Raw genomic sequence first — 115,343 nt, forward strand, 5'->3', positions numbered from 1 at the left:
TGGTCATGTCTGGTACTCTCCTCATATGGATAATTTGTATCAGTCTAATCGACCTCCACATTTATGTCCAACTCAGTGTAGACCATCCACATGCGTAAGAACCGCAAGTTGAGCAAGTCGATCTCCGAGGTCAGTTGGTCGGAGTTCTTTCGCATGCTCGAGTATAAGGCCGACTGGTACGGGAAGACCGTCGTGAAGGTCGGGAAGACCTTCGCCTCGAGCCAGCTCTGTTCGAGTTGCGGCCATCGACACAAAGACGTGAAGCATCTTGGTTTGCGTGAATGGACATGCCCGAATTGCGGGGTCCACCACGACCGCGATGTGAACGCAGGACTGAACCTCAGACAAGAAGCCGAACGCATGTTGGCTTCTTTAACCGTCGGGACGACGGGGCTAGCCTGATCAGGTTCCGACTGTCAGGTCGGATGACTCAGGAATCCTCCACCTCTAAGCGAAGCGTAGGTGGGGGTAGTTCAACTGAATTTCATAATGGAGGTCAAATTGGTGCAATAGAATTTCATGACGACATTTTCCCACTGAACTCAATCGAACTGAAACAATCCTGTAATGGTGTTTTAAAAGTCGGATTGATATAATTGTAGTCGCTTCAACAATGCCCTAGATGATTTTTTGGCAAGGCGATAAACGAGAAATGACTCCTTGACAGAGAGGGGTATTTCCTGTAAAAAAGACTCTAGGCGAAATATACAGTAACTAAAACAAATGATTCCAATTCGTCATAGATGCATAAAAATATTTTAAAAAGGGTAGGGAATACGTTATGATATCGATGCAAAAAGTCAGTAAAGTATATCCAAACGGCGTCGTTGCCATGGATGACCTCGATTTAGAAATTCGCGACGGCGAGTTCCTTTATGTAGTCGGTCCTTCCGGTGCCGGAAAGTCGACATTCATGAAGATGATTTATCGCGAGGAGAAACCGACGGAAGGTCAATTATTGATTGACGGACTCGATGTCGGTAAAATCAAGGATCGTCATGTACCAAAGTTGCGCCGTCAACTCGGTGTCATCTTTCAGGACTTTAAATTACTTCCGTCACTTACGGTGTATGAAAACGTTGCGTTCGCATTAGAAGTCGTTGGGGCTGACACGACGTCGATTCGGAAGCAAGTCATGGACGTGTTGAATCTTGTCGGATTGAAAAACAAGGCACGCAACTATCCAGATGAGCTTTCTGGTGGGGAGCAGCAACGGGTTTCGATTGCACGAGCGATTGTGAACAAACCGAAGCTGATTATCGCCGATGAGCCGACAGGGAACTTAGACCCGGAGACAGCATGGGGCATCATGGAAGTGTTTGAAGAAATTCACCGCCGTGGGGCAACGATCGTCATGGCGACACACAACCGTGACATCGTCGATAAGATTCGCCACCGTGTCATCGCGATTGAGAATGGAAGAGTCGTTCGCGATGAAGAGAAAGGAGCATATGGCTATGATGTTTAAGGCTGGATTGCGCCATTTGCGTGAAGGGTTCAAAGGAACGCTTCGAAATGGATGGATGTCGTTCGCGGCAATTAGTGCCGTGACGATCACCTTGTTACTTGTCGGTGTATTTGCACTCGTCATGTTCAATGTAAATGAAATCTCAGACAATGTAGAGAACGATGTCGAGATTCAAGTGTTCATCACCCGTACGGCGGATGAGAGCTCAGTCGAGAAACTCGGACAGAATATTGAACAGGTACCGGGTGTGTCGAAGGTTACGTTCAGTTCGAAAGAAGATGAATTGGCCAAGTTCCAAAACCAACTTGGGGACGATGCGGCTGCTTATGGCACGGTTGAAAAAGACAACCCGCTCCACGCCCGTTATATCGTCAAAGCCCAAGACCCAACAGAACTAGAGGAAGTTGCAAAATCGGTCGAATCATTCGATAACGTCGACGATGTGAAATACGGAAAAGACTACATTGATAAAATGTTCGCCTTCTTCAACGGGATTCGCATCGGTGGACTCGCGTTGATTGTCGGATTGACATTGATGGCGATGTTCTTGATCTCGAACACGATTAAGATGACAATTTTCTCACGTCGCCGCGAGATTGAGATCATGCGACTCGTCGGAGCGAAGAACAGCTTCATCCGCTGGCCATTTTTCATTGAAGGATTGGTTCTCGGAATGCTTGGGGCTCTTGTCCCGATTCTTGTCATTTATTTCGGATATGACGTCGCATATAGTGCTTTACAACCATCGCTTGATCAATTGAATAGTGATATATTTAAGTTGATTGATCCATCGACGCTCACAGTCCAAGTATCGCTTGTCTTACTTGCACTCGGTGCGTTCATCGGGATCTGGGGATCGACGACATCGCTCGGTCGCTTCTTGAAAATCTAACTTAAATAAGGAGGAGTTGGCGGATGAAACGTTCGCTTGCGCTAGGGTTGTGTGTATCATTACTTGCCATGCCTGTCATGGCGACAGAGAAAGACACGTTAAAAGCTCGACAAGATCGATTGTCCAATGAGTTGGAGGAATCGAAAAATGCGCAGGCTGAAACGGATGCCGAGCTTGAGGTCACAGAGGCAGAGCGTGATGCTGTAAAGACAGAAATTCACGTCGTCGATGATCGGTTGAATGATTTAAGCGAACAAATCGCGATTCAACAACACGAAGTCGACACGGCCCGTGGAGAGCTCGAGACGACCCGCCAACAACTTTCTGTTCAAGAAAAATACTTGGAAGACCAGAAGGAACTTTTAAACGAGCGCCTTCGTGTCTTGCAAGTACATGAAGATACGTCCTATCTACAAGTCATTTTTGAGTCCCGCTCTTTCGGCGATTTCGTGACACGGGTCATGACGGCCCGCACAATCGCTGAACAGGACCGGGAGCTCATACATAATTATATGAGTGAGATGGAACGCCTAGAGTCGCTTGAGTCGACGCAACGTACCCAACTCTCGTTCATCAAGCAAAAAGAGCGTGAGCTCGTCATCACGAAGCAAGACCTCGACCGTACAGCCGAGAAAAAGCGTGATCTGTTGGTCGAACTGAACGAACAAGTCGAGCAACTCGAACTTGAGAAGATGACACGCAGTGAAGAACAGGCCGTCATGGCCGAACAGAATCGAATCATCAGCGAACAGCTCGAAGCGATTGCGATTGCTGAGCGAGAAGCTGCTGAGGCGGCCGAACGTGCCAAACAGGAAGCTGAAAAACGTGCTGCCGAAGAACGAGCAAGAGCCGATGCGGAAGCGCGTGAGTCGGAATCGGAAGTGAAAGAGGCGCCTGAGGTGACGGTACCAGCTGAAACACCGACGAATGTTTCAACGTCGAACGGATTCGTCCGCCCTGTGTCAGGATATGTGTCGAGCCCGTTTGGTCCTCGAAACAATCCTTTGACAGGTGTCTCGGAGATTCATAAGGGAATCGACCTCGTCAATGCTTCAGGGACACCGATTGTTGCGAGTGCACCAGGTGTCGTCATCAAAGCGGCACCGGCGACCGGATATGGGAATGTCGTGTTTGTTTCACATGTCATGAATGGAGAGGTTTGGACGACCGTCTACGCTCATCTGAATGCAATCACGGTCGGTGCCGGACAACAGGTAGCGGCAGGACAGACAGTCGGGACGCTCGGTAACACAGGCTGGTCGACCGGACCGCATCTCCATTTTGAGTTACATCGAGGGAAATGGGCGCCGGGACAGCCGAATGCGATTGACCCAGCCCCGTATATTGGCTATTAATTCAAGCGGACGCGTCCCAAATATGTGGAACGCGTCCGCTTTTCCTTTCGTTTTTGCTATACTAATGAAAAGACTTACAAAGAGAAATGAGGGACCAACCCGTGAAAAATTCAACCGCAGGACTACTCGCTGGCACAACGTTCGTGGCTGGGGCCGGTGCAGGCCTTGCGACGATGGCATTTACAGACACTTCTCTTCCGATTCAAACGAATGCGGAAGGCTGGGATAAAGTCGATCAAGTACGTGATTTGATTGAGGCGCATTCGTTACAAGACATCTCAGAAGATGACTTATTGACAGGCGCGCTCGACGGTATGACCGCAGCACTGAACGATCCGTACTCTGACTTCTTAGACGCAGAAGAAACATCACAATTTACCGACTCGATTGAATCGAGTTTTGAAGGAATTGGCGCAACTTTGGAGAAGAAAGGAGAAGACATCTTAATTGTCGCTCCAATCAAAGGTGCTCCGGCCGAAGAAGCAGGACTTCGCCCGGGCGACATCATCACAGCGGTCGACGGTGAGTCGATTGAGGGGATGGATGTACAGGAAGCCGTCCAGCTGATTCGAGGAGAGAAAGGGACGACGGTCACGCTGACGATTCGCCGTGGCAGTCAGACGGCGGACTATGAAATAACACGTGACACGATTCCGATTGAGACCGTGTTCTCTGAAGTGAAAGAAATAGATGGTAAAAAGATTGGCTACCTTCAAGTTACTCAATTTTCAGAACCGACAGCCGATGAGTTTCTCGAGCAACTCGAGCAACTTGAAGCAGACGACATCGATAGCTTGATCATCGACGTTCGTGGAAATCCGGGGGGTCTCTTACCTGCCGTCATCGAGATGTCTGAAGGGTTCGTCCCGACATCGAAACCGGTCGTCCAAATCGAAAATGCGGACGGGGACCGTGACGCTCAAAATGGTCGTGCCCGTGAAGTAAAACCGTATGACCTCTTCGTCTTGACGGATGAGGGCTCTGCTTCGGCATCCGAGATTTTGACAGGTGCGATGAAAGAAGGGGCCGGTGCGACAATCATTGGCACGAAGACGTTCGGGAAAGGTGTCGTGCAGACGGCGTTCGATTTAGAAGACGGCAGTAACTTGAAGTTGACGACGAGCAAATGGCTCACACCGGACGGGAACTGGATCAACAAAAAAGGGATCGAGCCGGACATCGAAGTGAAGCAACCGGATTTCTTCAATGTAACCCGCGTGCTAACAGAAGAAGAGTCATTAAAAGTCGGGGACTATGGCGACTCCGTGTCGAACTTGCACAATATTTTAACTGGAATCGGCTATGAGCCAGGCGGTCAACCCGGATATTACGGCGATACGATGGCAGAGGCCGTAAAAGCGTTCCAGGCAGACCAAAATCTCACGGCTTCAGGTACAGTCGATGAAGAGACAGCCTCGGCACTCGAATCGAAGCTACTCGAGGCGATTCAAGATGAGGAAAACGATGCTCAACTGAATCGAGCGCTAGAAGAAGCCGCAAAATAACGTTGTATGAAAGAAAGGGTTGGACCGCGTGGAAGTTGTACGAATGAGTGTTACGGCTTTATTGACGTTGTTAGGTAGTCCACTGTTTTGGGTGACGCTCGTCGCCCTTACGTACATATCAATGACCCGAGTCAAACGGGAACGGGCCATGTTTCGTTCGAGACGCCGCTCACCAAAGTCGGAATGGAAGCATTTCATCTGGCCGAGTCTCCTGCTGGCGGTCCTCTCATCAACCGCAACGATTTTACTGGAGACGACCATCACATTTGAATGGGCAGTTTCGTTTACAATTCTTTACACGCTTGTCGTCTTGACGATGCATCCGCGATTCTTTAACCCAGTGTTGCCGCTCCTCATTATATTCGGTATCGTCATGTTACGTGATATTGTCGCATATGGGGCATTCAGTGATTGGGTGAGAGAGCTTGCCCGAGTCGATTGGACGGTCTATGCATTGACGTTCGGGCTCGTCACACTCGCGGAAGCGATTCTATTACGATGGGATGGACCAAAAGAGACGTCACCGACACTAATCTTGTCCAAACGTGGGCAGTTCATCGGAGGACACGTCGTCAAACGGGTTTGGTTTTTCCCGCTCGTTGTCTTTTTACCGCCGATGTTCGGTCTTGATTTGCCGATGGTCCCAATTATTCTGCCGATTCCGATTGGGGTCAGTTTACTGTCGACCGGTGCCTTGCCGGGGACACTTCTCGCACGGTTGAGTAACTATCGTGCGATGCTCGCATTGATCGCCCTTATTTTGTTCGGTATATCCTATACGTGGGAGATTCCGTATATCGACTATGTATTGATTACACTATTCGTTCTCTATGAACTCGGATTACAGTGGATCAAACGAGAAAATCGTGGCACAACACCTGTCTTTATCAATGGCAATCGCGGGGCGGTCATTGTTGACACGCTCCCGAATTCACCGGGGGAAGCGATGCAACTCATCCCGGGTGAATCCATCTACAAAGTCAATGGAACAGTCATCACGGGAGGGCATAGTTTCTATGAGGCGCTCCAGCAACATAAACCTTATATTAAGCTCGAAGTGTTGAACTTGAACGGTGATATCCGATTCGTTCAACGGGCGATGTATGAGACCGATCCGCATGAACTTGGCATCTTGTTCGTCGGGGAACCGACGAGTCCGCGTGTCCGTCTTCGCAAACTGTGAGAGTATCCGTCAAGGGTACTCTTTTTTGTACTGAAAAAGGGCACCCTTGGGGATGCCCTTTTTTCTTATACGTCAAGTTTTGATGGTTTAAATGCTGTTGTTGCTTCGACAGCGTGTTGCCAACCTTTGTAGAGTGCCTCGCGGTGAGATTCGTCCATGTTCGGCTCGAATTTCTTGTCGAGTTTCCACTGCTCTTTGACTTCAGCTTGGTCTTTCCAGAATCCAACGGCAAGACCTGCCAAGTAGGCAGCACCGAGTGCAGTCGTTTCGCTCACTTCAGGACGTTCGACTGGAACGTCGAGAATGTCTGATTGGAACTGCATGAGGAAGTTGTTGCTGACGGCCCCGCCATCGACGCGGAGTGTCTTCAAGTTGATTCCTGAGTCGTTCTCCATCGCCGTGAGGACATCACGTGTCTGATAAGCGAGTGACTCGATTGTCGCACGGACGAACTGTTCTTTTTCCGTTCCTCGTGTGAGGCCGAAGATAGCGCCACGAACGTCAGAGTTCCAATAAGGTGCACCGAGTCCAACGAAGGCTGGTACGACGTAAACCCCCTCTGTCGACTCGATTCGTGTCGCGTATTGCTCCGAGTCTTTCGCTGATTTCAACATCCGCAATCCATCACGGAGCCATTGAATCGCAGAACCGGCAACGAAGATCGATCCTTCGAGCGCATACTCGACTTTACCGTTGTAGCCCCAAGCAATCGTCGTCAAGAGACCATGGTCTGATTTGACGGCTTCTTCCCCTGTGTTCATAAGCATGAAGCAACCCGTGCCGTACGTGTTTTTCCCTTCCCCTTTTTCGAAGCACGTCTGACCGAACAAGGCAGCCTGTTGGTCACCTGCGGCTCCGGCGATTGGTACTTCAAATCCAAAGAAGTGATACGGGATTGTGTTTGCGTAGACTTCACTTGAAGGTTTGACTTCAGGGAGCATCGACTTCGGTACCGTTAAGATGTCGAGTAATTCGTCATCCCACTTCTGTTCATAGATGTTGTACATAAGTGTACGGGACGCGTTCGAGTAGTCTGTCACGTGGGCCGTTCCACCTGAAAGTTTCCAGATGAGCCACGTGTCGATTGTACCGAAGAGAAGTTCTCCGTTCTCGGCTTTTTCACGTGCGCCTTCGACGTTGTCCAAAATCCACTTGACCTTTGTCCCAGAGAAGTAAGCATCGATGAGAAGGCCCGTCTTGTCACGCACCATATCAGAATGACCGGCTGCTTTTAGTTCTTCACAAATGTCAGCGGTTTGTCGTGATTGCCAAACAACTGCGTTATATACAGGGCGTCCTGTTTCTTTCTCCCAAACGACTGCTGTTTCACGTTGGTTCGTGATTCCGATTCCTGCGATCTCGTTCGGATCGATGTCTGCCGAACCAAATGCTTCCGCCATGACGGCGAGGACAGAACCCCAAATCTCATTGGCGTTATGTTCGACCCAGCCTGGTTTTGGGAAATACTGTTTAAATTCGCGTTGTGCGACCGTGACAATTTTTCCGTCATGGTCAAAGATGATTGCCCGTGAACTTGTCGTTCCTTGGTCTAGTGCTAAAATATAACGTTTTTCTTTCGCCATATGTGATTTCCTCCTTCAAAATATTGTGTTACGAGACGAGAAGGCCATAAATGAGTGCGGCGATAATCGCGCCAATAATTGGACCGACGACCGGGATCCATGAATATCCCCAATCTGACGATCCTTTTCCTTTAATCGGAAGAAATGCGTGAGCGATACGTGGACCGAGGTCACGTGCCGGGTTAATTGCATACCCGGTCGTACCACCGAGCGAAAGACCGATCGATACGATCAAGAAGCCGACGATGAGCGGATTAAGTCCGTCCGCGAAGGTGTTTGCCCCGAATGACAATAGACCGAAGACAAGGACGAACGTTCCGATAATCTCACCAATCAAATTGAAAGGTGTGCTTCGAATACCAGGAGCCGTCGAGAACGTCCCCAGTTTCAAACCTGGGTCGTCCGTTGCATCATAGTGCGGTTTATAGTGGATATAAACCAAACATGCCCCAATGATGGCTCCGATAAACTGAGCGAGGATGTAGAGTGGAACATCCGCCCATGGGAATTCGCCTGCTGTCGCGAGACCAATCGTGACGGCAGGGTTGATGTGTGCACCTCCGTAAATACCGGCTGCGTAGACCCCGACCATAACGGCGAGACCCCAACCCATTGTGATGACAATCCAGCCAGAGTTTTCCGCTTTGGAATGGCGGAGGACGACGCCGGCGACGACACCGTTACCGAGCAGAATCAATAGCATCGTACCAATAATTTCACTGACAAATGCTGACATGTGATACTCTCCTTTCTCCCTTATGCAATTTGACTTACCACTTCATTATATGCCCAAAATGTAAGCGTTTTAAAACAGCGTTTTCAAAAATCATACTTTTTTCCTAAAAATGTTCATATTTACACCTGTAAACTTCATAAAAATGATGAGTAGAGAGCGGAACTAATAAGAAATAGATGATTCATCATGAAAACTGGGGGGATTTCAATTGAATAGGAATATGGTCCATTGTTTGGTCATTCGTCTCCTATGTTACAAAAGTAACCTTTACAAATTGAACAAATGGATCTTTCTGAACGATTTAAATGTTTCTTTTGAGACGGTTAAGGAAAAATATTAAGCGATGCACAAATGACGTTTCTTCTATAAAGACGTTCTCAGTAAAAGTTGAGAAGCGAATATTTGTTCGTGTATATGGTATAATCAAGACACTTATGAAATGAGAAGGTGAGGAGTATCTTATGGAATCAATTCCGTTTGCATTACAATCTGAATTTCAACCAGGAGGTGACCAACCTGAAGCGATTCGACAGCTTGTCGAAGGTTTGAATCGGGGTGAACGGTACCAGACGCTCCTCGGGGCGACCGGTACGGGGAAGACGTTCACCGTCTCGAATGTCATCCAGGAAGTGAAGAAACCGACACTCGTCCTCGCCCACAACAAAACGCTCGCCGGACAGCTCTACTCCGAGTTCAAAGAATTCTTCCCGAACAACGCCGTCGAATATTTCGTCAGCTATTACGATTACTATCAGCCAGAGGCGTACGTGCCTTCGACCGATACATTTATCGAAAAAGATGCTTCGATTAACGATGAGATCGATAAACTTCGCCACTCGGCGACCTCGGCTCTGTTTGAGCGCGATGATGTCATCATCGTCGCTTCGGTATCGTGCATCTACGGTCTCGGTAACCCGGAAGAATATAACAGTCTCGTCTTGAGTCTTCGTGTCGGGAAAGAAATGGGGCGCGATCAAATGCTTCGCAAATTGATCGACATCCAATATGAACGGAACGACATCGACTTCCAACGGGGGCGGTTCCGTGTCCGTGGGGACGTCGTCGAAATCTTCCCGGCGTCACGTGACGAGCAGTGCTTGCGTGTCGAGTTTTTCGGGGACGAGATTGATCGGATTCGCGAGATGGACCCGCTTACCGGCGAAATCATCGCCGATCGCGAGCATGTATCGATTTTCCCAGCATCCCACTTCGTCACACGTGATGAAAAGTTACAAAAAGCGATCGTCAACATCGAGGCCGAACTCGAACAACAGCTTGAGAAGTTCCGTGAAGAAGGCAAGTTACTCGAGGCGCAACGTCTCGAGCAGCGGACGAACTACGATCTCGAGATGATGCGTGAGATGGGTTACTGTTCAGGCATCGAGAACTATTCGCGCCATTTGAACTTGACGGAGGCAGGCGCGACACCGTACACGCTCATCGATTACTTCCCGAAAGACTTCTTGCTCATCGCGGATGAGTCGCACGTGACGCTACCGCAAGTGCGCGGGATGTATAACGGGGACCAAGCACGGAAACAAGTGCTCGTCGACCACGGTTTCCGTCTGCCGTCGGCGAAGGACAACCGGCCGCTCAAGTTCGACGAGTTCGAGAAGAAGTTGAGCCAGGCCATCTTCATCTCGGCGACACCGGGCCCGTATGAGCTCGAACATACGCCGGACATGATTGAACAGATTATCCGACCGACGGGTCTCCTCGACCCGACAATTGAGATTCATCCGATCAAAGGACAGATCGACTACTTGATGGATCAGATCCGCGAGCGCATCAAGCGAGAGGAACGTGTCCTCGTGACGACGCTCACGAAGAAAATGGCGGAAGACTTGTCTGATTACTTACGGGAGGCCGGAATCAAAGTTAACTATATGCACTCTGAGATCAAGACGCTCGAGCGGATTGAAATTATCCGTGACCTTCGTCTCGGAAAATACGACGTCCTCGTCGGAATCAACTTGCTGCGGGAAGGGCTAGACATCCCGGAAGTGAGTCTCGTCACGATTCTCGATGCCGACAAGGAAGGGTTCCTTCGTTCAGACCGGTCGCTTATCCAGACGATCGGACGGGCGGCCCGGAACTCGAACGGGCACGTCATCTTGTTCGCGGATAAGATGACCGACTCGATGACGCGCGCAATTGAAGAGACCGACCGTCGGCGAACGATTCAACAAGCTTACAATGAAGAACATGGCATCACCCCACAGACGATTCGAAAAGATGTCCGAGGGGTCATCCGAGCAACGGTCGAGGCCGAAGAAGAGGCGTTAGAGTCGCTCAGTACGATGAAGCCGGCGGAACGCGAGGCGGCAATTGCCAAGTTGGAAGAAGAAATGAAGCAAGCGGCGCGCGATCTCCAGTTCGAACGTGCGGCCGAATTGCGTGACTTAATCTTGGAGTTGAAGGTAGGGAATTAAATGGCTGAAAAGAAAAATGCGATTGTCATTAAAGGGGCACGCGTCAACAACTTGAAAAATATTGACATCGACATCCCACGTGATCAGCTCGTCGTCTTGACGGGCTTGTCCGGTTCCGGGAAGTCTTCGCTTGCGTTCGACACAATTTACGCTGAAGGACAACGACGTTACGTCGAGAGCTTGTCGGCGTATGCCCGTCAGTTTCTCGGTCAGATGGATAAGCCGGACGTCGATACGATTGAAGGACTCAGTCCGGCCATCTCAATCGACCAAAAGACGACGAGTCGTAACCCGAGGTCGACGGTCGGTACGGTGACGGAGATCTACGACTATCTCCGACTCTTATTCGCGCGAATCGGGAAGCCGGTCTGTCCTAACCACGGAATTGAAATTTCGAGTCAAACGATCTCTCAGATGGTCGATCAGGTGATGGAATTACCGGAACGGACGCGTCTTCAGATTTTGGCACCAATCGTATCGGGGCGTAAAGGAACGCATGTGAAAGTATTTGATTCGTTGAAAAAAGAAGGGTTCGTCCGTGTCCGTGTCAATGGAGAAACGATTGAATTGACAGATGAGATCGAGCTCGACAAAAATAAAAAACATTCAATTGAGGTCGTTGTCGACCGTCTCGTCGTCCGACCGGATGTCGAAGGCCGTCTTGCGGATTCACTTGAGACGGCGTTACGTCTCGCTGACGGACGTGTCATCATCGACAAGATGGATGGCGCAGAACTTCTTTTTAGCGAACATCACGCTTGCCCGATCTGTGGTTTCTCAATCGGCGAGCTCGAACCCCGTATGTTCTCGTTTAACTCACCATTCGGCGCTTGCCCGACGTGTGATGGTCTCGGGACGAAACTAGACGTCGACCCAGAACTCGTCATCCCGGACCCGTCGAAGACGTTAAAAGAAGGGGCGATTGTCGCGTGGCAACCAACGAGTTCCCAGTACTATCCGCAGCTGCTTGCAGCGATGTGTGCACATTTTAATATCGATATGGACGTGCCGTTTGAGCGTCTGTCGAAGCGTGACCAAGAGCTCGTCTTGAACGGGTCAACTGAGGAATCCTTCCTCTTCCGCTACGAGAATGATTTTGGTCAAGTCCGGACGAACACGATTTTCTTTGAAGGGGTTCTTCGCAACATTGAGCGCCGTTACAGGGAGACGACATCCGATTACATTCGTGAGCAGATGGAAATGTATATGGCGACACATGCCTGTCCGACCTGTCACGGTTATCGTTTGAAAGAAGAGTCGCTCGCCGTCAAAATCATCGGCCAGCACGTCGGACAAGTGACGGAGAAGTCGGTCGTGAACGCACTTGCTTTCTTCGAAGGGCTAAATGAACAGTTGAGTGAGAAAGATATCGCAATCGCGCGTCTCATCTTGCAGGAGATTCGAGAACGGCTCAGCTTCTTGAATAACGTCGGTCTCGACTATTTGACGCTCTCTCGTGCTGCGGGAACGCTCTCGGGTGGGGAAGCACAGCGGATTCGTCTCGCCACGCAAATCGGCTCGCGCCTCACGGGTGTCCTATATGTCCTAGACGAGCCGTCGATTGGTCTCCATCAACGCGATAACGACCGCTTGATCGCCACGCTCAAACAGATGCGGGACATCGGCAACACGCTCATTGTCGTCGAGCACGACGAGGATACGATGATGGAAGCGGACTACTTGATTGACATCGGACCAGGCGCCGGGGAGCATGGAGGACAGGTCATCGCTGCCGGTACACCGAAACAACTGATGAAAAATAAGAATTCGCTCACCGGGCAATATCTCGCTGGGAAGAAGTTCATCCCGCTTCCCGTTGAACGCAAAATACCGGACGAGCGTTTCTTAAAAATCATTCGGGCAGGGGAGAACAACTTAAAAGACGTCGACGTGTCGATTCCTCTCGGAATGTTCGTCGCAGTGACGGGTGTCTCGGGCTCTGGTAAATCGACATTGATCAATGAGATTCTCTATAAATCGCTAGCGCACAATATGAACCGCGCCAAAGCGAAACCAGGGAAACACAAGAAAATCGAAGGTCTCGATCATATCGATAAAGTCATCGATATCGACCAATCCCCAATCGGTCGTACGCCACGTTCGAACCCTGCGACCTATACAGGTGTCTTCGATGACATTCGTGACGTATTTGCCTCAACGAACGAAGCGAAGATGCGTGGATATAAGAAGGGGCGTTTTAGCTTCAACGTCAAAGGCGGTCGCTGCGAAGCGTGTCGGGGTGACGGAATCATCAAAATCGAGATGCATTTCTTACCGGACGTGTACGTGCCGTGTGAAGTCTGTCAGGGGAAACGCTACAATCGGGAGACGCTCGAAGTGAAGTATAAAGGGAAGACGATTGCGGACGTGCTCGATATGACGATTGAAGAGGGTCTTGAATTCTTTGACAAAATTCCGAAAATCAAACGGAAGATTCAGACGATCTTTGACGTCGGTCTCGGCTATATGAAACTTGGACAGCCGGCGACAGAACTTTCAGGTGGGGAAGCACAACGTGTCAAACTCGCATCAGAGCTCCATAAGCGTTCGACCGGGAAGACGATCTATATCTTGGATGAACCGACGACCGGACTTCATGTCGACGACATCGCCCGTTTGTTGAAAGTGTTGCAACGTCTCGTCGAGAACGGAGACACGGTGCTCGTCATCGAACATAACCTCGATGTCATCAAGTCGGCGGATTATTTGATCGACCTCGGACCAGAGGGCGGTGACGGTGGCGGCGAGATTGTCGCGACCGGCACACCGGAAGAAGTCGCTGAGGTCGCGGCTTCTTATACCGGCAAGTATTTGAAACCAGTCCTTGAACGTGATGCGGCCCGTGTGAAACCGAAAGCAGGAAAAAAGAAATAAGTATAGAAATGGTGAGAAACGGGAAGTTAATTGACGTGCAATCAAATTGAAGGGGGAAAACGAACGTGAAACAAGAAATGCGTGAACTGATTCTCCAGCAAGTGAAGGAAGGCAAGATGACGATTGAGGAGGGGATGACGCAACTCGAACGTCTCGAGCGACTCGAACCGGAACAAGTTCAAGCGCTTGAAGAACGACAGGATACGGAGAAGGTCGATGCGTACTCGGTCGAATCGCTTACGACGAAACTGACGTCTGCGATGGAAGGGCTCGTGACGAAACTTCGTGACAGTGACTTTACATTCAGCTCGAATTTCGGACCGGAAGTGACGTACTCGAAGTCGTTCCCGTTTACAGGCAGTGATATCTCACTTGATCTTTTCAACGCATCGGCGACGATTGTATCGTCTGATGTCGAAGACTGTGAACTGATTGTAACGGGACGTCCGCTTCGCCAACAAGATGCGGACAAGGCGCTCGAGCAGTTACAGTCGGCCGTCAAACATTCCGTCATCGGCGACCGTCTCGTCGTCTCGCTACGAGACAAGCTTGTCCGGGCCCATGTGGAATTGTACATCCCGCATCACCATTTTAACCATCTTCATGTCCAAACATTGAACGGGGAAGTCCGGGCCGATGGTCTCGACGTCGAGAACGTCCGTGTACAAACCGCGAACGGTCGCGTCGTGCTAAATGACGTGCATGCATCGGAACTACTGTTGAATACTGGCAACGGGACGGTCGAAATCGAAGGCGTAGAAGCGGAACTCGTTCATGTCCGTACCGGAAACGGTGCCGTCATTATCGGCGGGAAATACGACAAAGCTTCCCTTAAGACAGGGAACGGAAATATTCGTGCGGAACTGGCAACGGCTCGTCCTGCCAAGTTCGAACTCGCCTCGCTCGCCGGGAACATTCGACTCGTATTGCCACACGGTGTCGAGGTCGAAGGTGAACTAGAAACGAACTTCGGAGGTCTTCATTGCTTGCTCGATGAACTCGAGATTATCCGTGACCGCAAGGACGTCGCTCAACGTCGACTTGAATTCTTGTCTGGTCGAGGTCAAACACCTCGTATCGAAGTCGAAGCGGGAACACGTACCGGTACCATCGACTTAGAGCATGGTTCGGTGTATACACCATCGACATTTTTAGATGAAGAACAGACAGAGCCGGCTGACCCGGTCGATCCGGTCGACCCAGGCGATTTGAATAATCCGTTCCATCAACAATAAAAAAATCCCGAAGGCACCGCCTTCGGGATTTTTTTGATTATAGATTCATTTCATACTCGATTTGTTGCCAATCCATCATCTGAGTATCAAACAGCGCGAAGGCACTGACCGCGAAGACGATGAAGAGAACTGGGCCGGCAATCAAAAGGATGATTCCGAAGAGGCGCATCGACTTCGAACGAGTCCAGTAGAAGATGATGGCGACAATCATCGAGATGAGCGCACCCGATAAAAAGAATCCGATGATATTCAAGATGAACAAAAGTAAGACCGTCTCGTTTTTCGTCGCCGCATATTCTTTCCACATATCGATCAACGACTTGATGATATAGACGAGCGAACCAATCCCGATCACGATCGCAAACAAGATGGCAATACCAAATAATCCTCCCATTACTACACCTCCCATTATGCTTATACCCTTTCTACGAACAAAATGTATGAAAGTTTCATCAATTTTTTGACACGTTGTTCATCACTTCTCTAACCTTTCATAGAAAGAGCTATGATACAATAATGAGCGTGAAAGGGGCAGATACTGATGCAAAATATCGTACGCACAGCTCAAGTCGTTGAGCGTTTTAAACTTCAAATTATTGCGGGAGAGGAAGGACTTCATCGTCCGGTCGCAACACCCGACCTAAGTCGACCAGGTCTCGTCCTTGCTGGTTACTATACGCACTATGCGAAAAACCGCCTGCAAGTATTAGGGAAGACGGAATTGACTTTTTATGCGAGCCTATCGGAAGAAAAGCGTCGTGAGCGCGCCAAAATTTTATGTACGGAACACACACCCGGTATTTTAATCACTCGAGGTTTCGATATTCCAAAAGAAATCGAGGAAGAAGCGGAAGCAGAAAACGTTCCACTTATGCGGACGAATGCGGTGACGACTTCAATCGAATCACAAATCACGAACTTCCTCGAGATGGAGCTCGCGCCGATGACGGCGATGCACGGGGTCCTCGTCGATATCTACGGCGTCGGTGTCCTCATCAAAGGGCAAAGTGGTGTCGGGAAATCCGAGACCGCGCTTGAACTCGTCAAACGGGGGCATCGTCTCGTCGCTGATGACTCGGTTGAGATTCGTCAAACCGGCGACCAACTCCTCGTCGGGTCAGCGCCTAAACTCATTCGTCATTTACTTGAGATTCGTGGGATTGGCATCATTGATGTCATGACGTTGTTCGGGGCCGGAGCGGTTCGGTCGCATAAAAAAATCAGTCTCATCGTCAATTTGGAAAACTGGGATCCGGGCAAAGTGTACGATCGTGTCGGACTGGACCACAACGTGATGAAAATCATTGATAGTGAAGTCCCGCTCCTGACGATCCCGGTTCGCCCAGGCCGAAACTTGGCGGTCATCATTGAAGTCGCGGCGATGAACTATCGTCTCCAAAACATGGGAATCAATACGGCTGAAGAGTTTGCGGAACGTCTTACAAACGCGATTCAGGACACTGAAGGAGACTTGTGATCATGGTAGAACCGACATTTGATCGTGTAGCATTTGAGATTGGATCTCTGCCGATTTATTGGTATGGCATGATTATCGCCTTCGGGGCGATGCTCGGACTCGTTCTTGCTTTATATGAAGCGAAACGCATCAATTACGATTCGGAGCGACTTGTAGATGTCGTCATTTGGTCGATCCCGATCAGTATCATCTTTGCGCGTGTTTATTACGTGACGTTCCAGTGGGATTATTACTCAGAAAACCTTGGGCAAATCATCGATATCCGTCAAGGCGGAATTGCCATCCACGGTGCCATCTTCGGGGCACTCCTTGTCGTTATCGTATACTGTATGCGAAAATCGATGTCTTTTTGGAAAGTGACAGACATCTTGGCACCTTCCCTTCTTCTCGGACAGGCTGTCGGGCGCTGGGGGAACTTCATGAACCAAGAGGCACATGGTGGAGAGACGACGCGTAGCTTCTTACAAGACACGCTCATGTTGCCGGACTGGATTGTCAATCAGATGTATATCGATGGGGCTTACTATATTCCAACGTTCCTATATGAGAGTGTCTGGAGTATCATCGGGGTCATCCTCCTCGTCGTTTGGCGTATGGTCGGAAACCCACGACGTGGGTATATCTTCTTGTCCTACCTCGTCTGGTATTCGATCGGTCGCTACTACATCGAGGGACTCCGAACGGATAGTCTCATGTCAGGTGATTTGCGTGCGGCCCAAATGGTGTCCATCGCCTTGATCCTCTTCGGTATCGTCATGATGATTCTTCGCCGCAACGTGAAACGGTACAACGACCCATCAGAGAAAGGACTGTTTGATTAATGGATACGCTCTTATTTGACTTGGATGGAACGTTACTCGATACGAACCCGCTCATCATCGCGAGTTTCCGTCATACGTTCGAATACTATTTCCCAGAAAATACGTATCGGGATGAAGACGTCTATCGATTCATCGGACCGACGCTTGAGAAGTCGTTCCGAGAACTCAACGAACCGGAATGGAAAGAGATGCAGGCGTTCTATCGAAGTTTTAATATCGCGATGCATGATCAACTTGTCGCAGAATATCCCGGTGTCATCGAGGGGTTATACCGCCTCCATGCGAAAGGCTATAAGATGGGAATCGTCACGTCGAAAGGGCGTCCTGTCGTCGAGCGGGGTCTTCGATTATTCAACATCGATCATTTGTTTGACGTCGTTGTGACGGCAGATGACGTTGAGAACGAAAAGCCTCACGCCGAACCGGTCGAGCGTGCGCTTCAGGCGCTCGATTCGTCGGCAGAACGCGCGGTCATGGTCGGCGATAACGATACCGACATCTTCAGCGGAAAGAACGCCGGGACGAAAACGGTCGCAGTCGGTTGGGCACTCAAAGGTCGTCCTTTCCTCGAATCGCTCGAGCCAGACGTCATCATTGATACGATGGAACATTTCGAGGCGTGGCTCGATGAGGTAAGCGTCCGTGCGTAAAACGAAGCGATTTCATATCGACGGACCGAATCCGCTTTGGCAGATGTATCGGACGATTCGTTTTTTACGTGTCTTCAAAAACACGGCGGTCGTGCTCGTCGGACGTTATTTTCCTTCAGTAAAGGCGAAGCGTTGGTTCTACCGGACATTTCTCGGCATGAACATAGGAGAGTATAGTGCACTTGCCCTCATGGTCACACCGGACGTCATGTTCCCGGAGAGGATCACGATTGGTCGCAACACGGTCATCGGGTTCAATTCGACGATTCTTTGTCATGAGTATCTCGTGGATGAGTATCGGATCGGGGACGTCGTCATCGGTGATGAGGTATTGATCGGAGCGAATGTGACCATCTTGCCTGGTGTGACGATTGGAGACGGTGCTGTCGTTGGCGCTGGCGCGATTGTTCATCGCGACGTGTTGCCGGGTGAACGAGTCGTCGGGGCGAAACTACAATCGCTGACACATATTTGACACAATTTTTCGCAAAAAGTTTTCGTGCATGTTTTGTATAAGAAGATGAAAGAATACTTGAGCGGTATCACTTTTTTTAAAAGAGATACCGCTTTTTTAATGGAAAAAAGTACAGAAATGAAAAAAACATATTTTCGCTCAAAAATAATTTTTGAACCTAGTAAAAAATATTCATTATAGAAGGAATATAGTCGCGATTTTTTTTAACTTTTTCAGTTGCCCTCGTTGTTCGAGTGAGGTATTCTTATCCCTGCAACTAAAAAAAGATTTAAAGATGATGTGGAGGATTTAGAATATGGAAGCGAACTATGAAGCAGTAATGACGCTACCCGAACCAGAATCTCCGCTCGCTGCGGAGCTCCACTACTATAGAGGTCGTCGTGCGTTACGTGAAGGTCGCCTAGATGAAGCGACTTTTTTCATGGCTGAAGCGACAGCGACAGCCACGCATCGCGTCGACTATCATAAACAGTACGCAGAACTGTTGTTTGAAGTAGGGGAGATCTACCACGCCAATGACGTGTGGAAGCGAGTTTTAGAGCTTGACGAGACTGCGACAGAGGCGCTTTATCACTTAGCGAGTAACTGTGCCTATGTCTCTCAATATGAAGAAGCCGCAAATTATGCATTCGAATATCTCGATCGTGACGCGAAAGGTCACTACACGGAAGCGGTGCAATCCCTTCTTGAACTGATTGAGCTCGAACAAGAGCTCGAGGACGAGGAAGAAGATGAGTTGATTACGTGGCATACAGAAGCACAGCGTCAAATCGACAAAGGACGGTTATTTGCGGCAAAGGCGACACTCGAACGCCTGATCGGGAGATATCCAGAGTTTTGGCCGGCCTATAACAATTTATCGGTCGTCAGCTTTTATCTCGGTGATGATCAAGCGGCGTTCCGGACGCTCGAATATGTACTCGATCAAAATCCTGGCAACTTGCATGCGATTTTAAATACGATTTTCTTGCTTCATGAAGCAGGACACTCGGAAGCGGCAATCCAGTTATCGACACCGCTCACACGTGTCCGTCCGCTCCAATACGACTTGCGTTATAAATTAGCGACGACACTCGCACTCGTCGGTCACTACGACCGTGCGTATGAAGAATTGCGCTTATTGAAGGACCACGGGTTTCGCGGTGACCCATTGTTCGGGCATTGGCTCAGCGTGTCTGCCTACAAGACAGGACGATTAGAAGAGGCAGCCACCTATTTGAACAATGAAGAGATGAAACGATTCGAAGAGAGACAGAGCTTCGATATTAGGGAAAATCTTGAGTTTCGTTCGGCGCTCGTCCAGGGATTGCGTCAAGAAAGCGATTTGGCTCGAGTCGAGATTATTCGTATTATCTCTAACCTTAAAGACGACGAGGCGTTCGAAGCGCTCGCGCTCACGAATGCGGTGACGGAGAACGAGACGGTCCGCGCGTTCGCGGAGATGTGCCGTGCCGACCTATGTAGTCAATCGTTCAATGGAGACGAACGAATCAAACGTGCGTTTGACGCACTTATCTTGGCTGAAGCACACGTTCCGGAAGCGGAACGGATGAGTCTTGAAGGTGACTTCTATGAACGCTTTGCCACACTTTTATTGTCTGATGAACCATTCTTGGACGTAACGGCATCGGCCGCTGCGCTCGTCTGGATGTTTTATACAAAACGAGACGCGCTGATTCTCGAAGACTGTGCGAATGCCTTCCATCTTCCGGTCGATACGTTGACAGAGAAGGTACGTTCTTTCAAACGAACACTCGAACAAGCATAAAGATAGACGATACCCGTACAGGTTTCTTATACTAAAGGCAATCAATTTCTTGCAGAGGTGGAATAAACATGACAGAAGAAAAAATTTATGACGTCATTATCATCGGTGCCGGTCCTGCCGGAATGACCGCTGCGCTATATGCTTCACGTGCAAACCTTTCAACGCTTATGATTGAACGCGGAATTCCAGGGGGTCAGATGGCCAATACGGAAGACATCGAGAACTATCCGGGCTACGATAGCATCCTCGGTCCTGACTTATCGCAAAAAATGTTCGACCACTCGAAAGCGTTCGGTGCGGAGTATGCATATGGGGACGTGCAGCGCATCTCGGATGAAACAGAATATAAAGTCGTGCATGCGCACAACCGAGATTACAAAGCGCGTGCAATCATCCTCGCCTCTGGTGCTCAGTATAAGAAAATCGGCGTACCGGGTGAAGAAGAGCTCGGCGGCCGTGGTGTATCGTATTGTGCGGTATGTGATGGGGCATTCTTCAAAGGGAAAGATTTATTCGTCATCGGTGGTGGCGACTCAGCCGTTGAGGAAGGTGTCTTTTTGACACGTTTCGCGAACAAGGTGACAATCGTTCACCGTCGCGACGAGCTCCGCGCACAAAAGATTCTTCAAAAGCGTGCGTTCGACAATGAGAAAATCGATTTCATTTGGAACCATACGGTGAAAGAAATTACAGAGAAAGACGGGAAAGTCGGTGGGGTTCGTCTCGTCAACACGGTTGACGGGACAGAGACAGACCATGAAATCGACGGCGTCTTCATCTATATCGGCATGAACCCGATCACGGGGTTCGTCCAAGACCTCGGCATCACGAACGAGCAAGGGTACATCGTTACAAACGAAGCGATGGAAACGAACATTCCAGGAATCTTCGCTGCCGGTGACGTTCGTGAGAAAACACTCCGTCAAGTCGTCACGGCGACAAACGACGGGTCGATTGCCGCTCAAAATGCTCAACACTTCATCGAGGGACTCCTCGAATCGTTGCAAGAACAAAACGCATGATTCAAGAAGCTAGGACTGCGGGGAACCGCGGTCCTTCTCTTTTTTTCGGACGTTCGTTATACTAGATGGATAGAGCTGCACACACGGCTCGGTTGTCAATTTTAAGGGGGCGTCAGCGAGATGGAAGATTTTAAAGGATTAGAAGAATTGATCATCATCAGTGGAATGAGCGGGGCAGGGAAGTCGGTCGCGATGAATAGTTTCGAGGACCTCGGCTATTTTTGTGTCGATAACTTACCGCCGGTTCTCTTGCCACAATTGATTGATGTCATCAGCTCGGTCCGGCCGAAAATCGCGGTCGCTATTGATACACGCACGAGAGATTTTATCGATAGCTTGTTCATCGTCATTGACGATTTAGAAAAGAAAAATGTACATCCACATCTATTGTACTTAGAGACAAGGGACGACGTGCTCGTTCGTCGCTATAAAGAGACACGACGTTCACATCCGCTCGCACCTGAAGATGCGCCACTCGTTGGGATCAAGATGGAGCGCGAACTGCTAGAAGGATTCCGTGACCGTGCTCATACGCTTTATGACACGAGTGATTTGAAGCCACAGATGTTGAAGGACCGCATCTTGCAACAATTTAATGAGGAACGGATTCCGTTCACGGTCAACTTCATGTCGTTTGGTTTCAAACATGGGGTGCCGCTCGATATCGACTTATTATTCGATGTCCGTTTCATTACGAACCCGTTTTATATACCTGAGCTTCGACCGCTCACGGGTCAGACGACAGAAGTGCAGGATTACGTCATGTCACATCCGGAGGCACGAGCGTTCTATAAAAAGTTGATTGACATGCTCGAGTTCCTCCTTCCGCAATATAAGCGCGAAGGAAAGACACAGATTGTCGTGGCGTTCGGTTGTACGGGCGGAAAACATCGTTCAATCACATTTGCTGAGAAAGTATCGGAACACTTCGCCGAGCGATATAACGTGAAGACAGTCCACCGTGACCTCGCTCACGCGACGAAGGAGAAGTGACATGAGACGAGACCGGAAAGTAGTGGCCATCGGTGGAGGAACGGGATTGTCCACCCTCGTCCGTGGCTTGAAACATTATCCGCTCGACATCACGGCTATCGTCACGGTAGGCGATGACGGCGGGAGTTCGGGACGTCTGCGTGACGAGTTTCATATGTTGCCTCCAGGGGACATTCGAAACGTCATCTTGGCATTATCGGAAGTCGAGCCATTAATGGATAAAATTTTGCAATACCGATTCGACACGGGCTATGGCTTAGAAGGGCACTCCCTCGGAAACTTGATGCTCACGGCGGCGACGCACATTTGTGAAGGCTCGTTTGTGAAAGCGATTGACGTCATGTCACAGCTCTTGAACGCACAAGGGAAGGTATTGCCGGTCACAGAGACGCTCATGACACTCGCGGCGGAGTTCGAAGACGGAACGATTGTCAAAGGGGAATCCAAAATCCCGCTCCAAGAGCAGCCGATTAAACGCCTGTTCTTACTCGAGGAAGGCATCAAGCCGGCACCCGGGGTCGTTGAGGCAATTGAAGAAGCAGACGTCATCGTCCTCGGTCCAGGAAGTCTCTATACGAGCATCATCCCGAACTTACTCATCCCGGCCGTACGGGAAGAAATCATCCGCTCGAAAGTCCCGGTCGTCTACATTTGTAACGTTATGACACAACCGGGGGAGACGAAAGGTTATGACGCGATGAAACATTTGAAAGTCGTCGAGTCGTACCTCGGGAAGGCATCAATTGACACGATTGTTGTTAATAACGAGCCGATTGCTGAAGACTATTTAGAGCGCTATCTTGAAGACGGATCAGAAGAAGTCCGTTTCGACCGGAAAAAGCTCCGACACTACGGGACGAACGTCCTCGCAGGGGATATCGTTGACTATAACCGCGATTATATCCGCCATGACTCTGATGCCATCGCCGGACTTGTCATGCAACGGGTGCTTCGGATTAAGAAACCTCGTTCGTTTCAGGAGTTGGAATTGAAATAAAGATTGTTTGAAAGATAGAAAGGAGGGGAACTCGATGAGCTTTGCATCAGATGTGAAGAAAGAACTCACCCAGCTCGAAGCAAACGATGCCGAGGCGAAAGCTGAATTGTCGGCACTCGTTCGGATGAATGGAGTCATCTCGCTTGCCCTAGGACGAGGTATGACCCTTGATGTCTCGACGGAGAACGCCTCGATTGCCCGACGGATGTATTCATTGATGAAGCGGCTTTACGACCATCCGCTCGATTTGTTTGTACGGAAGAAAATGCGTCTGAAAAAGAACAATGTCTATATCGTCCGTGTATCACAACATGCAGAGACGATGCTTCGGGACCTCGAGATTCTCGGAGAGAATTATGAGATGATCCGGACACTTAACTCGGATATGACACGGGACGAGAACTTAGCACGTGCCTATTTACGTGGGGCGTTTCTTGCAGGTGGGTCGATCAACCATCCGAAGACGTCATCGTATCACCTCGAAGTGTATAGTTTGTATGAAAATCATAATCAGGCGCTACGTGATTTGGCGAACCGCTTTGATTTGAACGCAAAGACGCTCGAACGGAAAAAAGGACATATCCTTTACATGAAAGAGAGCGAGAAAATCTCAGATTTCCTCAAATTGATTGGCGCCACACGAGGGATGCTGGAATTTGAAGATGCACGCATCATCAAAGATATGCGTAACTCCGTCAACCGTCTCGTCAACTGTGAGACAGCGAACTTGAACAAAACGGTCGGTGCGGCATTGCGTCAGGTTGAGAATATCAAATTCTTAGAACGGACAGTCGGACTCGATGTCTTGCCGAAAAAACTGCGGGAGATCGCCGAACTGCGTGTCACGCATCAAGACGTCTCCTTGCAGGAGCTCGGGGAAATGCTCGAGTCCGGACCAATATCGAAGTCAGGAATCAACCATAGACTTCGTAAAATTGATCAAATTGCCGAGCGTGTGCGCAGCGGTGGCGAGATTGCATCTTCGTGATGCGGTTGCACCAAAACCATTCTTCCTATATAATAAGCAATTGTGTATAGGTTTTATGAAAAGCGAATTAAAGGAGCTTCATCATTATGTCGAATGAAAAGAAAAGATTATCGCTCACGATCGACGCTAAGCTCGATCAAGTCATCACAGAGCGTGCAAAAGAAATCGGGATTCCGAAAAGTGCACTCGTCACGTTTGCAACGAGCCTCTTCTTGAACCAGCTTCGTGCAGAAGAGTTGTTGAACGGAGATAAGAATGCAATCTACGAAGTTATTCGTAAAGACTACGAGTTGCTCACGAGCGTAAAGAATCTAGATAACTAAGTGAAAGGTTGACTTCGGTCAGCCTTTTTTAGTTGCATCTCTCCAGAAAATTTGGAATAGTTGAGGTACTGAATAAAGAGGAGGGCAAATGTATGGGACAAGCAAGTCAATTGCTACTTATTTTATTGTTACAATTAATCTTCGTGCCGGTTCTGACCCTTCGAACGATTATGCTTGTTAAAGGCAAAACAATGATTGCAGCGATGTTTGGTACGCTAGAAACATTAATTTATATCTTCGCGCTCGGTATTGTATTCCAGGATTTGACGACGCTCGGAATGATTGTCTATGCGGTCGGGTTCGGACTCGGGATTTTACTCGGTGGCTTCGTCGAACGGAAACTCGCAATCGGCTACAACATGATTCAAGTTCACACGAAAGAGTACCCGGCCGAGCTCATTCAACAGATGCGCGACAATGGATACGGTGTGACACATTACCAAGGTCAAGGACGTGACGGAATCCGTTATCGTCTTGACGTATTGGCGGCCCGGACACGGATGAAGGAACTTCGTGAACTTGTCGAGAAACATGAACCGAAGGCGTTTCTCGTCGCATTTGACCCGATTGATTTCAAAGGCGGCTATATGATGAAAGGGCTACGTCGCCCGAAATGACGCACGAGACTCACGTAAGTGGGTCTTTTTTTGTTGGAATAGGAATTTTACTACGCGATAGGGAACTAGTGAGAGAAGGAGATGAGACCGTGAAGAGCAATCGACATTTTTGGATTGTCTTATTATTCTTGCTTGTCGGTGTTGGCATCATCTATTTTGGCGTGACGCTGTTAGGCAACGGAGAAGACACCGTCAAACCACCACTCCCGACTGTCCGCGTCGGTTCGGTGACGGCGGAAGTAGAACAATCGACGTACTGTTGGGAGGCCGGCAATCAAGCGACATGCGCCGACTATGGTTTGCCGGAAGAGGATGACCTGCAACTGATTACGGTCAAACCGGGAGACCGAATCGACGTCGTCTATCATGCGGAACCGAAGGCATCGAGTTTTCATCGAATCGAGGACGGCGAACTCATCCCGGCAGACGCAATCGTCCCGGATGAGCCGGGCACCTATTTCTATGAAGTCGGCGGGGAATGGACGCAAGGCGATAGTCGGTACGTATTCGGCGTAAAGGTGTCCGAAAAGTGACAAAAACCATATTAAAAGACGTTTCCCGATAGAAATGGGAAACGTCTTTTGTATGATTAGCGTGTCATGACTTTGTCGATGAGACCGTAGTCTTTCGCTTGGTCAGCGGCCATGAAGTAGTCGCGCTCTGTGTCGCGTTCGATGACTTCAAGTGGCTGTCCAGTGTTTTCTGCCATGATTTGGTTCAACTTCTCACGCATTTTGATGATGCGTTCTGCGTGAATTTTAATGTCTGACGCTTGGCCTTGTGTGCCACCGAGCGGTTGGTGAATCATAATCTCCGCGTTTGGCAATGCGAAGCGTTTACCTTTTTCACCGGCTTGGAGCAAGAAGGCACCCATCGATGCAGCCATTCCGATACAAATCGTCGACACGTTCGGCTTGATGAAGTTCATCGTGTCATAGATCGCCATACCTGCTGTAATCGAACCACCTGGGCTGTTGATGTAGAGCGAGATGTCCTTTTCTGGATCCTCAGCTGCGAGGAAGAGGAGCTGTGCGACGATGGAGTTCGCGACGTTGTCGTCAATCGCACTACCGAGAAGGATGATACGGTCTTTGAGCAAGCGTGAGTAGATGTCATACGCGCGCTCCCCACGGCCTGTTTGTTCGATAACTGTTGGAATTAACATTGAATCTGCCTCCTTTATGTAGGTTGTAATTTCATCATACCTGTATAGTCAATGTTGGTCAAACAGAAACCCTTTCTACTGGTTATTCCACGACCCACGATGTGTAAAACGTCTCAAGAAGTGATGGTTACCCATTTAGTTTTGGACGAGCCAACGTGATGACCCGACTAGATTCGAAATAACGCGTGAAACTAGATTCACCAGAATACGATAAGAACAGATATTCTTTAGCACGCGTCATCCCGATGTAAAGGAGAGAGACTTCACGCTCGACATTTTTTTCATATTTGAACGGCATATTTTCAACGTTGACGATAAACACTGCTTGAAAATCAAGTCCTTTACTGCTGTCAATCGTACTGATTTTTACGCATTTGTCATCTTTTGAGAAAGTGCGCTTTGTTTCACTGTTTTCTGTGATCCAAAAGTGTTTGATCTCATAGTAATCTAACGCACGTTGTAACGCATCGACATAGTGCATCGACGAAAACTTCTGGACACGATAAAGAATCAGCATTTCAGAATAGGGGACTTTCTTCTCGTCATGTAACTTTTTGATTTGCCGAGCTACGAGATCTGCTTCTTTGAAGAAATGCTCGCATTTGATAATGGCTGGTTCAGGACCTCTTCTAAGCGTACTCTGAGGAGCGATGATTTCGCCATCTAATTCCTTCGTCACAACTTTATCTTTTAGAGAAGAATTGGATTGATAAAACGACCAGGCGAACGATACGATTTGAGATGTGTTCCGATAATTGATATTTAAAATTTTAGACCTTCCTCGGAAGTCGAGACCCGTGTCCTGTACATAGCTACGTTTCCGCTTATAGATGGATTGTGCGCGATCTTCAACAAGCAACAGAGATTTTGTTTCTGGGTTCAAGACTTCACTGGCGAGTTCGAGCCATTCGGGTTCAAAGTCTTGTCCCTCGTCAATCAAAATGGCATCGTACGAAGGAAGGATGATTTCTCGTTTTCTTAACTTCTCAAGTGTCGCTAAAATCCTTTTCTCAGAAATATGTAAATCGTTCTGCAACCAGGCATGGAAATTTCGTACTTCGATCAAATGGCTTTTACATTTTACTAAAGGATCGAAATCGAACAAATCATCCGGTTCTAGCATCATTTGTTGCACCATCTGTTCGATAAAGCGAGCTAGCGAGATATTGTAACATAGGATTAAAATTTTCCATTCGGGATGCTGTTTAGATAACAGTTTAGCGCGACTGGCTAATATCAGTGTTTTCCCACTTCCTGCAACACCTCGAATTAATCGATTTTGATCGCCGAGTTGTTTAGCCAAGTTTTCTTGATGTAAATCCATCGCTCGAATGTTATGGAGCGACAATAAAAGTTGATCTTGATAAGGGGTGACTTTTTTAAACTCTGCGCTGATTCGGACTTCAGGAAACAGATGATAGCGAATCGAATCGATTTCTTCACCGGTCAATGGTTGCTTTAGGCGATAAGGAACGGTGAACATGTTTAGTATTTTTTCAATGAGTACCTCTTCAGAGAATTGCGGGTCATCGGGATTGATTTCATCACGCATAAGGGAAAAGCAAGGGTCAATCACTTGATATAATCCGTGACGGATACAATCATTTTGGGTCAAACGTGTAAAAATGACCCCGGACCCATATGGGAATTTTAAAGTCGTTGCATACTTCCCTTCGTGTTGAATCAGATTTTGATCTTTTCTTAGAACGTCAGTCAGTTTGAACATATTTTCCCGGGCCTGCAGAAACGGACTTTTTATTTTCTTTTGAGATCCGTTTGCCGGAGTGATAATCCATTCATCATGATTCAATTGATATAGGGTAGAGCGAGTATAATCTTTCACTTCTAAGACGATTAATCCTAAGTCCGGTCCGATGATGACGAAGTCCGGTCTGCGGCCATGTATATTCGGTTCGTAATAAACAATATAGTCGTCTGGTAGGTAATGCTTCAATGTACGAAAGACGAGTCGCTCACCTGCCGTAGCAGAAGAACGAATTGTTTCAGGAACAGTATGAGCCATAAAATGACACCTCTTTTCCAAATCTTTTACTCTAATATACTATATAAAGGATATTCGGAAGCGGGGTGGTTTGAAATTGTAGGTGAAAATATACAAAAAGGACGAAAACCAACTAAGGTCTTCGTCCTTTATTTCTGATACACCCGGAGAGATTCGAACTCCCGACACCTGGCACCGGAAACCAGTGCTCTATCCCCTGAGCTACGGGTGCATATGTGTGACACGAATTTATTATACATTTGTTTTATTGAAAAAGCAATCCTGTTCATTTACCTTTTTTGAGCGCGAGTGGAGCGGGTTCGTTACAATAGAGAAGAGGGGGGAGAACGATGCAACGGCAAGAACAAAAACAAGTGCAACAGCAACAGATGACGCAAGACCTCGTGCAACGGCTACCGGTGCTCGAGGCGGATCGTCTGGCGCTCATATTTCGTCTTGCACGGCTAGCCCGACATAACGCGAACATCCATCTCGGAAGTGGGGGTGTCGAATGGATCGAGGATGTGGCGAGCGCATTTGAAGAGAAGCTGTTTACCCAGATTCGAGAAGGGGGCGGTAGTGAGGCGGATAAAGAGCTTAGACGAAAGCTCGTCCTCTTGCTCGACCATCGAGGATTATTGCCGGACACGAATGAAGTGTTGGCGGAGCGTCTTCAAGTTGATGTCGCTCAAATCGAACAAACGAGACAGGCGCTCTTGTTTCTTGAACCGACGGGGATTGGGGCGAGAACAGAAAGAGAGTGTCAATATCGACATGCGATCGAACATGACGACCCTCGTGTCGTCGATGTATTCGACGCAATCGAGAACGGTGTGAGTCATCAACAGATGGCAATCGTACTTGCCGTCTCAGAGGAAGAGCTTGCCGGTCTAGAACGTATTGTAGCGACGCTTCCGAAACGTCCTAGTTTATATGAAGAAACTAGTCAAATTTTTCCGGAAGTCGAGGTGCGCTATGAAGACGAAAAACTCGTCACGACGTGGCTCAGCCCTGAGCTCGATTCGACGCGAGTCGGCAATGACCGTGAGGCGAGATGGTGGATGACGTCCCTTGCGATGCGGAATGAGACGTTGCGTGAGATTTGGGGCGTCATCGAATCACGTCAGACGGAATGGCTCAAAGGAAAACTCGTCCTCAACCCGTTGACCCGTCGGACGGTCGCGCACTTGATCGGAAAACATGAATCGACGGTCGGGCGTGCCATCCAAGGGAAATTCGCCAAGACTGAGAACGGGATTATGGAGTGGAGACACTTTTTTGTCCGGTCGACGAGTCATGGTCATTCACCGTTTATGATCAAACGTATGCTCGCTGAACTGATTCAACAAGAGACAGCACCACAAAGTGACCAGACGCTTGCCCATGAGCTGGCACGATACGGTTATCAAGTGACACGTCGGACGGTGACGAACTACCGGGAAGAACTAGGGTTCGGTAACTCACGGGAGCGTGAGCGGCAGTTATGGAAAGGGTGATTCAGATGAAATTGACATTATATAAACGTGAGAATTGCTCGCTTTGTGACGAGGCGGTCGTCATGCTCGAATGGCTTCAAGAAGACTATCCGATTGAAATCGAACAAATTGATATCACAGGGGACGAGGTACTCGAAGAAAAGTATCTCTTCGAAATCCCCGTTCTTATATACGAGGGAGAGACCATCTGTCAAGGGCGATATGATGACAACAAAGTTGAAGATTTTGTTAAGTATACGCTTACATTGAAAAAAAACGTTTGAAGGGGTTGTCAGACGGAAAAGTGATTGATAAGATGAACTCGTAGCGGTGGGACGCAAATAAAAAAGCGGGACGAAAATTGTCCACACTTAAAGTCGAGGGGGTATGAGCATGATCCAGCAACTGATTCACGTTCAGAAGCAAATTGTCCCTGACCTGCTCGATACGCTCCGACATCGTTACGATATCTTACATTACGTCCGCTTGATGCAGCCAATCGGCCGCAGGACACTCGCAACGAGTTTGGGATTGACCGAACGAGTACTCAGGCGAGAGGTTGACTTTTTGAAAGATCAAGGTCTCCTTTACGTCGCTACTCAAGGAATTTCCCTCAGTGAGACGGGACGAAACGTCTTGCGAGACTTGCATGAGATTATGGGAGAACTTCTTGGAATCTCAGAAGTGGCAAGAGAGCTTGAAGAGAAGTTAGGGGTTCGCCAAGTCGTCATCGTGCCGGGTGATTCGGATGAAACATTCTGGGTCCAACGTGATATCGGACGGGCAGCGGTCACGCAATTAAAAGCGCGGCTCGCACCGGATGATAACGTGATCGCGGTAACAGGTGGAACGACGATGGCATCGGTTGCGGCCATGATGTCGCCCGATAAAAAAGAACGCCCGATGCATTTTGTGCCGGCACGTGGAGGTCTGGGAGAAACGCTTGAACTTCAAGCAAACACCGTCTGTTCACGCATGGCGGACCGGGCCCACGCAGACTATCATCTTCTACATATTCCGGATGAAGTATCACAAGAAACGTTCGACCGGATGGTGGAGGAACCTAGCATAAAAAATGTGCTGGAAATGATTAGAGTGGCGCAAATAGTGGTACATGGAATTGGTGAGGCAGAAACGATGGCAAAACGTCGTCACGCATCGCCAGAGCATTTGCGGATGATTGAACGGCATGATGCCGTCGCCGAAGCATTCGGATATTATTTCAATGCTGAAGGTGAGATCGTCCATCGCGTCAAGACGGTTGGGATTCAACTCGAAGAGCTGGATGACATGGACACCGTCATTGCGGTTGCTGGAGGAAAGTCGAAGGCGCAGGCGATCGCCGCTTATGCGAAACACACGTCGAACATCATCCTCGTCACAGACGAAGGTGCGGCGAAAGAATTATTAACTTGTTATTAAAGAGTTGACCCCGTTGGCTCTTCAATAAATAGCTTCTACCCTAAGGAGGAAATTAACATGGCAGTAAAAGTTGGTATTAACGGATTTGGACGTATCGGTCGTTTGGCATTCCGCGAGATCATCAAAAACGAAGGAATCGAAGTTGTTGCAATCAACGACTTGACAGACACGAAGATGCTTGCACACCTTCTCAAATATGACACGACTCAAGGTCGTTTCGACGGAGAAGTTGAAGTACACGACGATCACTTCCTCGTAAACGGAGAGAAAGTTATCACGCTCGCTAACCGTAACCCTGAAGAACTTCCATGGGGAGACCTCGGTGTAGACATCGTTCTCGAATGTACTGGATTCTTCACTTCAAAAGAAAAAGCTGAGCTTCACTTGAAAGCTGGCGCGAAGAAAGTTGTTATCTCGGCTCCTGCTACAGGTGACATGAAAACTGTTGTTTACAACACAAACCACGAAATCCTTGATGGTTCTGAAACAGTCATTTCAGGTGCTTCTTGTACAACAAACTGCTTGGCACCAATGGCTAAAGTTCTTCAAGATCAGTTCGGCATCGTTGAAGGTCTCATGACGACGATTCACGCTTACACTGGTGACCAAAACACGCTTGACGCTCCACACCCTAAAGGTGACTTCCGTCGTGCACGTGCAGCTGCAGCGAACATCGTTCCTAACACAACAGGTGCTGCTAAAGCAATCGGTCTTGTAATTCCTGAACTTCAAGGAAAACTTGACGGTGCTGCACAACGTGTACCAGTTGCTACAGGTTCACTCACTGAGCTCGTAACTGTACTCGACAAGCAAGTATCTGTTGACGAAGTAAACGCAGCAATGAAAGCAGCAGCGAACGAGTCATTCGGTTACACTGAAGACCAAATCGTTTCTTCTGACATCGTTGGTATCGCATACGGTTCACTCTTCGATGCGACTCAAACTAAAGTGATGACAGTTGGCGACAAGCAACTCGTTAAGACGGTTTCTTGGTACGACAACGAAATGTCTTACACTGCACAATTGGTTCGCACAGTTAAGCACTTCGCTAACATCGCGAAGTAAGTTCGTGAACTAAATAGAATCAAATAGGAGCGGAAACAAGAGATTGTTCTCCGCTCTATTTATGAAATAACACGCACGACATCTCTATTTTATGAAATAACACGCACGACATATGGAGGCGAAAGTTATGAACAAACAGTCTATTCGTGACATCGATGTAAAAGGGAAACGCGTCTTTTGCCGCGTTGACTTCAACGTTCCACTCAAAGATGGCGTCATCCAAGATGAAACTCGGATCCAAGCCGCACTTCCAACGATCAAGCACTTGCTTGACGGTGGTGCGAAACTCGTCCTTGCGAGCCACCTCGGCCGTCCAAAAGGCGAGAAGAACCCTGAGTTCTCACTTGCTCCGGTAGCAAAGCGTCTCGCTGAGCTCCTCGGAAAAGATGTACCGCTCGTCGAAGAAGCATACGGCCCTGTTGCAGAAGAAGCGGTCGCTAAACTCTCTGAAGGCGATGTCGTCGTTTTAGAGAATGTTCGTTTCTACCCAGGAGAAACGAAAAACGATCCTGAGCTTGCAAAAGGATTTGCAGCACTTGCTGACGTATACGTCAACGACGCATTCGGTGCGGCTCACCGTGCGCACGCTTCAACTGAAGGGGTTGCACACCACGTGGATACAGCCGTTTCGGGTCTCTTGATGGAAAAAGAACTTGAAGTTCTCGGTAAAGCTCTTTCTAACCCGGATCGTCCGTTCACGGCGATTATCGGCGGATCGAAAGTAGCTGACAAGATTGGGGTCATCGACCACCTTCTTGACATCGTTGACACACTCATCATCGGTGGTGGACTCTCGTACACGTTCTCGAAAGCACTCGGGCACGAAGTTGGGAATTCACTCCTTGAAGAGGATAAGCTTGACCTCGCTCGTCAATTCATGAAGAAAGCAGAAGACAAAGGCGTGAAATTCTTGATGCCTGTCGACTGCGTCATCGCGAAAGAATTCGGCGAAGAAACGTATGTCGGCCCAGTCGATATCGACTCGATCCCAGCGGATCACATGGGTCTCGATATCGGACCGAAGACAGTCGAACTTTACGCGGACGCGATTCGCGAATCGAAACTTGTCGTATGGAACGGACCGATGGGCGTATTCGAACTCGATAAATACGCAGACGGAACGAAAGGTGTCGCTCAAGCACTTGCGGACAGCGATGCATACTCAATCATCGGTGGTGGCGACTCAGCCGCTGCGGCAGCCAAGTTTGGTCTTGCTGACAAGATGAGTCACATCTCAACTGGTGGCGGCGCGTCACTCGAATTCATGGAAGGCAAAAAACTTCCAGGTGTCGAGGCGTTGAACGACAAGTAATTTAGAGGAGGGTTATCGATGCGTAAACCGATTATTGCAGGTAACTGGAAAATGAACAAAACACTCTCGGAAGCTGTCGCTTTCGTAGAGGAAGTAAAAAACAACATCCCATCTACTGACAAAGTAGATGCAGCGATTGGTGCTCCGGCACTTTTCCTCGCACCGATGGTAGAAGCAGCTAAAGGGTCAAACTTAATGCTCGGTGCACAAAACATGTACGACAAAGATAGCGGTGCCTACACTGGCGAAATCAGCCCAGTGATGGTCGCTGACCTTGGTGTGACGTACGTCATCCTCGGTCACTCAGAACGTCGCGAGTACTTCGGCGAATCAGATGCGTTCATCAACAGCAAAACGAAAAAAGCGTTTGAACACGATCTTACGCCAATCGTTTGTGTCGGTGAAACACTTGAGGAGCGCGAAGGCGACAAGTTCGAAGAAGTCATCAAAACACAAGTCGAAGGCGGTCTTGCTGACCTCTCTGCTGACCAAGTCAAACAACTCGTCATTGCGTACGAGCCAGTTTGGGCAATCGGTACAGGTAAATCAGCGGACGAAGCTGACGCACAAAGCTCTTGTAAGTATGTTCGTGACGTTGTGAAAGGTCTTTACGGCGAAGACGTAGCGGCTGCAGTACGCATCCAATACGGTGGATCTGTCAAACCTGAGAACATCAAAGAGTACATGGCACAAGAAGACATCGACGGCGCACTCGTCGGCGGTGCTTCACTTGAAGCCGCTTCGTTCCTCAAATTGTTGGAGGCGATTTAAATGGCTAGACCAGTCGCACTCATCATCTTAGATGGTTTCGGGATGCGTGACGAATCGTTCGGTAACGCGGTCATGGCCGCGGACAAACCGAACTTCGACCGCTACTGGGAGCAGTATCCACATACGCTCTTAAACGCAAAAGGCGAGTACGTCGGTCTTCCAGAAGGACAGATGGGGAACTCGGAAGTCGGTCACTTGAACATCGGTGCCGGCCGGGTCGTCTATCAGTCACTCTCACGCGTCAACAACGCAATCAAAGACCGTTCGTTATTCGATCGTCAAGCGATGAACCATTTGGCAGGACATGTGAAGAAACATGACTCGAGCCTCCACATCATGGGCCTCGTGTCAGATGGCGGGATTCACTCGCACATCAACCACATGTTTGCCATCGTTGAGTTCGCAAAACTACACGGCATCGAAAAAGTGTACATTCACGCGTTCACGGACGGCCGTGACTGTGATCCGAAGTCAGGAGCTGGTTTCCTCAAGGAAACAGAAGAGAAGCTTGCTGAACTCGGTGTCGGTCAAGTCGCTAGCGTGTCTGGTCGCTACTATGCCATGGACCGCGACAACCGTTGGGAGCGCGTCAAGAAAGTATACGACGTTCTTGTAAACGGCAAAGGCGAAGTCGGCACGGACCCAGTCGAGGTTCTCAAGAAGTCTTACGAGAACGATTTGACGGATGAGTTCGTCTTACCGACCGTCATCGAAAAAGATGGCAAGCCGGTCGCGACAATCCAAGACAACGATGCCATCATGTTCTTCAACTTCCGTCCGGACCGGGCGATTCAGTTGTCGAAAGTGTTCAAAGAGAAAGCCGGATTCGAAGGCTTCAAACTCTCTGAAAATCATCCTGAGAACCTTCTCCTCGTTTCGATGACGAAGTACTCGGATGTGATTGACACAGATATCGTCTTCCCACCAGAAGATTTGAAGAACACACTCGGGGAAACACTCTCTGCGCAAGGATACAAGCAACTCCGCGCCGCAGAAACAGAGAAGTACCCACACGTCACGTTCTTCTTGAACGGACAACAAGAGAAGCCGTTCGAAGGTGAGGATCGTCTCCTCGTACCTTCACCGAAAGTCGCGACGTACGATCTTCAACCAGAAATGAGCGCATATGAACTCACAGACGGTTTGCTCGAACGTATCGAGTCGGATGAGTATGATGCATACATCATCAACTTCGCGAACCCGGATATGGTCGGACACTCAGGTAAGCTTGAGCCGACGAAGAAAGCGATCGAAGTGGTCGACGAATGCCTCGGTAAAGTAGTGGACGCATTACTTGCTAAAGGTGGCGCGGCCATCATCACAGCGGACCACGGGAACGCGGACATCGTCACGAACCCAGATGGTTCACCGATGACGGCGCACACGACGGAACCTGTTCCATGTATCGTCACAAAAGAGGGAGTCGAACTGAAACCAGTTCTCGAAGGCGCGCTTTGCGACCTCGCCCCAACGCTTCTCGACCTTCTCGGTGGAGAGCAGCCAGCTGAAATGACTGGTTCATCAATCGTTACAAAATAAAACAACTATTTTTCAAACGAAAAGGAGCGATTTTTCATGTCAATGATTACAGAAATTTACGCACGCGAAATTTTAGATTCACGCGGTAACCCATCAGTAGAAGTAGAAGTCTTCACAGAAGACGGCGGTTTCGGCCGTGCCCTCGTCCCATCAGGCGCATCAACAGGTGAGCACGAAGCAGTTGAGCTTCGCGATGGCGACAAGTCACGTTACCTCGGTAAAGGTGTCTTGAAAGCAGTTGCGAACGTGAACGACACGATCGCACCAGAGCTCATCGGCTACGATGTATTCGACCAAAACGCACTCGATGCGAAAATGATTGAGCTTGACGGTACGAAAAACAAAGGTAAACTCGGAGCGAACGCGATCCTCGGTGTCTCAATGGCAGCAGCACACGCAGCAGCAGACGAGCTTGGCCTTCCACTTTACACATACCTCGGTGGATTCAACGCGAAGACGCTTCCGACTCCAATGATGAACATCATCAACGGTGGTTCGCACGCTGACAACAACGTTGACTTCCAAGAGTTCATGATTATGCCTGTTGGCGCGCCAACGTTCCGTGAAGCGCTCCGCATGGGTGCAGAAGTATTCCACGCCCTCAAATCAGTTCTTTCTGGTATGGGTCTCAACACGGCTGTTGGTGACGAAGGTGGTTTCGCACCAAACTTGAAGTCAAACGAAGAAGCGATCACAGTTATCCTTGAAGCGATCGAAAAAGCTGGTTACAAAGCTGGAGAAGACATCTACCTCGCAATGGACGTTGCGTCTTCAGAATTCTATGACAAGTCAACTGGCAAGTACGAACTCGCTGGTGAAGGCAAAACGATGACAACTGCTGAGCTTGTAGACTTCTACGCTGAGCTCGTCGACAAGTACCCAATCATCTCAATCGAAGACGGTTGCGACGAAAACGACTGGGACGGCTTCAAATTGCTTACTGACAAAATCGGTAACAAAGTTCAGCTCGTTGGGGATGACCTCTTCGTAACGAACACTGAGAAACTTGCTGAAGGTATCGAAAAAGGAATCTCAAACTCGATCCTCATCAAAGTTAACCAAATCGGTACGCTCACAGAAACATTCGACGCAATCGAAATGGCTAAAAAAGCTGGCTACACAGCAGTGATCTCACACCGTTCTGGTGAAACAGAAGATGCGACAATCGCGGACATCGCTGTTGCGACAAACGCTGGTCAAATCAAAACTGGTTCACTTTCACGTACTGACCGTATCGCGAAATACAACCAACTTCTCCGCATCGAAGACATGCTCGGCGATGTTGCGAAATACGACGGCATCAAGTCGTTCTATAACCTCAAAAAATAAGTAATTGTTTTCAGGCTCGCTTCGTGCGGGCCTGTTTTTTTTATGTGGAATATCCGTTCAATCGACGGGCACGAACGCTCTGTGTTGGAACTCCTCGTCATCGACATCCCGTGTTGCTGTATACTGAACGTGACTGATGAAGAGTAGGGAGGGATTGGATGGACCAATCGAATGAACAAGAAGAACGATTAAGCGGGGGAAACGTATCAATCGTTCATCGAAACGGGGACTATGTCTATCGTTCACAAAAAGAGGGAAATGAACGCATTCATCGCTTCTTGAAGCATTTGGAAGCAAAGCGACTTTCCGGAGTGCCACGCTTTGTTGGAATCGATGAATCTGGAAGAGAGGTGCTCACTTACATCGAAGGGGAAACGGCAGACTATCCTCTCAAATCATATATGTGGTCCGATGAGGCGATTCAAGACGCTGCACGACTGTTGAGACGTCTGCATGATGCGTCGATCGATTTTGAATTGTCATCGGAATGGGCGCCGATCGATCACACGCCACAACCGTTCGAGGTCATCTGTCATAACGACTTCGCCGTCTACAATACGATTTTTCACGAGGGGAAAGTTGCGGGAGTCATCGATTTTGATTTGGCCGCACCGGGACCGCGGGCTTTGGATATCGTCTATGCACTTTATACGTTCGTTCCACTCAGTCGTCGCCATCAAGCGGGAACAGGGGAAGTCATCTATTATGATGCCAATCGAAACGATGCGATCTATAACAAGCGGGTATCCTTGTTTCTCGAAGCCTATGGTTGGGAGCAAGCGGAGGTCGACTTATTCGACATGTTGCAACGACGCATTGAAGCGCTCTGTCTCTTGATGAAACGAAAAGCCGGTGAAGGAGATGTCGCCTTCCAAAAGATGATAGACGACGGGCACTATAAGCATTATCAAGAGGAACTTCGCTTCATTCGAACGCATGGACGGAAGTGGTTCTGAAACGATGTATGCCGGGAATAAAATGAGTGTAGAATGAATGGGGAGGCATTTCTCATGAGGATGATCGGACTTCTTCTTGTCATGAGTGTGATTGGATTCGGCATTTGGTACGTTCTAAAATCGAAGCGCGTTGACGATTGGTCATGACAACATTGTCACGACCTCTATTTTGTGTCAGAACACACAAAATTTGGGTATACTCTCTACATAACGAGTAAAGGAGCCACTGCTTATGACACGAGTACGAAAAGCCATCATCCCAGCCGCCGGTCTCGGCACCCGCTTCCTTCCTGCCACGAAAGCCATGCCAAAAGAAATGTTGCCAATCGTCAATAAGCCGACGATCCAGTTCATCGTCGAGGAGGCCGTCGCCTCAGGGATTGAGGACATCATCATCGTCACAGGTAAGAATAAACGGGCGATTGAAGACCACTTCGACCGTGCGCTCGAATTGGAGCAGAACCTCGAATCGAAAGGGAAGACCCGCTTGCTCGAATCGGTCCGTCACTCCTCAAACTTGGCGAACATTCACTACATACGCCAACAGGAGCCAAAAGGTCTCGGTCACGCGATTTGGTGCGCCCGAAAGTTTATCGGGGATGAGCCGTTCGCTGTCTTACTCGGAGACGATATCATCGAATCCGACGTACCGGCTACGAAGCAATTGATTGATCAATATGAGGAGCATGAACGTTCCATCATCGGGGTACAGCGTGTCCCGTATGAAATGACGAACCGATATGGTATAATTGACCCGCTTGCCGTCGAAGGGAAGCTCATCCCGGTGCGGACGTTCGTCGAGAAGCCGCCCGTCGATGAGGCCCCGTCTAACTTCGCCATCCTCGGTCGATACATCTTGAAACCGGACGTCTTCGAGGCGCTATCGGGGCAAGAAGCGGGTGCCGGAGGCGAGATACAATTGACGGATGCGATTGCACGCTTGAATGAGGCAGAAACGGTCTTCGCTTATGAATTTGATGGTCGACGCTATGATGTCGGAGAGCCAATCGGGTTCGTCGAAACGACGATTTGCCATGCACTCAGCGATCCTGATTTAAAAGATGACGTCCGTGCCCTATTGAAACGGCTCGTGGACGAACTTGATCAACAGTAAGGTGTGTTATTTTTGAAAACAATGCTCATGGTGTGCCAAAACTATTATCCGGAAATCGGCAGTGCCGGTAACCGGATGCAAAACATTACGCATTTGATGAAACAGCGCGGGTATGAAGTCGAGGTCGTTACCGCTTCCCCTTCGTACCCGAGCTTTGATATGTATCAGGACGACCGTTTCTGGAACGACCGCGAGCTGAACGACCAGCCGTTCATCAAACGGCTCATCACGAAGAAACGGAAACATACGTCCAATATGGTCAGCCGTCTCTTTTTATTCCTCGAACAAATGGTAAAAGGGATTGGAGCTGTCCGCCAGTTAAAATTGAAGCCTGACGTCGTGTTTGCGACGACCCCTTCTTTTTTTATGGCGTTTGTCGGAGTATATGCGAAGCGAAAGTATCGCGTCCCACTGATTCTAGACGTTCGCGACCTTTGGCCGGAATCGGTAAAAGGGGTCGGGGTATTCAAACATGACTGGGTGCTCGCGCCAGCGTTTTGGCTCGAGAAGCGATTGTATCGTTCCGCAGATGAAGTCATCATCAACTCGGAAGGATTCCGCAGCTATCTTCGTCAGCGCGGTGTCCCGAATGAGATAATCCACTATATGCCGAACTCGATTCGGGAAGCGGAGCGCACGCTCGAGCGGACGATTCCACCGGACGACCGGATGGAGATTTTATACGCCGGAAATATGGGTCTTGCCCAGGACGTGTCTCTGTTGCTCGAACTCGCCGAACGATTCCGGGACGAACCGCGGATTCACTTCAAACTGATCGGCTACGGCTATCGGAAAGAAGAGTTGAAGCAGACGATTAAAGATCGCGGCTTCCAAAACTTCTTGTTCCTCGAGGCGATGCCAAGGACGGAGGCGTTCCAGGCGATTAAAAATGCAGATGTCGCGTTCGTCAGCCTGATCGAGCAAGAAGTGTTCGATACGGTCATCCCTGGGAAACTGATCGACTATATGGCGGTCGGCAAACCGATTGTCGCAGCAGTGTCAGGCCATGCGGCGAATGTCATTGAAGCGGCGGAAGTCGGCTACGTGTCACGGAAGCGTGACATCGATGAGATCGAACGGATTCTACGGAAGCTCCTCGACCGACCAGACCTACGGGAGGCACTCGGGGCAAACGGGATTCGTTACGTCAAAGAGAATTTATGTTGGGAAGAGAATATCGACGTGCTAGATCAAGTCGTACAACAGTTAGTGATGGAGGAAAGACAATGAAGTCAGTATGTATGTTTGTATGGAACCATTTTACGAATGATGCGCGCGTCCTTCGTGAGTGCTCAGCACTTGCCGAGGCAGGTTATGAAGTCGATTTGATTGCGCTTCAAGATCCTAAAAATAAAGAGCTTTCAAAAGAAGAGATGCGTCCGGAAGGCTTCCGTGTCATCCGCGTGAAGCGACAACCCTCGATTCTCGTCAACGCGCTCAAATTCGCGAAGAAGACATACCAATGGGTGAGCGAGAAGCGGACCCGTCAAATCGGTGCGGGACTCGTCGGTGCCGGGTTGGTCTTACTCGCTCCGTTGACGATGCTCGCGCTCGGTGCAGCCGTCGGAACGGTCTTGTTACCACAAGTACGTAAGCAGATCGTCAACGCGAGTGCGATGCTCGAGATGGTGTTCGCTTCGACGAAAAAATCGTATGACTTTTACCATGCGAATGATTTGAACACACTCCCGCAGGCACTCCTCGCTGGAAAAGTGTTCAACAAAGGCAGAATCGTCTATGATTCGCACGAAGTACAGACGGACCGTACCGGCTACGGCTACATTCAAAGTAACCTCGAAGGATGGCTCTTGCCGTTCGTCGATACGATGATGGTCGAGAACCATACACGTGCGGCACATAACGAAGAGTTGTACGGGTTCTATCCGTATGTGCTCCACAACTATCCGTTTTATCGTCCGCTCGACTTCTCGCTCCGTAAGGATTTGCATGCACTCCTCGATTTGCCGAAAGACGAGAAGATCCTCTTATACCAAGGTGGGGTTCAAGCCGGACGCGGCCTCGAACAGCTCGTGCTCGCGGCGAAAGACTTCAAAGAAGGTACGCTCGTCATGATCGGGGACGGGAAGCTCAAACCGACGATTCAACAGTTGATCGAGACGGAAGGGGTCGGCGACCGCGTCAAGATGATTGACAAAGTACCGGTCGAAGCGTTACCTTACTATACGATGAACGCCTACTTAGGCTTCCAAGTATTGAACAACGTCTGCTTCAACCATTACTCGGCCTCATCTAATAAATTGTTTGAGTATTTGATGGCTGAAGTACCGGTCGTCTCATGTGACTTCCCTGAAATCGAACGGGTCGTTGCGGGAAATGACGTCGGGGTGCTCGTCGATTCGCATGATCCACAATCGATTGCGGACGGCGTCAACCGATTGATTGAAGATCAAGCACTCTACGCGCGTGTCAAAGAGAACACGAAGACCGCGCGTGAGAAATATAACTGGGATTTGGAAAAAGAGGCACTCTTGAACGTCTACGCAAATGCAGCGGAGCGCAAGTTGCCGATTATGAAAGACGGTGCGCCAAAGCCAGTACAATCTTAAGACTGCGGCTTTTGCCGCGGTCTTTTTTATGTGGAAGGAGGACATGTATGAAACGTCAACAGCAACATCTATTGCGCCAACAAGTATGGCGCAAGCTACAAACCATCTCGGTGAAGGACATCGCCTGGATCATCGCGGGCTCATTCATTCTCTCGTTCGGGGTCAACTACTTCACCGTACCGAACGATTTCTCGGAAGGTGGCCTGCTCGGGGTCACGATCATCTTGTACTACGTGTTCGGTTGGGACCTCGGGCTCACGTCGATCATCGGGAACGGGATTCTCTTTATCATCGGCTATAAGCTGCTTGACCGCCGGACAATGGTCTATTCGGTCATCGCGGTCGTCGCGACATCGTTCTTTCTCAGTCTGACGCATAACTGGGGCAGCCCGGCTGAGGACAAACTGCTCGCGGCCGTCTATGCCGGAATCATGATCGGGGTCGGGATCGGCATGGTGCTCCGTGTCGGCGGTACGACCGGCGGGGGTGTCATCATCGCCCGTCTCATGGAGCGCTATCTCCATTTGAGCGTCGCCGTCTCGATGTTCATCATCGACGCGATCGTCGTCGCGACATCCGGCTTCTTCTTAGGGGAGCAGGTCGTCCTGTATACGCTCATCGCCATCATCATCGGCTCATGGGTCATCGACCTCGTCGCGGAAGGACTCAACATCCGCAAGGCCGTCACGATCATCAGTGACAAACATGAAGAGCTCGCCGTCGTCTTGACGGAAACGCTCGGCCGCTCGGCAACGATCATTCATGGACATGGCTACTATACGAAGCAAGATAAGAACATGTTGTATATGATCGTCGACAAACGTCAGATCGCGCCGCTCAAAAAAATCGTCCAAGTGACGGACGACCGGGCCTTCGTCGTCATCCACCAAGTGAAGGAAGTCATCGGGGAAGGATTCAGTTACCCGTCCCGATAATTTGAATGCTGGTGTTTTATTGATAACTTCTATATAATAAAAGGCGTGTAAATAGAAGGAGGAACTGACTACTATGCAAACGATCGCTACAATCAGCCTACTTGTCGTGGCTGTCTTATTGATTGTCGTCGTACTGCTCATGTCAGGTCGGTCGCAAGGTCTTGGAGCGATTGCAGGTGGCGCGGAGCAGTTGTTCGGACGCCAGAAAGCACGCGGCTTCGATGCTGTTTTGAACCGAACTGCAGCTGTACTAGGCACTTTGTTTTTCATTTTAGGATTACTAGTCGCATCATTATGATGATAAGGCTGATCGTTCTCGATTTTCACGTGAGGCGGTCAGCTTTTGTTTTTTCGATTTATTTTTGGGGAATAATGTAGATACGAGGAGATGACGTACGAAATGAAAGTGACAGCACCAAAACCGTTCTTCTTTGAGGGCGGAAAACGTGCCGTGTTGATGTTACATGGCTTCACTGGATCGAGCGCGGATGTCCGCATGCTCGGTCGCTTCCTTCAAAAAGAAGGATACACATGTATGGGACCGATCTATCGTGGTCATGCCGTCCCGCCGGAAGAATTACTCCAATATGGACCGGAAGACTGGTGGGAAGACGTCTTGGACGCTTACCAGACACTCGTCGACAAAGGCCATGAGGAGATCGTCGTCTGCGGACTCTCGCTAGGTGGCGTGATGTCGCTTCGTCTCGCCGAGGAGAAAGACGTCAAGGCGGTCATCCCGATGTGCGCGCCGACGGGAATCGATGCCGAGGACCGCTTGTATAAAGGAGTCCAAGCATATGCCCGAGAATATAAGGGTAGAGAAGAAAAGTCGCCGGAACAGATTGAGCAGGAGATGGCAGAGTTCAAACCGATGCCAACATTGAAAGACCTCCGTGCCTTCGTCCGCGACACGGCGTCGAAGCTCGAGGACATCTTCGTCCCGACACTCGTCGTCCAAGGCGCCAAAGACAACATGATCGATCCGGAATCGGCGAATCAAATTTACGAGGCGGTCAACACGTTCCAAAAAGAGTTGCTCATCTATGAGGACTCGGGACACGTGATCACACTCGACAAAGAAAAAGAGAAACTGCACCAGGACGTGCTCGATTTTCTCGAAACGTTAGACTGGTCAGTCTAAGAAGGAGGTGTCACGTTGAATTTACGTGACCAATTACTAGAGATTTTACAGGCGAGCGAGAAACCGCTCTCTGTCGATCAACTGACCGAGCGACTACAGCTCGCGTCGACGGATGACTTCAAAGAGCTCATCCGCACATTGAATGCCCTCGAGGAAGAGGGCGCCATCGGCCGGACGCGGACGAACCGTTACGGGACGCTCGCCACGCTCGGACAAGTCGCGGGGATCATCTCGATTCACCAGCGCGGCTTCGGCTTCTTGTCGGTCGAAGGGGAAGCGGAAGACGTGTTCTTGCCGCCCGACCAACTGAAGGATGTCTACCATGGCGATACGATTCTCGTCAAAAAACGTGAGGACAACCGTGGCAAGACGGAAGGGATTTTATTGAAAGTATTGAAGCGCGGACTCTCTGAGTTCGTCGGGACGTATACGCTCCCGAGCGGTCGACTCGACCAGTTCGCCTTCATCGAGCCGGATGACAAACGCATCAACTTCTGGCCGGTCGTCAACCCGGACAAGTCACTCGGTGCCGTCGACGGACATAAAGTCGTCGTGCGCATCACGAAGTATCCGGACGGACGCTTCGCCGGTGCCTGTGACGTCGTCCGTATCATCGGACATAAGAACGATCCGGGCGTCGACATCTTGTCGATCGTCTATAAACACGGCATCCCGACGGAGTTCCCGGAGGACGTGATCGCTCAGGCGAACGCCGTGCCGGACGAGGCGGACGAGAAAGACTTCATCGGACGCGTCGACCTTCGTGACGAGACGATCTTCACGATTGACGGCGAAGATGCGAAAGATTTGGACGATGCCGTCCACGTCAAAAAACTCGATAACGGCAACTACGAGCTCGGTGTCCATATCGCCGACGTCTCGCATTACGTGAAAGAGGGCTCACCGCTCGACGTCGAGGCGTTCGAGCGCGGGACGAGTGTCTATCTCGTCGACCGCGTCATTCCGATGATTCCGCACCGACTCTCGAACGGGATTTGTTCCCTCAACCCGCACGTCAACCGCTTGACGCTCAGCTGCGTTATGGAAATCTCCCCGCAAAACGGGAAGGTCGTTCGCCATGACTTGTTCCCGAGTGTCATCAAGACGACGGAGCGGATGACGTATACGAATGTCCGTGAGATCATCGAGCGCGATGACGAAGAGACGTTGAAAAAGTACGAGCCGTTCATCGGTGAGTTCGACCTCATGGCCGAGCTCGCAGAAGTGCTTCGGAAACGCCGTAACTCGCGCGGTGCCATCAACTTCGATTTCGCCGAGGCGAAAGTCGTCGTCAACGAGGAAGGGAAGCCGGCAGATATCGTGCTTCGTCCACGTTCGGTCGCCGAGAAGTTGATCGAGGAGTTCATGCTCGCAGCCAACGAGACGGTTGCGGAACACTTCCACAAGATGGACGTGCCGTTCATCTATCGTGTCCACGACAATCCAAAACCGGACAAGCTCGACTTCTTCTTCGACTTCGTCGCAAACTTTGGCGTTCACATCGAACGCATCAAAGGGCAGACAGTCGAACCGAAGACGCTTCAAAAGATTTTGAAGGCAATCGACGGGGAACCGGAAGAGCCGGTCATCAGCACGATCATGCTTCGTTCGATGCAACAGGCGAAATATGACGACGTCTCGCTCGGTCACTTCGGACTCGCGACGGATTTCTATACGCACTTCACGTCACCGATCCGTCGTTATCCGGACTTGATTGTCCACCGTCTCATGCGCACGTACGTCTTCAACAACGATTTGTCGGAGCAGACGATTGCGAAGTACGAGGACCGTCTCGGGGCGATCGCTGAACAGGCATCGAAACGGGAACGTCGCTCGGTCGACGCAGAGCGCGAGACACAGGCACTCAAAAAAGCCGAATACATGGAAGCCCATCTAGGTGAAGAGTTCGATGGTGTCGTCGCCGGCGTCACGAATTTCGGGATGTTCATCGAGCTTCCGAATACGATTGAAGGGCTTGTCCGTCTCCAGTCGATGGATGACTACTATCACTTCGATGAGTCACAGCTCATGCTCCTCGGGGAGCGGACGAAACGTCAGTTCCGTATCGGGGACGCCGTCCGTGTCAAAGTCGACGCCGTCAACTTAGACGAGCGGACGATCGATTTCACGGTCGTCGGCATGCCGAAACGAGAACCGTCGACGCGTCGCCAACCGACGACGATCAAAGCGAAAGGCGGTCGTCCGAAGAAGGACGAGAAAGACCGTCGTGGCGGTCGCGGTCGGGACGACAAGAAGAAGCGCGGCAAACCAGGAAGACCCGGCAAGCCGGGTAAACCAGGCGAGAAACCGAAGCGAGACGGGGAGAAATCATCCCAAGGCCGTTCGGCACTCGACCTGAAGAATAAAGACAAGCACAAACGAAAAGGCGACGCTAAACGAGGTGCGAAGAAGCGTCGCTGACGGGGAAGGGCTCGTCCCTTCCTCCGTATCTTGTAGATAAAGGACTGAATGTGTATGGCCAAGAAGAAAGATTCGAACGCACTCGCCCAAAACCGCAAGGCGTCCTTCGATTACGCGATCGAAGATACGATTGAGGCAGGCATGGTGCTCACAGGGACGGAGATCAAGTCGGTCCGTCAATCGAAAATCAACATCGCGGATGCGTACGTCCGATTCGACGGGGGCGAGGCGACACTTCACAACTGTCATATCAGCCCGTTCGAACAAGGGAACCGCTTCAACCATGACCCACTCCGCGTCCGGAAGCTATTGTTGCATAAGAAGCAGATCAATCAGCTCATTGGAGCATCAGGGCGTGACGGCTACACGATCATCCCGCTCAAAGTGTATATCAAGAATGGGGTTGCGAAGTGCCTGCTCGGTGTCGGAAAAGGGAAGAAGAAGTACGACAAACGTGAGGACTTGAAGAAGAAAGACGCGAAGCGTGACGTCGACCGTGCGATGCGCGATCGGCAAAAATACTGACAACGAATCCTAATTGTGGTATATTAAATAGAGTACCAATTACCACCCCGGGGACGTTATGGATTCGACGGGGGTAGGTCGGTCGTATGTTGCGTGTCGAGGGGTCGGCCTCGTTAAAACGCAAACGCCTATAACTGGCAAAACTAACACACAACTCGCAGCAGCCTAAGTGCCCTGCGGATCCTGACATCCATCGCTTGTGTGGATGACTTTCAGGGTCTCAAACTAAGCAAGCTACGCTTCAACCTCGCCGTCTGAGGGCGCGAAGAAGAGATGAAACAGACTGGATGCGACAACGCCTGTTTATCGGCAGTGTCACATCGAGATTCAATAGATAAACTACACACGTAGAAGCATACGTTACGATGCCTTCGGACGCGGGTTCGACTCCCGCCGTCTCCATTTTGAAGCAGTCTGTAACGACTGCGATCAATGATTTTCATGAAGACCTTCTAATTTCATTGAGATTAGAGGGTCTTTGCTTTTGATTGAAGCCATAAAGAAAGGAAGGTGAAGAGCATGGGGAAATATCAATTGGATACGAAAAGCAAAGTAGCTGCGGCGAAGTACCAAGACGGGAAAAAGCCGACTGTTTCAAACAAGAAAGAACGGTTGAACCAGCTTCGTGAAGCGTATTTGCAGAAGCAAAAAGAGAAGAAGTGATCTGACGAAGGATTATTGAGTGACTGCTCATTAATCCTTTTCTTATGGATAGCGGATACCGATCATTAGGTTTTTGAATGAATTCAAGGGATTGATCATTGCTTTGTTGAATAGAAACTATGAGTTGTTTTTTGAAAATCGTCAAGTAAACATACACACCAAAGGAGGGGTTCTCATGTCTAAAAAATCGACGGAACTCATTGTGAATGGGGTCAAAAAATATGGCCCGACAGTAGGCAAACTTGCATTAAAACATAACAAAGAAATCATGGGGGCTTTAGGATCAATCAATTTAAAGAAACGATTGAAGAACACGGATGATTCGGAGCAAAGCCCTAAAAAAGCTAAGAACAAACATCCGCGAAAGCAACGGTATCAGTATTATTTAACCGAAGTGACGCCTACGCTAGACACTCGAAATCGAGATGAATTGTTCCAATATAGATTAGAAGTGGAGCAATGCATTCGACAAATCAGAATGGAGCAAGCACAAGACATCGTCATCAAAAAACAGATTCATGAGGGGCGGATTAAAGAGTGGGAGGCCATTCTCACTCACATCGTGAGTCAAATGACCATCAAGGACTATATGGAATATTTGAGGCTCTTCAACAATCCAGAGTATCAAAGTGAGTATTTCGCAGGCTTTGAAGCGGATGTGGAGAAGTTCAAAAAACTGAATACGGTCGAACAGTATGATGCGCTCGTTCAGTATGTTCATGAAAAGACAATGATCGACATCGAACAAATTAAAAGAGAGTTTTCTGCTCCTGTTTGATGGACCGCGATCCACTTCCTCTCTGCATTCGTTATAATCAATAGTGTTGTAATGGATGGAGGTGAGACCGTTGGGGTGGGATTTAAGTGTCGCTGAAGCGAAAGATGTGTATTTAACCGAATCGGACTTATGGCGCTTTACGCAACAATTTCTGATGAACGCTTCTCATACGACCACGTATAAACACGTATTGATGAAGGCATTACTTGAATGTACGATAGAATTGAATGAATCTGGTGTCGTGTCATTTCATCAGATTGCCAAGCATGTGGCGAAAATCTATTGGAATCTCATCGTCAAGCATGGGCTGACACAGATGAATCAATTAGGGAAGCAGAGCGCTGTTGAAAAAGTGATGGTCTCCTTTCAGAAAGAACACAACATTCCACCAGATTGGAACTTCGACCGTTTACCAGAACATCAACAAAATCAATTGATTCGGAACGTAAATCAATTTTATAAAAAATACGTATATGGTTCTTTCTATCGCTCCTTTAACGAAACGATTTACTCTTTCAATCGAAAAGAAGAGTGGATTCAACTCGTTCCTTCGTACGTTGTATTTTTTGAAAAATACAGACGTATTCTAATGAACGTGACGAACTATCAGTTAGCCATCTTTTTAGAGAAATACAATTCCCAAGATGCGATGGAACGGATTTTGAGCAAGCTGGAGTTTGTGTCTGCCCGTCAATCGCTTGAGGAGTTTAAACAAATTTTATTAAGCCATGGGCACTCAACATGTTTCTACTGCTTAAAACCTGTAAAACAAATTCACGTGGATCATTTCATTCCTTGGTCTTATATGCAAAATGATGTCTTATGGAATTTTGTTCTGTCATGTCCGACGTGCAATACGAGTAAAAATAATCGATTAGCGAACATTGATTATCTCTACACTTTGGTAGAACGAAATCATGAACTGCGCACGGCAGAACATATGTCTGCATACAAAGAATCGAAACTCACTCACTTATATCACTATGCCGTTCAAAATGGTTTTGAAAACAATTGGGCACCGAAGACATGAAAAGAGTCGAACCTCGTCAAACAGGTTCGACTTTTGTTTAATCAAACACTCGTCTGATCCAGCGTTTGAAAAAGGGTTGGTCTGATTGTGTCACGCTATGATTGTCGAGCTCCACCTCTTCGATCTCTTCATTCGGAGACCTCAATTGAATCGTCATCTCGTCACCGAGTCCGGTCGTGACACCACTCTCAAATTGAAGATTTCGCGTCACATACGCGTTTGCGTATAGGAGTCCACCCTTTTCATTCACTTGTACATCCTGAATCGTATATTGGAATTGCTCGACCCAATCTCGTTGACCGAGGAGGAGCCGGACGACGTCATCTTCATGTGACAGTTTAGTTCGCTCAATGTTATCGAGTGGGGTATGTGCTTCAATCGCTGCTTGCTGCGCTTCTAAGATGTCTTTGAAGTGATGTGTCGCAACTTCCGTCGTCCATGCAGCGGAACCCGTCTTCGACTCGGTCGCATAATGGAAAAGAGCAAATCCAATCAAGGCGAATAACGCCAGGACACTTACTCGTTTGAACTGTTTCATCGTCGAGCTCCTTCCATATCAATTCAAGATTGAGTACATTAACAGGGTGTCAATGGACCTCGCTATTATTCAAGAACATGACTTATCGACCGGTGATTTGATCAAACCAATTCGCGACCAAGTCCGCACTGCCATCTTGGAACATAAATATGGATACCCCGACCATCACAAGCCCGACTAAAATCAACCCACCTTGCTTCGCGCGACTTGCAACCCCTCGCACGATGAGGATCACTCCCAACCCAAGCAAAAGAAAGTACCAAAATCCCATGAATATCCCTCCTTTTTCTAATTATTCTCATTTTAGTATGAATCGGTCGAGCAGGCTCTACATACTTAGACTGATTTATCTTTTAAAAAAGAAGGGTACATTACCTCTATGCGAATAATTAGGGGAGTGAACATTATGCGGAAAACAATTGTCATTGCGGGGGCGAGCGGCTATATCGGCTCGAACGTGATGGAACAGCTAAAAGAAGAATACGACATCATCGCGTTGTCGCGATCGACGAAGAATAAAGAAGATGAAGCCCATATCACGTGGCGTGCCTGTGATTTGTTCTCATATGAGGCAACAAAAGAAGCATGTGAGGGTGCGGACTACGCGATGTTCCTCGTGCACTCGATGATTCCGAACGGTGGCTTGACGCAAGCGACGTTCGAGGACATGGATGCGCTCATTGCGGATAACTTCGCTCGGGCGACGAAGGAGAACGACATCAAGCAAATCGTCTATTTGAGCGGTATCATCCCAGAAGAGTCGAAGACGTTGTCGCGTCACTTGAAGAGTCGACTCGAAGTGGAACGCATTCTCGGCGGTCAGGGCGTGCCGGTGACGACGATTCGGGCTGGACTCATCATTGGTCCGGAAGGTTCGTCGTTCCCGATTTTAGCGAAGCTCGTCAAACGATTGCCGACGATGATCTTGCCACGCTGGACGAAGACAGAAACACACCCGATCGACATCCGGGAAGCCGTTCAGGCGCTCATCTCGGTCGTTGGTGCCGAGTCGCTTTATGACCGTCATATCGACATCGGGGGTCCCGAGGTGATGACGTATCGGAAGATGATCGAACAGACGGCCGAGGTCATGGATAAGCGTCGCGTCTTGATTGACTTCCCGTTCCCGACAATCAAACTGTCGCGCCTATGGGTCATGGCGGTCACGGGTGAACCGAAGGCGACCGTCTATCCGCTCGTCGAGAGCATGGGGCACGCGATGGTGGCAGAAGACACGGTCGAAGGTATCGGCCAGGGAGAGATTCCGTTCAAAGAGGCGGTCGAACATGCGCTTGAGGAAGAAGAGAAGCAATCCTCGGGCGGTAAGAAGAAAAAGCAGCCGAAGTCGTATACGGTCCGTTCGATTCAGCGGTTCGGTCTGCCGGAAGAAAAATCGGCATTTTGGATGGCGGACACGTACTTCGAATGGCTCGGTCGTTTTATGTACCCGCTCATCCAGACGACAAAAGAAGACGATGATTGGGAAATCGCGCTGCTTGATCCATCGTTCGTCGCGCTTCATCTATCGCTTGAACGAGAAGCGACAGACGATATGGCGTCCTTTGCGATTGACGGGGGCAATTTCGTCAAATTGAGTGAAGAGGATAAGACGGGGCGTCTCGAGTTCCGGCGATTACCAGAGTCGGATGAAGGACTCGTCGCCATCCATGAGTTCGTGCCGGCCCTCCCGTGGTGGTTCTATACGAAGACACAGGCGAAAGCCCATCTCGTCGTCATGTGGTTGTTCGGTCGTCATGTGAAGTTGCTGGCGAAAGACGCGGAAGATGGCAATCAAGTCGTAGAGGCTCCGACGAATTGAAGGGAGACGCATCGGAAGGTGCGTCTTTTTCTTTTGTACATTCTGTTAACGTTTTTCTAAACCCGTTTACAAGCCCTCTTTCCAGGCGTACACTAAACTCGTTTTTGAACTGATTGGAAAGAAGGAATGTATGATGCAAGACTCACTCTCCACACGTGAGATGTGGCAAAAGGACATCTCGGCCGGAATTACAGTTGGCGTGGTCGCCATCCCGCTCGCCATGGCATTTGCCATCGCCTCAGGGGTCCCGCCGGTGTACGGGCTCTACACGTCCATTTTTGCCGGAATCCTCGTCAGCCTGTTCGGGGGTTCGACGTTCCAGATTGCCGGACCGACGGGAGCGTTCATCCCAATCGTCTCGGGTGTCGTCCTCGCATATGGATATGAAGGATTGCTCGTCACGACCGTTCTCGCCGGTATGTTGCTACTCCTCATGAGCGTGCTTCGGGTCGGACGGCTCATCCGCTTCATGCCTCGTGCCGTCACCATTGGCTTTACGGCTGGGATCGCGGTCGTCATCTTCGTCGACCAGCTCGATGAGTTGTTCGGGGTCACGTTTGAGAAGGCACCGCACTTTCATGAGAACTTGCTTCGCCTCGGTCAGGCGTTGCCTGAAGCGTCCGTGTGGCCGATTGTCATTGCCGGAATCGGCTTTTTAACGCTTTGGCTCGTACCGAAGCTGCCGTTCCGTTTACCGCTTTTACTCATGGCGATGCTCGTCCCGACGTTTGTCAGTGTCCTCATCCCGGGTGAGGTCGCGACCATCGGAAGTGCCTACGGTGGCATCCCGAGCGGACTGCCAACATTCAACTGGCTCGCGATTGACATCAACCTGATCACAACACTCCTCCCGTCCGCGTTCGCCATTGCCTTCCTTGGCGCACTCGAGTCACTTCTTTCGGGAACGGTCGCCGACGGGATGGCAGGGACGAAGATGAAGCCGGACAAGGAACTGTTCGGGCAAGGGCTCGCGAACGTGATCACGCCGTTCTTCGGTGGGATCCCATCGACAGGTGCCATCGCTCGGACGGCGACGAACATTCAGGCGGGAGCGGTCAGTCGACGCGCCGGTGTCATCCACGGGATTACGGTGCTCGTTGCGGTCCTCGTCCTCGCCCCGTTTGCGAGTTATGTACCACTCGCTGCACTCGCTCCGATTTTGATGCGGGTCGCCTGGAACATGTCCGAACGCCATCACGTGATGGCGATGTTGCGTCATCGTTCATCCGAGTCGCTCGTCCTTCTTGTCACATTACTATTGACGGTATTCGTCGACTTGGTCGTCGCCGTCGAGGTCGGCGTCATCTGTGCGCTCGCGCTATTTGCGAAACGAATGGCCGATACGATTGATGTACGCGAACGGACAGAACGGTACGTCACGCGGGATGGCCAAATCGTCTTCAGTGTCGAAGGTCCGCTCTTCTTCGGTGCGGTCGAGTTGTTCGAGCACGTCCTCCATCACATTCATCGGGAACCGAACGTGTTCATCTTCAACTTCCACCGCTGTCCGGTCATCGACGTGACCGCGGTCGAGGAGTTGCGTCGTGTCGTCACCGAACTGAAAGCAGCCGAACGTCACGTCATCTTCGCGCACTTGTCGCCATCGGTCCGCGCGACGCTTGCTCACTATGGTCTGCTCGACGGAATCGAGACGTTCGAGACGACCCAGGAAGCGATCGAGGCGTCTTAACGAACGGACAAGATGTCGGTGAACGGGACGCGGCGCACCTCGCCGTCGAACAGCTCGACCTCGCGCTCGGCGTAATAGATGGCATGGACGTAGCCGCGCATGCTTGTCGTCAAGCCGTCTACGAACAAGGTCACCTCGACTTGATCGCCTTCACGGATAGCCCGTTCGAGCTCGGTCTGCCAGAGATAGAGGAGCTGTTCGTCCAAATCGGGCAGTTCGATTTTTTGGATTTGTGCATAATAACGTTTCAGTAGGGCGACGTGCTCGGGCATGAGAAATGGGATCCATTTCAACTCACCCCGGTCACGATAGCGGGTCTTGCTCATGAGGAATCGCCTCCTTGTTTATGTCCGCCGATTAAACGTTGGCGCGTCCGGAGCGGACTGTCTTTTAGTAGGCTCGATGCCGGTCGGATCGTGCCGCGACCGAACCGGACGTTCAAGCCGTCAATCAAATCGAGGAAGTCGAGCCGTTTCGCCTTCGCCCATTCGTCTTCGAAGAACGATAACTGGACGTGGTCGCTCCGCGGCTCGAGCTTGCCGAGAGCGACCGAGACGTATCGGACGGCCTCCGTCTCTTCCCAGCCGTCTAAAAATAGCTGCAATAAGATCGGGAGAAACTCTTGCTCGTCCGCTGTGAAGCGGGGGAGCTTCTTTTGTTTACTGAAGCCACTCCGGTCGCTCGTCCGCGTATAGCGTACCCCGAGGTGAATCGTCCCTCCGACGAGTCCCGTTTGCCGTGTCCGCATCCCGACCTCGACCGCGATCGCCTGTAAGACGAGCCGAATTGCGGAATACGTCGTGTAGTCTTTCATGAGGGTGATGCCGTGTCCGATCGACTTCGGTCGCATCCGTTTCGCACCGAACAAGGAGCTCGCCGGCAGGATGGTCGGCGACTCGTCGATGCCCCAGGCGTGATGCCAAAGTTCTGCACCGATGACACCGAACTTTTCATGAAGGGATTCGAGCGGATAACGGGCCAAGTCTCCAATCGTCCAGATGCCGAGCCGCTGAAGGTGGACCGCCATCTTCGTGCCGACGCCCCACATCTTCTCAACCGGGGCCGGATGGATGAGTCGTTCGACATCTTGGAGAAGGCACGTGGCGACCCCTTTCTTTTTCGCATGCAAATCGAGGACGAGCTTGGCGAGGACGTTGTTCGGTCCGATGCCGATGGTGACGGGAATCCCTGTATAGCGAAAAATCGTCGCACGCATGAGGTGGGCGACGTGCTCGTCACTTCCGAACAGTCGCTCCGTCCCGGTCATGTCGACGAGCGTCTCGTCAATCGAATAGACGCGAATCGCCTCGGGCGGGGCGAACTGATGGAGGATGTGGATGATTTGGATGGAAACGTTCAAATAATGACTCATCCGCGCCTCGGCATAGAGGACGTCTTGCCGTTCGTGCCACGGGAGGCGGTCGATGTGGAAGCGACGTGACCCGGTCTTGATGCCGAGCTGTTTCATCTTCGGGGTCGCTGCGAGGACGAGCGCCCCACTGTCCCGGAGGTTCGAGAGGACGACGAGCTTCGTGTGATAAGGATTTTTGTTGCGCGCGGCACACTCACAACTCGCATAGAACGAGACGCTGTCGATACAAAAGATTCGTCTGCGCATCGTCACCACTCCTTTTTTACGAACAAATGTTCTGTTTTTTTTCATCGTAACACGGTCTCACGTCATCTCAAATAGTGAATTGAAAATATTTTTACAAAGATTTTTTGAAAATTACCCAAAATTTATAGGTTTTCACGTGTCTAAAAACCAACTTTTAGGAAGTTTTCGTAAAAGAGTATCCGAATTGGTTCGATTTTCGTTATAATAGACTAGTATGTAAGTGATGAATTGATAGAAAGATGGAGGCTATTAGTGTGATCCAATTTGTAAAACAGTTAACGAATGATCAAAGCCGGCGTTTGAAAGCGTATGAACGACGGGTCGCGCGTATTAATGGATTAGAGGCAACGATTAAAGCCCTCTCGGATGACGAGATGCGTACATATACGGAGACGCTCAAAGCACGTCTCTTAGATGGAAAAAAAGTGGATGACATCGCGGAAGAAGGGTTCGCTCTCGTCCGAGAAGCGTCGGTCCGTGTGCTCGGCATGCGTCACTATGACGTCCAGCTCATCGGTGGATTTGCCCTCCTCGAAGGGAACATCTCGGAGATGCCGACCGGGGAAGGGAAGACGCTCGTCGCCGCCTTACCGAGTTACGTCAAGGCACTCGAAGGAAAAGGCGTCCATGTCATCACGGTGAACGATTATTTGGCGAGACGTGACGCTGAACAGATCGGGAAGATTCATGACTTCCTCGGGTTGACGGTCGGCTTGAACGTACCAGACATCGAGGCGGACGAGAAGCGTTCTGCGTATAAGGCAGACATCACGTATGGGGTCGGGACGGAGTTCGGATTCGACTACTTGCGTGACAACCTTGTCCATAAGCCGGAAGAACGGGTCCAACGCCCGTTCCATTTCGCAATCGTCGATGAAGTCGACAGCATCTTGATCGATGAGGCGAAGACACCGCTCATCATCGCGCAAAAGGACCGATCGCACATTCGTTTGAAACAATTGGCGCAACAGATCATTTCCGAGTTCGGTGAGACCGATTACGAGGTCGACCTCGAGTCGAGATCTGCGACGTTCACGGAAGAAGGAATCGTCAAGATTGAAGAGCTGTTCGCCATCGACAATCTGTTCAGCGCCTCACATCAGGTGCTCTATCACTATCTCGTCCAGGCGCTCCGGGCGAACGTCTTGTTCGAGCTCGACGTCGACTATATCGTCCGTGAAGACAAGATTGAACTGATCGATTTGTTCACGGGACGCGTCATGGAAGGGCGGAGCTTGTCGGAAGGGTTGCATCAGGCGCTCGAGGCGAAAGAAGGCGTCACGATCACCGAAGAGAACAAGACGACGGCGGAAATTACGATCCAGCACTATTTCCGCATGTATCCGCTCGTCGGTGGGATGACGGGGACGGCCCAGACGTCACGCCAAGAGTTTTTGAAGACGTACAACATGGACGTCGTCCAAGTACCAACGAATCGCGAACGTCAACGTGTCGACCATCCGGACCGCATCTTCATGACGACCGAGCAAAAGTATGCGGCGGTCACTGAGAAAGTGGCAGAACTGCATGAGACGGGACGTCCTGTCTTGATTGGGACGACCTCGATCGCACAGTCAGAAGCGATCAGCAAGCACTTGAAGAAGAAGCGGATCGAGCATGACGTGTTGAACGCGAAGACGGTCGCTCAGGAAGCGGACATCATCGCAGACGCCGGTCAGTTCGGCAAAGTGACGATTGCGACGAACATGGCCGGACGCGGGACGGACATCACGCTCGATGCAAAAGCGAAGGAAGCAGACGGTCTCTTCGTCGTCGGGACGGAGCGCCACGAGTCAAAACGTGTCGACAATCAGCTCCGCGGTCGTTCGGGACGTCAAGGCGACCCGGGTGCGACCGAGTTCTTCGTCTCGCTCGAAGATGAGATCGTGAAACGCTATGCGGCGCAGAAGCTAGAACGCATAGAGAAGAAATTGAAGCCGAACGCGATAGGCGAGGTCTCATCGAAAGATGCGATCGAAATCATCGAATATGCGCAGACGACGATCGAAGGACTTGGCGTCTCGATTCGGGACTACTTGTTCAAACTCGACGATGTCTTGAACGAGCAACGCAATATCATTTATACAATTCGCAATCAGGCCGTCAACGCCGACGCGGATGCCATCACGAAAAACGTCCTCGGCATGATGCGTCTCGCTCTCGAAAACAGCATCGACATGCATGTATCGGATGAACTCGTGCCTGAGGAATGGCCGATCGATGAGTTGAAGGAAGACTTGCGCTACTTGACGATGCAGGAGCCGACATGGGCAAATGACATCGCGGATACGCGTGAACTGAAGGATGCCTTAAACGATTGGATGGAGACCATCATCGCTACGACGGCGTCACGCCTCGAACAGGACGACATCGTCCTCTTCGCGAAAGAGTCGCTTCTTCGTGCCGTCGACATGAAGTGGACGGATCATTTGACGACGATGAGCGGATTGAAAGAAGGGATCGGTCTTCGTAGCTACGGTCAGGAAGACCCGAGCCGTCAGTTCGGGAAAGAAGGACTTGAAATCTTCGAACAGACGTATATCAATATCGCACGGGATGTCACGACGGAACTATGCCAGCTCGACCGCTACTTTGCAGAGATGGCAGAGGAGGAAGTATAATGTTAGGATTTCGTAAACGTAAACAAATCGAGACAGGAAATAAAGAGGAAGGACGCCAATTGACGCTCGTCATCGACGATGCGATGGGGATTCCGAAAGAGGATGAGTACGTCTTCCGTTACCACGCGAAACGACTTCCCGCACTTCTCGACAACCAGCTCTCGATCGAGTTGTTGAATGCCGAGTCGCTCGGACATGACTTGTCAATCGTGGCGTTGTTCCGCAATACGCTTCCGAGCTCGTTCGAGATCAACGAGTTGCCGGTCCTCTTGTTGGACGCGAACAACGTCCCGATCGGACGGAAGGTACTAGGGCGTTCTGAACTGCCGAGCTTTGAAGCGTGGACGAGCAAGCCGGTCTACTTGGACTTCTTCTTGGATGAGATGTTCGGCGAGGTGGAGTCGTACGACTCGCTCCGACTCGTCTTCCAAATGAACCCGATTGACCCGCTACAACTCGTATCACCGGAAGAAGAAGCGACATTCTCGAAACGAGCATGGCAACAGCTCATGCGGACGAATATCTCGACGCCACCGGTCGGGGAGAACGAGTTCAATTTGATGCTCGTCTCAGTAGAGAAAGAAGAGACGAACGTCACGGCGACGATTCTCCTCCGCAACGGTTATGACCGCCACTTGAACGTCGAGAAACTCCCGCTTGAACTCGTAAGTGGCGAGGACGTGGTCGGCTTCACGATGATTCGTCTCGAAGAGCCAGTCCATGGTAAACATGCGTACCCGATATCGGTCACGTTTGAAGAAATTGAGGGCGATGGACCGTTCACCGTTCGTATTAAACAATGATAGGAGAATAGACCTGATTTCTATAAAAAGAAATTAGGTCTATTTCTATACAAAAATTTAATAGGAGGGAAAGACAGCTGATGTTATATTGAATATGGTTAGACAATTATCAACCAGAAAAAGGGGACAATCACATGAAAACCGCATTGAAATGGTCGATCGCGACCGCGCTCGTGTTACCAACCGTTTTGCCGCTACAGGCACCGAACGTCTTGGCAGAAGTGGACGAGGATATCGTCAAGCTCCGTTTCTTAGAGACGACAGACTTACATACGAACATCACGAACTACGACTACTTCCAAGACAAGGTCGACAACACGATCGGGTTGACGAAAGTCGCGACACTCATCAATGAACATCGTACAGCCGCTGGGGAAACGAACACGTTCTTGTTCGATAACGGGGATACGATTCAGGGGACACCGTTTGGCGATTACGTCCGTGAGAGCCAAGCTGGAAAAAATGAAGTGTTTGAACATCCGATGTACAAGGCGATGGCGGCACTCAACTACGATGCCGTCACACTCGGGAACCATGAATTCAACTTTGGTCTCGAATTCTTATACAACGCGATGGAAGGGTCGAAAGGGAAACTTCGCTTCGTCAACTCGAACGTCAACGATCTAGAAGGCAACCCGATCGTCTCGAAGTTCAACGTGGATGGACAAGAGGTCCAAATCATCGAACGAACGGTTACAGACATGGATGGGGAAACACATACAATCAAGGTCGGTGTGTTCGGAGTCGTCCCTCCGAAAATCATGTCATGGGATTCGGGGAACCTTCAAGGTCGTGTGACGACAGAGGATATCATCCCTTCGGCACGTGAAGCGGTACAAAAATTGAAAGACCAGGGAGCGGACGTCGTCGTCGCCCTCGCGCATTCAGGTATCGGTGAAAGTGCAGCCCTCGCAGACGAGCAACTCGACAGCGAGGAGAACGTCGGTTACGCGCTCACGAAGATTGACGGACTCGACATGGTCATGACAGGGCATCAACACGGTCGCTTCCCAGATGCGAAAGGTATGTTCGCCTCGTTCCCGAACGTCGACATGACGAAAGGGACAATCAATGGCAAACCGGTCGTCATGGCGAATAACCAAGGGAAAGACCTCGGCGTCATCGACTTCGAGCTCGAACTCGTAGATGGGAAATGGCAAATCATCGATGCATCAGCAACGCTCGACACGGTGACGGCTGATACGGCGGTCGACCCGTCGATTCAAGCGTTGATTGAAGACGACCACTTGGCGACAATCGACTATATCAACCAACCGGTCGGTGAGATTCAAGACGACATCCAAAGTTACTTCGCACTCGTCCGTGATGATGCATCAGTCCAGTTCGTGACGAATGCACAGAAATGGTATGTCGAGAAAGAACTCGAGACGAACCCGGAACTTTCAGCGTATAAAGAGTTGCCACTGTTGTCAGCGGGCGCACCGTTCAAAGCCGGTGGCCGTGAATTGACGGATGCGAGCTACTACACGAACATCCCGAAAGGGCAAATCGCTTTGAAAAACGTCGCGGACCTTTATGTGTATCCGAACACGCTCGAAGTCGTCAAAGTGACAGGAAAAGATGTCATGGACTGGCTCGAGATGTCAGCGGGTGCGTTTGACCAAATCGAAGAAGATGGCGAAAATTTACTCAACCTTCAATTCCGTAGCTACAACTTCGACATTCTCGACGGCTTGACGTATGAGATTGATGTCACGGGTCCTGCGAAGTTCGATGTCGGCGGGAAGCTCGTCAACGAGAATGCGAACCGCGTGAAAAATGTCGAATATAACGGACAACCGATCAAGATGGACCAGGAGTTCTTGGTCGCGACGAACAACTATCGCGCCGGTTCTTCATCGTTCCCAGGCCTCGGTGGCGGGAAGAACATCGTCTATCGCTCAGCGTACGAGACACGTAACGTCATCTCGGACTACATTATCGAAAGTAAAGACAAGTTAGACTACAAAGCCGACAACAACTGGAAGATTGTCGCGGACGCGAAACGTTCGGTGACATTTGAAACAGCGGATGCAGGTAATCAGTACTTGAACCTTTACGAAGGAATCGAAGCGACAGACGCGACGCGTGAAGATGCGGCAGGTCGTCTCTTCCGCACCTATACGACTGAGCTCGAAGCGGCACCCGTTGACTTGGTACTCTCGGTCGATGTGATCAAGCCGGGTGCAAAAGTCGTTACCGGGAAGACGGCTCCATCTGCGAACGTGACGTTGAAAGATGGCAAGACGGTCCTCGCGACGACGAAAGCCGATGCACAGGGCATGTACCGTTTGACGGTCAAACCGCTCAAACTCCGTCAGTCGTTGACGATTGAAAGCGAATTGAATGGCAAGACGATGACAGAAACGAAAGTCGTCGGTGCAGGATTCGTCGGAGTGCCAGCGATTTCGAAGCGCTTGACATATACGAACACAAACGTTTTGACAGGAACGACTTCACCGGGTGCTAAAATGGTATTGAAACGTGATGGGAAACGAATCGCCTATGCGACGGCTGACACAGCAGGTAAATTTGAGTTCACAAAACGAATTGGTTTCGTTGCGGCAAGCTATGAAATCGAAGCGAAAGATGTCACAGGTAAAGTAGTGGAAACTAAATCGTTTGTTCTCGAAGAACCTAAAGTGGTGACGCCGAAAAACACGAAAGGTGTGAAAATCGGTACTCGTGCATTGATTGGAAAAACGACACCGGGCGCGAAGGTCGTCTTGAAGGATGCCAAAGGTAAGCAAGTGGCGAAAGTGAAAGCGAGCTGGGCGGGAACGTATACGTTCACATTCAAAAAAGGTCTTGCGAAAGGAACGTATAAAGTCATCGCGAGTGACTATGATGGTTCTGGTGCAAAACAAGCTACATTCAAACTAAAATAAGAGTTGAACGACGTCCGATTCGGGCGTCGTTTTTTGTCGGATAAAAGTGTCTAAAATGTGAATGAAAGTCCTTACGTTATCGTTATATATTATGTATAATCAATCGTGTAATCGGTTACATGACACATGTAAACTTAAGAGCTGACGGGGATCGGCTGCATACGTACGGAAAAGGGGACTGACAGATGATTACATTCTTCGTCGCACTCGCACTACTTTTGGTCGGGTATTTGGTATACGGTCGTTACGTCGAGAAGACGTTCGGCATCAAGTAGGAGCGGACGATGCCCGCCTACGCTTCCCAGGACGGCATCGACTACACGCCGATGGGCAAGAAACGGAACTCGATGATCCAGCTGCTCAACATCGCCGGCGTCGGACCGATCTTCGGGCCGATCATGGGGGCGCTCTATGGACCGGTCGCCTTCCTTTGGATCGCGCTCCCACTCTTCGGGGTCTCCTACGTGCTCACGAACATGGACTTCCAGATGCTCTGGCAGTACTTCAACTGGGCGAACCAGACGACGGCGGTCATCGCGCTCTTCGTCGGGGCGATGTATCTCTATATCAAAGGACGCAACCACTACATCGCGCTCCTTCCGGGGACGTTCATGTTGTATGCGGTCTGGTTCTACATCTTGACGGCGCCGATCGGCTTCAAGCTCGATGGGGTCCTGCCGTACGTCATCTCGACACTCGGGACGCTGACGCTGCTCGTCCTATTCCATAAGCGGGCACGCGCGATGCGGGCGGCACAGATGGAGTGTGACATTCCAGTGAAAGAAGTCGCATAATTTTAACACGGGCCAATCTGTGGTCCGTGTTTTTGATTGCTTTCAAATCGGGAACTGTCCATACTAGAGGGAACAGTTAAGAAAGGTGGGAGCATATGGAACAAAAGCAACTAAAAGAGATGCTCCATGCCGACACGTTCGGGGAAGAGATTGCGAGCGCGATCACGCACGGCTTAGGAGTCATCTTCAGCATCGTCGCCCTCGTCTTACTCGTCATGAGTGCGACGGAAAGCGGGAGCACGTGGAACGTCACCGCGGTCAGCGTGTTCGGGGTATCGATGATTTTACTCTACCTCTTCTCGACACTCATGCACGCCATCCCGCATCCACGGGCGAAACGGGTGCTACAAGTGTTCGACCACGCGGGCATCTACTTACTCATCGCCGGAAGCTACACACCGTTCGCCCTTGTGACCCTTCACGGGACGCTCGGTTGGATTCTTTTTGGGATTGTGTGGGGTGTGGCGATTCTCGGGATCGTCTGGAAGCTATTTTCGACCGGGAAGTACATGTGGGTATCGAATGTGACATATCTCGCACTCGGCTGGATCTGTATTATCGCCATCCGTCCATTGTACGAATCACTCGGACATCAAGGATTCATGCTTCTCCTCGCGGGAGGGATCGCCTATTCGGTCGGAATCGTGTTTTATGTGTGGCAAAAATTGCCGTTCAATCATGCGATTTGGCACTTGTTCGTGTTAGCGGGAAGTGTGCTCATCTTCCTCAGTATTCTGCTCTATGTCGCACCTTCGACAAGCCTATAAGACAGCCGTCCTACGGGGCGTTTGTCTTTTTTGAAAGCGAAGGAAGAAAGTGTTGAAAACGGTTACAAAAATACAGACGAATTGACGTTTGTGTGTCATAATAATTTCAGACATCATCATAGAGATAGATGGGTGTAAAAGTAAGGGGGACAATCAGATGGAAAAAGTGTTGCGCGATGGATTTATCTACATGTCACAAAACAAAACACTCAACAGTTTGGCAAAGAAATATGGCCTACGATTTGGTGCATCACGCTTTGTAGCAGGTGAAGACTTTAAGGCGTCTGTTCCGACGATTCGCGAACTAAACGCGAAGGGCTTGTCGGTCACAGTCGATCATCTCGGGGAATTTATTCAGACAGTCGAAGAAGCAAATACGAATCGCGATGAAATTATTCGTGCGGTTGAAATTATGGCAGAAGAGAAATTAGATGCCTATATGTCACTCAAACTGACGTCACTCGGATTCGATATATCGGACGAGTTGATCGAAGACAACATGCGTCACATTTTGACGGTCGCACGAGAAGTAGGGGTCTTTGTGGCCATCGATATGGAAGATGAGCAGCGTTGTGAGAAAACGCTTGAGCTGTTCAAAAAGCTGAAAGCGGAATTTGATGGCCTCGGGACGGTCATCCAATCGTACTTGTACCGCTCAGAAGATGATATTAATCATCTCGCGCCGCTCAAGCCGAACCTCCGCATTGTCAAAGGGGCATATAAAGAGCCAGCGACGGTCGCGTTCCCAGAAAAAGAGGACGTCGACCACAATTACTTGAAACTCGTCAAACTCCACCTTGCGAACGGAAACTACGCATCCATCGCGACACACGATGACCATATGATTGACGACGTGATCGAACACGTCAAAGAAAACAACATTTCGCTCGACCAGTTCGAGTTCCAGATGTTATACGGCATCCGCGTCGAGCGTCAACTCGAGCTCGTGCGCCAAGGATACAAAGTCCGTGTCTACGTGCCATACGGTCGTGACTGGTACGGTTACTTCATGCGCCGTCTCGCGGAACGTCCGGCGAACGTGGCGTTCGTGTTAAAAGGAATGGTGAAGAAATGAGAAAAGCACGAACATCTGTCGAGGATGTTCGTGCTTTTTTAATGTATTGATAACGTCGATTTGTTCGGTCCTCTATATAGCGGAGGTGCTACGGTTTCTTGTTCTCGTCCTCACTTACCCAAAACTCCGGACCGATTTGATCGGACAGCCAAAAGAACAGTTCTTGATGTTCTTCTGGATGCACATCATGCAGAGCACCTGGATTGAATATATACTGTTTATTTTGAATAAAGTCTTTTCGGATGAAATCAGTCATATGGTACGGACCATATCCGTAGGAAGTATTTACGTCAGGCGGAGGATTTTCTTCCATTCGAATAGACATATGTGCTTGCGCTAAAAATGTAAACATTCGCGCGAGAGCGAGATAGCCTTCGGCGTTGCTAACGAAGTTGACGCCTGCTTCATTCAAATTGATTTCCATCTTGGCATCATGGTCAAAATGCGGATCGAACTCTAAAATATCTTCGTCGTGCTCTTCGTCGTACGCATCATCATTGTATTGGTTTGTCATTGACTAGCCTCTATATTTACCTATTTGTCATTATTATACTCAGTGTACGACGTAGATGGTCAGGTTGTTTTTCAGTGCCAGGTAAATGCGTCCGTCGGCACCCTGACTCATGCAGGATTGCCTGCTGAAAGCACGGGCGCCGAAAGAATGCACTGCACAAAAAGAAGACTCAGCTACGAACTGAGTCTTCGATCGATTATCCGTTCACGACCGTCCCACCGTTGACGTGAATGACTTGACCACTGACATATGTCGAATCATCGCTTGCGAGATAGACGTATGCTGGTGCGAGTTCAGCCGGTTGCCCCGGGCGCTTCATACCGGAAGAGTTCCCGAACGATTTCACTTTCTCCGCGTCAAACGTTGATGGGATGAGCGGTGTCCAAATCGGTCCCGGGGCGACCCCGTTGACACGAATCTTCTTATCCGCCAAGTTTTTGGCGAGGGAGCGGGTGAAAGCCGTGATGGCGCCTTTCGTCGACGCATAGTCGATCAGTTGGTCGTTTCCTTCATATGCCGTGATAGAGGTCGTATTGATGATGCTCGCCCCTTCTTTTAAATAAGGGAGAGCCGCTTTCGTTAAGTAAAACATGCTGAAGATGTTCGTGCGGAACGTCTTCTCGAGTTGTTCGTCCGAGATATCGAGGAGCGATTCCTGCGGATGCTGCTCGGCGGCGTTGTTGACGAGAATATCGATGTGTCCGAACGTTTCGAGCGTCTCTTCGACAACTTGCTGGCAGAATGAAGATTCCCCGAGATCCCCTTGAAGGAGCAGACAGGCTTGACCTAAGTCCTCGATCCGTTCTTTCGTCGCTTCCGCGTCCTCAAGTTCGTTTTGGTCTTTGTAGACGATGACGGAATTCGCGCCTTCATGGGCGAAGAAAATGGCGACCGACTTCCCAATCCCAGAATCCCCACCTGTGATGATAGCGACCTTATCTTTTAACTTGTCACTTCCTTTATAATCTTCTCGTTCATAGATGGGGAAAGGTTCCATCTTCGAATCGATCCCTGGTTGATGCGCCTGTTCTTGGGCACTCTTTTGGAACGACTCAAAATCCTTTCGATTGCCGGTAGTATTTAGACGATTATCACGCATTCATACATTCCCCTTTCTGATATTTGACTCTTTTTGTTTATACCACACCCGTTGAAAACTAATCGTTCAATCAAAAAATGGAATGAAATTGAAAAATGAACGCTTGCGAATGAATGTTCATTCATTTATGATAGAAGAGTAAACACGATGGTGATTGCGATTTTTTTTACGCGTGAAATGAATCACTATTCATTCTCATTTTAGGGGGGAACACTATGACGAGTCACATCGAACAATCAACCGACCTCCGTTTGACGAACTCAATTCGTTTTGCGGTCGTCATCGGTTCAGGAGTAATGGGGGCGGGGATTGCGGCTCTCTTGGCGAACGCGGGGATACGTTCGCTCATGCTCGACATCGTACCACGTGAATTGACAGCCAAAGAGGAAGCGAAAGGATTGACGCTCGAGTCACCTGAAGTACGGAATCGTATCGCCTCAGAAAACCGGCAAAAGCTATTGAAACAAAATCCAGCACCACTCGCGACAGCCGACCACCTCAACTTCATCGAAGTCGGGAACTTAGAGGATGACTTGGAGCGCTTGAAAGAAGCGGACTGGATCATCGAAGTCGTCGTCGAGCGCCTCGATGTGAAGCAACAGCTCTTCGAGAAGATTGCACCTTACATCCGTGAAGATGCGATCCTCAGCTCGAACACGTCAGGGATTTCAATCGAAGCGATGGCAAGTGCCCTTCCGGAAGGATTGAAATCACGCTTCCTCGGCACGCACTTCTTCAACCCACCGCGTTACTTGAAGTTGCTCGAACTCATCCCGACGGAGCAGACAGCCCGTCCGGTCATCGACTTCATGTCACGTTTCGCGGAAGACCGTCTCGGAAAAGGTGTCGTCGAAGCAAAAGACACACCAAACTTCATCGGGAACCGCATCGGGACGTACGGCCTTCTCGTCACGTTCGAAGAGATGCTCAAGCAAAACGCCTCAATCGGAGAAATGGATTCAATCACGGGTCCACTCATCGGTCGTCCGAAATCGGCGACGTTCCGCACACTTGACGTCGTCGGAATCGACACGTTCGTCCACGTGGCAGGTAACGTCTATGAGACACTCGAATCAGGCGAAGAGAAGGACACGTTCGACGTTCCCGCAGAAATGAAGCAACTCGTCGAAAAAGGCTGGATTGGACAAAAGGCCGGTCAAGGCTTTTATAAGAAAGAAGGCAAGGTCATTCAGGAATTGAACCTTCAGACGTTCGAATACGAACAATTGAAAGCGATTACAGGTGCTGAACTCGATCAAATCAAGTCACTTCCTGGATCGAAGGCGAAATTGAAAGGTGCTATCTTTAACAAAGGTCGCATCGGACAACTGCTCTGGCCAATCACGGCGAAGACGCTCGCTTACTCGGCGCGTCTCACTGGAGAAATCGCCGATACGATCGTCGCTATCGATGACGCGATGAAGTGGGGCTTCGGTTGGAAGTTTGGACCGTTCGAAATGTGGGATGCCCTCGGTGTTGAAAAATCAGTCGAGCGCATGAAAGCGGAAGGTTATGACGTCCCGGCATGGATCGATGAGATGCTTGCTGCAGGTAATACGTCATTCTACAAGGGAGACCAGTATTACGATAAAGCGTCGAAGGCGTATGTCGAGAAGACCGTCAACCCGAAAGAATTGAAACTCAAACCGCTCGCAAAATCAAACGGTATCATCTTAGAGAACGGTGGGGCACGCCTCGTCGATATCGGCGATGACGTCGTCGCACTTGAATTCACCTCACCAAACAACGCAATCGGAGTCGACATCATGCAGATGATTGAACAATCGATCGACCGTGTCGAGCAAGACTTCAAAGGGATGGTCCTCGCCAACGATGGCAAGAACTTCTGTGTCGGCGCGAACCTTGCGATGATGCTTATGGAAGCAGAAGACGAGAACTGGTTCGAACTCGATTGGATCATCAACAAGTTCCAACAAGCCGTTCAAAAGATTCGCTATTCAAGTCGCCCGGTCGTCGCCGCACCATACGGCATGACGCTAGGTGGTGGGACGGAAATCAGCTTGCCGGCAGCGCGTATGCAAGCCGCGCTTGAGACATACATGGGTCTCGTCGAAGTCGGGGTCGGACTCATCCCAGGTGGGGGCGGAAACGTCAACACGTATCGTCGTCTCCTTGAGCAGACGCCAAAATCGATGCAAAACATTGAGAAGGCTGCACAGCAGACGTTCGAGAACATCGCGATGGCGAAAGTATCGAAGTCGGCATTTGATGCGAAGACGCTCGGTTACCACCGTGCGGTCGACGGAATCTCAATGAACCGTGACCACTTAACGTTCGATGCGAAACAGACGGTCCTTGAACTGGCTGACGGGTACACGGCACCCGTTCGCGAGAAGTTACCGGTCGTCGGTCAAACGGGTAAAGCGACGCTCGAACTCGCGGCGTATGAAATGTTCTATGGTGGTTATATTTCAGAGCACGATTTGAAGATCGCGAAGAAACTCGCACACGTCATCAGCGGTGGCGATTTGGCATACGGTACGCTCGTCGACGAGCAGTACTTCCTCGACATCGAGCGTGAAGCCTTCTTGAGCCTCATCGGGGAGCCGAAGTCGCAACAACGGATGCAACATATGCTCGTGAAAGGCAAACCACTACGGAACTGATAAAGGGGGACAAAACAGATGAGGGAAGCAGTCATCGTAGCCGGCGCACGGACGCCGGTCGGAAAAGCAAAGCGCGGTTCGTTCCGTAACGTTCGTTCGGACGAGCTCGCGGGATATGCCATCAAGGCAACGCTTGAGCGTTCAGGATATAAAGGCCCGATTGATGACGTCATCATGGGTTGTGCGATGCCAGAAGCGGAGCAAGGGATGAACATCGCTCGCTATGCGGCGGTCCGGGGGGGACTGTCGCACGAAGTACCAGCGATTACCATCAACCGCTACTGCTCGTCAGGCCTTCAAGCTATTGCGGATGCAGCGGCAAAAATCATGATCGGTCAAGCGACGGCAATCATCGCCGGCGGTATGGAATCGATGAGCCAAGTCCCGATGGGTGGTCACGTCATCCGTCCAAACCCACACATCATGGAGACGGCACCAGAGTACTACATGAGCATGGGTCATACGGCAGAACGTGTCGCGGCTGAATATAATATCTCGCGTGAGGACCAAGATGCATTCGCCATCAACAGTCACCAAAAAGCGGCGGCAGCCATCGCAGGTGGCAAGTTCCAAGAAGAGATTGCCCCTGTGACGGTCATCGAGCACGTACTCGGTGAAGACGGAAAAGTCGCTGAAGTGGAGAAAGTCGTGAAGCATGACGAAGGTGTCCGTGCCGACTCGACGGTTGAAGCGCTAGGCAAACTCCGTCCTGCGTTCAAAATCAAAGGTTCGGTCACAGCAGGTAACGCCTCACAAGTTTCAGACGGAGCGGCAGCTGTCCTCGTCATGGAGCGTGAAGAAGCAGAACGCCAAGGGTTACAACCGATGGCGAAGTTCCTCTCGTTCGCGGTCGGCGGTGTCCGCCCGGAAGTGATGGGAATCGGTCCGATCGTCGCCATTCCAAAAGCACTCGAGATGGCTGGTGTGAAGTTAGAAGAGGTCGGATTGTTCGAGTTGAACGAAGCGTTCGCGAGTCAGTCACTCGGTGTCATCCGGGAACTCGGAATTGATCCGTCGAAAGTAAACGTGAACGGAGGCGCTATCGCCCTCGGCCACCCGCTTGGATGTACAGGAGCAAAACTTTCGGTCTCGATCTTGCATGAGATGAAACGACGCAATGAGAAGTATGGGGTTGTCACGATGTGTATCGGCGGCGGTATGGGCGCGGCTGGTGTCTTCGAATTACTTTAAGGGGGAATCGGATATGGAACGTACAGAACATGAATTGATTAAAGGCGGTAGCTTCGTCATTGACGAACTCGACGCAGCGCGTCTCTTCACTCCAGAGGATTTTTCAGATGAGCATAAGATGATCGGGGACACGACAGCAGGATTTGTTGATGACCGTGTCATGCCAGTCCTCGGACGCATCGAGAAACATGAGTTCGACCTCTCAGTCGAATTGTTGAAAGAAGCAGGAGAGCTCGGACTCCTCGGAGCAGACGTTCCAGAAGAGTACGGTGGCTACCAGCTCGATAAAATCTCATCTTCCATCATTACGGAGCGTTTTGCGAAAGCGCGTTCGTTTGCACTCAGCTACGGCGCACACGTTGGGATTGGGACGCTCCCGATCGTCTTCTTCGGATCAGAAGAGCAAAAACACAAGTACTTGCCAAAACTTGCGACAGGCGAATGGATTGCAGCTTACGCACTCACTGAGCCGGGCTCAGGATCTGACGCCCTCGGTGCGAAGTCAACAGCTGTCTTGAACGAGGCGGGCACGCACTACGTCTTGAACGGTGAGAAGCAATGGATTACAAACGCTGGTTTCGCAAACGTCTTCGTCGTCTACGCGAAAATCGATGGCGACAAGTTCAGTGCCTTCATCGTCGAGCGTGACTTCAAAGGAGTTTCAACAGGCGCAGAAGAGCAGAAGATGGGAATCAAGGGATCGTCGACACGTACGCTCATCCTTGAAGATGTTGAAGTACCAGTCGACAACCTTCTCGGTGAAGTCGGAAAAGGCCACGTCATCGCCTTCAACATCTTGAACGTCGGTCGTTACAAACTCGCAGTCGGAGCAGTCGGGTCTTCAAAACGTGCATTCGACCTCTCGGTACAATACGCGAACGAGCGCAAGCAGTTCAAGACACCGATCAGTCAATTCCCGCTCATCCAAGAAAAACTCGCAACGATGGCAGCGAATATCTATGCGATGGAAAGTTCGGTCTACCGTACAGGTGGCTTGTTCCAAGACAGCCTCGACGCACTCGGTGACGAGAATATGCGTGATGGATCGAAAGTTGCACAAGCGATCGCGGAATACGCGATTGAATGCTCACTCAACAAAGTGTTCGCTTCTGAAACATTCGACTATGTCGTCGATGAAGCGGTTCAAATCCACGGTGGATACGGATTCATGGCAGAATATGAAGTCGAGAACCTCTACCGTGACTCACGCATCAACCGAATCTTCGAAGGAACGAACGAAATCAACCGTTTAATCGTACCAGGTACGCTCCTCAAGAAAGCGATGAAAGGTGAATTGCCACTTCTCGCAGAAGCACAAAAACTTCAAAAAGAGCTCATGAGCTACATGCCACAAGAATTGGACGGCTCACCGCTCGCACGTGAGAAGATGCTCCTTGCGAACATGAAGAAAATCCACTTGATGGTCGCTGGTACAGCGGTACAGAAGTATCAACAAGACCTTCAAAACGAACAAGAAATCTTGGCGAAGATCGCAGACATGATCAGTGCCATCTACGCGCTTGAAGCAGCCATCGCTCGTACAGACAAAGCGATCGCACGTACAGGCGAAGAGAAGAACACGCTCAAAGTCCGCTACACAGAAATTTTTGCGGAGCAAGTATTCAAACAAGTCGAACTCATGGCGAAAGAAGTGTTGTACGCAGCGGCGTTTGGTGACGAGCAGCGTATGCTTCTCTCGGCGATGAAAAAGTTCAGCCGCTACCAGCCAATCAATGTAATCGGTACGAAGCGTGAAGTCGCAGCGAGCCTCATCAAAGCGAATAAGTTTATCGTCTAATCAAATTGACAGAAAGGGTGGACCGGACGCGGTCGGCCCTTTCTTTTTTTGAGCTCTGCCACGTACAATAGAGACGAGGGGGAGAGATGATGACAAAACGAGATGTATTACTCGACCGGATGGAACGAATTGGACGGTCCGTTGCCGAACATGACGGCACGCTCATGTTGCTTGCATTAGGATCGATTGGACAAGAGACGGAGCGGTTGGATGAGTATTCAGACCTCGATTTCTTTTTGATTGTCGAGGACGGGCATAAGGCACGCTTTATTGACCGACTTGACTGGCTCGAAGTCGAACCGCTTCACTATCAGTTCCAAAATACGAAAGACGGGCATAAAATCATGTATCATGACGGCATTTATGGCGAGTTCGCCGTGTTTGAACTGCACGAACTGGCGACCATCGCCTATACGCCAGGACGTGTCGTTTGGAGACGTGATGAGGCGCTAGATGTGTTCGCGACACCGGACCTCGCTATCGAGCGTCATACATCCTCTTATTACTACGAAGAAGCATTGACGAATCTATATGTGGGCTTGTTACGCGAACGTCGAGGGGAGACGCTTGCCGGATTCGAGCTCATCCAAGTCGCAGCCGTTCAAAATGTCTTGAAAGCAATCGGTGAACAAGGCGACGCCTTCAACCCGACACGTCGGGTCGAGTCGAGACATCCGCAGATGATTTCTTTCCTGTTGGGCGGGGTATTAGGATATGGCAGATCAGGCGTCGCGGCGTCGACCATCTTACGTTTTATCGAAGAGCGACATGTTGTCAACACGACGATGAAGCGAGAGATTGAGCGGTTGCTTGAGACGTGAATTGATTTCTCAGAATATGCTACATTGATGATAGAGGTGATGAACAGATGGTGACACTATACGGCTATCCACCATGCAGTACGTGCAAAAAAGCAGAAAAATGGTTGAAAGAGCAAGGCATCGATTATACATACGTCCATATCGTCGAATCGACGCCGACGAAAGAAGAACTCGCTGATTTATGGAAGCAATCGGATTTACCGCTCAAGAAATTCTTCAACACGAGCGGGCAAGTTTACCGGAATGAAGGAATTAAAGACAAGTTGCCACATTTATCAGAAGACGAACAACTCGAGTTATTAACGAGCAATGGTATGCTTTTGAAGCGGCCAATCGTCACAAATGGTGAAAAAACGACCGTCGGATTTTCAGAAAAGTCCTTTACGGACGTTTGGGGCTAAGTGCTATAATACAGATGTGAGTCTAATTCATTTGAGGGGGAAGTTAGGATGAGCAAAGTACCAGCAAATTTACGTTATTCAAAAGAACATGAGTGGGTAGAAGTGAACGGGACGAAAGCCCGCATCGGCATCACGGATTTCGCACAGAGCGAGCTAGGGGATATCGTGTTTGTCGAACTCCCAGAAGTCGATGGTACAATTTTGCTCGACGAGCCATTCGGTTCGGTCGAATCAGTGAAGACGGTCTCTGAGTTGTATGCGCCGGTATCAGGACGCATCACAGCAGTGAACGAGGACCTCGCGGATTCTCCAGAACTCGTCAACGAGTCACCGTTTGAAAACGCATGGATGGTCGAAGTCGAGTTGACGGAAGAGTCGGACCTCGACAAGCTCATGTCTGCGGAAGAATATGAAGCGATGATTCAAGGATAATCGAAATCGGCCTCTCCCGAATCGGAGAAGCCGTTTTTTTGTTTACTCGAAGTCGAGGCGGTAGTGATCGGATTTGATGAGCGTCGCTCGTTCAAACACGAGATAGAAGAATATTTTAAAATTTCAACAGAGCACGATTTTTGAATGAGAATCCATCGCCCATTATAATGACAGGAGAGGTGAGAAGAATGATTACAGACGGATACTTATATATATACGCCCCGATGTGTGGTACATGCGCTGTAGCGGAGAAAATGTTGACGGTCATCGAAGCGGTCGACCCTGAAATTAAAATTGAAAAGCGGGATGCGAACTATATTCCGAAAGAGCTCGAAGCGTATCAGGTGATGAGTGTTCCGGCACTATTGAAGCTTGAAAACGGCAAGGTGCGGGATCGTCTTTACGCGTTTCAAAATGTGCAACATGTCCTCTCTTTCGTAAAGTAAGAGAGGAACATTAGAATAATCTGAAAATTTTAAATAATCAGTTGACACAGAAAGTTCACGAATGGTATATTCATTACAACATCTTACTTGAACACAAAATAGGACGCGATATTCCCGACATCAAGACGTTTTGGCGAAGCCGCTGCTACACTTTACACGAATACACGTCAGTCTTCCCTTCGATTGTCCCCCAAAAAAATCAAGCGAGGAGAGACGTTTCGTATAATCGCACGGTCCAAGCTAAGATTGAGTGGTGATTGGTGAATCTCCCCCATGTAAGGGTGGAAATCTTGAACGGGCAAAAGATTCTCATCTATGGGCTGTCCTTCCGTGACTCAAGGTGCTACGTTCTGTGTCGTCCTCGGACGGCACCTTTTTTTAATTTTTTGAAAAAAGGATTTGACAGCAGAAAAAGCTGTCGCTATGATAAAGCTAATCGAATATACAACACTCTTATCAAGAGAGGCTGAGGGACTGGCCCTATGACGCCCAGCAACCGCGGAGTAATCCGAAATGGTGCTAATTCCAGCAAGGTGAAAACCTTGAAAGATGAGAGCAATCGTTGTCCGTACGATAAAGTGCGCACGTTTGCTCAAACGTGTGCGCTTTTTTTGTTGTCAGGAGGGAAATATATTGATTCAATTACGAAACGTCGCCAAATGGTTTGATACGAAAAATGGTCGTGTCCAGGCGGTTGATGATGTATCACTAACGATTGATCGCGGTGAAATTTTTGGAATAATCGGATATTCGGGGGCAGGGAAGTCAACGCTCATCCGATTGCTCAATCGTCTCGAATCACCATCAAGCGGTGAAATCGAAGTTGCCGGGAGCGAGCTGACGAAACTCAGCCCGAAAGAATTACGAGGTGTCCGTAAAAACGTCTCGATGGTCTTCCAACACTTTAACCTTCTATGGTCGCGTACGGTCGCAGAAAATATCAGTTTTCCGCTCGAGCTGATTGGGGTGCCGGCAAGTGAGCGGAAACGTCAGGTTCAAGAACTCGTCGAACTCGTTGGATTGGACGGTCGCGAGGACAGCTATCCGTCACAATTATCGGGCGGTCAAAAGCAGCGAGTCGGGATCGCACGCGCGCTCGCCACAAACCCAGAGGTGCTCCTCTGTGACGAAGCAACGAGTGCACTCGACCCGAAGACGACGGATTCGATTCTCGAGCTGCTCGTCAGCATCAATAAGAAACTCGGATTGACGATCGTCCTCATCACGCATGAGATGCACGTGATTCAAAAGATATGTCACCGAGTCGCCGTGATGGAAGCAGGAAAAGTCGTCGAGACGGGTCAAGTCTCTAATGTGTTCCAACATCCGAAACAACCGATCACGAAAGAGTTCGTCAAACAAATCGGAGCAGTCGACGATTTGTCGCTCACGTTCGAACATTTGAAGGAACGGTACCCGAGCGGTCAAGTCGTCAAATTGAAATTCTTGAACGAGACGGCAGAGCACCCGATTTTGTCTGACGTTCTTAAAACACATGACATCGGATTCAACATCATCGGCGGGAACGTGACACAATCACAAGTCGGTGCGCTCGGCACGCTATTCATCCAATTGATTGGGGAAGCAAGTGAAATCGAACGCGCCATCGCATCGATTCGTTCGCAATCCGTAGAAGTGGAGGTGGAAAGCGATGTTTCCTAACGTAGACTGGCAAATCATGATGGAACAGACTTGGGAGACGTTATATATGACGCTCGTCGCAGGCGTCGCGACATTTTTGATCGGACTCGCTTTAGGTTTGGTTCTCTATATTACAAACGAATCGCTATTATTGAAGAATCGTCCGATTTACGTCTTTGTCAGCGCGATCGTCAACGTGTTCCGTTCGATCCCGTTCATCATTTTGATCATCTTACTCATCCCGTTCACGCTGTTCTTACTCGATACGATGCTCGGTTCGACGGCGGCGCTTCCGGCGCTCATCATCGGCGCGGCACCGTTCTATGCTCGAATGGTCGAACTTGCGCTTCGCGAAGTAGACCGCGGGGTCATCGAGGCGGCAGAGTCGATGGGAGCGACGAAATGGCAGGTCATCTATAAAGTGTTAATTCCTGAAGCACTCCCGGCGCTCGTCTCCGGGATTACAGTGACCATCGTTGCAATCGTCGGCTATACGGCGATGGCCGGAGTCGTCGGAGGCGGCGGTCTCGGGAACTTGGCCTATTTGGAAGGGTTCCAGCGTTCACAAAACGACGTCACGTTCGTGGCGACGGTGCTCATCTTGTTGATCGTGTTCGTCATCCAGTTCATCGGTGACCGACTCGTCACGAAAATTGATAAACGTTCAGCATAATCACACATACATTTGGAGGGATTCATTATGAAAACTTGGAAAACAGTACTCGGATTGACAGCTTTATCAGCATTCACGGTTCTCGCGGCTTGCGGCGGAGAAGAGGCAGACTCGGGGTCTGGCGATGAAAAAACATTGATCGTCGGTGCATCGAACGTACCGCACGCTGAGATTTTAGAGCACGTCCAAGAAGAATATGAGGCAAAAGGGTACAAGCTTGAAATCAAGAAGTTCCAAGACTACGTACTTCCGAACAAGACGCTCGCGAGCGGGGAGCTCGATGCGAACTACTTCCAACATGAGCCGTACCTCAAGTCACAAATGACTGAAAACAAAGATTACAAATTTGCCTCAGCGGGTGGCGTCCACATCGAGCCGATCGGGGTCTACTCACAAACTTACAAAGCGCTCGATGAACTTCCGGAAGGGGCAGAAATCATCATGAGTTCATCGGTCGCTGACCACGGACGAATTCTTACGATGCTCCAATCAGAAGGACTCATCACACTCGCAGAAGGCAAAACAGTTGATGCGACAGTATCTGATATCGTTGACAATCCGAAAGACTTAGAGTTCAAGACGGACGTAGAAGCGACTTTACTCACAACGGCATTTAAAAATGGAGAAGGCGATGCGGTCCTTATCAATACGAACTATGCGATTGACGCAGGTCTCAACCCGCTTGAAGATGCCATCGCACTTGAAGGGGAAGATTCACCATACGTCAACTTAATCGTCACACATGAAGGGGACGAAGAAGATGAGCGCGTCAAGGCACTCCTCGAAGTGTTGACGTCTGAAGAGACACAGCAATGGATCTTAGACGAATACAAAGGTGCGGTCGTACCGGTACAACAATAAATCAGCTCGACTCAGGGGTCATCCCCTGAGTCTTTTTTTGTCTAGTGTTCTTTCATGAAGAGAAGTACACTACATATATGAAAGAAAAGGGGGGATTTGGATGAAGTTCAGACAGATTCATCCACTGACGTGGGGCGTCTTGTTCGGGACGTTTTTTGCACGACTGGCGACGTTTTTTGTCATGCCGTTTTTTGCGATTTATTTGGCCACGCTCGGCTTTTCAGCGAGTGTGATTGGAACGATTTTTGCCGTGACGGCACTTTCGGGCCTGTTCATGAGTTTCTTTGGAGGGACGCTATCTGACCGCTATGGACGAAAACAGCTCATGCTCATCGGGATTGTGCTCAATGCCGTCACGTTCGCAGGACTTGCGCTCGCGACAGAGCTATTTTGGTTTTACATGCTATCGATTTTGATGGGGATGTCACGCTCTTTTCTAGAACCGGCTTCACGTGCACTCATCAGTGACACGACCCAGGCCGAAGAGCGAGTCATCGTCTATAACGTCCGTTACTTTATGATCAACATCGCCGCAGCCATCGGACCACTGTTAGCAGTCGTGTTGTCACTAACTGGTGTGAAGACCGCCTTTTTTGTCGTGACCGCCGTCTACATCATATACGGCATGATCATCTCATTCTTATTCTATAAATATCCGTTTGAAGAAGGGGATGGAGTAAAGGTACGTCCGCGCCTGACGGAGACATTCCGCGTCTTACGGGACGATCGGACGTTTCGGGCGGTCATCATCGGTATGATTTTTGCAATCATCGGCTACAGTCAGTTCAATTCGACACTTCCTCAATTCATTGCGCTGAGTGATGGGTTAGAAGACGGCTCAAGATTATTTGCTTACTTATTGACGACGAACGCCATCACGGTCCTCATCGTCCAGTATCCGATTATGCGTTTCGGGATTCGTGTCTCCCCGATCAAATCGCTCTTTTTCGGCATCTCGACACTGTCGTTCGGGCTGTTGTTGATTGGATTTGCTACAGTGGAATGGGTCCTCTTTGTCGCAATGGTCATTTTCACGGTCGGTGAAGTGTTGATGTTCACGATGACGGACGTCTTAACGGATGAACTTGCGCCGGAACATTTGCGGGGAACTTATTTTGGAGCGATGGGATTGACGTCGCTCGGACAGACGATTGGGCCGATTATCGGGGGCATGTTACTCGATACGTTTGGTCAATCTTCGCTTCCGGTATTCGGTAGTTTGGCGATATTGACAGGATGCGGTTCCTTCTTCTTCGCCGCTGCTGTACGAGAACGAAAAGCTGTTCTCGCACTCGTGGAGGAGACTGCCGGCTAATGTCTTGATTTCCTACTATTAGCATTCTCAACTTTTATCCTTCTATTGAGAATGAATCGTAAGGTGAGTCGCTTGAAATAAAAAATCGACTAGTCTAAGATTAGAATATATCTAATCTACGCCAAATAATTTGGCGAGAAAATACGGAAGGGGTATCCGAATGTCTAACGTACCACAAATGAAAATTGATGACCTCCGCGTCTCAATCGAAGGAAAAGAGATTGTCAAAGGTCTTAACCTAGAAATTAAAGGTGGCGAAATTCATGCCATCATGGGTCCGAACGGGACTGGTAAATCAACACTCGCATCAGCACTCATGGGCCATCCACTTTATGAGGTCACTGGGGGAAGCGTCGAATTAAACGGCGAAGATGTCCTCGAGATGGAAGTCGACGAGCGCGCACAAGCAGGGATGTTCCTTGCGATGCAGTACCCGGCTGAAATCAGCGGTGTCACAAACGCGGACTTCTTGCGTTCAGCAATCAACTCACGTCGTGAAGAAGGTCAAGAAATCTCGCTCATGAAGTTCATCCGTGAACTCGATACGAAGATGGGGCTTCTCGAAATCCCTTCTGAAATGGCACACCGTTACTTAAACGAAGGATTCTCAGGCGGTGAGAAGAAACGTAACGAAATTCTTCAAATGATGATGATTCAACCGAACATCGCCATCTTGGATGAAATCGACTCTGGACTTGATATCGATGCTCTAAAAGTTGTCGCAAAAGGTGTAAACGAAATGCGCTCAGAAGAGTTTGGCTGCTTGATTATCACGCACTACCAACGTCTCCTCAACTATATTGAGCCAGATTTTGTACACATCATGATGGACGGGAAAATCGTCTTGTCTGGTGGTAAAGAGCTCGCACAACGACTCGAGGCAGAAGGTTACGACTGGGTGAAGCAAGAACTTGGAATGACAGTAGACACAGAAGCGTAAGGAGGCTGTACGATGACCGTACAATTTGAATTGGATGCACAAGCGTTGTCGGCACGTGCAGAAGCGCTCGGTGGACCAGCATGGATGGTCAACCGTCGTAAAGAGGCAGCAGAACTTGCGCCGACACTTGCTTTGCCAAAAGTTGAAAAGATTAAGATCGATAAGTGGGACTTCACAGCGGGAGATGTCGAACTCGAAACGAAAGACGGTTTGACAGCAGACATCGAATCACTTCTCGGAGACCACCGGACAAACGTGCTCGTTGAACGCAACGGTCATATCGTCTATAACGAATTATCGATGCCAGAAGGCGTCTTATTTATGGGAATCAAAGAAGCGATGGAGCAACATCCTGAGCTCGTTGAGAAATATTTCATGACAGAAGGCGTACGTGTCGATGAAGAGCGTCTTTCGGCGTTAAATGCTGCCCTCACAAATGGTGGTGCGTTTATCTATGTACCGAAAAACACGCAATTAAAAGATCCGCTCCAAGCGATCTTCACGATGGAACAGGCGAACGGCGCCCTCTATCACCACACGATCCTCGTCGCAGACGAAGGCAGTGAAGTGACATACATCGAAAACTTCCTTTCTGGTACGAACGAACCGCACACGGTCAACGTCGTGACGGAAGTGTTCGCTGGAGAGAACGCGAAAGTCGTCTTCGGTGGTGTCGATCAGCTCGCTGAGTCAGCACTCACGTTCATGAACCGTCGCGGTGTCGTCTATGCGAACGGTCGCCTCGATTGGGCGCTCGGTCACATGAACGACGGGAACTCGGTCGTCGAGACGAAGACGCACCTCGTCGGTGACAACACGTATTCGGATACAAAAGCTGTGACGATCGGTCGCGGTGCACAAAAACAAAACTTCAACATCCGTACCGACCACTTCGGGAAAGCATCTGAAGGATTCATCATGATTCACGGTGTTCAAAAAGACGCAGCGACTGCGATTTTCAGCGGGACATCGATGATTCACCACGGTGCGTCAAAATCGAATGGTGTACAAACAGAGCGCGTCTTGATGCTCTCTGAAAAAGCACGTGGTGATGCCAACCCGATTCTTCTCATCGATGAAGATGACGTAATGGCAGGTCACGCAGCATCGGTCGGTCGTGTCGATGATGTTCAATTGTACTACTTGATGAGCCGTGGATTGTCTCGCCAAGAGGCAGAGCGTTTAATCATTCACGGATTCTTGACGCCTGTCGTCGAAGAACTCGCAATCGATTCGGTCAAAGACCGTCTCCGCGAAGTCATCGAAGGGAAAGTACGTTAAGATGTTGAACGCCTCGATTCGTGAACAGTTTCCGATTTTAAATCAGGAAATCAATGGACACCCGCTCGTTTATCTTGATAGCGCGGCGAGCTCACAAAAGCCGCTCGCTGTCATCGAGGCGATCGAGGACTATTATCGTCGCAACCATTCGAACGTGCATCGTGGCGTCCATACGCTCGGGACGCAAGCGACGGATGCATATGAAGGAGCACGCGAACGCGTCCGCTCATTCATCCATGCGGCGGTTCCTGAAGAAATCATTTTCACTCGTGGAACGACGACGGCCATCAACTTGGTCGCATCGAGCTACGGAGATGCGAATGTCGGTGCAGGCGACGAGATCGTCCTCACTCCGATGGAACACCATGCGAACTTAATCCCATGGCAACAACTCGCTAAGCGAAAAGGCGCGACGCTTCGATACGTCGAGCTCACGCCGGACGGACGTGTCACACTTGATGCCGTTCAAGCGGTGTTATCAGACCGGACGAAAATCGTCGCGATGAGTCACGTCTCGAACGTGCTCGGGACGATTAACCCGATTGCCGAAGTCGCTCGACTCGCGCATGAAAAAGGTGCCGTCATGGTCGTCGATGCCGCACAAAGTGCACCGCACCGAAAATTGGACGTCCAAGCACTCGACTGTGACTTCCTCGCCTTTTCTGGGCATAAGATGCTCGGACCGACTGGAATCGGTGTCTTATACGGGAAGAAACAACTTCTCAAAAACATGGAGCCGGTCGAGTTCGGTGGCGAGATGATCGATTATGTCGATTTATATGAATCGACGTGGAAAGACATCCCGTACCGTTTCGAAGCGGGGACACCGATTATCGCCGGAGCGGTCGGACTTGCGGCAGCCATCGATTTCTTAGAAGAAATCGGTCTTGAGAACGTCGAAGCACACGAACGTGAACTCGCAACTTATGCGATCGAGCAGATGAAAACGATTGAAGGGATTGAGATTTACGGTCCTGAAGATCGCGTCGGCCTCGTCACGTTCAACTTGAAGGACGTACACGCGCACGACCTCGCGACAGTTCTCGATATGCAAGGCATCGCGGTTCGTGCCGGTCATCACTGTGCACAACCACTCATGCGTCTTTTGAAGCAATCATCGACGGCACGGGCGAGCTTCTATTTGTATAACACAAAAGAAGAAGTCGACCGCTTCATCGAGGGATTACGTCAAACGAAGGAGTATTTCAATTATGAGTTTTAATAATCTCGACATGTTGTACCGACAGGTCATCATGGATCACTATAAAAACCCAAGAAACCGTGGCGTCATCGAAGATGGCGTGACGGTGGACTTGAACAACCCGACGTGTGGGGATTCGCTTCGTCTTCAACTACAGGTCGAAGACGACATCGTCAAAGATGCGAAGTTTGAAGGAGAAGGCTGCTCAATCAGTCTCGCCTCGGCATCGATGATGACCCAAATCGTCAAAGGGAAAACAGTAGAAGAGGCGCTTCAACTCGCCAACATCTTCTCTGAAATGGTTCAAGGAAAAGAGTACGACACGGATACGTTTGACCTCGGTGATATCGAGGCGCTCTCAGGCGTATCGAAATTCCCGGCACGAATCAAGTGTGCCACGCTCGCGTGGAAGGCGCTTGAAAAAGGAGTAGACGAGGACGCGTAAGGAGAAGGAGGAGACCGATATGGCAAAGAACATGCCGGAAATTGGCGATTATAAATACGGCTTCCATGATCGGGACGTTTCGATTTTCCGTTCAGGCCGTGGCTTGACGACAGAAATCGTAGAGACGATCTCGCGCATGAAAGAAGAGCCACAATGGATGCTCGACTTCCGTTTGAAGTCGTTGGATCACTTCAACAAGATGGCGATGCCGACATGGGGCGGAGACCTCTCGGCACTTGATTTCGACGAAATCACGTACTATGTCAAACCATCTGAAAAGACAGAACGCTCATGGGATGAGGTACCAGAAGAAATCAAACGTACGTTTGACAAGCTCGGTATCCCAGAAGCAGAGCAAAAATACTTGGCAGGTGTCTCGGCTCAGTATGAGTCTGAGGTTGTCTACCATAGCATGCAAGAAGACTTCGAAGCCAAAGGTGTCATCTTCAAAGATACAGACACAGCACTCAAAGAAGACGAAGAAATCTTCAAAGAGTACTTCGGGAAGTTGATCCCGCCGACAGACAACAAGTTTTCGGCCCTCAACTCAGCTGTTTGGTCGGGTGGCTCGTTCATCTACGTACCAAAAGGCGTGAAACTCGAGCAACCGCTCCAGGCCTACTTCCGTATCAACTCGGAAAACATGGGTCAGTTCGAGCGTACGCTCATCATCGTCGACGAAGGCGCATCGGTTCATTACGTCGAAGGATGTACGGCACCGGTTTACACAACGAACTCGCTTCACTCAGCGGTCGTTGAGATTTTCGTCAACAAAGATGCATACTGCCGTTACACGACAATCCAAAACTGGGCGAACAACGTCTACAACTTGGTAACGAAGCGTGCTGTCTGTGAAGCGGGTGGATCGATGGAGTGGATCGATGGAAACATCGGATCGAAACTCACGATGAAATACCCGGCTGTCATCTTGAAAGGGGAAGGCGCACGTGGGATGACACTCTCGATCGCCCTCGCTGGTAAAGGACAGCACCAAGACGCAGGCGCGAAAATGATTCACCTCGCACCGAACACGTCGTCGTCAATCGTCTCGAAATCGATTTCGAAACAAGGCGGAAAAGTATCATACCGTGGAATCGTCCACTTCGGCCGTAAGGCGAAGGGCGCGCGCTCGAACATCGAGTGTGACACGCTCATCATGGACAACGAGTCGACGTCAGATACAATTCCGTACAACGAAATCTTGAACGATCAAGTCTCACTCGAGCACGAAGCGAAAGTCTCAAAAGTGTCAGAAGAGCAACTCTTCTACCTCATGAGCCGTGGAATCTCGGAAGAAGAAGCGACAGAAATGATCGTCATGGGCTTCATCGAGCCATTCACAAAAGAATTACCAATGGAATATGCGGTCGAAATGAACCGTCTCATCAAGTTCGAGATGGAAGGATCGATTGGATAATCGTTTAAAGGACGGACTCCTTAAAAAAAGGGGTCCGTTTTTTGTTATGTCTATCCCGTATGTAGGGTATGCTAAACAAGAGAATGATTCATGGAAAGGAAAGATTTATATGTCATATATTCTGGATAAAGATCATATTGATCCAAAAGACATCACCCGTATCGCCGTCATCGGTGCCGGTTGGGTTGGGGTCAGTTTTGCTTACCAATTATCGACGGCTGCCCTTTGTGAAGAGCTCGTTTTAATCGACTCGAACCATGCCAAGGCGGAAGGGGAGGCGATGGACCTCAATCACGGCATCTCCTTCGCCCCGACACCGGTCCGGATTTGGGCAGGTGATTACTCGGATTGTAAAGACGCAGACATTGTCGTCATCACGGCAGGGGCAGCACAAAAGCCGGGTCAGACGCGGATGGACCTCGTCGACCAAAACGCCAAGGTCGTCCGCACCGTGACAGAAGAATTGATGAAGAGCGGATTCGACGGTATCTTAGTCGTCGCTACGAACCCGGTCGATGTGGTGGCGCACGTCGCCTGGAAAGCATCGGGCTTACCGAAAGAACGCGTTATCGGTTCAGGCACCGTGCTGGATACGGCACGACTCCGCTACAAACTTGGAGACTATTTCGAATTGTCATCACGGAACTGTCACGCCTACTACATGGGTGAACATGGCGATACCGGTTTTGTTGCGTGGCATAACGCCCGCATCTATGGGAAGAGTATCGATGAACTGTTAGCTGAAAATGAAAAGTATCAGTTTGAACACTTGGAAGACATCTATACAGAGGTACGAAACGCCGCCTATCAAATCATTGAGCATAAGAACGCTGCCTACTATGCGATTGGGGTCGGTTTGCTTCGCATCATTCGGGCCATCGTGCGAAATGAAAACTCTGTCGTGACGATCGGCGCCCACTTAGACGGCGAATACGGGGCGAGTGACGTGCATATCGGCGTACCGGCCTTGATTGACCGGAGCGGCATTCGCAAAATCATCGAGATTGAATTGACGGACGAAGAACAACAGAAGTTTGATGCGTCGGTACAAGCCATCAAGGCGGGAATCGAGAAGGTCGAACCCGCATCCTAAAAAATCCGACTGCGCGAGCAGTCGGATTGTTGGTTAAGACGCATTTTCTTCGGCAATATCTTTTTTATAATACTTCTCTGACGTAAAGAACTCGTTCGTCAATCGTTTTACTTCACTGCTTAAAAGTAGGACGGCAATCATGTTCGGGATGAGAATCATCGCGAGCATCAAGTCGAGGAAGTTCCAGATCATCTGCGCTCCACCGATCGACCCGATGACGATGGAGACGATATAGACCGCCTTCATGACCTTACCTGCGGTCAACCCGAACAAGTACTCGGCCTGACGTGAGCCGTAAAAGATGATGACGATGATCGTCGAGAGCACGAAGAAGATGAGTGAGATCGTGACGAGTAAACTTCCTGTGTAACCGAAGTATTCGCGGAAAGCGATTGTCGTCAAGGCAGCAGGGTCTTCCATCGCACCGTCAGCCGTCCAGACACCTGAAGAGAGAACGACGAATGCGGTCGTGCTACAGATGATGAGCGTGTCGATGACGATACCGATGACCGCCCAGAACCCTTGTCGTACCGGATGGTCAGTCTGTGCGGCGGCATGGGCGATTGGTGCCGTCCCAAGACCTGCTTCATTCGAATAGAGTCCGCGGGCGAAGCCCCAACGAATCGTCTCGGCGACTGCGGCCCCAGCGAATCCGCCGAACGCTGCCATTGGCTCGAACGCATAAGAAAAGATGAGACTGAGCACGTCTGGGATTTCAGATAGGTTCATCAAGACGATCACGAGTCCGGCCCCGACATAGACGAGTGCCATACCGGGTACGACGATCTCGGTCACTTTAGCGATGCGCTTCAGTCCTCCGAAGACGATGATGCCGACGAGACAAGCGATGAGAATACCGGTGATGAGCGTATTCCCATTGAATGTTTCACGGACTGCGGAGCTAACAGCGTTTCCTTGAACCATGATACTCGGAATGAGTTCGACCATAAGCGCGAAAGCGAACCAAGTTGCGAGCCATTTCCACCGAAGTCCTTTTGCTATGTAATAGACCGGTCCCCCGACGAATTCGCCGGCATCATTTTTTTCACGATAGTGGACGGCCAACACGCTCTCTGAGAATTTGATGGCCATGCCGATGATGGCGATGACCCACATCCAAAAGATGGCGCCCGGTCCCCCGAACATAATCGCTGCAGGTACACCGATGATGTTCGCGGCCCCGACTGTTGAAGAGAGGGCTGATGTTAATGCTTGTCTCGGGCTGATGTCGCCTTCACCTTTTGGTTTTTTGAAGATGCTGCCAAACGTTTGCTTGAATATGTAGACGGGATAACGAAACTGAAAAAAGCCGAGCTTGATCGTGAGGAAGACACCGGATAAGACGAGTAACGAGATGATAGGCACGCCCCAAAGCCAGTCCGAAATCGTTGTCACGAAAGTAATAAAGTCATTCATAAAACCACTCCAATTCCATTATTTTACTTAAATACTGTTTCCTAAAGTAAGGACATCTAAACATCTTTGTCAAAATGAAGGAGGAAAATAGAATGAGAGTCGTCGCTAAACATTTGATTGTATCTGGACGTGTCCAAGGAGTCGGGTTTCGGTATTTTTCACAAGAGACCGCACAACAATACGGAATCAAAGGTTGGGTTCGAAATCAAAGTGATGGGACAGTCGAACTTCATGTAGAAGGACCAGAAAAAGACATTGAAGCCTTTAAAAAAGCTTTGAAAGACGGTAACCGTTTCGTCGGGGTCGAAAAGATTGAGGAGAAGGAAACAGAAAATCAAGCTTTCCGTTCGTTCGATATTAAGTATTAAGCGCTTAAGACTTCCTTGTAGATTTCAGGGGAGTTTTTTTATGAAATCCACCTTTTTAAAAATTAAACCTCTAATTTTGTAGATGGGGTGGTCAAACGATGGGAAGTGTGTATAATGGAATAGACCAAGCGATATATTGTCAGAAAATTTAGTTATTATTTTTTTGTTAAGTCGTTCGGAATATCAAGTGTATGGAGGTAGTTGTATGAAAAAATCGACATTGTTCCCGTTAGCGTTTACGATTTTTGCTTTATTCTTTGGGGCCGGGAACTTGCTGTTCCCACCAGAACTCGGCGCCTTGGCGGGAGAGAATCTCGTACCGGCGATGATCGGGTTCGTCATTACGGGTGTCGGTTTACCGCTTCTTGCTTTGTTCGCAGTCGCTCGGGTCGGCGGTGGAACAGATCAAATTGCTCGTTATATTCCTAAACGTCTCGCACTCATCTTGACGGGATTAATGTATGTGGCCATCGGACCATTCTTCGGAATCCCGCGTACGGCCGCTGTCACGTATGAAATGGGACTCGTTCCGTTTCTCGATTCACCTTCTACTTTGACACTTGCGATGAGTTCGACCGTCTTCTTCGGGTTGACGTTCTTCTTGACGCTCCGTGCTCAAAAGTTGATTGAAGTCATCGGACGCATCATCACACCAATCCTCTTGTTCTTGCTCGCGTCGATTGGGCTCACGAACCTCATCGCACCGCTCGGAGAGCCAGGAGCTCCGGCGGGAGGATTTGAGACGTGGGTCGGTGCGCTCGGTCAAGGTTTCCAACAAGGCTATTTGACGATGGATGTATTCGGGGCCCTCGTCTTTGGGGCAATCGTCCTCGTCACGTTGAAAGCCAATGGATTGAGTGATCAAAAAGAAGCATCATCTCTTCTTCGCTCTGCAGGTATGCTTGCCGTAACCTGTTTGATGCTCGTTTACATCTCGCTCGGATCAATCGGAGCAAACATGGCGGTCGCTGAAGGGACGACGAGTGGTGCAAGCCTTCTTCAAGCGTTTGCTGGTACGTCTTACGGACAAGTCGGAATGCTTGCTCTCGGACTAGCGGTCTTCCTTGCTTGTTTGACGACAGCGGTCGGACTCATTTCAGAGTTCTCACGCTTTATCAGTAATCAATTTGATTCACTCAAGTATCACCATGTCGTCGTTGCGACTACATTGTTCGGTTATTTAATTTCACTCGTCGGATTGGGTACGTTGATTCAAATCGCGATCCCACTTCTCACGCTTCTCTATCCGGTCATGATCGCCCTTGTGCTCGTATCGGTGACGGAACGTCTTCAACGCAACCCTGGTGTGGCGATGAAAGCGACAATTTACACGGCGCTCGTGCTCTCGTTCTTTGAAACGTGGAACGGCATCCAACCTTCTGCGGCAACAACTTGGATCACTAGCTTGCCAATGGCGGACATTGGTCTTGCTTGGGCAGTTCCGACGATGATTGTTTACGTGATCACGCTTCTTCTTCCGAAGAGTGGAACCCAAGAATCGCTTGCACAATCACGCATCTCTTAAATTTTGCCCATCCTTTGGTCAAGGATGGGCTTTTTTCTGTCTTATTGTTTGCCCATACCCGAGCACAAACAGTAAAATGAAGAGATGAAAAGGGAGTGACATGCATTGACGACAAAACAAAAAAAACAATTGGCGATCCTCATGTTGAACATGTTTATCGCCGTCGCTGGATTCGGGATCATTATACCGATTATTCCGGACTACTTAAAGATGATCGGCGAAGGGGGAACGGCCGCCGGACTCATGATTTCCGTATTTGCGGGTGCCCAACTTGTCATGTCACCGATTGCCGGAAAATGGGCAGATGTTTATGGACGTCGATTGATGATTATTTTGGGACTGATTGGATTCACGATCTCAATGGGTGTCTTTTATCTATCCGATAACTTGACGGTCCTTCTCGTGTCTCGTGCCATCGGGGGTGTCGGTGCTGCGCTATTGATTCCAGCCATTTTTGCCTATGTGGCGGATATCACGACACTGGAGCAACGAGCTCGAGGGAACAGTTATATTTCCGCGGCAATGTCACTTGGAATCGTGGTCGGGCCGGGGATTGGTGGTTTTTTTGCCGAGTTCGGATTGAAGGCACCGTTGCTCGTTTCAGCCATTGTATCCTTTATTGCGGTCATTTCTTCGATACTTCTCCTGAAAGAACCTGACCGTGCTCCATACAAGGCACCGACGGTAAAAGAGTCGTTGCCGACACAACTGGTCATGTCGACGCGAAAGCCTTATTTTTTCGTGTTGGTCATCAACTTGGTCATGGCGTTTGGACTAATGGCGTATGAATCAGTGCTTGGGCTATATGTCAGCGAGATGTTCGATGCGACACCACAAGAGATTGCTATCATGGTGACCGGGACAGGCATTGTTAGCGTCATCGTTCAATTATTTGCAGTAGATCGTCTCGTTGAACTCTTGGGAGAGGTCAAGGTCGTGCTCGCCTTCATCGCGCTTACTTCCTTTGGCTTTTTGTTGTCTTTATTCGCAGGGACATACATGTTGTTCTTCGCTGTAACGCTCGTCATCTTCTTATCGACCTCGATTTTACGACCGGTGTTGAATACGCTTGTGTCGAAACTGGCAGGAAATGAGCAGGGGCTCGCTATGGGGATGAACAATGCGTATATGAGTATCGGAAACATTTTAGGGCCGACTTTGGCAGGTATTGCCTTTGATATCGATATGCGTTATCCGTTCATCATGGGTCTTGTCTTATTGTTGATCACATATACAGGGACATGGAACTGGTCGAAGCGAAAGGCAGCCGCTATTTCAGAATCGTAAAGGAGGACGCTATGATTTACATTGGTGTGACGGGTTGGGGGGACCATGATCTGTTATATACAACTCCAGAAGAACGAAAACAAAAACTTTCAACGTACGCGGGTCATTTTCCGACCGTTGAAGTCGATTCGACATTTTATGCAATACAACCTGTTAAAAATTTCGAGAAGTGGGATGCTGAGACACCAGACCACTTCCAATTCATCGTGAAAGTTTCCAGGGAAATGAGCGGACACGACCGTGAACCAAAAGTGCCTTTGTCAGAACTGTTTGAACGCTACCGGGTCTCCGTCGAACCGCTGAAACAAGCCGGGAAGTTGAAGGCTGTTCTCGTTCAACTACCGCCTTGGTTCGATGTCTCAAAACCGCATCTCGATTATTTACGAACACTACGTGCCGAGCTTTCCGACTATGAGATTGCCGTCGAGTTTCGAAATCCTTCTTGGTTCTCCGAAACGTTCCGAGACCGTACGCTTCAATTCTTAGCTGAACAACGCTTCATCAACACGATTTGCGATGAGCCCCAGACGAAAGAGAGTAGCATCCCATTCGTACCGGTCGTGACAAATCCTGACGTCGCGGTCGTTCGATTGCATGGACGAAACACATCCGGATGGCTTAAAAAGCCGGGTATGACGAGTCAAGAATGGCGGCACGTTCGTTGTCTGTATCGGTATAGCGAGGAGGAACTTCAGGAATTGGCTGTTTCACTTTGCGAGATTGACCGTGAGGCGAAAGACGTATATGTATACTTTAACAACAACTCGGCCGGGGATGCAGCGCCGAATGCGAAGCGTCTAATTGAAATTCTTGGGCTCGAATATGAGCTTGCACCGAGACAAATCAGTTTGTTTTAGAAAGAAGGGATGGCCGTGACGATACTTACTATTTTTCACTACAATGATCTTCACTCAAAGTTCGACCAATGGCCGAAACTTGTTTCGTTTTTAGAAGAACATCGCACTGACGACACGCTGTACTTTGATTTAGGAGATCATGCCGATCGCACACATCCGGCGACCGAAGTGACGCGTGGGAAGTTGAACGTTCGATTACTTGAGCGGCTCCAACCGACGGCTGTCACCATCGGGAACAACGAAGGGATTACGTTCCCTCATGATTGGCTAGCCGAGCTGTATGACGAAGCGACATTTCCTGTTTTACTTGGAAATGTGTATGAGGGTGACGGTTCACGACCGGATTGGGTCGAGGAAACGCTCGTTCTCGAGCAAGATGATTTAAAAATCGGGTTGTTTGGTGTGACTGCTCCATATGAAGAGTTGTATCCAGAGCTCGGATGGCAAATTGAGTCGCCATTGGACGCGACGAAGCGAGCGTTGAAGCAGTTGGCGCATTGTGACGTCATCATCGCGCTCAGTCACCTCGGATTTTTTGGGGATGAGCGATTAGCTGAGATGTTTCCTGAAATCGACGTCATTCTCGGTGCACACACACATCACGTCTTAGATGAAGGTGTAACGACGAACGGTGTGTTGATCGCACAGGCAGGGAAGTATGGCAAGTATGTCGGGGAAGTCACGCTGACGATTGACGGGACGAAAGTTGTGGCAAAAGAAGCACGTCTCCACGAGTTATCCCATCAGGATGACAGTGTAGATACATTGGCTTTATTAGATTCAGAAAGAGCAGAAGCCGAGCGGCTCCTCGATATCACGATTGCGGAGACAGACGGATACGCTTCCGATTGGTTCGGTCCTTCTCCACTTGCTGATCTACTGGTGGAAGGCATGGCGGATTGGTGTGAGGCTGATTTCGGAATCATTCCATCCGGTGTCGTGCTTGAAGGGCTCGCTCCCGGCAAGGTGACACTAAACATGTTGCATCGAATCTGTCCGCATCCCATCAACCCATGTCTCTTAACACTTGACGGGAAGACGTTAGCACGTTTTCTAAACGATGCGAGTGAAGACACGTTTACGAACATGCATGTGAGAGGTCTAGGATTCAGAGGTACCGTTCTCGGAGAACCGAGCCTCTATCAAATCGAGCAACGCGATGGACAAGTTTATGTGATGGGACAGCTCTTGGATCTGAACCGGTCATACCGCGTCGCGACGGTCGATATGTTGACATTCGGTCCGCTTCTCCCATATTTGGCAGACCAACCGAAACGATATTTCATGCCTGAGTTATTGCGGGACGTATTACGGGAAACCATTGTCGCCCGTCATGAAGTGATTCGAAAAGGATAGAGCGCATCAATGGTGACATGCTATGATAACAGAGTGGAGGTGGGAGCGATGATTCGAGTGAATCGCCACGGTTATACCGTCTTAGAAGAAAAACGAGACGGCTTCGATGAAGAAGCGTTTATCGCACGATATAGTGACGTGCTTGATAAATACGACTATATAGTAGGTGATTGGGGACATGGTCAATTGCGGTTGAAAGGATTCTATGAACCGAAATCCAAATTGGCGACGTACGAGAACCGGATTGATCACGTGATGGACTACGTATACGAATATTGTAATTTTGGTTGTCCATATTTCGTTTTGAAGAAAGAAACGGAAATCAATGAAGAAGAGAGTGGACCTGTCTTTGGTGGAACGAAGCAAAAACTGAAGTTGAAGCGGAAATTCAACAAGACAGAAGAATCAAATGCGTGAAGTGCTGAGACGTCAGCACTTTTTTTATTACAATTGATTTCCAAATATTTCGTTTAGGTAAAAAGTCGTGACTTCGAGTTTTGAGGTTGGAAAAATGTGATAAATTGTCATTAAGGATAACTACGTAGTTTTGGTTTTTAGAGTGAGGTGATTGGATGCAACATGTACAAACGACCGTCGGGGATCGGGATGACGTCCATAATCGAATTCATAATTTCGGACTCGGGATATTGGCTATGTTCTTTTTTAGCTTCCATATTATGATGACCTTTTATTTTACGGCGGCAGTCATTCTATTTGAACTCGTTCATGTGTTGATCATCCGTCGCTTTGAATATAGCCATTCGTTCTTGCGAAGCCGTGTATTCAAAGTCACATCTCACCTTGTGTTATCGCTCGGGGTGCTGTTATTGATCTTATCCATGTCTCAGTTCTTTTTAGGCAATGTGATGATTCGCTAAGCGGAAAGGAGAAATTCCTTTCCCTTTTTTTATGTTTTTTTGAAACCTATGGTCATCTTTTCACGTACACTGATAGAAAGACTATGAAAAAGGATGGGTTACTATGAGATCTGAATGGAAACAACATGCACGACACGCCTTGAAAGGAAAATGGTGGCTGATGGCCGGATTGGCACTCTTGTTCGTCATCATCAACGGGATTCCACAATGGTTGGCTCCTGAAATGGATCCCAACTCATCGGAAGCCTTCACATCGACAGACGCCACGTTAAGTTTCGTGTCGACCGTTCTCCAAATCTTGATTGCACCACTCAGCATCGGTTGGTCTTGGCTTGCACTCAACGTCTCACGTGAGAAGGGCGCCTCACTTTCAACGCTGTTCAAACCGTTCCAGACACGTTACTTCAAACATGTCATCACCTCATTTGTGATGGGGGTATTCCTCGTGTTATGGACGTTATTGCTCGTCGTACCGGGAATCATCAAAGCATTCTCGTACTCGCTCACACCATACATTTTGCGCGACCAGCCTGAACTGTCGGCACTTGAATCCATCACAGAATCACGTCGTCTCATGGACGGTCACAAGATGGAAGCGTTCATGCTCTTCTTGTCCTTCTTCGGTTGGTTCCTCGTTGGGATTTTAACGCTCGGGATCGGGTTCTTCTTCATCGGACCTTACTTCTCGACGACGTATGCGACATTTTACGACTCGATTCGAGACAATCAAGTTGATTCGAATGAGCCGGTGCATGGGACAGAACAAGGATTTTAATCAAATAAACGCCTCGCTCCATTGAGCAAGGCGTTTTTGTTTAGGCGTTGACTTCAGTTTTTTGTAAGTAGGGCTTCAATGATAAATAATGCTCGGCCACGACTTTTCGGATTGTACGTGTCTTCGAGCGCATGACGAGCGATGTCGTTTCAACGATATCATCCGTCAAGAACTTGACGCCATCGAGCAACTCACCAGACGTGACACCTGTTGCAGCAAAGATGCAGTCATCACTTTTGACGAGGTCGTCGAGCGTGAGGAGTTGGAGCGGATCTTTTAATCCCATCGAAATGACGCGGGCAGACTCTTCTTCATTCATCGGATGAAGACGGGCCTGCATGTCGCCACCGAGTGCCTTGACGGCAGCGGCCGTGATGACGCCTTCCGGGGCACCACCCGTGCTAATGAAGATATCGATCGGGTTCGTTTTGACGGCAGCCGCGATTCCGGCTGATACGTCGCCATCCTCAAACAGTTTGACGCGCGCCCCGACATTCATGACGGCTTGACGAAGATGTTCGTGGCGATCGCGGTCTTGCATGATCACGGTCACTTCTTCAATGCGTTTGTTGTTATACTTTGCTGCCTTTTCAATAATAGATTCGAGTGGTTCGTCGAGTGAGACTTTCCCTTTCAAATTCGGTCCGACGACGAGCTTATCCATATACATATCTGGTGCGTGGAGGAGGGCACCTTCATCCGCGACAGCGATGACGACCATCGCATCACCGAGTCCTTTCGCAACAATCGATGTCCCTTCGAGTGGGTCGACGGCGATGTCTACTTTGGGACCGAACGTGGTACCGAGTCGTTCTCCGATGTATAGCATCGGTGCTTCATCGAGTTCACCTTCTCCGATGACGACTGTCGCATCCATGTTGACCGTGCCAAGGACCTCTCGCATAGCAGAAGTTGCAGCGTCGTCGGCTTCATTTTTTTGCCCACGACCAATCCATTTCGAAGAAGCGAGTGCTGCCGCTTCTGTTGCCCGTACGATTTCTAATGCTAATTCACGTTCCATAGTGTTGTAACCTCCACGTTATATCTATTTAATGTGTTATACTTTTTTAGGCTCAAATCCGTTGATTAGTGTATCACATTTTTATAAATGATGTAAATAGGACAGATTCTTTTCTCCTGAGCGAAAAAAGATTAGTATTAACAGCAGGGGGGATCATCATGTATTTTGTGAATAGAGAGAAGATTAATCAGACACTGGAACAAATCGAGACGATGTTGGCACATACCGATCAATTGAGCGGAGATGCGTTTACGGTGGAGCTCGCGAAACAACGCATGGCCGTACTACTCATGGAAGGGATTGTCGACGTAGGGAACTCGATGATTGACGGATTCATCATGAGAGACCCAGGTAGCTATGAAGACATTGTCGAGATTTTACTCGATGAACGCGTACTCGATGAGAAGACGGCACATGCGACAAAAGCACTCGTCGGATTGCGGACTTACTATGTACGTGAGTTTGTCGATGCAGATGCATCGCGGTTCGATGAGTGGCTGAAGACGTCAAAACAAGAATTTACCGCATTCTCCGAGCAAGTTCGTCGCTACTTAGAAGTCGAACTTGGACCAGTGTCCGCATTTTTACCAGAAAGCGAGTGATTGGATGGAACCGATTAAAGGATATTTGTTTGATTTAGACGGTACGATGTATGCCGGTACGGAACCGATTCAAGCGGCAGTTGATTTCGTGAATGAATTGGAGGCGACAGGCGTTCCGTATTTGTTCGTCACGAATAACGCATCAATGACGCAACAGCAGATCGCCGATAAGTTGATTTCGATGGGAGCGAATGTGAAGGCGGAAAACGTCTTGACGAGTGCGATGGCGACGGCATTTTATATCGAGAAGATGTCTCCTGGGGCAACCGTCTATATGATTGGGGAAGATGGACTTCGGCTCGCGCTTGAATCTCGTGGGTTTCACGTCACTGATGAACCGAAAGCGGATTATGTGGTCATTGGCCTCGATCGTCATATCACATATGAAAAATTGGCACGAGGAGCAATCGCTATCCGTTCGGGGGCTCGATTCATTTCGACGAACGGTGACATCGCCATTCCGACTGAACGTGGTTTGTTACCTGGGAACGGGTCACTCACGTCTGTTTTAACGGTGACGACAGAAAAAGAACCATTCTTTATCGGGAAGCCGGAACCCGTCATGATTGAGATTGCACTGGACATGATTGGGTTGACGAAAGAGAGTGTCGTGATGGTCGGGGACAACTATCATACGGATATTTTGTTCGGAATTGATGGTGGCATTCGCACGCTTCATGTCAATTCAGGTGTACATGGGCCGGCATTTATTCAGGAACAAGAAAAACTCCCAACCTATATGGTCGAGAGTTTATATGAATGGAAGCACGAAAAAAAGGGATGACGAAAGTCTCCCTTTTTGCTTAGAATACTTGCTCTACTTCGACGATGCCTGGTACTTCTTCGATGAGCGCACGCTCAATACCAGCTTTTAACGTGATTGTTGAAGACGGGCAGCTGCCGCAAGCACCCATCAAACGGAGCTTGACGATGCCTTCTTCGACATCAACGAGTTCGACGTCTCCGCCGTCACGAAGCAAGAACGGACGCAATTTATCGAGCACTTCTTGGACTTGATCAAACATTTCCATGGTATCTACCCCTTTCTCGTTCTACTTTATTCTAGCAAGTTTGAGATTGTTTCTCAATCATTTACGCTGAGCGTTTCCTCATCGGGAGTGGGCAAGATTTTTGTATAATGGTTTCGAGGGGGATTGAAGATGAAAATTACAGTGTATGGGGCAGAAGTTCAATGTGCGAGTTGTGTCGGTGCACCGAGTTCGACCGAGACGTATGAGTGGTTGCAAAGTGCGCTCGGACGCAAGTATCCGGAGCAGTCCTTTTCTTTCGAGTATATTGATTTCGAACAGAGTGAGGACGAGTTTGCGCAGGCGCTCAAAGATGATGAATGGTTCTATCCGCTTGTCTTACTCGACGGGGAAGTGATTGACGAAGGGGTCGTTCAATTACGAAAAGTGTACGCGGCGATAGAAGCGACTCAAAAATAAAATATGACAGATGAGGCGGTTTCATGTGTGATGAAATCGTCTTTTTTGTCTACGAAAACACCTTATTTTTGAATGAAGGGAATAACTTCATCTTTTTGTATCCTATTTATTGTAGGAGGCGATGGCGATGTTTCGGAAAAAGAAAGACGTACAGATAAAATTGGATAAAGTGATCGAAATTGATAAAGTCAACATTGATCTTTCACCAGAATTAAATCAACAACGACAGTTGATTCAACTGACATTAGAAGACTTAGCATATTTGAGAAGCTATCGATATGAGATTCAAGAAGTATTGCCTCAACTTGTTCAACTGTTTTATAGTCACTTAGAAGAAATAGAAGAGATGAATCATATCATCAATCAACACTCATCTTCGGACCGACTCAAAGTGACATTAACTACCCATATTGGTGAAATGTTTGAAGGAATCATTGACTCAGCTTACATTGAAAAACGATATCGGATTGCGAAGCGCCATCATATGATTGGTCTTAAAGGGAAATGGTATATGGCGGCCTTCCAAAAAATATTTGATTATATTTTAGAGAAAATCGAAGCGGAATCGTTCGACTCATTTTCAAAAATGAAACTCATCTCAGCGGTGGCAAAGATTTTCAACTTTGAACAGCAAATCGTTCTAGAAATGTTTGATGAAGAAGCAGCTAAAATGAAAAATCAGATTGACTATCGTGAACAAATAAGTAAGGCAGTTCAATCGACCACAGAAGGTCTAGTTTCGATGACACAAGAGATGACGGCTAATTTTAGTTTGATGAACGGTATGGTCGGAGAGATGCGTTCTATGAGCGAAGATGCTAAGGAGACGCTCGGCGACATGCGTGAGTCATCACAGTTTGGGAAAGAGGCGCTAATGAATGAGACGAACCAGTTGACGATTATCTCAGAAGAGCTATCGAACTCCGCTCACCAAATGGGTGAACTCAATCAATTGATGTCTGAAATCTCTTCAATCACTATCGGAGTCAAACGAATCGCAGACCAAACGAATATGCTTAGTTTGAACGCGGCGATCGAGGCTGCACGTGCTGGCGAACAAGGAAAAGGTTTTCAGGTCGTTGCTTCTGAAGTGAGACAACTCGCTAATCAATCAAAAACATCAGCCGAACAAGTTGAACACTTAACAGAGCGTTTAAATCGACGAATTGAAGAAACAACTGAACGTGTGATGATCACAGAGCGAGACATGAGAGATTCGATGAATCGTATGCATCATGTAACGGATCTGTTCGTCAAAATCGCGACAGACTCGACGATGACTGATGGTAAGATGAATCATTTGTTTGATGAGATTCAAGAAGTGACAAATGCTATTCTGGAGTTGCAACACGCAACGAGACAAATTGCGACGTCGTCCGAAGATTTGTTAGTCTCAACAGAGAAGCTTTGAACTGCCCGCTATGGATGGGGAGACAGAGTTTCGATATTAAATGAAAGAGTGGCAGTCCGGCGACTGCCACTCTTTCCTATTTATTTGATGACTTTATGTTTCCAAAGAATGCCGGACTTCAATAGACGGGCAACTTTACCGGTAAGTGATTGTTTCCCCATAAACACCCCAAAGCCAGCCTTCTTCCCGAGGGAGCCGAGCGTCCCTTTCAGTTTGATGTCTGGTAACTCCGGATAGGCAACGCCTTTCCATTTACAGAGAAGGATTTGAACGATTTGTTCTGCCTGAGCTTCCGCGAGTTGTCCGGACGGTGCGTAAGGCAAACTTGCATTGTCACCAACGATGAAGACGTCCGGCAAATCGGGAACGAAGTGGTGTTCCGTCAATTTGACACGCCCGCCCCCATCGAGCTCCCAACCTTGATTACGTACCACAGCGACCGGTTGAATCCCGGCCGTCCATACGGTCAAGTCAGACGGGAACAAGTCTTCATGGTTCCATAAGCCATCGGCATCGACGCGTGTGATATTCGCATTGTTGACGACTTCAACGCCATGTTCTTCAAACCAAGACTGGACATACATCGAGACCCGATTCGATAAGAACGATAGCACTGATGGACCTCGGTCGAACAAACGGACCGTCAAATCGGGTCGGCTCTCACGAAGTTCGCTGGCGAGTTCGACACCGGACAGTCCTGCCCCAACGACAGAGACGACCGATCCAGGTCGCAAGCCGTTGATTGCTTGTTGCGTTTTACGTGACTCTTCAAGTGTTTGAATGCTATACGTGAACTCCGCTGCCCCTTGAACGTTGTGATACTTGTCCTCACAACCTAATCCGATGACGAGGTCATCATACGGCACTTTTTCTCCACTTGCGAGCAGAACCATTTTGTCTTCGGTATCGATGTCCGTGACTTGTCCGTATATGTAGTCAATTTCTTCTGGAAAGTCGATACGAATATCTCGATCTGAGACCGTTCCTGCGGCGAGCGCATAATACTCTGTTTTCAATCCATGATAAGGTAAGCGGTCGACGAGCGTGACCGAGATGTCTTGTAATTGATGCCCAAGAACTCTTTCGATGACACGCATTCCCCCGTAACCGCCACCTAAGACGACTAATTTGCGCATAATAATCCCCCTTTGTTACTCTTCAACTGTATCATGTTATAATCTGCCGTAGAAGAACCATTTTCCGATAATTCACGTAAAGAAAGACGGTGACATATATGATGAATCCAATCATCGAGTTTTGTGCCTCGAATTTAGCGATGGGCTCACAAGTGGCACGTGCAAAATTGGAATCCGACCCTGATCTTGATGTGGTTGAATACGGCTGCACAGGCTACTGTGGTGTCTGTTCGCTTGATTTATTCTGCCTTGTCGACGGAGAAGTCGTGACTGGTGGGACACCGGACGAGTTGGTATCGAAGGTGTATGAAAAAATAGAAGAGATGGCATGGTAAAAAGTTTGGGAATGGACTCAAACTTTTTTATTTCACCCGTTGCATTTTAAAAAGAGGGATGGTATATTCTAAGAGGTTCGAATGTAGGTTGTCTGACGTTTAACAACGGTAAAAAGAAAGCGTTTCAAACGGTAGGGCACATCTCTTTTCGGGTATGACACATATAATCGCTTTGTTTAATATGAAAGGAGCACAACATCAATGAAAATCATGAGTGTGGTTGGTATTTTGTCACTAATTGCAATCGCTTACATCTTCTCTACCAACCGTAAAGCCATCAAATGGCGTACTGTCCTTGCTGCATTTGCAGTCCAGTTCACTTTCGCTTTCCTCGTATTGTATACAGCTTGGGGGCGTACGGCACTTGCTTGGATCTCTGGAGGAGTTCAAGCGGTATTGAATACAGCAAACGAAGGGATTAGCTTCGTCTTCGGTACAGCTGTAGGGGAAGGGAACTTTGTATTCGCTTTCCAAGTCTTGACAATCATCGTGTTCATGTCATCATTAATCGCATTGCTTTACTACCTTGGCGTCATGCAATGGGTCATCCGTATTCTTGGTACGGCACTTTCGAAAGCACTCGGGACATCACGTAAAGAGTCACTTTCAGCAACGGCGAACATCTTCGTCGGTCAAACGGAAGCACCGCTTGTCATCAAGCCTTATCTTCCAACAATGACACAGTCTGAGCTCTTCGCGGTCATGGTCGGTGGTCTTGCATCGGTTGCCGGATCTGTTCTTGCTGGTTACGCAGCGCTTGGTGTACCGCTTGAGTACTTGCTAGCAGCGAGTTTCATGGCAGCGCCAGCCGGTCTATTGTTTGCTAAAATCATCGTTCCTGAGTCTGAGGAAGCCGATGATGACATCGAAATCGTTGAAGACGAAGAGAATAAAGCAGCAAACTTTGTCGATGCGGCTGCACGAGGGGCATCTGATGGTCTCTTCCTTGCATTGAACGTTGGTGCGATGCTTCTTGCATTCGTCTCATTGATTGCACTCGTTAACTTGATCCTCGGATCAGTTGGTGGTCTTTTCGGATTTGACGGATTGTCATTACAGTTGATTCTCGGTTATGTCTTTGCGCCACTTGCTTTCGTCATCGGTGTACCGTGGGCAGATGCTGTACAATTCGGTAGCTTCCTTGGCCAAAAATTAGTCTTGAACGAATTTGTCGCATTCTCTGAATTTGCACCAATCATCGGTTCAGGTGATTTGTCAGCTCGTACAGAAGCGATGATCGCATTCGCACTTTGTGGTTTCGCAAACATCTCATCACTCGCAATCCTTCTCGGTGGTCTTGGTGGTATGGCACCAAACCGTCGTGGAGATATCGCACGCATGGGTGTTCTCGCGATTCTCGCAGGTACGCTTGCAAACTTGATGTCAGCTACTTTGGCTGGACTTCTTCTCTAATCGGTATAAGAAAAAAGCGATCACTTCGGTGGTCGCTTTTTAGTATACAGATGATTGGTGAAGTGTGATGTTCGGCCATTGGGTGCGCCAGTTTTTTTGTTTTAGTCGCTTCAAATAGATCGGATGGTTTGAAGAGTTTGCTTCAAAGAACGGTGTTGGCTTCACTTGTAGACTGAGCAAATCTTGAATCCCATACGGCGCGGCAAGGATGAGCTCGTCATTTGAATTGAGTCTCACCCCGACTGCTGTCACGGTCTCGGGGAAGTGTGCGAGTGCATCGGTCGATGAAGTGTACGGCGGGAGATGGTTCACATGATGCATTCTTGCTTGGTTTTTGACTGACCAAGGTACGCCTGGGTTCAGTTGATACAACGTCCGCTCTAATTTTTTCTCGGTGGATTCTTCCGGATGAATCGGGTCGAAATAAATCACATCCACGTCATCCGTCTCTGTCGGTGTATCGTATCCGTGAAGATGGTCCCGCACTTTCGCGCGAATATAACCCGCGCAAATCAACCAATCCGGTAGATTGAGGGTGGCGACAGTATGGAGATGCTGTATGAGTTCTGAATCTTGCTGAAAAAATGAATCAAATTCTGTTCGTCAGTCATCATTAGAGTACCCTCCCTAAATTTCGGTTAAAAAAGCACCTAGGCAAAGCCTAGATGCTCGTATATCGATTATGCTTGAAGTTGGACGCGTTGACGTTCGATCCACGGCTTCAATTTCATGAAAAGAGGGACGAAGAGCGCGCTGATTAAAATCGCTTTAATCAAGTTGAACGGTAAAATCCCGTAAAGGACAAGGTCCGTTTTCACTGCCGGGTCTGCCATGTCTGCCATTCCGAAAAAGAACGCATAGGCGGGCAAGATGACAAGATAGTTTAAAATGGCGAGGCTAAGTGCCATCGTAATTGTTCCGGCGAGTAAGCCGGAAGCGAGTGCTTTGTTCGTCTTACGTTTGTGGTAGAACCAAGCAACTGGGTACATGAAGGCTACACCTGCGAAGAAGTTTGCGACTTCTCCGACTGGTACACCGCCACCGTTAAAGACGTAGTACAAGACGTTTTTCAATCCGACGACCACGACTCCTGCGAGTGGGGAAAAGACGATTCCGGCAATGAGTGCAGGAATGTCACTAAAGTCCACTTTAAGGAATGGCGGTAAGAATGGGAGCGGGAAGTTGAATAGCATGAGTACGAACGAAATCGTCCCGAGCATCGCCAACGTCACCATTGTAGTCAGTCGTTTATTGCGCGTAGTTTTCATCAGAATCTCTCCTTTAGGTCGCTCCTCGATGAATGGCACCCGTCGCATATAAAAACCCGATTGCACTAGAGACAATCGGGAGAGTTTACGCGCATACGAAATAGATGTTTTCTGAGGTGGAAGAGTCCACGTCAAAGAAAACATCCGGATATCGGTCGGATGCCGCCATCTTCTCCCATCCAGACTATACTGTCGGCTTTCGAATCTCACGAAATCAGCAAGCAACGCCTTGCTCGCTCACGGGCTGAGAAGAATAAATTCTTCAATACCGCCGGTCGGGAATTTCACCCTGCCCCGAAGATGGAACGATTTAATTTTTTTTGTTACAGTTTAGTTATACAAGAAAATGCACAAAACTACAAGTCAATTGACTTGAAATGAAGATATATAAGGAGGAGTTCAAATGATTCATTTAACAGAGTCAGCCGCACTTCAAGTGCAAGAGATGATGAAACAGGCCGAACGCCCGGAAGCGCAATACTTGCGAGTAAAAGTACAAGGTGGTGGATGTACGGGACTATCTTACGGGATGGGCTTTGACGAGGAAAAAACGGACAAAGATGTTCAATTCGATCATCACGGCATCCGCGTCATCGTCGCTGAAGCAGACCATGGAGTCGTCGACGGACTCGAGATTGACTACAAGCAGTCGATGCTCGGTGGGGGCTTCACGATTAAAAACCCGAATGCCATCGCAACATGTGGCTGCGGTTCGAGTTTCCGGACGGCGACGAATGCCGGGACACCAGGAGATTGCTAACTAGTTTAGACTATGGAACGCCATAGTCTTTTTTTTGTGCAATTCGAGCAGTTACAGAACGGCAGGGAAAGGGAATGTAAGAAAGAGAATCGTATCAAAGGGGGCTAGGGTGATGAGGAAAGTATTGATTTTTGGAGGATCACGCTATTTCGGGAAACGGCTCGCGCTGCGACTTGCTGAAGCGGGGGACGATGTGACGATTGTGACGAGGGGCCAACTGCAAGTACCAGAAGCCGAAGGGATTCGGTCCGTCAAAGGAGATCGTCAATCGGTGGCGACATTGAAAGACTTAGCACGTGAACGGTACGATCTCGTCTACGACAATATTTGTTTTACACCGTATCAGGCGAAGATTGCATCAGATGCGTTCATGGGAAAGGTCGGGAAATACGTACTGACGTCAACGGTGTCGGTGTATGCACCGGGGCCTGATTTAAATGAGAGTGATTTTAATCCACTTCATTATGAATATCACTTAGACGCGGAACACGATTATGGACAAGGGAAACGAGAAGCTGAATCGTTTCTCTTCCATCGCGCCTCGTTCCCGGTGGTAACGGTACGCCTACCCATCGTTTTAGGTCCGGATGACTATACGGACCGACTCAAATTTTATGTAGATGCGATCCGAAACGAAGAACCGGTCGTTCTGCATCACCCGGAAGCGAGGATGGGATTCATCTCGAGCGCGGAAGCAGCAGGCTTTTTGGAATGGGTAGGACGTGCAAACGTCACTGGTCCATTCAATGCAGCGAGTGATGGCCTTATTTCCATGGGAGCGTTGATGGAAAGAATTGGTCAACACGTCGGAAAACCCGTTCAAATTATAAAGGACGGAGAGTCTTCCCCGTATGATTCGGATGTCGACTATTATATGTCGATTACCGAAGCAAAGAAGGCGGGCTATGTGTTCACACAACTCGATGATTGGATCGACCGAGTCATTCTCCAGACAATGCGGAAATGAAAAAAACCTCTGTGGGCATATCCACAGAGGTTTTAACATTATTTCCCGGCAAATACAGATGTCGAGTGTTGTGGATGACGAGCGGTCGGGTCCACAAGTTGCTTCACTTGGTTGATGGCAATTGGAGCTTCACCGAAACCGGTCGCGATCAATTTCACTTTTCCTTCGTATGTGGCGATATCACCGCAAGCGAAGATGCCGGCTACGGTCGTCTCCATGCGCGAGTCGACACGGATCGTGTTTTTTTCGAACTCCATTCCCCAGTTCTTGATTGGACCTAGCGATGAAACGAATCCGTAGTTACAAATCAAATCATCGATTTCAACGATTTTTGACTCGCCGTTCTTATCCGTCAATTCGACAGATTCGATGTGCGTATCACCTGACAATGACTCGATGTTGTATGGTGTGAGGACGTTAATCGTCGAAGCTTTCATCTGTTCGACCGTATGCTCGTGGGCGCGGAAGCGATCACGGCGGTGAACGATGTGTACTTCTTTCGCGATGCCTTCGAGCATGAGTGCCCAGTCAACAGCTGAGTCACCACCACCGGCAATCATGACACGACGGTCACGGAATTTTTCCATATTGTCGACGAAGTAATGGAGGTTGGCGTAATCTTCACAGCCATCGAGACCGAGTGGACGAGCGGAGAAAGCACCGTTTCCGGCTGTGATGATGATAGCTTTTGTATGATACTCTTCTTTATTTGTCGTCAAAATGAATGTCCCGTCCTCGAGACGCTCCACCGTTTCAACGGTTTCACCGAGGCGGTAATCTTGTTCGAATTGGTCAGCTTGTGCTTTCAATTGATCGATTAAGTCCTGTGCTTTCACTTTTGGAAAACCAGCAATATCATAAATATATTTTTCAGGATAGAGCGTTGACAATTGGCCCCCGAGTTGCGGTAAGCTTTCAATCAACGTCGTATCGAGTTGGCGCATGCCTGCATAAAATGCGGTGAATAGTCCGATCGGACCACCACCGATGATGATTACATCTTTTGTCGTCTTCATCGAATTCCTCCTCAAAGCGTATACAAATATTATAGAGAGTTTATTGAATTAAATCCATTCAGTACAAACATGCAACATTTTCAAAAAAAATTCAAGAAGGGGAGCTTTTTCATTGAGAATTCAAATTAAAGAGCGTACAATAAAGCAGAAGCAATTGTGAACAGACGTTGAACAAGAGTAGGCTTTATTGTGAACACCTATGTGAAGAAACACACAACATGGTTGTTCGAAAAAACAAAACTTTTAAACAAGGTGGAAATGAACATGAAACGACCTAACATTGTTATTCTTGGTGCAGGATTTGGCGGACTCATTACAGCTGTCAACCTTCAAAAGACACTCGCTGCAGGAGATGCGAACATCACGCTAATCAACAAACATGATTATCACTACCAAACGACTTGGCTTCACGAACCAGCAGCTGGAACGATGAACCCAGACCAAGCGCGCGTCTACATTAATGATATCGTGAACCCATCACGTGTGAAATTTCTCAAAGGGATCGTCGATCGCGTCGATACTGCTGGAAAACAAGTGATGCTTGAAGACGGTTCGGTCGTCGAATATGACTACGTTGTCTTTGGTCTTGGTGGTGTGCCTGAGACATTCGGTATCCCAGGTCTTAAAGAACATGCAATGACTATCAGTTCATTGAATAGCGTTCGTAAAATTAAAGAACATATCGAGTACTCATTCGCTCAATATAAAACAAACGGTTCTTCTGACAATTCGTTCGTCACAATCGTTGTTGGTGGTGCTGGCTTCACAGGAATCGAATTCCTTGGTGAAATCGTCAACCGAATTCCTGAACTCTGCAAGCAATATGACGTACCACGCGAAGCGGTCCGCATTGTCAACATTGAAGCAGCACCGACGGTTCTTCCAGGATTCGACCCTGAACTCACGACATATGCGCAGAAATGGTTGGAGCGTAACGGTGTCGAGATGAAACTCGGTAACGGAATCAAAGGCGTTGAGCCAGGCATCGTCACATTCGGCCCACTTAAAGGTGAGACGACAGAAACGATTAAGGCTAACACAATCATCTGGACAGGTGGTGTAAGCGGTAGCCCAATCATCGAAAAATCAGGATTTGAAGCAGTCCGTAATCGTGTCATGGTCGAAGCGGATAACCGTGCACCAGGTCACGATAACGTCTTTATCATCGGTGACTGCTCGGCGGTCATGGACCCGGCATCAAACCGTCCCTATCCACCGACGGCGCAAATTGCGACACAACAAGCTCACAACGTTGCGAAAAACATCGCGGCACTCATCAATGGCAAATCGACATCGAAGTTCACTTATGAGAGTAAAGGAACAGTTGCTTCGCTCGGACACAACGATGGTATCGGGATCGTGATGGGCAAAAAGATTTTCGGTCGCAACGCGTCATTCATGAAGAAAGTCATCGACAACAAACACTTCATCGAATTGAAAAAATACGGACTCGTCCTCAAAAAAGGGAAGTTCTAATCCTAAATGATGTATGGCTCGTTCTGAAAGTGGAACGAGCCGTTTTCTTTAGAAATCTTCACATGAAGTTCTTTGACCACATGAGTTGAAATTTTGTATAATGAAGAGCGGACAAGGGGGAACAACAGATGCATATAATTCAGGCGGTCATTGGGGCCGTTTTGTATATGACGATTTTTTTCAGTATCGGCTTCATCTTGAATATGTTACTCAAAAAAACATGGACACTTGTGTTCATTTATCCAATTTTCGTCATCATGATGATTGATAATGTCAAACTTTCAAGTTACGTGACCGAGACATCTACCGCGCTTACGAGTGTCTATCAGGGACTCGTCGGGTTGCAACTTCTCGATTTGTTCATGCTTGGCTTTGGATTGCTCGGTGCAATCTTGGCTGGTGTGACGATTCGTTTCTTACGAAAGAGCGGTTATTCAATGTTTTAATTGGCGACAGAAATGTTCGCCTTTTTTGTTTTGTCCCTACTTTTTTAGGGGATGAACCGATATACTAGATAGCGAAACGATTTTTAGTAAGGGATGCGATGCGAATGACATTACCGATGTATACGATCAAAAAAGTGTTGAATAATAGCGTTGTCATTTGTCAACATGATCCGGAAGTCATTCTGCTCGGGAAGGGGATTGGCTTTGGTAAAAAACCTGGCGACGTCGTCGACCCGGCCAGCGTCCCGGAGAAAGTGTATCAGTTGACGGACAAAGAAGAACAGTCGCAATATCAAGAACTTGTTAAACATGTCGATGAGGACTTTATTGCGTTCATGCAAGAAATTGTCGGATTTATTGAAACGAGCACGGGCAAGAAAGTGGATGAGCATATTCATATCGGCTTGACCGACCACTTATTCTTTACGATGAAGCGAATCGAGCAAGGGATGGAAGTGACGAACCCGTTTTTACTTGAAACGGAATCTCTTTACCCAAATGAGTATGCGCTCGCGGAGCGAATCGTCGATATGTTCCACGAACGATTGAACGTATTATTGCCTGATGCGGAAACTGGATTTATCGCGCTGCATATCCATTCAGCAACGACGTTCAAAAACGTCCTGGAAGTCAACCGGCATAATCAAATCATCGGGCAAATCGTTCAGACGATTGAAAGTCGTTTGAACGTGAAAATGGACCGAACATCACTCGATTATAAGCGCTTACTTCGGCACTTAAGGTACGCCGTTGAGCGGGTCGCGACGGGTGAGACGGTCGAGGCACCACAAAAAATTGAAAAGGTGTTGCGCGACGAATATCCGCTATGCTATAGTACTGCTTGGGAGCTGATGGGCATCATGGAACGCGAATTAAAGCGTCCCGTCCCACGAGGTGAAGCGACATATTTGACGATGCATCTCCAGCGCCTAACAAGTAGATAAATGATACCACGTGTCTTACGTGTTACTGATTCGATCAGGCATGAGTAAGGAGTGGAACGTTATGTGATTTCTCTATTGTGAGAGGTCTACGTTCTATCCTTATTCATGCCTTTTCTGTTTTTATAAAACGTGATTTATGAAAACGTTTAGATACGTCGATTGTCTGACATCTACGCCGCTATCATATTGTTTATACGTACTTAAAAAAAGGGAGGAAATGTTGATGTTTAAGCAGATCTTTGGTGTTCTTCAAAAAGTCGGTAAAGCACTTATGCTTCCTGTTGCGATCTTGCCGGCAGCCGGTCTTCTTCTTGCATTCGGTAACGCAATGCAAAACCCACAACTTACAACACGTGCCGAGTGGTTAACAAACGACGGTATCGTGAAATTCGCTCAATTGATGGAGCAAGCAGGTGGAATCATCTTCTCGAACTTAGCACTCTTGTTCGCAGTCGGTGTCGCCATCGGTTTAGCAGGTGACGGCGTAGCCGGACTTGCGGCAATCGTTGGATTCTTGATCATGAACAAAGTTATGGGTGTTTGGCTCGAACTCACACCTGAAGTATTGGCACAAGGTGATCCAGCTTACGCGAACGTACTCGGTATCCCAACGCTCCAAACAGGGGTATTCGGAGGGATTATCATGGGTCTCATCGCCGCATGGGCCTATAACAAGTACTTCAATATCGAATTGCCACAGTTCCTTGGTTTCTTCGCTGGTAAACGTTTCGTTCCAATCGTAACGGCAGTTGCAGCCGTCGTTGCTGGTTTCGTCATGCTTCTCATCTGGCCACCAGTACAAGGCGGTCTGAACACATTCTCGAACTTCATGTTAACTGAGAACCGCACATTCGCGGCGTTCATCTTCGGTTTGATTGAACGTTCATTGATTCCGTTCGGTCTTCACCACATCTTCTACTCACCGTTCTGGTTTGAATTCGGTTCATACACGGATGCGGCGGGTAACATCGTACGTGGTGACCAAGCGATCTTCTTCGCACAAATTCGTGACGGTGCTGAATTGACAGCAGGTACGTTCATGACTGGTAAATTCCCGTTCATGATGTTCGGTCTTCCTGCAGCAGCACTCGCAATGTATCACGAAGCACGTCCTGAGCGTAAAGCGGTTGTCGGTGGTCTCTTGGCTTCTGCTGCCCTTACATCGTTCTTGACTGGTATCACAGAACCAATCGAGTTCTCATTCTTGTTCGTAGCACCACTTCTCTTCGCAGTACACGCAGTATTCGCAGGGCTTTCGTTCATGACGATGCACCTCTTGAACGTTAAGATCGGGATGACGTTCTCAGGTGGTTTGATTGACTTCTTGCTCTTCGGTGTTCTTCCAGGTCGTACGGCTTGGTGGCTCGTCATTCCAGTCGGTCTCGTGTTCGCGGTTGTTTACTACTTCGGATTCCGTTTCGTTATCCGCAAATTCAACCTTAAAACACCAGGTCGTGAAGAGGAAGTTGTTGAACAGTCAACAGCTACCGGTTCGGAACTTGCACAAGATATCCTCGTCGGTCTTGGTGGCTCACAAAACATCAAGCACCTCGATGCATGTATCACACGTCTCCGTGTCGAAGTAAAAGATAAAGAACAAGTTAACAAAGATGAGTTGAAACGTCTTGGCGCATCGGGTGTCCTTGAAGTGGGTAACAACATTCAAGCAATCTTCGGACCACGTTCGGATGCATTGAAATCAGAGATCCAAGCGGTCATCGCTTCAGGTAATGAAAAGAAAGTCAACTAATTGATGACCTAGACCAATCCTTCGGGGTTGGTCTTTTCTTTTTATGTGAAACGGTTTCATCCAAACGTTAGAGGGAAAAAGTAAGTATTCTGACAAAGGAGGGAACCATGATGTGGAAGAAAGTGTTTGGCGTCTTACAACGGGTCGGGAAAGCACTCATGCTTCCGGTTGCGATTTTACCGGCAGCCGGTCTTCTCTTGGCGTTTGGTACCGCATTCCAAAACCCGGACCTCGTTGATTTGCTCCCGTTTCTGGCGAATGACTCACTTGTCCTGATTTGGCAAGTCATGACAGATGCCGGGGACATCGTCTTCGCAAACTTAGGGTTACTGTTTGCCGTCGGGGTCGCAATCGGCCTGGCGAACGGAGACGGGGTTGCTGGTCTAGCAGCGATTGTCGGTTATTTGATCATGAACAAAGTCATTAGCACGTGGAATGGGATTACCGCGGAAATCGCTCAAGGTGATCCGCAGTATGCGACCGTTCTTGGTATTCCGACACTCCAAATGGGGGTATTCGGAGGTATTATCGCAGGTCTTGTTGCAGCCTATGCGTACAACAAGTATTTCAACATCAAGTTGCCAGATTTCTTAGGGTTCTTTGCAGGAAAGCGGTTCGTCCCGATTGCGACGGCCGCATTCAGTTTGATTATCGGGATTGCGCTCGCGTATATATGGCCACCGATCGGGAATGCAATCAATACGTTCTCAAGTACGGTCATCGAGGCAAACGTTGCCTTATCAGCATTTATTTTTGGATTGGTAGAACGTTCCTTGATTCCGTTCGGTCTTCACCATATTTGGTATTCTCCATTTTGGTTCCAGTTTGGAGAATATACGAATCAGGCAGGCGATCTCGTACAAGGGGACCAACGGATCTTCTTCGCGCAACTGCGCGACGGGGTCGAGTTTACAGCTGGTACGTACATGACCGGGAAGTTTCCGTTCATGATGTTCGGCTTACCTGCTGCCTGTCTCGCCATGTTCCATACGGTTCCGAAAGAACGTCGGAAAGACGTCGAAGGACTCTACTTCTCAGCTGCCCTCACGTCATTCTTGACAGGGATCACAGAACCGATCGAGTTCTCATTCGTCTTCGTCGCACCACTTCTCTTCGGAATTCACGCTGTCTTTGCAGGACTTTCCTTTATGACAATGCATCTACTGAACGTCAAAATTGGGATGACCTTCTCGGGCGGACTCATTGACTATCTTCTCTTTGGTGTCTTGCCGAACCGGACGGCCTGGTGGCTCGTCATTCCGGTCGGTCTCGTCTTTGCGGTCATCTATTACTTCGGATTCCGTTTCGCCATTACGAAGTTTGATCTGAAAATCCCTGGACGTGACGTTCAGACCGGCGCGAAAGGGGACAAAGCAGGCATTGGGGATGACTTGCCGTATGAAGTACTCGTCGGACTCGGAGGACCTGAAAACATCAAACACTTGGATGCTTGTATCACACGACTTCGGGTCACCGTAAACGACGTGAAACAAGTCGACAAAGACCTCCTGAAAACTCTCGGTGCTGCTGGTGTGCTTGAGGTAGGAGATAACATTCAAGCCATCTTTGGACCGAAGTCGGATACGCTCAAATCACAAATCGCAACCATCATCGAAGGTGGCGAATATAAACCGAAAGAGAAAGTGGAAAAAGCGGTCATCACGCCGGAAGCGGCCGAACAGGCAGACCATCGCTTCTTAGCTCCGATGTCGGGTGTGTTGCTCTCACTCGATGATGTGCCGGACCAAGTCTTCTCCGGTCGCATGATGGGAGAAGGGTTTGCGATTGAACCAAGCTCAGGACAGGTCGTTTCGCCGGTGACAGGTCAAATCACGACATTCTTCCCGACGAAACATGCGATTGGCATCTTGGCTGACGATGGGCGTGAACTATTGATTCATGTCGGTCTCGATACGGTCAATCTGAAAGGGGAAGGATTCACTGCGAAAGTGGAAGAAGGTGCACGAGTTGAAGCGGGAGACGTGCTTCTCGAAGTCGATCTTGGCGCGATTCGAGATAAAGTGCCGTCACTCATCACACCGATCATTTGGACGAACGGAGACGGAAAAGTCGTTGTGGTTCCGTTCGGTGAAACCGTCGTCGCTGGTGAAGCACTCGATTTTAGAGCCGACGACAAAGGACCAGAATAACGCATCATACGAGCCACTCCAGAGAGAAATGGAGTGGCTTTTTTGAGTAGTTACCTCCATGTGCCTTATTCCAGAAAATGAGAGTCTCCATTATAGTAAAGGAGAATTCTCACGAAAGAAGGGGTACAGATGGAGCAAATGATTCAACTTAATCACGGACAAAAAGCGATTCCGGCCATTGGGCTCGGCGTATTCAAAGTAGAAGATGGAGGCGCGGTCATCGATGCAGTCGTCGAGGCGATTCGCCAAGGATACCGACATATCGATACGGCAGCTGTATATAGAAATGAAGAAGGAGTCGGTGTCGGCCTTCGTAAAGGGATGGAAATCGCAAATATTTCCCGGGATGATTTGTTCATCACATCGAAACTATGGAACGCCGATCAAGGTTATGATTCTGCCATCGCCGCTTATGAAGCTTCACTCGAACGTCTTGGATTAGAAAGACTTGATTTATATTTGATTCACTGGCCGGTCGAAGACAAAATGATCGAGAGCTGGTGTGCCCTTGAGACATTATATCGAGAGGGACGTGTTGGAGCAGTCGGAGTGAGTAACTTCCAGATCCATCACCTCGAGACATTGGCTGCGAACAGTGATCTCGTTCCAACTGTGAACCAAGTCGAGCGGCATCCGTTGCTTCGTCAATCCGAATTGGCAACGTACATGAATGAACATGGAATCGTACCGGTCACTTGGGCGCCGCTTATGCAAGGTGGATTGTTCGAAGAGCCGACTTTACTGGAAGTCGCGAAAGAAGTAAAGCGTTCTGTCGCTCAAGTGATTTTACGCTGGCATCTACAGACGGGATGGGTCATCATTCCGAAATCGATTAAACCGCATCGAATCGAAGAAAACTTCAGCTTGTATGACTTTGAGCTGAGCGAAGAGCAAATGAATCGTATCGATACGCTCGATCGACATAAGCGTGTCGGTCTGGACCCGGACGATTTCGATTTCTAAATAAGTATGCAAAAAAGTCCTTCTCTCGCGTTTGAGAGAAGGACTTTTGACGTTATTTTTTGATGTCAAACTTTTCGCTAAGGAAGTTCACGACTTCTTCAGCTGTGTCCATATTGAGGACTTCGTTGACGATTGATTCTGTTTCTGTCTTCGTCAAGCGCTTCACGAGGCTACGTGCACGAAGGACGCTTGAAGCTGACATTGAGAATTCATCGAGTCCAAGACCGAGAAGGATTGGAATCGCAAGTTCTTCTCCAGCCATCTCGCCACACATTCCGACCCATTTGCCGGCTTTATGTGCTTCCGTGATGACGTTGTGGAGGAGGTTCAAGATGGCAGGGTTGAACGGTTGGTACAAGTAAGAAACTTTTTCGTTCATGCGGTCAGCCGCCATCGTGTATTGAATCAAGTCGTTCGTACCGACTGAGAAGAAGTCGACTTCTTTTGCGAATTGCTTCGCCATGACAGCTGTCGATGGGATTTCGACCATCATCCCAGTCTCGTATTGACCGACTTCGATTCCTTCTTCTTTCAACTTCGCTTCTTCTTCAAGGAGAAGGGCTTTCGCTGCGCGGAACTCTTCGAGTGTCGCAATCATTGGGAACATGATGGCGAGGTTACCGTGAGCCGATGCGCGGAGAAGGGCGCGAAGTTGCGTCCGGAACAAGTCTGTTTCCTCAAGGCAAAGGCGAATCGCACGATAGCCGAGGAATGGGTTCATCTCTTTTGGTAGGTCAAGGTATGACAACTCTTTGTCGCCACCGATGTCGAGTGTACGGATGACGACCTGCTTGCCTTCCATCCCTTCAATAACCGTTTTATATGCCGTGTACTGTTCTTCTTCTGTCGGGAACGTTTCAGAGTCCATGTATAAGAACTCGGTACGGTAAAGCCCGATTGCGTCCGAACCGTTTTTCAAGACGCCCTCTAAGTCGTTCGGTGTCCCGATGTTCGCTGCAAGCTTCACTTTATGGCCATCCGCTGTAATAGACTCCTCGTTGACGAGTTGTTTCAACTCTTCTTTGTAAGCCTCGAAGTCAGCACGTTTGCCTTCATACTCTTTGACGAGGTCTTCTGAAGGGTTGACGAACACGTCACCTTCCGTCCCGTCGATGATGACGAGGTCACCATTTTTGATTTCTTCAAGGGCCACTTTCGTCCCAACGACTGCTGGAATTTCGAGTGAACGTGACATGATGGCAGAGTGAGATGTGCGTCCACCGATGTTTGTCGCAAATCCTCTGACGTACTTACGGTTAAGTTGTGCCGTATCTGAAGGTGTCAAGTCTTCGGCGATGATGATGACTTCCTCTGAAATCGAAGCAGGTGTCACGAATGTCACCCCAAGAATATGAGCCATGACACGTTTTGTCACGTCACGAACGTCAGCTGCACGTTCGCGCATGTACTCATTATCCATCGATTCGAAAATCATGATCATCGTTTGTGCGACTTCGTCAAGCGCTTTCGCAGCGTTCATGTTTTCGCTTTCAATTTTCTCGTTCACTTGCGATACGATTTCTGGGTCCTCAACAATTAAAAGGTGAGCTGAAAAAATCTCGGCTTTGTCTGGACCAAGTTCACGAAGCGTATGTTCGCGGATTTGTTCAAGCTCAGTTTTAGACTGTGCGATTGCATCTTGGAAACGTGCCTTTTCAGCAGCGACATCTTCAATCTTGTGTGATGGGATATCGAATGAAGGTGTCTCCATGACGAATGCTTTTGCAACTGCAATCCCTGCAGATGCACCAATACCTTTAATGTGTGACATAAGCGTAGTCCCTCTTTTCAAAGAAATAGTGTACTTTCCTGTCTCGTTACTTCATACCCGAAAAGAAAAAAGAACTAACGAGAACATAGAAAGTTAAAGTAGCAACGGTCTACGACTAGGGGAAGCCTCGACCAGTCAAATTGGCCTCACTTCAGGATGAAGAGAAGCCCGATTGCGTACTTTCTTATCCTATCATAAAATAAAACAACGTCACAACGAGGAGATAGCCCATGAATTCGAAGATTTCTTGACTCTTGCGCATACTATTTCATTATTTTGGAGAAGTTCGTTATGCTTACCATATATTATAGAAGGGAAGTGGCAACATGTATCAAATTGCCCAATTAAATTGGACAGATTCATATGAGACGATGGTCGTCGGAATCGGCGCGGCTGATTCAATCGATAAAGGACTCGACACATTGTTCGGAGGACGCGTCAAAGCGCTCATTCAGTCAGGAGACCTGTCAACAAAAACGGGAGAAGTGACGCTACTTCCGACATTCGCTGGCGAAACGGCACGAGTCTTGTTTGTCGGACTTGGTCAGCGGGACGACATGACGACAGAGAACGTTCGGAACTGGTTCGGAAAAGTCGCGAAGGTCATCAAAACCCGCGGATTAAAGGACGTCTCAGTTGCGCTCGAGACGTTTACAGAAGGTGCGACACGTATGTTTACAGAAGCGTATGAGATGGCGACGTATGAACATCCTACATACAAATCTGAGCCGAAACAAGCGGTTGAAGAGCCGACGATCACACTCCTTGGTGACGTGGATCAAAAGGACATCGATGCCGGTGTCGCCTATGGAAAAGGGGTTAACGTTGCACGCGAGTTAACGATGATGCCAGCCAATATTTTGACAGCGGAGACGCTGGCGGATTACGCGGTCGAGTTAGCGAAACGACATGATTTCAAATACCGCATCCTTGAAAAAGAAGAGATGGAATCCCTCGGCATGGGCGCATTGCTCGCAGTCAACCAAGGTTCGACGATTCCACCGAAATTGATTGTAATCGAGTATCGCGGTGCGGATGAAGAAGCTCCGATCGCCGTTGTTGGGAAGGGTGTCACGTTTGATACGGGCGGCTATTCAATCAAGCCGAAGGATGGCATCGTCGGGATGAAGGGGGACATGGGTGGTGCAGCTACCGTCCTCGGATTATTCGAGACCCTTGGATTGACGCGACCAAAACGTAACGTGATCGGAGTTATCGGTGCGACGGACAACATGATTTCAGGTGATGCGTTCAAACCGGATGATGTGATTACAGCGATGAACGGAAAGACGATCGAAGTATTGAACACCGATGCAGAAGGACGTCTCGTCTTAGCGGATGCTGTCACATTTGCCAAAACGTACGAACCGACGGCAATCATCGATGTGGCTACGTTGACAGGCGGTGTCCTTGTCGCACTCGGTACGGATGTGACGGGCTGTCTGACGAATGATGATACACTTTATCGCTTACTTGAAACAGCTAGCCGTGAGACGAATGAACTCGTGTGGCAGATGCCGTACTTTGATGTTTTCATCGACAAGGTGAGAAAATCGGAAGTTGCCGATTTGAACAACTCACCAGGTCGTTT

At 49.1% G+C, this 115,343-nt stretch carries 106 protein-coding genes, 1 tRNA gene, 1 other RNA gene, 2 pseudogenes and 2 riboswitches (1 of these 112 running past the window's edge); of the genes and pseudogenes, 90 read left to right on the forward strand and 20 right to left on the reverse strand.

Annotated elements, in window-relative coordinates:
* The first annotated feature begins 90 nt into the window (after positions 1 to 90).
* The 6 genes from KNO76_RS08795 (at position 91) to KNO76_RS08820 (ending at position 6,403) form a co-directional block, all read left to right on the forward strand.
* Positions 91 to 402 (forward strand): RNA-guided endonuclease TnpB family protein, encoded by a 312-nt coding sequence (locus KNO76_RS08795; RefSeq protein ID WP_483297391.1) that lies wholly within the window; start codon positions 91 to 93, stop codon positions 400 to 402.
* Positions 403 to 781: 379 nt separating this feature from the next.
* Entirely contained in the window at positions 782 to 1,468 is a 687-nt protein-coding gene (gene ftsE, locus KNO76_RS08800; RefSeq protein ID WP_214699510.1) for a cell division ATP-binding protein FtsE, read from the forward strand.
* On the forward strand, positions 1,458 to 2,360 hold the full coding sequence (gene ftsX, locus KNO76_RS08805; protein WP_026825418.1) for a permease-like cell division protein FtsX: 903 nt from the start codon (positions 1,458 to 1,460) through the stop codon (positions 2,358 to 2,360). Before ftsE ends, ftsX begins: the two co-directional genes overlap by 11 nt.
* A 23-nt stretch (positions 2,361 to 2,383) precedes the next feature.
* Complete coding sequence (locus KNO76_RS08810) at positions 2,384 to 3,715, forward strand: murein hydrolase activator EnvC family protein (protein WP_214884832.1); 1,332 nt, start codon at positions 2,384 to 2,386, stop codon at positions 3,713 to 3,715.
* Between the two features lie 101 nt (positions 3,716 to 3,816).
* Positions 3,817 to 5,220, forward strand: coding sequence for a S41 family peptidase (locus tag KNO76_RS08815; protein ID WP_214884841.1), 1,404 nt, complete (start codon positions 3,817 to 3,819; stop codon positions 5,218 to 5,220).
* A gap of 43 nt (positions 5,221 to 5,263) precedes the next feature.
* A complete protein-coding gene (locus KNO76_RS08820; RefSeq protein WP_214884844.1) occupies positions 5,264 to 6,403 on the forward strand; it encodes a PDZ domain-containing protein in 1,140 nt (379 codons plus the stop codon).
* Between the two features lie 65 nt (positions 6,404 to 6,468).
* Here KNO76_RS08820 and glpK read toward each other — a convergent pair whose 3' ends face one another.
* Complete coding sequence (gene glpK, locus KNO76_RS08825; RefSeq protein ID WP_214884847.1) at positions 6,469 to 7,986, reverse strand: glycerol kinase GlpK; 1,518 nt, start codon at positions 7,984 to 7,986, stop codon at positions 6,469 to 6,471.
* Between the two features lie 28 nt (positions 7,987 to 8,014).
* Positions 8,015 to 8,722, reverse strand: coding sequence for an MIP/aquaporin family protein (locus tag KNO76_RS08830; protein ID WP_214884849.1), 708 nt, complete (start codon positions 8,720 to 8,722; stop codon positions 8,015 to 8,017).
* A gap of 461 nt (positions 8,723 to 9,183) precedes the next feature.
* Here KNO76_RS08830 and uvrB point away from each other — a divergent pair, with 461 nt between their 5' ends.
* The 3 genes from uvrB to KNO76_RS08845 all read left to right on the forward strand — a co-directional run bounded on the left by uvrB (position 9,184) and on the right by KNO76_RS08845 (position 15,263).
* Positions 9,184 to 11,154: an excinuclease ABC subunit UvrB gene (gene uvrB / locus KNO76_RS08835; RefSeq protein ID WP_214699499.1), complete on the forward strand. Its 1,971-nt coding sequence runs from the start codon at positions 9,184 to 9,186 to the stop codon at positions 11,152 to 11,154.
* Positions 11,155 to 14,028, forward strand: a complete 2,874-nt coding sequence (gene uvrA, locus KNO76_RS08840) for an excinuclease ABC subunit UvrA (protein ID WP_214884851.1) — start codon at positions 11,155 to 11,157, stop codon at positions 14,026 to 14,028.
* A 65-nt stretch (positions 14,029 to 14,093) separates the two neighbouring features.
* Complete coding sequence (locus KNO76_RS08845) at positions 14,094 to 15,263, forward strand: DUF4097 family beta strand repeat-containing protein (protein ID WP_214884853.1); 1,170 nt, start codon at positions 14,094 to 14,096, stop codon at positions 15,261 to 15,263.
* A gap of 37 nt (positions 15,264 to 15,300) precedes the next feature.
* On the opposite strand, the gene KNO76_RS08850 is transcribed toward KNO76_RS08845, so the two are convergent.
* Positions 15,301 to 15,657 carry a hypothetical protein gene (locus KNO76_RS08850; RefSeq protein ID WP_214884855.1) on the reverse strand — a complete coding sequence of 119 codons (357 nt, stop codon included), beginning with the start codon at positions 15,655 to 15,657 and terminating at the stop codon, positions 15,301 to 15,303.
* Positions 15,658 to 15,804: 147 nt separating this feature from the next.
* Here KNO76_RS08850 and hprK point away from each other — a divergent pair, with 147 nt between their 5' ends.
* The 12 genes from hprK to KNO76_RS08910 all read left to right on the forward strand — a co-directional run bounded on the left by hprK (position 15,805) and on the right by KNO76_RS08910 (position 25,927).
* Positions 15,805 to 16,740, forward strand: coding sequence for an HPr(Ser) kinase/phosphatase (gene hprK, locus KNO76_RS08855; RefSeq protein ID WP_214884858.1), 936 nt, complete (start codon positions 15,805 to 15,807; stop codon positions 16,738 to 16,740).
* Between the two features lie 2 nt (positions 16,741 to 16,742).
* Positions 16,743 to 17,561, forward strand: a complete 819-nt coding sequence (gene lgt / locus KNO76_RS08860) for a prolipoprotein diacylglyceryl transferase (RefSeq protein ID WP_214884872.1) — start codon at positions 16,743 to 16,745, stop codon at positions 17,559 to 17,561.
* Positions 17,561 to 18,211 (forward strand): pyrophosphatase PpaX, encoded by a 651-nt coding sequence (ppaX, locus tag KNO76_RS08865; protein ID WP_026825430.1) that lies wholly within the window; start codon positions 17,561 to 17,563, stop codon positions 18,209 to 18,211. The genes lgt and ppaX overlap by 1 nt, the downstream gene beginning before the upstream one ends.
* On the forward strand, positions 18,204 to 18,686 hold the full coding sequence (locus tag KNO76_RS08870) for an acyltransferase (RefSeq protein ID WP_214884876.1): 483 nt from the start codon (positions 18,204 to 18,206) through the stop codon (positions 18,684 to 18,686). The genes ppaX and KNO76_RS08870 overlap by 8 nt, the downstream gene beginning before the upstream one ends.
* A 295-nt stretch (positions 18,687 to 18,981) precedes the next feature.
* A complete protein-coding gene (locus KNO76_RS08875) occupies positions 18,982 to 20,454 on the forward strand; it encodes a tetratricopeptide repeat protein (protein WP_214884879.1) in 1,473 nt (490 codons plus the stop codon).
* Between the two features lie 68 nt (positions 20,455 to 20,522).
* A complete protein-coding gene (gene trxB / locus KNO76_RS08880; protein WP_026825433.1) occupies positions 20,523 to 21,476 on the forward strand; it encodes a thioredoxin-disulfide reductase in 954 nt (317 codons plus the stop codon).
* A gap of 120 nt (positions 21,477 to 21,596) precedes the next feature.
* Positions 21,597 to 22,469, forward strand: a complete 873-nt coding sequence (gene rapZ / locus KNO76_RS08885; protein ID WP_026825434.1) for an RNase adapter RapZ — start codon at positions 21,597 to 21,599, stop codon at positions 22,467 to 22,469.
* A 1-nt stretch (position 22,470) separates the two neighbouring features.
* Positions 22,471 to 23,466, forward strand: coding sequence for a gluconeogenesis factor YvcK family protein (locus tag KNO76_RS08890; RefSeq protein ID WP_214699464.1), 996 nt, complete (start codon positions 22,471 to 22,473; stop codon positions 23,464 to 23,466).
* A 34-nt stretch (positions 23,467 to 23,500) separates the two neighbouring features.
* Positions 23,501 to 24,454, forward strand: a complete 954-nt coding sequence (gene whiA, locus KNO76_RS08895; protein WP_026825436.1) for a DNA-binding protein WhiA — start codon at positions 23,501 to 23,503, stop codon at positions 24,452 to 24,454.
* An 86-nt stretch (positions 24,455 to 24,540) separates the two neighbouring features.
* Entirely contained in the window at positions 24,541 to 24,777 is a 237-nt protein-coding gene (locus tag KNO76_RS08900; RefSeq protein WP_012726920.1) for a hypothetical protein, read from the forward strand.
* A 92-nt stretch (positions 24,778 to 24,869) separates the two neighbouring features.
* A complete protein-coding gene (locus tag KNO76_RS08905; RefSeq protein ID WP_026825437.1) occupies positions 24,870 to 25,394 on the forward strand; it encodes a DUF2179 domain-containing protein in 525 nt (174 codons plus the stop codon).
* Positions 25,395 to 25,483: 89 nt separating this feature from the next.
* Positions 25,484 to 25,927, forward strand: coding sequence for a hypothetical protein (locus KNO76_RS08910; RefSeq protein WP_353047883.1), 444 nt, complete (start codon positions 25,484 to 25,486; stop codon positions 25,925 to 25,927).
* 56 nt (positions 25,928 to 25,983) lie between these two features.
* On the opposite strand, the gene clpP is transcribed toward KNO76_RS08910, so the two are convergent.
* The 3 genes from clpP to KNO76_RS08925 form a co-directional block, all read right to left on the reverse strand.
* Positions 25,984 to 26,559 carry an ATP-dependent Clp endopeptidase proteolytic subunit ClpP gene (clpP, locus tag KNO76_RS08915; RefSeq protein WP_012726916.1) on the reverse strand — a complete coding sequence of 192 codons (576 nt, stop codon included), beginning with the start codon at positions 26,557 to 26,559 and terminating at the stop codon, positions 25,984 to 25,986.
* Positions 26,560 to 26,686: 127 nt separating this feature from the next.
* Positions 26,687 to 28,582: a DEAD/DEAH box helicase gene (locus KNO76_RS08920; protein ID WP_214884884.1), complete on the reverse strand. Its 1,896-nt coding sequence runs from the start codon at positions 28,580 to 28,582 to the stop codon at positions 26,687 to 26,689.
* Between the two features lie 138 nt (positions 28,583 to 28,720).
* Positions 28,721 to 28,793, reverse strand: a tRNA-Arg gene (locus tag KNO76_RS08925).
* Between the two features lie 118 nt (positions 28,794 to 28,911).
* On the opposite strand from KNO76_RS08925, the gene KNO76_RS08930 reads away from it, so the two are divergent.
* The 21 genes from KNO76_RS08930 to KNO76_RS09030 all read left to right on the forward strand — a co-directional run bounded on the left by KNO76_RS08930 (position 28,912) and on the right by KNO76_RS09030 (position 49,604).
* Positions 28,912 to 30,057, forward strand: a complete 1,146-nt coding sequence (locus tag KNO76_RS08930) for an RNA polymerase factor sigma-54 (RefSeq protein ID WP_214884886.1) — start codon at positions 28,912 to 28,914, stop codon at positions 30,055 to 30,057.
* 5 nt (positions 30,058 to 30,062) lie between these two features.
* Complete coding sequence (locus KNO76_RS08935; RefSeq protein ID WP_214884888.1) at positions 30,063 to 30,320, forward strand: glutaredoxin family protein; 258 nt, start codon at positions 30,063 to 30,065, stop codon at positions 30,318 to 30,320.
* Positions 30,321 to 30,432: 112 nt separating this feature from the next.
* Positions 30,433 to 31,458, forward strand: a complete 1,026-nt coding sequence (locus KNO76_RS08940) for a sugar-binding transcriptional regulator (RefSeq protein ID WP_214885034.1) — start codon at positions 30,433 to 30,435, stop codon at positions 31,456 to 31,458.
* A gap of 57 nt (positions 31,459 to 31,515) precedes the next feature.
* Positions 31,516 to 32,523, forward strand: coding sequence for a type I glyceraldehyde-3-phosphate dehydrogenase (gene gap, locus KNO76_RS08945; protein WP_214884904.1), 1,008 nt, complete (start codon positions 31,516 to 31,518; stop codon positions 32,521 to 32,523).
* Between the two features lie 127 nt (positions 32,524 to 32,650).
* On the forward strand, positions 32,651 to 33,835 hold the full coding sequence (locus tag KNO76_RS08950) for a phosphoglycerate kinase (RefSeq protein ID WP_214703422.1): 1,185 nt from the start codon (positions 32,651 to 32,653) through the stop codon (positions 33,833 to 33,835).
* Positions 33,836 to 33,853: 18 nt separating this feature from the next.
* Complete coding sequence (gene tpiA / locus KNO76_RS08955) at positions 33,854 to 34,606, forward strand: triose-phosphate isomerase (RefSeq protein WP_214884912.1); 753 nt, start codon at positions 33,854 to 33,856, stop codon at positions 34,604 to 34,606.
* Complete coding sequence (gene gpmI, locus KNO76_RS08960) at positions 34,607 to 36,145, forward strand: 2,3-bisphosphoglycerate-independent phosphoglycerate mutase (protein ID WP_214884915.1); 1,539 nt, start codon at positions 34,607 to 34,609, stop codon at positions 36,143 to 36,145.
* A 36-nt stretch (positions 36,146 to 36,181) separates the two neighbouring features.
* Positions 36,182 to 37,474: a phosphopyruvate hydratase gene (gene eno, locus KNO76_RS08965; RefSeq protein WP_214699443.1), complete on the forward strand. Its 1,293-nt coding sequence runs from the start codon at positions 36,182 to 36,184 to the stop codon at positions 37,472 to 37,474.
* Between the two features lie 158 nt (positions 37,475 to 37,632).
* Complete coding sequence (locus tag KNO76_RS08970) at positions 37,633 to 38,430, forward strand: aminoglycoside phosphotransferase family protein (RefSeq protein ID WP_214884918.1); 798 nt, start codon at positions 37,633 to 37,635, stop codon at positions 38,428 to 38,430.
* A gap of 232 nt (positions 38,431 to 38,662) precedes the next feature.
* Complete coding sequence (gene galU, locus KNO76_RS08975) at positions 38,663 to 39,544, forward strand: UTP--glucose-1-phosphate uridylyltransferase GalU (RefSeq protein WP_214884920.1); 882 nt, start codon at positions 38,663 to 38,665, stop codon at positions 39,542 to 39,544.
* Positions 39,545 to 39,565: 21 nt separating this feature from the next.
* The gene (locus KNO76_RS08980; protein ID WP_251127961.1) at positions 39,566 to 40,774 is read left to right on the forward strand and encodes a glycosyltransferase family 4 protein; all 1,209 of its coding nucleotides are present in this window, start codon (positions 39,566 to 39,568) and stop codon (positions 40,772 to 40,774) included.
* Entirely contained in the window at positions 40,771 to 42,111 is a 1,341-nt protein-coding gene (locus KNO76_RS08985; protein ID WP_214703426.1) for a glycosyltransferase, read from the forward strand. Before KNO76_RS08980 ends, KNO76_RS08985 begins: the two co-directional genes overlap by 4 nt.
* A gap of 47 nt (positions 42,112 to 42,158) precedes the next feature.
* Positions 42,159 to 43,046 (forward strand): YitT family protein, encoded by an 888-nt coding sequence (locus KNO76_RS08990; RefSeq protein WP_051545959.1) that lies wholly within the window; start codon positions 42,159 to 42,161, stop codon positions 43,044 to 43,046.
* Between the two features lie 73 nt (positions 43,047 to 43,119).
* On the forward strand, positions 43,120 to 43,344 hold the full coding sequence (gene secG, locus KNO76_RS08995) for a preprotein translocase subunit SecG (protein ID WP_012726902.1): 225 nt from the start codon (positions 43,120 to 43,122) through the stop codon (positions 43,342 to 43,344).
* A gap of 102 nt (positions 43,345 to 43,446) precedes the next feature.
* On the forward strand, positions 43,447 to 44,187 hold the full coding sequence (locus KNO76_RS09000) for an alpha/beta hydrolase (RefSeq protein WP_214884922.1): 741 nt from the start codon (positions 43,447 to 43,449) through the stop codon (positions 44,185 to 44,187).
* Between the two features lie 15 nt (positions 44,188 to 44,202).
* Positions 44,203 to 46,608, forward strand: coding sequence for a ribonuclease R (rnr, locus tag KNO76_RS09005; protein ID WP_214884923.1), 2,406 nt, complete (start codon positions 44,203 to 44,205; stop codon positions 46,606 to 46,608).
* Between the two features lie 54 nt (positions 46,609 to 46,662).
* Positions 46,663 to 47,133, forward strand: a complete 471-nt coding sequence (gene smpB, locus KNO76_RS09010; protein WP_026825453.1) for an SsrA-binding protein SmpB — start codon at positions 46,663 to 46,665, stop codon at positions 47,131 to 47,133.
* 49 nt (positions 47,134 to 47,182) lie between these two features.
* Positions 47,183 to 47,538, forward strand: a transfer-messenger RNA (tmRNA) gene (gene ssrA / locus KNO76_RS09015).
* A gap of 114 nt (positions 47,539 to 47,652) precedes the next feature.
* Positions 47,653 to 47,796: an alcohol dehydrogenase gene (locus tag KNO76_RS09020; RefSeq protein WP_214884924.1), complete on the forward strand. Its 144-nt coding sequence runs from the start codon at positions 47,653 to 47,655 to the stop codon at positions 47,794 to 47,796.
* Positions 47,797 to 47,971: 175 nt separating this feature from the next.
* On the forward strand, positions 47,972 to 48,574 hold the full coding sequence (locus KNO76_RS09025; protein WP_214884926.1) for a hypothetical protein: 603 nt from the start codon (positions 47,972 to 47,974) through the stop codon (positions 48,572 to 48,574).
* A 70-nt stretch (positions 48,575 to 48,644) separates the two neighbouring features.
* On the forward strand, positions 48,645 to 49,604 hold the full coding sequence (locus KNO76_RS09030) for an HNH endonuclease signature motif containing protein (RefSeq protein ID WP_214884928.1): 960 nt from the start codon (positions 48,645 to 48,647) through the stop codon (positions 49,602 to 49,604).
* Between the two features lie 37 nt (positions 49,605 to 49,641).
* On the opposite strand, the gene KNO76_RS09035 is transcribed toward KNO76_RS09030, so the two are convergent.
* Both KNO76_RS09035 and KNO76_RS09040 read right to left on the reverse strand, forming a co-directional pair.
* Positions 49,642 to 50,142 carry a hypothetical protein gene (locus tag KNO76_RS09035; protein WP_214884930.1) on the reverse strand — a complete coding sequence of 167 codons (501 nt, stop codon included), beginning with the start codon at positions 50,140 to 50,142 and terminating at the stop codon, positions 49,642 to 49,644.
* Positions 50,143 to 50,224: 82 nt separating this feature from the next.
* Positions 50,225 to 50,413, reverse strand: a complete 189-nt coding sequence (locus tag KNO76_RS09040) for a hypothetical protein (RefSeq protein WP_214884932.1) — start codon at positions 50,411 to 50,413, stop codon at positions 50,225 to 50,227.
* Positions 50,414 to 50,548: 135 nt separating this feature from the next.
* Between KNO76_RS09040 and KNO76_RS09045 the strand changes: the two genes are divergently transcribed.
* A complete protein-coding gene (locus KNO76_RS09045) occupies positions 50,549 to 51,961 on the forward strand; it encodes an NAD(P)H-binding protein (protein ID WP_214884933.1) in 1,413 nt (470 codons plus the stop codon).
* 133 nt (positions 51,962 to 52,094) lie between these two features.
* A complete protein-coding gene (locus KNO76_RS09050) occupies positions 52,095 to 53,651 on the forward strand; it encodes a SulP family inorganic anion transporter (RefSeq protein ID WP_251127957.1) in 1,557 nt (518 codons plus the stop codon).
* Here the strand turns inward: KNO76_RS09050 and KNO76_RS09055 are convergent.
* Both KNO76_RS09055 and KNO76_RS09060 read right to left on the reverse strand, forming a co-directional pair.
* Positions 53,648 to 53,977: a YolD-like family protein gene (locus KNO76_RS09055; protein WP_026825463.1), complete on the reverse strand. Its 330-nt coding sequence runs from the start codon at positions 53,975 to 53,977 to the stop codon at positions 53,648 to 53,650. The genes KNO76_RS09050 and KNO76_RS09055 overlap by 4 nt on opposite strands.
* Positions 53,974 to 55,269: a Y-family DNA polymerase gene (locus KNO76_RS09060; protein WP_214884935.1), complete on the reverse strand. Its 1,296-nt coding sequence runs from the start codon at positions 55,267 to 55,269 to the stop codon at positions 53,974 to 53,976. Before KNO76_RS09060 ends, KNO76_RS09055 begins: the two co-directional genes overlap by 4 nt.
* A gap of 254 nt (positions 55,270 to 55,523) precedes the next feature.
* Between KNO76_RS09060 and secA2 the strand changes: the two genes are divergently transcribed.
* From secA2 to KNO76_RS09090, 6 genes and pseudogenes are all read left to right on the forward strand, one after another.
* Positions 55,524 to 57,890 carry an accessory Sec system translocase SecA2 gene (gene secA2, locus KNO76_RS09065; protein WP_214884936.1) on the forward strand — a complete coding sequence of 789 codons (2,367 nt, stop codon included), beginning with the start codon at positions 55,524 to 55,526 and terminating at the stop codon, positions 57,888 to 57,890.
* Positions 57,890 to 58,693: an SLAP domain-containing protein gene (locus KNO76_RS09070; protein WP_214884937.1), complete on the forward strand. Its 804-nt coding sequence runs from the start codon at positions 57,890 to 57,892 to the stop codon at positions 58,691 to 58,693. Before secA2 ends, KNO76_RS09070 begins: the two co-directional genes overlap by 1 nt.
* A gap of 134 nt (positions 58,694 to 58,827) precedes the next feature.
* Positions 58,828 to 61,581 carry a bifunctional 2',3'-cyclic-nucleotide 2'-phosphodiesterase/3'-nucleotidase gene (locus KNO76_RS09075; protein WP_214884939.1) on the forward strand — a complete coding sequence of 918 codons (2,754 nt, stop codon included), beginning with the start codon at positions 58,828 to 58,830 and terminating at the stop codon, positions 61,579 to 61,581.
* Between the two features lie 185 nt (positions 61,582 to 61,766).
* A pseudogene (locus KNO76_RS14295) lies at positions 61,767 to 62,024 on the forward strand (carbon starvation CstA family protein); the annotation flags it as partial.
* 446 nt (positions 62,025 to 62,470) lie between these two features.
* Positions 62,471 to 63,142 carry a PAQR family membrane homeostasis protein TrhA gene (gene trhA, locus KNO76_RS09085; RefSeq protein WP_214884941.1) on the forward strand — a complete coding sequence of 224 codons (672 nt, stop codon included), beginning with the start codon at positions 62,471 to 62,473 and terminating at the stop codon, positions 63,140 to 63,142.
* A 157-nt stretch (positions 63,143 to 63,299) separates the two neighbouring features.
* Positions 63,300 to 64,217 carry a proline dehydrogenase family protein gene (locus tag KNO76_RS09090; protein ID WP_214884943.1) on the forward strand — a complete coding sequence of 306 codons (918 nt, stop codon included), beginning with the start codon at positions 63,300 to 63,302 and terminating at the stop codon, positions 64,215 to 64,217.
* An 88-nt stretch (positions 64,218 to 64,305) separates the two neighbouring features.
* Here the strand turns inward: KNO76_RS09090 and KNO76_RS09095 are convergent, their stop codons facing one another.
* Entirely contained in the window at positions 64,306 to 64,731 is a 426-nt protein-coding gene (locus KNO76_RS09095; RefSeq protein WP_214884945.1) for a hypothetical protein, read from the reverse strand.
* Positions 64,732 to 64,927: 196 nt separating this feature from the next.
* On the reverse strand, positions 64,928 to 65,830 hold the full coding sequence (locus KNO76_RS09100; RefSeq protein WP_214884947.1) for an SDR family oxidoreductase: 903 nt from the start codon (positions 65,828 to 65,830) through the stop codon (positions 64,928 to 64,930).
* A gap of 215 nt (positions 65,831 to 66,045) precedes the next feature.
* Between KNO76_RS09100 and KNO76_RS09105 the strand changes: the two genes are divergently transcribed.
* From KNO76_RS09105 to KNO76_RS09185, 17 genes are all read left to right on the forward strand, one after another.
* The gene (locus KNO76_RS09105) at positions 66,046 to 68,457 is read left to right on the forward strand and encodes a 3-hydroxyacyl-CoA dehydrogenase/enoyl-CoA hydratase family protein (RefSeq protein ID WP_214884949.1); all 2,412 of its coding nucleotides are present in this window, start codon (positions 66,046 to 66,048) and stop codon (positions 68,455 to 68,457) included.
* A gap of 18 nt (positions 68,458 to 68,475) precedes the next feature.
* A complete protein-coding gene (locus tag KNO76_RS09110; protein WP_214884951.1) occupies positions 68,476 to 69,648 on the forward strand; it encodes an acetyl-CoA C-acetyltransferase in 1,173 nt (390 codons plus the stop codon).
* A gap of 13 nt (positions 69,649 to 69,661) precedes the next feature.
* Positions 69,662 to 71,446, forward strand: coding sequence for an acyl-CoA dehydrogenase family protein (locus KNO76_RS09115; protein WP_214884952.1), 1,785 nt, complete (start codon positions 69,662 to 69,664; stop codon positions 71,444 to 71,446).
* 89 nt (positions 71,447 to 71,535) lie between these two features.
* The gene (locus tag KNO76_RS09120; protein ID WP_214884953.1) at positions 71,536 to 72,267 is read left to right on the forward strand and encodes a hypothetical protein; all 732 of its coding nucleotides are present in this window, start codon (positions 71,536 to 71,538) and stop codon (positions 72,265 to 72,267) included.
* Positions 72,268 to 72,314: 47 nt separating this feature from the next.
* A complete protein-coding gene (locus KNO76_RS09125) occupies positions 72,315 to 72,668 on the forward strand; it encodes an arsenate reductase family protein (RefSeq protein ID WP_214703446.1) in 354 nt (117 codons plus the stop codon).
* Between the two features lie 48 nt (positions 72,669 to 72,716).
* Positions 72,717 to 73,100 (forward strand): glycine cleavage system protein GcvH, encoded by a 384-nt coding sequence (gene gcvH / locus KNO76_RS09130; protein ID WP_026825478.1) that lies wholly within the window; start codon positions 72,717 to 72,719, stop codon positions 73,098 to 73,100.
* A 188-nt stretch (positions 73,101 to 73,288) separates the two neighbouring features.
* Positions 73,289 to 73,546, forward strand: coding sequence for a thioredoxin family protein (locus tag KNO76_RS09135; RefSeq protein ID WP_214884954.1), 258 nt, complete (start codon positions 73,289 to 73,291; stop codon positions 73,544 to 73,546).
* 450 nt (positions 73,547 to 73,996) lie between these two features.
* A riboswitch (SAM riboswitch) is annotated at positions 73,997 to 74,102 on the forward strand.
* A gap of 77 nt (positions 74,103 to 74,179) precedes the next feature.
* Positions 74,180 to 75,208 carry a methionine ABC transporter ATP-binding protein gene (locus tag KNO76_RS09140; RefSeq protein ID WP_214884955.1) on the forward strand — a complete coding sequence of 343 codons (1,029 nt, stop codon included), beginning with the start codon at positions 74,180 to 74,182 and terminating at the stop codon, positions 75,206 to 75,208.
* Positions 75,198 to 75,860, forward strand: coding sequence for a methionine ABC transporter permease (locus tag KNO76_RS09145; RefSeq protein ID WP_214884956.1), 663 nt, complete (start codon positions 75,198 to 75,200; stop codon positions 75,858 to 75,860). The genes KNO76_RS09140 and KNO76_RS09145 overlap by 11 nt, the downstream gene beginning before the upstream one ends.
* Before the next feature lie 27 nt (positions 75,861 to 75,887).
* Positions 75,888 to 76,721 (forward strand): MetQ/NlpA family ABC transporter substrate-binding protein, encoded by an 834-nt coding sequence (locus tag KNO76_RS09150; protein WP_214884958.1) that lies wholly within the window; start codon positions 75,888 to 75,890, stop codon positions 76,719 to 76,721.
* A 100-nt stretch (positions 76,722 to 76,821) separates the two neighbouring features.
* Positions 76,822 to 78,036 (forward strand): MDR family MFS transporter, encoded by a 1,215-nt coding sequence (locus KNO76_RS09155; RefSeq protein ID WP_214884960.1) that lies wholly within the window; start codon positions 76,822 to 76,824, stop codon positions 78,034 to 78,036.
* Positions 78,037 to 78,214: 178 nt separating this feature from the next.
* A complete protein-coding gene (sufC, locus tag KNO76_RS09160) occupies positions 78,215 to 78,976 on the forward strand; it encodes a Fe-S cluster assembly ATPase SufC (protein WP_214699955.1) in 762 nt (253 codons plus the stop codon).
* A gap of 12 nt (positions 78,977 to 78,988) precedes the next feature.
* Entirely contained in the window at positions 78,989 to 80,257 is a 1,269-nt protein-coding gene (sufD, locus tag KNO76_RS09165) for a Fe-S cluster assembly protein SufD (RefSeq protein WP_026825485.1), read from the forward strand.
* A 1-nt stretch (position 80,258) separates the two neighbouring features.
* Entirely contained in the window at positions 80,259 to 81,479 is a 1,221-nt protein-coding gene (locus KNO76_RS09170) for a cysteine desulfurase (RefSeq protein WP_214884962.1), read from the forward strand.
* Positions 81,469 to 81,903: a Fe-S cluster assembly sulfur transfer protein SufU gene (sufU, locus tag KNO76_RS09175; protein WP_026825487.1), complete on the forward strand. Its 435-nt coding sequence runs from the start codon at positions 81,469 to 81,471 to the stop codon at positions 81,901 to 81,903. Before KNO76_RS09170 ends, sufU begins: the two co-directional genes overlap by 11 nt.
* Positions 81,904 to 81,922: 19 nt before the next feature.
* Positions 81,923 to 83,320, forward strand: a complete 1,398-nt coding sequence (sufB, locus tag KNO76_RS09180) for a Fe-S cluster assembly protein SufB (RefSeq protein WP_214884965.1) — start codon at positions 81,923 to 81,925, stop codon at positions 83,318 to 83,320.
* Between the two features lie 109 nt (positions 83,321 to 83,429).
* Positions 83,430 to 84,413 carry an L-lactate dehydrogenase gene (locus tag KNO76_RS09185; RefSeq protein WP_214884967.1) on the forward strand — a complete coding sequence of 328 codons (984 nt, stop codon included), beginning with the start codon at positions 83,430 to 83,432 and terminating at the stop codon, positions 84,411 to 84,413.
* 33 nt (positions 84,414 to 84,446) lie between these two features.
* On the opposite strand, the gene KNO76_RS09190 is transcribed toward KNO76_RS09185, so the two are convergent.
* Entirely contained in the window at positions 84,447 to 85,829 is a 1,383-nt protein-coding gene (locus KNO76_RS09190; protein ID WP_214884969.1) for an alanine/glycine:cation symporter family protein, read from the reverse strand.
* A 92-nt stretch (positions 85,830 to 85,921) separates the two neighbouring features.
* Here KNO76_RS09190 and KNO76_RS09195 point away from each other — a divergent pair, with 92 nt between their 5' ends.
* From KNO76_RS09195 to KNO76_RS09230, 8 genes are all read left to right on the forward strand, one after another.
* Positions 85,922 to 86,197: an acylphosphatase gene (locus KNO76_RS09195; protein ID WP_214884970.1), complete on the forward strand. Its 276-nt coding sequence runs from the start codon at positions 85,922 to 85,924 to the stop codon at positions 86,195 to 86,197.
* 205 nt (positions 86,198 to 86,402) lie between these two features.
* Positions 86,403 to 87,722, forward strand: coding sequence for a branched-chain amino acid transport system II carrier protein (gene brnQ / locus KNO76_RS09200; RefSeq protein ID WP_214884971.1), 1,320 nt, complete (start codon positions 86,403 to 86,405; stop codon positions 87,720 to 87,722).
* 105 nt (positions 87,723 to 87,827) lie between these two features.
* Positions 87,828 to 89,009, forward strand: a complete 1,182-nt coding sequence (locus tag KNO76_RS09205; RefSeq protein ID WP_214884972.1) for an MFS transporter — start codon at positions 87,828 to 87,830, stop codon at positions 89,007 to 89,009.
* A gap of 11 nt (positions 89,010 to 89,020) precedes the next feature.
* On the forward strand, positions 89,021 to 89,866 hold the full coding sequence (locus KNO76_RS09210) for a DUF72 domain-containing protein (protein WP_214884973.1): 846 nt from the start codon (positions 89,021 to 89,023) through the stop codon (positions 89,864 to 89,866).
* Positions 89,867 to 89,875: 9 nt separating this feature from the next.
* A complete protein-coding gene (locus KNO76_RS09215) occupies positions 89,876 to 91,222 on the forward strand; it encodes a bifunctional metallophosphatase/5'-nucleotidase (protein WP_214884975.1) in 1,347 nt (448 codons plus the stop codon).
* A 48-nt stretch (positions 91,223 to 91,270) separates the two neighbouring features.
* On the forward strand, positions 91,271 to 91,639 hold the full coding sequence (locus KNO76_RS09220) for a YutD family protein (RefSeq protein ID WP_026825496.1): 369 nt from the start codon (positions 91,271 to 91,273) through the stop codon (positions 91,637 to 91,639).
* Between the two features lie 155 nt (positions 91,640 to 91,794).
* Positions 91,795 to 92,100, forward strand: coding sequence for a hypothetical protein (locus KNO76_RS09225; protein WP_214884977.1), 306 nt, complete (start codon positions 91,795 to 91,797; stop codon positions 92,098 to 92,100).
* A gap of 103 nt (positions 92,101 to 92,203) precedes the next feature.
* The gene (locus KNO76_RS09230; RefSeq protein ID WP_214884979.1) at positions 92,204 to 92,875 is read left to right on the forward strand and encodes a DUF975 family protein; all 672 of its coding nucleotides are present in this window, start codon (positions 92,204 to 92,206) and stop codon (positions 92,873 to 92,875) included.
* Between the two features lie 40 nt (positions 92,876 to 92,915).
* Here KNO76_RS09230 and glpX read toward each other — a convergent pair whose 3' ends face one another.
* The gene (gene glpX, locus KNO76_RS09235; protein WP_214884981.1) at positions 92,916 to 93,896 is read right to left on the reverse strand and encodes a class II fructose-bisphosphatase; all 981 of its coding nucleotides are present in this window, start codon (positions 93,894 to 93,896) and stop codon (positions 92,916 to 92,918) included.
* A 158-nt stretch (positions 93,897 to 94,054) separates the two neighbouring features.
* Between glpX and KNO76_RS09240 the strand changes: the two genes are divergently transcribed.
* Together KNO76_RS09240 and KNO76_RS09245 are read left to right on the forward strand one after the other, a co-directional pair.
* Positions 94,055 to 94,498: a DUF86 domain-containing protein gene (locus tag KNO76_RS09240; protein WP_214884989.1), complete on the forward strand. Its 444-nt coding sequence runs from the start codon at positions 94,055 to 94,057 to the stop codon at positions 94,496 to 94,498.
* A gap of 4 nt (positions 94,499 to 94,502) precedes the next feature.
* Complete coding sequence (locus tag KNO76_RS09245; RefSeq protein WP_214884991.1) at positions 94,503 to 95,282, forward strand: TIGR01457 family HAD-type hydrolase; 780 nt, start codon at positions 94,503 to 94,505, stop codon at positions 95,280 to 95,282.
* 19 nt (positions 95,283 to 95,301) lie between these two features.
* Here KNO76_RS09245 and KNO76_RS09250 read toward each other — a convergent pair whose 3' ends face one another.
* Positions 95,302 to 95,529, reverse strand: a complete 228-nt coding sequence (locus KNO76_RS09250; RefSeq protein ID WP_012726833.1) for a NifU family protein — start codon at positions 95,527 to 95,529, stop codon at positions 95,302 to 95,304.
* A gap of 129 nt (positions 95,530 to 95,658) precedes the next feature.
* Between KNO76_RS09250 and KNO76_RS09255 the strand changes: the two genes are divergently transcribed.
* Both KNO76_RS09255 and KNO76_RS09260 read left to right on the forward strand, forming a co-directional pair.
* Positions 95,659 to 95,946: a YuzD family protein gene (locus tag KNO76_RS09255; RefSeq protein ID WP_214699329.1), complete on the forward strand. Its 288-nt coding sequence runs from the start codon at positions 95,659 to 95,661 to the stop codon at positions 95,944 to 95,946.
* A gap of 127 nt (positions 95,947 to 96,073) precedes the next feature.
* On the forward strand, positions 96,074 to 97,357 hold the full coding sequence (locus KNO76_RS09260; protein ID WP_214703457.1) for a globin-coupled sensor protein: 1,284 nt from the start codon (positions 96,074 to 96,076) through the stop codon (positions 97,355 to 97,357).
* A gap of 80 nt (positions 97,358 to 97,437) precedes the next feature.
* On the opposite strand, the gene KNO76_RS09265 is transcribed toward KNO76_RS09260, so the two are convergent.
* Positions 97,438 to 98,493 (reverse strand): NAD(P)/FAD-dependent oxidoreductase, encoded by a 1,056-nt coding sequence (locus KNO76_RS09265; protein ID WP_214884993.1) that lies wholly within the window; start codon positions 98,491 to 98,493, stop codon positions 97,438 to 97,440.
* A 101-nt stretch (positions 98,494 to 98,594) separates the two neighbouring features.
* Between KNO76_RS09265 and KNO76_RS09270 the strand changes: the two genes are divergently transcribed.
* Positions 98,595 to 98,828, forward strand: a complete 234-nt coding sequence (locus KNO76_RS09270) for a YuzB family protein (RefSeq protein WP_483297374.1) — start codon at positions 98,595 to 98,597, stop codon at positions 98,826 to 98,828.
* Positions 98,829 to 99,029: 201 nt separating this feature from the next.
* Positions 99,030 to 100,241, forward strand: a complete 1,212-nt coding sequence (locus KNO76_RS09275; RefSeq protein WP_214884995.1) for a NupC/NupG family nucleoside CNT transporter — start codon at positions 99,030 to 99,032, stop codon at positions 100,239 to 100,241.
* Between the two features lie 39 nt (positions 100,242 to 100,280).
* Here the strand turns inward: KNO76_RS09275 and KNO76_RS09280 are convergent, their stop codons facing one another.
* Both KNO76_RS09280 and KNO76_RS09285 read right to left on the reverse strand, forming a co-directional pair.
* Positions 100,281 to 100,727: a nucleotidyltransferase family protein gene (locus KNO76_RS09280; RefSeq protein WP_353047884.1), complete on the reverse strand. Its 447-nt coding sequence runs from the start codon at positions 100,725 to 100,727 to the stop codon at positions 100,281 to 100,283.
* A 194-nt stretch (positions 100,728 to 100,921) separates the two neighbouring features.
* Positions 100,922 to 101,509, reverse strand: coding sequence for an ECF transporter S component (locus KNO76_RS09285; RefSeq protein ID WP_026825508.1), 588 nt, complete (start codon positions 101,507 to 101,509; stop codon positions 100,922 to 100,924).
* Between the two features lie 163 nt (positions 101,510 to 101,672).
* A riboswitch (FMN riboswitch) is annotated at positions 101,673 to 101,815 on the reverse strand.
* A gap of 97 nt (positions 101,816 to 101,912) precedes the next feature.
* On the opposite strand from KNO76_RS09285, the gene KNO76_RS09290 reads away from it, so the two are divergent.
* The gene (locus tag KNO76_RS09290) at positions 101,913 to 102,269 is read left to right on the forward strand and encodes a HesB/IscA family protein (RefSeq protein ID WP_214884997.1); all 357 of its coding nucleotides are present in this window, start codon (positions 101,913 to 101,915) and stop codon (positions 102,267 to 102,269) included.
* Between the two features lie 112 nt (positions 102,270 to 102,381).
* On the forward strand, positions 102,382 to 103,236 hold the full coding sequence (locus KNO76_RS09295; protein ID WP_214884999.1) for an NAD-dependent epimerase/dehydratase family protein: 855 nt from the start codon (positions 102,382 to 102,384) through the stop codon (positions 103,234 to 103,236).
* Positions 103,237 to 103,274: 38 nt separating this feature from the next.
* On the opposite strand, the gene KNO76_RS09300 is transcribed toward KNO76_RS09295, so the two are convergent.
* The gene (locus tag KNO76_RS09300; RefSeq protein ID WP_026825511.1) at positions 103,275 to 104,252 is read right to left on the reverse strand and encodes an NAD(P)/FAD-dependent oxidoreductase; all 978 of its coding nucleotides are present in this window, start codon (positions 104,250 to 104,252) and stop codon (positions 103,275 to 103,277) included.
* A gap of 264 nt (positions 104,253 to 104,516) precedes the next feature.
* On the opposite strand from KNO76_RS09300, the gene KNO76_RS09305 reads away from it, so the two are divergent.
* The 6 genes and pseudogenes from KNO76_RS09305 (at position 104,517) to KNO76_RS09330 (ending at position 111,981) form a co-directional block, all read left to right on the forward strand.
* A complete protein-coding gene (locus KNO76_RS09305; protein ID WP_214885004.1) occupies positions 104,517 to 105,728 on the forward strand; it encodes an NAD(P)/FAD-dependent oxidoreductase in 1,212 nt (403 codons plus the stop codon).
* Positions 105,729 to 105,856: 128 nt separating this feature from the next.
* Complete coding sequence (locus KNO76_RS09310; RefSeq protein WP_026825513.1) at positions 105,857 to 106,174, forward strand: YuiB family protein; 318 nt, start codon at positions 105,857 to 105,859, stop codon at positions 106,172 to 106,174.
* Between the two features lie 104 nt (positions 106,175 to 106,278).
* Positions 106,279 to 107,118, forward strand: a complete 840-nt coding sequence (gene glcT / locus KNO76_RS09315) for a glucose PTS transporter transcription antiterminator GlcT (RefSeq protein ID WP_214885006.1) — start codon at positions 106,279 to 106,281, stop codon at positions 107,116 to 107,118.
* Between the two features lie 223 nt (positions 107,119 to 107,341).
* Positions 107,342 to 108,841: pseudogene (ptsG, locus tag KNO76_RS09320) on the forward strand (glucose-specific PTS transporter subunit IIBC); the annotation flags it as partial.
* A gap of 137 nt (positions 108,842 to 108,978) precedes the next feature.
* Positions 108,979 to 111,018: a glucose-specific PTS transporter subunit IIBC gene (gene ptsG, locus KNO76_RS09325; protein ID WP_214885010.1), complete on the forward strand. Its 2,040-nt coding sequence runs from the start codon at positions 108,979 to 108,981 to the stop codon at positions 111,016 to 111,018.
* Between the two features lie 129 nt (positions 111,019 to 111,147).
* A complete protein-coding gene (locus tag KNO76_RS09330) occupies positions 111,148 to 111,981 on the forward strand; it encodes an aldo/keto reductase (protein ID WP_214885012.1) in 834 nt (277 codons plus the stop codon).
* 52 nt (positions 111,982 to 112,033) lie between these two features.
* Here the strand turns inward: KNO76_RS09330 and ptsP are convergent, their stop codons facing one another.
* Complete coding sequence (ptsP, locus tag KNO76_RS09335; protein WP_026825517.1) at positions 112,034 to 113,752, reverse strand: phosphoenolpyruvate--protein phosphotransferase; 1,719 nt, start codon at positions 113,750 to 113,752, stop codon at positions 112,034 to 112,036.
* A gap of 326 nt (positions 113,753 to 114,078) precedes the next feature.
* Here ptsP and KNO76_RS09340 point away from each other — a divergent pair, with 326 nt between their 5' ends.
* Positions 114,079 to 115,343: the 5' portion of a leucyl aminopeptidase gene (locus tag KNO76_RS09340; RefSeq protein ID WP_214885014.1), read on the forward strand. Its footprint extends 178 nt past the window's final position; the window shows 1,265 of its 1,443 coding nt (coding positions 1-1,265); its start codon is at positions 114,079 to 114,081; its stop codon lies beyond the right edge, outside the window.

This window comes from Exiguobacterium sp. s101, from assembly GCF_018617835.1.
GTDB classification, from domain to species: domain Bacteria; phylum Bacillota; class Bacilli; order Exiguobacteriales; family Exiguobacteriaceae; genus Exiguobacterium; species Exiguobacterium marinum.

Bases quoted from the DNA above. Each gene is read 5' to 3' on its own strand.
- KNO76_RS08795 (WP_483297391.1), top strand. From the start codon at position 91: ATGCGTAAGAACCGCAAGTTGAGCAAGTCGATCTCCGAGGTCAGTTGG.
- ftsE (WP_214699510.1), top strand. From the start codon at position 782: ATGATATCGATGCAAAAAGTCAGTAAAGTATATCCAAACGGCGTCGTT.
- ftsX (WP_026825418.1), top strand. From the start codon at position 1,458: ATGATGTTTAAGGCTGGATTGCGCCATTTGCGTGAAGGGTTCAAAGGA.
- KNO76_RS08810 (WP_214884832.1), top strand. From the start codon at position 2,384: ATGAAACGTTCGCTTGCGCTAGGGTTGTGTGTATCATTACTTGCCATG.
- KNO76_RS08820 (WP_214884844.1), top strand. From the start codon at position 5,264: ATGAGTGTTACGGCTTTATTGACGTTGTTAGGTAGTCCACTGTTTTGG.
- glpK (WP_214884847.1), bottom strand. From the start codon at position 7,986: ATGGCGAAAGAAAAACGTTATATTTTAGCACTAGACCAAGGAACGACA.
- KNO76_RS08830 (WP_214884849.1), bottom strand. From the start codon at position 8,722: ATGTCAGCATTTGTCAGTGAAATTATTGGTACGATGCTATTGATTCTG.
- uvrB (WP_214699499.1), top strand. From the start codon at position 9,184: ATGGAATCAATTCCGTTTGCATTACAATCTGAATTTCAACCAGGAGGT.
- uvrA (WP_214884851.1), top strand. From the start codon at position 11,155: ATGGCTGAAAAGAAAAATGCGATTGTCATTAAAGGGGCACGCGTCAAC.
- KNO76_RS08850 (WP_214884855.1), bottom strand. From the start codon at position 15,657: ATGGGAGGATTATTTGGTATTGCCATCTTGTTTGCGATCGTGATCGGG.
- hprK (WP_214884858.1), top strand. From the start codon at position 15,805: ATGCAAAATATCGTACGCACAGCTCAAGTCGTTGAGCGTTTTAAACTT.
- lgt (WP_214884872.1), top strand. From the start codon at position 16,743: ATGGTAGAACCGACATTTGATCGTGTAGCATTTGAGATTGGATCTCTG.
- ppaX (WP_026825430.1), top strand. From the start codon at position 17,561: ATGGATACGCTCTTATTTGACTTGGATGGAACGTTACTCGATACGAAC.
- KNO76_RS08875 (WP_214884879.1), top strand. From the start codon at position 18,982: ATGGAAGCGAACTATGAAGCAGTAATGACGCTACCCGAACCAGAATCT.
- trxB (WP_026825433.1), top strand. From the start codon at position 20,523: ATGACAGAAGAAAAAATTTATGACGTCATTATCATCGGTGCCGGTCCT.
- rapZ (WP_026825434.1), top strand. From the start codon at position 21,597: ATGGAAGATTTTAAAGGATTAGAAGAATTGATCATCATCAGTGGAATG.
- KNO76_RS08890 (WP_214699464.1), top strand. From the start codon at position 22,471: ATGAGACGAGACCGGAAAGTAGTGGCCATCGGTGGAGGAACGGGATTG.
- whiA (WP_026825436.1), top strand. From the start codon at position 23,501: ATGAGCTTTGCATCAGATGTGAAGAAAGAACTCACCCAGCTCGAAGCA.
- KNO76_RS08900 (WP_012726920.1), top strand. From the start codon at position 24,541: ATGTCGAATGAAAAGAAAAGATTATCGCTCACGATCGACGCTAAGCTC.
- KNO76_RS08905 (WP_026825437.1), top strand. From the start codon at position 24,870: ATGGGACAAGCAAGTCAATTGCTACTTATTTTATTGTTACAATTAATC.
- clpP (WP_012726916.1), bottom strand. From the start codon at position 26,559: ATGTTAATTCCAACAGTTATCGAACAAACAGGCCGTGGGGAGCGCGCG.
- KNO76_RS08920 (WP_214884884.1), bottom strand. From the start codon at position 28,582: ATGGCTCATACTGTTCCTGAAACAATTCGTTCTTCTGCTACGGCAGGT.
- KNO76_RS08930 (WP_214884886.1), top strand. From the start codon at position 28,912: ATGCAACGGCAAGAACAAAAACAAGTGCAACAGCAACAGATGACGCAA.
- KNO76_RS08935 (WP_214884888.1), top strand. From the start codon at position 30,063: ATGAAATTGACATTATATAAACGTGAGAATTGCTCGCTTTGTGACGAG.
- gap (WP_214884904.1), top strand. From the start codon at position 31,516: ATGGCAGTAAAAGTTGGTATTAACGGATTTGGACGTATCGGTCGTTTG.
- KNO76_RS08950 (WP_214703422.1), top strand. From the start codon at position 32,651: ATGAACAAACAGTCTATTCGTGACATCGATGTAAAAGGGAAACGCGTC.
- tpiA (WP_214884912.1), top strand. From the start codon at position 33,854: ATGCGTAAACCGATTATTGCAGGTAACTGGAAAATGAACAAAACACTC.
- gpmI (WP_214884915.1), top strand. From the start codon at position 34,607: ATGGCTAGACCAGTCGCACTCATCATCTTAGATGGTTTCGGGATGCGT.
- eno (WP_214699443.1), top strand. From the start codon at position 36,182: ATGTCAATGATTACAGAAATTTACGCACGCGAAATTTTAGATTCACGC.
- KNO76_RS08970 (WP_214884918.1), top strand. From the start codon at position 37,633: ATGGACCAATCGAATGAACAAGAAGAACGATTAAGCGGGGGAAACGTA.
- galU (WP_214884920.1), top strand. From the start codon at position 38,663: ATGACACGAGTACGAAAAGCCATCATCCCAGCCGCCGGTCTCGGCACC.
- KNO76_RS08980 (WP_251127961.1), top strand. From the start codon at position 39,566: ATGCTCATGGTGTGCCAAAACTATTATCCGGAAATCGGCAGTGCCGGT.
- KNO76_RS08985 (WP_214703426.1), top strand. From the start codon at position 40,771: ATGAAGTCAGTATGTATGTTTGTATGGAACCATTTTACGAATGATGCG.
- KNO76_RS08990 (WP_051545959.1), top strand. From the start codon at position 42,159: ATGAAACGTCAACAGCAACATCTATTGCGCCAACAAGTATGGCGCAAG.
- secG (WP_012726902.1), top strand. From the start codon at position 43,120: ATGCAAACGATCGCTACAATCAGCCTACTTGTCGTGGCTGTCTTATTG.
- KNO76_RS09000 (WP_214884922.1), top strand. From the start codon at position 43,447: ATGAAAGTGACAGCACCAAAACCGTTCTTCTTTGAGGGCGGAAAACGT.
- smpB (WP_026825453.1), top strand. From the start codon at position 46,663: ATGGCCAAGAAGAAAGATTCGAACGCACTCGCCCAAAACCGCAAGGCG.
- KNO76_RS09020 (WP_214884924.1), top strand. From the start codon at position 47,653: ATGGGGAAATATCAATTGGATACGAAAAGCAAAGTAGCTGCGGCGAAG.
- KNO76_RS09025 (WP_214884926.1), top strand. From the start codon at position 47,972: ATGTCTAAAAAATCGACGGAACTCATTGTGAATGGGGTCAAAAAATAT.
- KNO76_RS09035 (WP_214884930.1), bottom strand. From the start codon at position 50,142: ATGAAACAGTTCAAACGAGTAAGTGTCCTGGCGTTATTCGCCTTGATT.
- KNO76_RS09040 (WP_214884932.1), bottom strand. From the start codon at position 50,413: ATGGGATTTTGGTACTTTCTTTTGCTTGGGTTGGGAGTGATCCTCATC.
- KNO76_RS09045 (WP_214884933.1), top strand. From the start codon at position 50,549: ATGCGGAAAACAATTGTCATTGCGGGGGCGAGCGGCTATATCGGCTCG.
- KNO76_RS09050 (WP_251127957.1), top strand. From the start codon at position 52,095: ATGCAAGACTCACTCTCCACACGTGAGATGTGGCAAAAGGACATCTCG.
- KNO76_RS09055 (WP_026825463.1), bottom strand. From the start codon at position 53,977: ATGAGCAAGACCCGCTATCGTGACCGGGGTGAGTTGAAATGGATCCCA.
- KNO76_RS09060 (WP_214884935.1), bottom strand. From the start codon at position 55,269: ATGCGCAGACGAATCTTTTGTATCGACAGCGTCTCGTTCTATGCGAGT.
- KNO76_RS09070 (WP_214884937.1), top strand. From the start codon at position 57,890: ATGTTAGGATTTCGTAAACGTAAACAAATCGAGACAGGAAATAAAGAG.
- KNO76_RS09075 (WP_214884939.1), top strand. From the start codon at position 58,828: ATGAAAACCGCATTGAAATGGTCGATCGCGACCGCGCTCGTGTTACCA.
- trhA (WP_214884941.1), top strand. From the start codon at position 62,471: ATGGAACAAAAGCAACTAAAAGAGATGCTCCATGCCGACACGTTCGGG.
- KNO76_RS09090 (WP_214884943.1), top strand. From the start codon at position 63,300: ATGGAAAAAGTGTTGCGCGATGGATTTATCTACATGTCACAAAACAAA.
- KNO76_RS09095 (WP_214884945.1), bottom strand. From the start codon at position 64,731: ATGACAAACCAATACAATGATGATGCGTACGACGAAGAGCACGACGAA.
- KNO76_RS09100 (WP_214884947.1), bottom strand. From the start codon at position 65,830: ATGCGTGATAATCGTCTAAATACTACCGGCAATCGAAAGGATTTTGAG.
- KNO76_RS09105 (WP_214884949.1), top strand. From the start codon at position 66,046: ATGACGAGTCACATCGAACAATCAACCGACCTCCGTTTGACGAACTCA.
- KNO76_RS09110 (WP_214884951.1), top strand. From the start codon at position 68,476: ATGAGGGAAGCAGTCATCGTAGCCGGCGCACGGACGCCGGTCGGAAAA.
- KNO76_RS09115 (WP_214884952.1), top strand. From the start codon at position 69,662: ATGGAACGTACAGAACATGAATTGATTAAAGGCGGTAGCTTCGTCATT.
- KNO76_RS09120 (WP_214884953.1), top strand. From the start codon at position 71,536: ATGACAAAACGAGATGTATTACTCGACCGGATGGAACGAATTGGACGG.
- KNO76_RS09125 (WP_214703446.1), top strand. From the start codon at position 72,315: ATGGTGACACTATACGGCTATCCACCATGCAGTACGTGCAAAAAAGCA.
- gcvH (WP_026825478.1), top strand. From the start codon at position 72,717: ATGAGCAAAGTACCAGCAAATTTACGTTATTCAAAAGAACATGAGTGG.
- KNO76_RS09135 (WP_214884954.1), top strand. From the start codon at position 73,289: ATGATTACAGACGGATACTTATATATATACGCCCCGATGTGTGGTACA.
- KNO76_RS09145 (WP_214884956.1), top strand. From the start codon at position 75,198: ATGTTTCCTAACGTAGACTGGCAAATCATGATGGAACAGACTTGGGAG.
- KNO76_RS09150 (WP_214884958.1), top strand. From the start codon at position 75,888: ATGAAAACTTGGAAAACAGTACTCGGATTGACAGCTTTATCAGCATTC.
- KNO76_RS09155 (WP_214884960.1), top strand. From the start codon at position 76,822: ATGAAGTTCAGACAGATTCATCCACTGACGTGGGGCGTCTTGTTCGGG.
- sufC (WP_214699955.1), top strand. From the start codon at position 78,215: ATGAAAATTGATGACCTCCGCGTCTCAATCGAAGGAAAAGAGATTGTC.
- sufD (WP_026825485.1), top strand. From the start codon at position 78,989: ATGACCGTACAATTTGAATTGGATGCACAAGCGTTGTCGGCACGTGCA.
- KNO76_RS09170 (WP_214884962.1), top strand. From the start codon at position 80,259: ATGTTGAACGCCTCGATTCGTGAACAGTTTCCGATTTTAAATCAGGAA.
- sufU (WP_026825487.1), top strand. From the start codon at position 81,469: ATGAGTTTTAATAATCTCGACATGTTGTACCGACAGGTCATCATGGAT.
- sufB (WP_214884965.1), top strand. From the start codon at position 81,923: ATGGCAAAGAACATGCCGGAAATTGGCGATTATAAATACGGCTTCCAT.
- KNO76_RS09185 (WP_214884967.1), top strand. From the start codon at position 83,430: ATGTCATATATTCTGGATAAAGATCATATTGATCCAAAAGACATCACC.
- KNO76_RS09190 (WP_214884969.1), bottom strand. From the start codon at position 85,829: ATGAATGACTTTATTACTTTCGTGACAACGATTTCGGACTGGCTTTGG.
- KNO76_RS09195 (WP_214884970.1), top strand. From the start codon at position 85,922: ATGAGAGTCGTCGCTAAACATTTGATTGTATCTGGACGTGTCCAAGGA.
- brnQ (WP_214884971.1), top strand. From the start codon at position 86,403: ATGAAAAAATCGACATTGTTCCCGTTAGCGTTTACGATTTTTGCTTTA.
- KNO76_RS09210 (WP_214884973.1), top strand. From the start codon at position 89,021: ATGATTTACATTGGTGTGACGGGTTGGGGGGACCATGATCTGTTATAT.
- KNO76_RS09215 (WP_214884975.1), top strand. From the start codon at position 89,876: ATGGCCGTGACGATACTTACTATTTTTCACTACAATGATCTTCACTCA.
- KNO76_RS09220 (WP_026825496.1), top strand. From the start codon at position 91,271: ATGATTCGAGTGAATCGCCACGGTTATACCGTCTTAGAAGAAAAACGA.
- KNO76_RS09225 (WP_214884977.1), top strand. From the start codon at position 91,795: ATGCAACATGTACAAACGACCGTCGGGGATCGGGATGACGTCCATAAT.
- KNO76_RS09230 (WP_214884979.1), top strand. From the start codon at position 92,204: ATGAGATCTGAATGGAAACAACATGCACGACACGCCTTGAAAGGAAAA.
- glpX (WP_214884981.1), bottom strand. From the start codon at position 93,896: ATGGAACGTGAATTAGCATTAGAAATCGTACGGGCAACAGAAGCGGCA.
- KNO76_RS09240 (WP_214884989.1), top strand. From the start codon at position 94,055: ATGTATTTTGTGAATAGAGAGAAGATTAATCAGACACTGGAACAAATC.
- KNO76_RS09245 (WP_214884991.1), top strand. From the start codon at position 94,503: ATGGAACCGATTAAAGGATATTTGTTTGATTTAGACGGTACGATGTAT.
- KNO76_RS09250 (WP_012726833.1), bottom strand. From the start codon at position 95,529: ATGGAAATGTTTGATCAAGTCCAAGAAGTGCTCGATAAATTGCGTCCG.
- KNO76_RS09255 (WP_214699329.1), top strand. From the start codon at position 95,659: ATGAAAATTACAGTGTATGGGGCAGAAGTTCAATGTGCGAGTTGTGTC.
- KNO76_RS09260 (WP_214703457.1), top strand. From the start codon at position 96,074: ATGTTTCGGAAAAAGAAAGACGTACAGATAAAATTGGATAAAGTGATC.
- KNO76_RS09265 (WP_214884993.1), bottom strand. From the start codon at position 98,493: ATGCGCAAATTAGTCGTCTTAGGTGGCGGTTACGGGGGAATGCGTGTC.
- KNO76_RS09270 (WP_483297374.1), top strand. From the start codon at position 98,595: ATGAATCCAATCATCGAGTTTTGTGCCTCGAATTTAGCGATGGGCTCA.
- KNO76_RS09275 (WP_214884995.1), top strand. From the start codon at position 99,030: ATGAAAATCATGAGTGTGGTTGGTATTTTGTCACTAATTGCAATCGCT.
- KNO76_RS09285 (WP_026825508.1), bottom strand. From the start codon at position 101,509: ATGAAAACTACGCGCAATAAACGACTGACTACAATGGTGACGTTGGCG.
- KNO76_RS09290 (WP_214884997.1), top strand. From the start codon at position 101,913: ATGATTCATTTAACAGAGTCAGCCGCACTTCAAGTGCAAGAGATGATG.
- KNO76_RS09295 (WP_214884999.1), top strand. From the start codon at position 102,382: ATGAGGAAAGTATTGATTTTTGGAGGATCACGCTATTTCGGGAAACGG.
- KNO76_RS09300 (WP_026825511.1), bottom strand. From the start codon at position 104,252: ATGAAGACGACAAAAGATGTAATCATCATCGGTGGTGGTCCGATCGGA.
- KNO76_RS09305 (WP_214885004.1), top strand. From the start codon at position 104,517: ATGAAACGACCTAACATTGTTATTCTTGGTGCAGGATTTGGCGGACTC.
- KNO76_RS09310 (WP_026825513.1), top strand. From the start codon at position 105,857: ATGCATATAATTCAGGCGGTCATTGGGGCCGTTTTGTATATGACGATT.
- glcT (WP_214885006.1), top strand. From the start codon at position 106,279: ATGACATTACCGATGTATACGATCAAAAAAGTGTTGAATAATAGCGTT.
- ptsG (WP_214885010.1), top strand. From the start codon at position 108,979: ATGTGGAAGAAAGTGTTTGGCGTCTTACAACGGGTCGGGAAAGCACTC.
- KNO76_RS09330 (WP_214885012.1), top strand. From the start codon at position 111,148: ATGGAGCAAATGATTCAACTTAATCACGGACAAAAAGCGATTCCGGCC.
- ptsP (WP_026825517.1), bottom strand. From the start codon at position 113,752: ATGTCACACATTAAAGGTATTGGTGCATCTGCAGGGATTGCAGTTGCA.